Below are 115,343 nucleotides of genomic sequence, written 5' to 3' on the forward strand. Positions count from 1 at the left end.
ATGGATATTATGTTGGTGGTTACCGCCTTGACTATGACGGTTACACCCATTATTGGTATGGTGAACGAGCGAGTGCTTTTACCTCACTTTGGCACCAAAGAATCTATAAAAAGACCTATGGATCACATTGCAAAATCGCAAAAAATCATCTTGGTAGGTTTCGGTCATTTTGGAAGTACTATTGGGCGTTTTCTTAGGACACATGGTGTGGAGGCCACTATTTTGGACCATGATTCCAACCGGGTAGATTTTTTACGTAAAATGGGTTTTGATGTGCATTATGGCGATGCCACCCGTATGGATTTGCTCGAATCGGCAGGTATAGCCGAGGCTAATTTTCTTATTTGTGCTATGGATAACCCAGATGTGATAAAGACCTTGGCAAAAACGGTAAAAAGTAACTACCCAAAGGTTAAGGTTATGGTACGGGCCAAAAATAGGTACGCCGCCTATGAATTCCTGAACATGGAAATAGACCATATTTATAGGGAGTCTTTGGAAACTTCCTTAAAATTGGCCAGTGAAGTTCTTAGTCAAATGGGCTTTAGAAAATACACCTTACAGCGTCAGGCACAGAATTTCATTAAGTATGATGAAGATAGTTTAAGAAGATTGGCCAAAGAAACAAAGATAGGTGATGAGGACTATATCTTTAAGGCAAGGAAAGAGCTGGAACAACAAGAAAAATTACTGGAACAAGATTTAAAAAGAGGCGTAGTAGAGTTTGATAATCATTGGGATAGTGAACAAATTAGAGCTATGCTCAGCGGTACGAATACTCTAAAATAGACTTGTTTTAGAATTGATACATCATATTTTTCAAGGCCATAGAAACTGATTTCGGCTACTCCAGGCAGACTCAATAAAAACAGTATTTATATTGATTGTCAGGGTTTTATAATTTTTTGATTAGAAATTGTAGGGTTGCTTTATGAGCTTGTCAAGTTTTTATTGAGTGCTATTTCATGGCGTGTAGGGTCTATACAATTACATTCGGTTTTGTATTAATGACTCAACATTCTCTTCTATGACCTTTCTCAAAAGCACAGTGATTTTATTCATCATTTTATGTATTTCTTGTAAAAGCGAGACGGCCCCAGAAGTAGATGAATTAAAAACAGAGGAGAAACTACCTAACGAGGAAGAATTAACACCTACAGAAGAAGAAGAGGAGACCGAAGAACCCGTTTCCGAAGATATAGTATATGATTTTAGCGGACAAACACCACCGCCAGCCCCGGAAGGAATGGAATGGAAGTTAGTATCTGAACTTTCGGATGAGTTTAACGATACCTTTGATGATACAAAATGGACGAAGTCTTTGTGGAATTATGGCGTACCGGTAAATATGGTTTCTGAAAACTCTGGTGTAAATGATGGAAATTTATGGATTAAGGCAACCTTGGCCGAAAATGAGGAACGTTGGTTTCAGTCTTCTCGTGTAATGTCCAAAACACGAATTAACTATCCCATGTACACGGTCAGCCGTATAAAAGGAGCACACATATCCGCATACAATACATTTTGGTTGAATAACGGTAACATCTCAAACCGAAACGAGATTGATGTGATTGAGAACAATTCCAACCCGTCATGCGATTGTCAACCTGATTTTCCGTGGCAAATGAACTCTCAATATTTTCACGTAATCGATGATGACACCAAGCGCAACAAAGGTAATTTTGATAATAGGGAACTCTCCAACGACAATCCGCTTAAAGGAATACAGTGGAATGAGGCCTACCACACTTTTGGTGTTTGGTGGAAGGACGAAACACATATTCAATTTTATTTGGACGGTGAACCGGCAGGAAAAGTGGTTTCCGCACGCAATTTTACAAGGGAATTAAATATCATTTGGGACTTGTGGACAGTTGATGCAGATTGGCTAGGAGGATTGGCTAAAAAGGAACATCTGCAGGATAGTACTATCAATACAATGAAAGTAGATTGGATACATACCTATCAACTGGTAAAAAAGGAATAGAACAATATTGTTGAGTTGTTAGTTTAGTAGGAGTAGGGCATGAACACTTGTTTTTGCCCTATTTTTTTATCTATAACCTAGTATTGCAGTTTGATGTGAGAAAGAGTGTCTTGTATTAAAGACTATAATTTGTCGTTTTTCCTTTCTCAATTTTCGAACTAATGATGGTATTTATTAAATGCTTTATCAATCACTTATTTAGAGTGTGTTGCTAATTAGTGGCACATCACATTTTCAACCATCACATATAAGCTAAAATCAATTTTTATTGAATCATTGAGCCCTTTTCACCTTCCCTAACTTCACGAACTAGACTTTTAAAGATGAATAGTCTTACTTAGAATTTTAAAGAAGGAAATATGAAAGAACAAAGTATTTTAAAGCCTTATATTTTAGGCAATATAGAATTACCCAACCGTGTTGTAATGGCACCAATGACGCGTAGTAGGGCAAATAACAGTGAAAATGCACCTACAGAAAATTTGCATGTACCCTATTACACTCAAAGAGCTACTGCCGGACTCATAATAACAGAAGGAACCCAAGTGTCTAAAAGGGCAGTTGGTTATATTAATACACCTGGAATTTATTCAGAACCACAGGTAGAAGGGTGGAAAAAAGTGACACAATCTGTTCACGAGGCCGGTGGAATAATTTTTGCTCAACTTTGGCATGTAGGTAGAATTTCGCATCCTGATTTTCACAACGGTGAACTCCCTTGGGCACCGTCCGCAATCAATCCGGAAACAGAAGTGTTTACGCCCGAAGGCAGCAAAAAAACGGTTACTCCAAAGGCAATGACCCAGGAGGATATCAAAACCACTAAGAATGAATTTGTTCAAGCGGCCAAAAATGCAGTTGCCGCTGGTTTTGATGGTATTGAAATACATTCATCCAATGGTTATTTATTTCATCAATTTTTTAATGGAACCAGCAATATTAGAGAAGACGAGTATGGAGGTAGTATTGAAAATAGAGCCCGCTTTTTCTTTGAGGTTTTAGATGCTGTTAAAGAAGTAATTCCTGAGATAAAAATTGGGGTTCGGTTTAACCCATCGTTACATAACATTTTTGGAATGACAATGGATGAAGAAACCATTCCCACCTTTGATTATATTATTGAGAAGTTGGATAAGGAATATGACCTGGCCTATATCCATTTATCCGAACCTTTTAATGATGTGTCTGAAGTTGAGTTTGCCGAGCAACACATAGCTAAACGCTACAGGCCAAAATATGATGGAACCTTGATGATAAATAGTGGTTTTGACCAAGAGAAGGCCAATGCTGTTTTAGAAGAAGGAAATGCAGATTTGGTAGCATTTGGGAAACTATTTATTTCTAATCCCGATTTGGTAGGTCGCTTTCGGGAAAACGTAGAAATTTCAGAATGGGACAAAAATACTTTTTATACAACGGGAAAGAAGGGCTACACTGATTATGAAGCAAAAACGAGAGAACTAATCCCCAATCAATAGACCAGAGAGAATTTAACCTTAAAATCTAAATTGAAAATGGAAACTTTAGTAAACGGATTTTCTACAATAAACCCAACAACGGGAGAGGAAATCAAGGAATATGAATATATGAGCAATGAAGAAGCTCAAAATGCAGTTGAAAAATGTCATAATGCATTTAAAGAATGGCGCTTAAAATCACTTGCTGAGCGTGCAAATATAATAAAGGCCATTGGCAAAGAGCTGAAAAAAAATAAAGACAAGTTCGTCAAACTGATGACCCAGGAAATGGGTAAAGTCTTAAAACAAAGTGCTCAAGAAATAGATTTGTGCAGTGCTATTTGCGAATATACGGCAACCGAAGGTCAAGAGCATCTAAAAGATGAAGAGCGAGAATTGCCGAACGGGGGCAAGGGGATAATCTCCTATTCTCCAACCGGGGTAATTTACGGTATACAGCCATGGAATTTCCCGGCTTACCAAGCGGTACGTTATTCAATTGCCAATTTAATGGCGGGTAACGGGGTTCTTTTAAAACACTCCAGTGGTGTAACGGGATCAGCACTGCTACTGCAAGAGATATATGAGCGTGCGGGCTTGCCTAAGAATCTATTTACCGTTCTGCTTATAGAACATGACCAGTCCGATGCAATTATTGAAAATGAACTTGTTCGTGGTGTAACCCTAACCGGTAGCCCGGATGCAGGTAAAATCATTGCCAAAAAAGCAGGGGCCGCACTAAAAAAGACGGTACTTGAATTGGGTAGTAATGATGCGTATTTGGTGCTTGATGATGCAGATATTGAATTGGCTGCCAAAACCAGCGTAATGGGCAGGATTTATAATAACGGGGAAACTTGTGTAGCTGCTAAACGATTTGTTGTAGTTGAGAAGGTCTACGATGAGTTTCGTGATGCTTTTGTAAAAGCGATGAAAGAAGTTAAATTGGGAGACCCTACAAAAGAGGATTCGGATTTAGGGCCAATGGCGAGAGAAGATTTACGTGAAACTCTTCATGGGCAAGTTCAGGAGAGCGTAAAAAAAGGAGCAAAAGTTCTTATTGGCGGTGAGATGCCGGATACTGATGGATTCTTTTACCCTGCAACGATTCTAGAAAACTTGGAACCCGGACAGCCAGCTTATGATGACGAGCTTTTTGGACCGGTCGCTTCACTGATTAAAGCAAAGGATAATGAAGATGCCATGCGTATAGCTAATGATAGTAGGTTTGGATTAGGAGGAGGAATTTTCTCCAAAAATGAAGACAAAGCGTTTGAATTAGCCAAGAAACATTTTGATACGGGAATGGTATTTATCAATTCATTTGGATTGGCCACGCCCAATATGCCTTTTGGTGGAGTAAAAAACTCTGGTTATGGTAGAGAGCACGGTGGGTTCGGAATTCGTGAATTTGTGAATGTCAAAGCTGTAATGAAAGTTAATATGTAAGTTGCTTAATAACAGCGTTTTTTAAAACAAAAACAGGGTCAAGGGTATGTGGATTTTCCCATCTCTTGGCCCTGTTTTATGTACAATCATAGAGGGTTGCCCCTCAAACCCAAAGCAAACAAAAATAAAGCGAACGATGAATTCTCTTAAAACATTTAGTATATTGTTTTGGTTCTAAAGTCTTGGAATATAGTATTGTTCTGGATAATAGGAATAAAGAACAACCAAGACAGTACCCCCGTATGAGAAAAAATTGTATCCTCCTATTAGTATTTTTCACCTTAGGAAACCTATGTGCCCAAACAGATAGCATCGTGCTACCACGCAAGAACAAATTACTGAAAAGGACAATTTTACCCCTCTCCTTACTTACAACAGGAATACTTTTATCCGATAGTGGTTTTGAAATATCATTGCATGAAACAGCTCAAGGTTGGGTGGGCAATGACTTTCGCACCCACTTGGATGATTATACACGGTATGCCCCAGTGGCCACGCTTGTCGTAGCCAATGTAGCTGGAGTAAAAGCACAACATCATTGGTTTGATCAAACAAAAAACTTAGCGGTCTCCATGATTCTAACGGATGTATTTACCAGGGCAATTAAAAATTCCGTTGTTAAGTATAGGCCCGATCGCTCTAATGATAACGCATTTCCCTCTGGTCATACATCCATTGCTTTTGCTTCAGGTGCTGCAGTTTATGAAGAATATAAAGACACCAATGCCTATCTAGCTTACAGTGGCTTTGGTTTTGCGGCTGTAACGGGTGGCTTAAGGCTTTTCAACAACAAACACTATATTTCAGATATCCTTGCAGGCGCTGGTATAGGAATATTGGTGACAAGACTGGTCTATCATTTTGACTATTTGTTTAAGTGGAATCCGTTTATAAAATCTAAGAATATCTCTCTAATTCCCCGTTATTCGGATGGCTCCGTGGGTCTCTACTTTTCTAAGTCATTCTGATTTACTTTTTACATTAAAACCAATATCTCAGCTGCCTAAAGCTAAAGATTGGTTTTACAATTCTACTTGCAAAAACACCCCACCGTATAGTTTTAAGCATTCACTGAAAAGTATCCGTCATTCACAGATTCTTCAAAAAGGGTGCAATTCAAATAAGCACCTTTGTTTCATAGATTATAACTCAAAATACATTTACAATGAAAAAAATAAGCCTGTTGGTCCTGCTGGCAATGCATGTTTCGTTTACAATTTCTTGCTCGGATGATGATGCCATAACTACTACGGAAGATGGTGTAGAGGTAACCGACGAATCTAACGAAGAAACAGAGGATGACGAAGTTTATGTGGAATCATATGCCGATAGTGATTTTGAAGCTACGGATTGGACGGATGCCACACATAGCAAATCTGCCGATCCTAATTTTGATGTGGTTTTTGAAGATAACACCGTAAAGCGCTTAGACCTAATTATTACAGAAGATCGCTGGCAGAGTATGTTAGATGATATGACCACTCTATATGGAGAATTTGGTGGTACAGGTGGCAGACCGGGCCCTGGTGGACCAGGTGGTGGTGGACTTGTAGAAACTGACGAAGACCCAATTTTTGTGCCTGGAGAAGTTCTTTTTGAAGATAAGGAATGGTACCGCGTAGGTCTACGTTTTAAAGGAAACTCTAGTTTGCAATCCAGTTGGTCCGCAGGAATATTAAAACTGTCCTTTAAGCTAGATTTTGATGAGTTTGAAGACGAGTACCCACAAATTGATAACCAGCGTTTTTACGGGTTTAAAAAATTGAGCCTGAAAAATAATTACAATGACAAATCTATGCTGCGCGAAAAAGTAGCTACGGATTTGTTTAGAGAAGCCGGTTTGGCCAGCTCACATGCCGCTATTTATGAAGTGTACGTAGACCATGGTAACGGCCCTGAATATTTTGGCGTGTATACATTGGTAGAAGAGGTAGACGATACGGTTATAGACACCCAATTTTCGGATAATGATGGTAATTTGTACAAACCTGATGGCGATGGTGCAAGCTTTGCGGATGGCTCTTTTTCTGAAGATGTATTCGTTAAGAAAACCAATGAGGACGAAGCTGACTTTTCTGATATAGAAAGCCTTTTTGCCGCTTTGCATGCAGATATCCGTACCACTGATCCTGATGCGTGGCGTACCCAACTAGAAACCGTTTTTGATACGGATACATTCTTGAATTACTTGGCGGTAAATACGGTCATCCAAAACTGGGACACCTATGGAAGAATGACACATAATTACTTTTTGTACAACAATCCCGATACAGAAAAACTGGCGTGGATTCCATGGGATAATAACGAAGCATTACAACGGGGCAATCAACAAGGTGCTTTGGCATTAGATTTCTCGGATTTAAATGATACAGAGTGGCCGTTGATTGGATACATGTATGAAGATTCCACGTACAAGGCAAAATATGATAGCTATGTACGGGAGTTTGCCAATAACGTTTTTACAGTTAGCGCAATGCAAACCAAATACGCTGCCTATACTTCATTAGTTGAACCGTATGCCACCGCGGAAGTTGAGGGATATACGTTCTTGAATTCCAGTGCGGACTTCCAAGCGGCCATAAGTGAATTGAATAGCCATGTGTCCGAAAGGGCGGCGGCAGTAAATAATTATTTGAATTAGTGAGTTTTTATGACGTGAGATGATGTAGGGGTTAGTTTTGAGAGAAAATCCGGTTGCCATTGGTAGCCGGATTTTTTGTATTGACGGCCATCAGAATCTAAACCGTATGGACAATAAAAACTGATTTGTTGGGGGAAGACTAGGTATATTGGTCTTACCGGCTATTATGCCTACTTCCAACACTTGTTTTTCCTTTATTCTGTAACCAATACCTAAATTCACATTTATTAAGGCACTTTCAGTATTTCCGGTGCGTTGGTCAATATCAAAGGTCTTCCCGGTACGTGCATAGAGATAGGTCTTCTCATTTAAATCATAGTTAAGAACTATAGCACCCGCAATTTGCTCGTGGGTGCCAAACTTGGCATAATTGCGTTCTAGGCCGGCACTAAATTTTTCGGATATCTGATAATCAAAATAACCGGTTTTAAAAACTTCTTCATTTAAATTCAAGGGGGCTTTAAAACGGTATTGAGATAAATTTTTTATGAGTAAAGAATCTAGCGAAATCTTTTCTTTGGGGACTATTTGACTATATAATGTGAGCTGAAAATAGAAACAGAAAACCGAGAAAAGAAGATTCTTCATAAACAAAGGTTTTGGCTCATCTTATTTTAAATATAGGAATTGGACTAAGTTCAACTTTAGTAAGAACTGTTTTTCGGTAGAAGTTTAACAGTAGTGTAGATTCTAGGGTTATCCCAAAAATCGCGTCGATAAAAACAGGAGTTTCGTATAGTCAAATGGGTCAAACTTCTATTCCCTTTTCATGTGTGCGCCTATAGTTTCACCTTTGAAGTGTAAATTAAAACACGCATAAATGAAACTATATATAATCCTTGCCATAGCTTCTTTTCACCTGCCAAAACACCTTAAAAACGGTTTAATTTCAACCCTTTAAAAAAAGGCAAAATTAACGGTAAGTGGTTCAAAATAAAGACGTAGCTTCGCCGCTTCAAAAATTGGGTTTATGAAACGCATTAGTCAGTATAAGAAGTTGTTCGGAATTGAAAAGGAGATTGATCTTAAGACACTTAAGACCACCTACCGTAATTTGGTAAAAGAATGGCATCCGGATAAATTTCAGGAAGGGGACGCTAAGCGCGAAGAGGCAGAAGTTAAAAGTCGTGCTATTATTGACGGCTATCACTTTTTGGTGAGCATTGCTCCTGAAACCATAGCGGCCAACCTTGATGCCTATACGGAAACCATTACTAATTCCGGTATTGCGGACTATGTACACAAAGGTATGTTGTTGGAGATTACTTTTATGGATGGTACCACTTATGAGTATTTTGGAGTAACCAAATCCGTTTATATTAAAATGGTAAATTCCAATAAATTGAACCGTTTTGCCAAGCGTAGCATTTACCCAAAATATATTTACAGAAAATCCAAGCGTACGCTACAGGAAGCGTAAACCTTATTTTTATACAATTTCAAAAGGGGGCTTAATTCTAAAGCCCCTTTTTTCAATTAAATAGTACATCTTTTAATACCTTTCTGGGGCTAGCTGTACTTATCTTTGTTTAAATCCATTTTATGTCTACATCATTTTTCGATTTAGGAATCAACGAGCAAGTACTTCAAAGCTTAACCGATTTAAAGATTTCCGTTCCTACGGATATTCAGAAAAAGACCATTCCCATTCTTCTGAAACAGAAAGAAGATGTAGTGGCATTGGCCAAAACGGGAACCGGTAAAACAGTTGCTTTTGGTTTGCCTTTGCTTCAGTTGATTAATACCGAAAAAACCGAGGTGCAGGCCGTAATACTATCACCCACCAGGGAATTGGGGCATCAAATTTATGAGAATTTGGTTTCCTTTGCAGCTCACAGTCCGGCTATTTCCATAGCTTCGGTTTGTGGTGGTATACCCATTAAACCTCAAATTGAACGTCTTAAGGAGCCTACCCATATAATCGTGGCCACCCCAGGCCGGTTAATCGATTTGATTCAACGCAAGGCGGTCAGTATAAATAAGATAAAGTTTTTAGTATTGGACGAGGCCGATGAAATGGTAACAGCATTAAAGACTGATTTGGATAAGCTTGGCGAGGAAATGCCAAAATCCAGAAGAACATTATTGTTTACCGCAACCATGCCCGGCACTGTAAAGCAATTGGTACAGAACTATATGTCCAAACATGTAGTGCACATAGAAGCGGATATGGCACAGATGGGCAACCAAGGTATTGACCACAAATATATCGTGGTAGAGCCTATAGAAAAGTTAGAGGTGCTGCTTCATTTTTTAAACACCAAGGAAGGGGAACGTGGGGTTATTTTCTGTAAAACTAAAGCGGCCGTTAATAAACTGGCCAAAAAGCTGGCCATCAACAAATTTTCTTCGGGGTCCATACATGGTAGTCTAACCCAGGGGATTAGAGACCGCATCATGGGACAATTTAGGGAAGGTCATATAGACATCCTTGTTGCTACGGATTTAGCGGCGCGCGGTATTGATGTAAAAGAGATTTCATATGTGGTAAATTATCACCTACCGGATACTTATGAGGCCTATGTGCATAGAAGTGGGCGTACGGCTAGGGCAGGAGCTAAAGGACTTTCGCTAAGCATTATACAGGAGGAAGAACGTAAGGACATACCGGAATTTGAGGAAGAATTGGGACTGGTTTTCAATGAAATGAAGAAACAGGATGCTCAAGATAGAGAAGAAACCAATCTGACGCTTTGGGCCAAACGCGTTTTTAAAACAAAGCCCAATCGCAATGTATCCCTAGAAACAAAAGATAAGATAAAGACCATTTTCCATCATTTAACAAAGGAAGAACTGATAGAGAAGGTATTGGCAGATCATATTGTACAAAATACTCCGGCCACTCCAAAAATGGAATCCCTAAAAAAATAAGCAGCCATGTCCAATACGATTCGTACGCAAGCGGATATTTTAAAGAAACTTGGGATTCCAAGTCTTAATCCCATGCAGGAGGAAGCTTTATCGGTCATCGGTAAAAACATGAACAACGTGCTTTTGTCACCCACGGGAACGGGTAAGACCTTGGCTTTTTTATTGCCCTTGTTGGAAACCTTAGATGCGGAATGTTCAGAAATTCAGGCATTGGTACTAGTGCCGTCGCGTGAACTGGCGATACAGATAGAACAGGTGGTGCGTGATATGGGCTCCGGTTTTAAAGTAAATGCAGTATATGGCGGAAGACCCATTTCCAAAGATAAAATTGAATTGAAACATACCCCAGCTATATTGATAGGCACGCCCGGAAGGATAGCGGATCATTTTGGGGGAGACCGATTTTCAAAACAGGATATCAAAACCTTGGTGTTGGACGAATTTGATAAATCTTTGGAAACAGGTTTTGAAGGTGAAATGAGCGCCATCATCAATCAACTTCCTAATTTGGAAAAGCGGATTCTTACTTCCGCCACGCAGGGAGTTGAGATTCCTAAGTTCGTTAAGCTGGATAACCCGGTGGTTATTGATTATCTGGATTCAAAAAAGGAATCTAAACTGGCCATCAAAATGGTTGTTTCCCCAGATAAGGACAAGCTGCAGACCTTATTGGATTTGCTATTGTATATTGGCAATCAGCCAGGAATTATCTTTTGCAATTACAAGGACAGTATTGAGCGGGTAAGCACATTTTTGAATAAAAATAAAATCAACCATACTTGTTTTTCAGGAGGTATGGAGCAAAGAGATCGCGAGCGTTCCTTAATTAAGTTCAGAAACGGAACCTGCCAAGTACTCATTGCAACAGATTTAGCGGCTAGAGGTATAGATATTCCCGAAATGAAGTATATCATTCATTATGAACTTCCCAGGGCTATAGAAGAATTCACGCACCGTAACGGCAGAACTGCTCGTGTAAATGCTAAGGGTACCGCTTATGTTTTAAGGTCTAAAACGGAATTTATACCGGAATTCATTAAAGATGTGGCTACGGTAGATATTTCTAAAAAAGCAGCCTTTCAACCTCAATATTGGGAAACCCTCTTTATTTCAGGTGGGCGAAAGGATAAAATTTCAAAAGGGGATATTGCCGGGCTGTTCTTTAAACAAGGTGGACTCAACAAAGACCAATTAGGGATTATTGAGCTGAAACAGGATTGTGCATTTGTTTCCATACCCGTGTCCCTTGCCGATAAACTGACTAAAAAATTGAACAATTCCCGTTTAAAGAACAAGAAAGTTAGGGTAACGGTGCTGTAATTCCTTCTTTTTTGTAATGCCAAAACTGCTCTAAGTTCAACACAAACCCAACGTTTCTAGGGGGTTGGGGGCGAAGTAGGGAAAGGACAAGAAGGTACTGTGATAATAAGTTGAAAATAAGTGAATTAAATTGCCATTACTAAAAAAATTGGCGTCATCTTTGTCCTTTAATAAGCAGTATAAATTTTTAATTACATTACAATGAGTAAAGGAACAGTAAAATTTTTCAACGATACCAAAGGTTTTGGTTTTATCACTGAAGAAGGCGTTGAAAAAGATCACTTTGTACACGTTTCAGGTTTAGTAGACGAAATTCGTGAAGGCGATGAAGTTGAATTTGATCTACAAGAAGGTAAAAAAGGCCTAAACGCAGTAAACGTAACAGTATTATAATTCTATATATACTTTAAGTTTTACAAAAAGCCCATCTTAACGGATGGGCTTTTTTTATGGCCTAAAATGCCATCAATATACACTCCTAGATCAAGAGAACTGTTTTAAATTTTTTCATCTATAAATACGACATTTATGTAGTGTAAAATGTAGCGTACGTATATATCTTTTCCCTTTTCCCATAGGTGAAAGTACTTTTGTGCTTACATAAATTTATAAAACACAAAACCATGAAAAAAGTAGTAGCATTATTTGTACTTATAGCCGTATTGGCCAGCTGTAACAGTGTTAAGAACGTAAATACGTCCACTGCATCTCAGGCAGCTTCCCTATTGAGTTCTTTAAGTTCTAATTCAACGGTACAGCAAGTCGTCAGCTTGTTTAGTTTGTTGGATACCGATAATAATAGCGCTATAAGTTCTACAGAGGCTATGGGTTCGGTTTCAGAGAATTTTGACACTTTGGATACTGATAATGATTCAAGCCTAAATCTTACCGAATTGGAAGGCATCTTGGCTTTGCTGAAATAATATTTGAGTTGAGTTTAGTATAAAAGCGTGGTCCTCGGATTGCGCTTTTTTCTGTCTATAAAATTCTAATGTTCGTAGATAAAAATAGCCAACTCGTCTATTATGTCCCAAATATGGGCTTTTCAAGTTAAACCAGGCTCAATAATTGTTGTCTTAGTATCGAATGATTAAGTGAAAGTTTAACTTTTAAATGTATGACCCATGAAAACAAATACTAAAAAATATTATGCATTAGCGCTTTTAATAATCGGATTCTCTTTTGTGGCAAATGCCCAGACCCGCAAACGAACCACTACAAAAACTACGGTTACAAAAACGGTAGTAAACAACACATCACGTAGGGTGTCCAGTAAAAAAGTGGTTTACAAAACCCCAAAAAAGAAAGTGGTAGCGGTAAGAACGGTACCTAATAAAAGGGTGGTGAAATACCAAGGTCAGAATTACTATTATGCCAATAATAGGTTTTACACTTCTTCCAGAGGTCGTTATATTCCAATTGCACCTAAAATTGGTTTTAGAATAAGCTCTTTGCCAGTAGGGTATAATAGAGTCAGGTATAACAATCGAGTGTATTTTAATATTGGAGGTACTTTTTATACTGAAGTGGGTAATGAATATGAAGTGGTAGAACCGGAAATTGGTACGGTAGTTTATGAATTACCGGACGATTATGAAAAGGTAACTATAGACGGTCTTAACTATTACGAGTATGCTAATGTACTGTATGAAAAAATACAGGTTAATGGTACCAGAGCTTATGAAGTTGTAGGTATTATCGATATGGAATAAATAGGGGAATAGTACCTTAAGAAACAAAACGCTTGTCCTTTAGACAGGCGTTTTTTGTTCGCGTGTGATTCTGTTTTTCTTAGCGGACAGCGAATCTTTGTTTTTGTAGAATTTAAGTACAACGGTACAAATAAAGGTGTAATTTCGCGCGGCGTAAAATAGTGTTCGGTTAGTGGGATGCTAAAGAAAAATAGGCGGAATGAAGAGTGAAGAATTGCAGGATAATCAGGAGGTTTCTTTAGACGAGGTAAAACAAGCCATAGCCGTTCTAGAGCGACTGGTAGCGAATACCGATCAGATATTTGAAATTCCCAAAGCGCAACGTACCGCCTTGATCAAAGCTTCTGGGCAGTTGTCCCGCCCCAGTAGGGAAGAGTTTTCGCGCAGAAAGAAAGATGCTAAAAAAGCGGCAAAGCGTAAACAGGCAGCAAAGGATAGAAGTGCACGTAACGAAACTGGAATTCGGTATGCGCGTGAGGCTTCGGTATTTGTGGCGCCAAAATTATTGGCTGCGGCCGACTTGGCCCAAAAGGACACGCCCGAATTGGAATCGCCCCGTGATTGTTATGTCTGCAAGGCCAAATTCACCAAACTCCACCATTTTTATGATACCATGTGTACGGACTGTGGAGACCTTAATTATGCCAAACGATTCCAAACGGCCAATGTTAAGGGGCAAGTAGCGGTCATTACCGGTTCCCGACTTAAAATTGGGTATCATATTTCGTTAATGTTGCTCCGCGGAGGTGCAACCGTTATTGCCACGACACGTTTCCCTGTAGATTCTGCATTACGTTTTTCAAAGGAAGAGGATTTCATGGAATGGGGACATCGCCTGAAAATACACGGCTTGGATCTTAGACACATTCCCAGTGTGGAAATATTCTGTAATTACATTGAGCAGAATTATGAAAAACTGGATATTCTTATTAATAATGCGGCCCAGACGGTACGCCGTCCTGCAGGGTTTTATGCCCACCTTATGCAGAATGAGGAACGCCGGTTTGAATCCCTGCCAAAGTTTGCGCAAGGAGTTCTAAAGGACCATATAAATTGTCTGGAAGAACTGAATACGTTAACTACTGCAGCTTCCTCTAACAAAAATATGCCGGTTTCTTGGCACGGTCCCGAGCCTGGCATCGGGTTACGGTCCTCCGCAAAACTATCTCAGATTCCGTATAGTTTTGATGCGAGCTTGGTGGCACAGGAAGTATTTCCGGAGAGTCAGTTAGATGCCGACCTACAACAAGTAGATTTACGGAAGACCAACAGCTGGCGTCTAAAATTGGGTGAAATTGAAACTACCGAAATGGTAGAGGTGCAACTGGTGAATTCTGTAGCACCTTTTGTTCTCTGTAACCGACTTTCGGAAGTCATGAAAAAGGAAAATACGGGGCAAAAGCACATTATAAATGTAACCGCTATGGAAGGAAAGTTCCATCGGTTTTTTAAGGAATCGCGTCACCCGCACACCAATATGGCCAAAGCGGCCTTGAATATGCTTACCCATACCGCTTCTGGGGAATTGGCAAAATATGGCATTTATATGAACGCTGTAGATACTGGTTGGGTTACGGACGAGGACCCTGCGGAACTGGCCAAAAGAAAGCAAGAAGTACATGATTTTCAGCCGCCGTTGGATATTGTTGATGGTGCCGCTAGGGTAGTAGACCCGCTTTTTGATGGCATCAATACCGGAAAACACTGGTGTGGAAAGTTCTTAAAGGATTACTTTCCTATTTCTTGGTAATAGTTTCTCGTTTAAGTCTTTACGGTTCTGTAGTGCTCCATAAAGTGGTTCTCTAAACGCTGTAATTGTGGATGTGGTTTTTCGGCGTAAATGACAAACTGACTTTTCTTGATACTTGCCGCCATGGCGATCAAGCCTGTGGATTCTTTTTTGTTGGATAGGAATTCGGCATCGTCCACACTAACTATTTTCAGTTCGGAAATACTTACTCCATTGGTCAAAAACAGGTTGTGCAATGTTTTAGGGGTGGTAATCAGAATATCTATACCCAAGTATATTTCAGATTTTTGAACGTCAATATGCAATTGTTCGTAACTGGCATATACCCGCAAGGAGGTGTATTTGGTAAATTCAATAAAGGTTTGGTACAACTCCAATACTTTTTCTTTGCTTTCAACCATAACCACTGCTCGGGGTGCGTCTCCTACGGCTTCACATTTTAGTTTTTGCAAGGTGGTCAACACCAAAGTGGTGGTTTTTCCGCTGCCTTTTTTAGCAAAGGCAAAGACATTGATGCCACTTTTTATTACGGGAATGCTACTTTTTTGAAAAGGGGTTGGTGCTTCAATCTCCAATCGCTCTAAGTTCTCCAATAAGTGCGGGTGTAATTTTTTAAATGGCATACGCTATAGCTACTAAAATTATGGTTTTCAAAGAAACCAGTTACAAATGCAAAGATAGGCACAACACCTCAGGTTTGAATCTTATTTTTGGTCGCATTTATAATTTTAATTAATATATTTATCACCTGTTTTACTAGTACTACATATAAATTCGGGTCTTAAGCTAAAGACTATGCTCCACTTGAGGGCTGCGTTGAAGTGTCTAAACTTTAATGTGCGGATATGTTCTTTCGAGATATAATCACAAAACTTTAAATTGTAAATCAACTGGATAAAAAACCAATTGACATAGCCTGTGCCTTAACTACTTCGTTTGGGTAGGGCGTAAATACTAGTGTGTTAAAATGTATGACAAATCATTAATAAGCAGGGATATAGAGCTTTTCTATACCAATGCATCCGAAGAGACCAGACTGGATAAAGGAATGGGAGTCTTTGAATTTGAACGTATAAAATCGTTAATTGAAAAGTATATTGAAAACCCAAAATCTACGATAGTGGATGTGGGCGGCGGTACCGGAAAATATTCGGAATGGTTGGCCAAAAAAGGGCATCAGGTGCACATGATAGACCCGGTTTCCAAACATATATCCTTGGCGGAAAATAGGTCCCACAAACTAAAGAACAAGTTTTCGGTCCGTTTGGGCGAGGCCAGAAAACTGGATTTCCCCGATAATTATGCAGATGTAATTATTTTGCACGGTCCGCTTTATCACCTGCAGGAAAAGAAAGATAGGGAAGCGGCCATTTGTGAGGCTAAAAGAGTGTTAAAAATGGGCGGAGTACTATTGGGCTTCGCTATAAATTATTCGGCAACAACGCTGGTAGGACTTTTAAACGGACTCATTCACAAGCCAAGCTTTTTTGATATGTGCAAGGAAGAACTACAAACGGGTATCCATAACCCACCTGTGGATTTCCCTTGGTTATTGGCGGAAGCCTACTATCACAGACCGGAAGAACTAAAGGCCGAATTCACACAACAAGGATTGAACTACATAAACATACATGCCGTGGAAGGCATGGTTTGGCTGGATAAGGATTTTTTTGGCAGTATGGCCAATGAAAAAAAGAAAAATAATTTGTTGCAACTGATGGACCTTACGGAGAACGATAGCAATCTGTTAACGTTCAGTCCGCATATGATGATAGCGGCTAAAAAGTAACACAATATAAAACAGGGGTGTTCTATTTTTATTCCCTAGGAATACAAAATTTAAAACCCTCACAACGAACTATTGAAAAAATCCAATGCCAATTGCAATGTTTTGTCATGAATGTTTTTTCTGTTGACGCTGGGGTGGTCAGCGGCTATTTCGGGTACTATTTCCTTCCCTAGAGCTGTAGATTCATTTAAAAACACATAATGCCCTACGTTTTCATCAAAAAGATGCATTTTACTGGTGTTAATCAATTCATGATACTTTTTGGCATTGGTACCTACAGGTGCTACTGAATCTCCCTTTCCGGCAACTATAAATATTGGAGCTGTAATTTTATGGGTCTGCTCTTTGGAATGAAAGCCGAATCCTATTGCCGGAGCCATTACAAAAAAGGCCTTTATCCTATCATCTTTTACTAGATTACGGTATTGGTTGTAGGACGAAACGATAAGGCTATCATTTTCATAATCTATAACTTCATCCGTATCCGGGAATTCCGCTGGCAATTCCCGCTCTTCGGGTTTTTCATCTTCGGTTACGGTTCTGTCAACATAGCCACCCGCCAAAGCGATATTGGTGTAACCACCCAAGGAAAAACCTACGCCACCAATTCTAGTTGTATCTATTTTTGTCCCCATTTCGGTATCCTTGAGAACTTCGGTCAGCACATATTGAACATCAATGGCCCTTTCCCACCATTTTATGAATTCCCTTGGTATTTTGTTGAAAGTAGAATTCCCATAATGGTCCAGTGAAACCACTACATAGCCTTCTTTTACCATTTCTGCTATGAACCAAGTAAGAGAAAACCTATTCCCTCCAGTTCCGTGGGAGACAACAAGTAACGGGAATTTTTCATCAGGAATAGTGGCATTTGCTACTGTTTCTATATTTTTAAAAAGCTCCTTTGGATTCTCTTTTGGCTCTTTATGAATTAAAGTATCTAGAGTGGGGTACCATATTTCAGCCGGTAACGGTCTATCTCTGGATTGATCGACAAATGTTACGGATTTTTGACCGATGCTATATTTTGTTTCTTTTTGTTGACTACAAGAAGTTAGTAGCAGTACGATGAAGATAAGCTGTGGTGTATTTCTCATGGGTTGGTCATTCGTTTCGCCTTAAAGACGAGACTAACCAATGTTTGTTACAGTATTTTAAAAATTGACCTTTCACTACTTTAAGAATTTGGGTCCTTTTGAAAATACCGTTCCATCTAATCCGCAAATGGGGAAATACTGTAGGCTAACAACCTCAGGTAGCATACAAAATTAAGAACACCCCGATCATAATACCCGCTAAAGGCACCAGTTTCTTGCGTTTGTTCTGTTCCTTAAAGATGAGTCCGCCTACCACTACGGCAATGATAATCTGGCTCCTTTTAATGGCGGAAAGCAACATAATCAATGCATCTGGGTCTTGTAGCGCCTTAAAATAGAAGTAATCCGCTATTTGCAACAGCATACCCACTAATGGGATGGACCATCGCCATTTAAACGCTTTGCGCTTTTCCGCATTCGGGAACCAGGTAATGCTTAAAATCACCAACAAAATGAGAATGGTATAGAAGCAGAACCAGAATTGCAGGGTCTGCGGATTCAAGGTAAGGCTCTGTATCAGGAATTTATCGTACAGTCCGCTGGAAGCCCCTAAAAAGGTAGCGCCTACAATAGCGAAAATCCATTTATTCCTTTTAAAGTGAATGCCCTCTTTTTTTCCTATTCTGGAATACAGCAACACCGAAAATATAATCAGAAAGAAACCAATCCATTGCCAGCCGTTGGGCTTTTCCTGGTAAATGGTAATAGCACCTATAAAGGTAAAAAACGGACCGGCAGACCGTATGGGCGTAACAATGGTAATGGGCAAGTGCTTTAGCGCTTGGTAGGCCAATAACCATGAGGCTGCCATGATAGCGGACTTTATAAAGATAAACCCATGGGTTTTTAGGGGAATATCCGTGACATACAATTGCAAATCCAGCATTTTGACAGGAAACCAAATAGAACCCAAATAGCACGGAAGCAATAATAAGAAACCCGAAGAAATCGTACCCAAAAGCACCGGAAAAACTTCGTTGCCCTGAACGGCATGTTTTTTAAGTAGGTTGTGAAACCCTAAGAATAAAGCGGCCAAAAGCCCAAGATACATCCACATAGCGGGCGCGAAGATATTGGTTTTTTAGGGTTTGTTCCGCATGGAATACGCCGTATTTCAAAAAAGTGAACCCAAAATGTAACCCGTATTAAATTTGGCTGTGGTTGGGTACGTGTTCCTGTAAATTGGTATTGTCTATTACGTCTTTCTGTAATCGTTTACGTATTAAATTTATATATTTATTCACTTCAAATCAGCAGTTCATAGAACCAACCAATTCATGTATAAAATCTTATCGTTAGACGGTGGTGGCAGTTGGGCCATAATACAATTGCTCACCCTCAGGGACCGCTACGGAAATATGAACGGCCATGAGGTGCTCCGTAAGTTTGACCTGGTCATTGCCAATTCCGGGGGAAGTATTGTTTTGGCCGCCTTGGCGGAGAATTACAGTATAGACAAGGCCATAAGTCTGTTTAAAGAGAAAGAAAACCGAGAGCGTATTTTTTATAAGAACGCCTTTTGGGACCGCTTTTTTCCGGTAGATTACCTGCGTTTTGTGGGTATTGGTTTTGGCCCCAAGTACAGCGCTACCAAAAAGAAAGAAGCTTTTGAATACCTATTTCCCGAGATAGATAAAGTACAGATGAACGAGTTGCCAAAAATTATAGGCAAGGAGTCTCTAAAAATTGTGGTCTGCACCTATGATGCGCTAAATAATAGGGCCAAGTTTTTCAAGTCCTATGCGCTAACGCCTTCCCGTTATGATTCCGTGCGGCTTACACAAGCCATTAACGGTTCTTCCAACGCTCCGGTACAGTATTTTGATTTTCCTGCGCGCTTCAAGGCCAAGGAAAGCGGAGTTTTTTTTGAGCTTTGGGATGGCGCTTTGGGCGGTTTCAACAACCCTATTCTGGCCGGGATTATAGAAGCTTATAAATTGGGTATAGACCTAAAGGACATACAGATAGTCTCCTTGGGCACTAGTAACCCTTTAATGTCTTCGGATACCAAGGAAAACTTTTATAATTGGAGGTTGGACTCGCAAAAATATAGAAGAAAGAAGCTGTTCCTACACAAGTTTAAATCACAAGTGAGTTTCTTTATGGAAACCGTTTTTAACCAAGCCAAGACCATTTTATACCAACCGCCGGACACTGCCAATTATATGGCTATGATGTTCTTTAGAGCCGCAACGGGCAAGAATTTGAACGATAGCATCATACGGTTATCACCATTGATTCATTATGACGATAAACTTTCTACGGAAGCCGTACCGCTCATAAAACAACTGTATGCGCTGGATATGGACCTGACCAAAGACGCGCAAGTAGACTTGCTCCTACAATGTTTTGACGCATGGAAAGCCGGAAAAATCTACAACCAGCCCATAGAATTTGAGGTAGAACGAAACAATGACCTGCTTTTTCTTTCCGGTGACCGATGGTATCAGGATGGGATGGATCGGTGGAGGGAGTGGGAGGCAAATGGTTATGGCTAAGTGTGATAAGTGAATCTGATGTAGTAATGGAAGAAATATTGGTTTTTTTATGCTATTAAAATTAGTCATGTTCAGTCCTAGTATAAATTTAAATAGTATTTTTTTTATTTTAAATAGTGTGGATTACAGAAATCCGTAAAATTATACATGTTAAATTATAGTATATTTAACTGATGTTTTTAATGAATGGGTAACACTCAATTTGAACTTCCATCATAAATCATAAAACAGATCTTTATTTTATAATTTTTTAGCAATTCTGAATGTGGAACGATAACGAAACTCATCAAGACTTAATAGATTTCAAATATTTAACCGATTCTATCAATCTCATTATCAATAATGATGAATTAGTCCCATCTACTATTGGTGTTTATGGTGATTGGGGAAGTGGGAAATCAAGTTTGATGAAGATGATTGAACGGGAAAACACAAAAAAGAATAATTTAATTATCAAATTTAATGGTTGGTTATTTGAAGGTTATGAAGATGCAAAAATTGCATTACTAAATACTCTTGTCGATGAATTAATTAAAAGTCGCACTTGGGACAAGAAAACCTTAAAATATATTGGACGTTTAGTTAAAAAAGTAAAATGGCTAAAAGTATTGACAAAAACAGGTCAAATAGGCTTTAATACTTATATGGCTAGCAATACAGATTTTGATTATACAAATGCTTTGAATGAGATTTCTGACTTAAATGTCGAAGATTATGTGAAAGAAATTCAAGACGAAAATCAAGATATAATTGAAAAAGGCATAAGAGAATTTCATAATGATTTTGAATCATTAATTGAAGAAACAAATATAAATAGAGTAATAGTTTTAATTGATGATTTGGATAGATGTAATCCTGACACAATCATATCCACATTAGAAGCTATTAAATTATTTCTTTTTGTGAACAAGAGTGTTTTTATTATATCTGCAGATGAGAGACTTATTAATTATGCTGTTAAAAAGAAGTTTCCTGAATTACCTTCAACTGATTATGATGTAAGTAAGGATTATATTGAAAAATTGATTCATTTCCCAATTCGCATTCCCTCAATGAGTGAGCCAGAATTTGAAACATATACAAATTTTCTATTTTCGAAATTACATCTTGAGTCTACAGAATTTGAAAAATTGATAGATACGGCATTTAATAATTCATCAACTGATATTATAACTTCAAAATTAAATGCAGAAAATATTTCTGATTATTTGAGTATAGTGCCCGAAGCATTAAAACAAGATTTAATTCTTTCCAGACAAATAAATTCCATTTTAGTTTCAATTCTAAGTGGTAACCCAAGACAATGTAAACGATTTTTAAATATGTTGATAATTAGAATCAATATGGCTAAATCGAAAGGGATTGATTTGAAAAAGAGTGTTCTGGCTAAATTGATGTTACTGGAATATTTTAAAACAGAATCTTTTAATCAACTTGTCAAAGCATCGTATGAAGATGATAATAATGTCCTTAAAAGTGTTGAGACTATCGATGAAACAAAAGAAGATGTTGATAGCTCATTTGATGTTTGGTTGGGTGACGCTTGGTTGATGAAATGGATTAAGACAGAACCAAAGCTTGGTGATATTGACCTTAAAACCTATTTTTATTTCACTAGGGGAAATTCAAATTTTGAATTATTATCTAATAAAAGAATTTCGCTAGAAGCTAGGGAAGTTCTTCAAGACTTACTTAAAGGGGGTGTACTACAAACTAAAGCCTTAATAGGCAGCTTAAATTTATCATCAACCGATATAACTTCCATTTTTTCAGAAATATCTAATAGATTTAGTATTGAAGAAGTACTTAAAGAAAGAGCTAAACTTAATATACTGCTTTTAAAGTACTGTCAAAAACATCCCATATTAATATCAGAATATTGCGCCTTTATGGATAATGCTTCAGAAAGTATAATCATGCCGGCCAACATTCCCAATCTGTTACTGTTAACAAAGGGAACTTCATTTGAGTCAACTGCAAAAAAGATTATTCTAAAATGGTCAAAATCTAACATTCCTATGCTATCAAAAGCTGCCAAATCAAAATTATAATCCATGGGAACATCAAAACCAAATAGAGGCCCAAAAGGGTTTCCAAATCCAATACCAGATTGGATAAGTGATTCTAATTCTGGTGAATCATCTATATTATCCGATTCTGAGAATAATCAGCAGGATGAAAATGGTAACGGAAATGAAAAGGATGAAGAACAGTCTAATAGTTTAAACTGGAGTGATGTGAGACGAAGTTTTACAGCTTTTACAAAGAATAGAAGTAAAAGTAATTTTAAAGAATTTACATCAAAGTATAGGAAGGCTTCAGGTGGTAAAAAGAAGTTGGCTCAATCTTCCCAAAGTGGAAAAAAGGGAGCTATCGTTTTAGTTGATTTTCTTGAATCTATTTCAAAAAGAGGATTTGAGGAGACTTTAGAGGAATACAATATTGGAGATATCTCTTCACTTAGTGCAGAAGGGTCAATTAATAAAATCGCTGAGATTTTCATTGATTTAGATGGAACAGATGAGGGTAGTGCTGCATCTAGTGCTGCTGTTGAAACAATAAATAAACTTTACAATGATTATACAGAAAATCCAGAAGAGATAAATGTTTTGGACAATAATAAAATTTCTGAATATCTAGAATATTATATTTCTAAATATATTTTTGAAAGGATTTCTATAGAAATCACAAGAGCTTTGGAGGAAAAAGATTTGACATCGAATGAAGTGAAAGGTATTGAGACGCAGATTGAATATTTTATAGATGCTGAAGTTAATCTTAAGTTTTTTGAATCTAACTTTTCAAAAATGAACATGAAAGAAAAAAATAAGATTATTAATAAAATATTTGAAGATGCTTATTCTCTTATCTAAAATATGAAAGTAACAGTTATTTTAAAAGAAAATAAAACGGATAGTTTTACTATAGATAGCGAAAATATTTTTTATCTAGATTCCATAATTACTAATCCAAAGGATTCAAAATTAAACGAGCCTATTGTCAGGCATAATATTTTTGATTTTCTTTCAAGTAAGGAGAACTTTAAATTATGCCCTAATAGTTTAGCAGTGGATTTTGCTAATATCTCAATGGCTGTTTATTCAATTGATCAGACTGCAAATAGAGAGAAATTTGGTCATTATGGGTGGAGCAGATATATTGAATTGAATATTCCTGTCTATAATATTGAAAAATGGATTGGTACTAGAGAGCAATTTGAAAGAACACTTTCTTTTTTAAGCGGAGATAAATGGATATTAAATTTCAGGAAATGTACAAAGCCCTTTCCGAGTTTTACAATATCGGAATTTAGAACTGATAAGGTTTGTTTATTTTCAGGAGGAATGGACTCATTCATTGGTATTTCAGATATAATGTCAAAAAATGATAGTCTAGCCACAATATCACATCATAAAGGGGGTAATTCGGGTGAATTAACTACACAAAAAGAGTTAATTGACTTATTACAAAAAGAGGTTAAAAGTAAAGAGATTGTACCTTACTATTTTTTTGTTCAAGCAAATAAAAATAAGATTCTCTTAGGTGAAAGGACTCAAAGAGCTCGCTCAATATTATTTCTTTCCTTGGCCCTTTTAGTTGCAAATTCTTCAAGTGAAAAAACAGAAGTGGTAATCCCTGAAAATGGATTAATTTCATTGAATTTGCCTTTGACACCAGCGAGAGGAGGGAGTCATAGTACGAAAACTACCCATCCAAAATATATATCATTACTTAACGAAATATTTGATAAAGTCGGTATTAAGAATAAGGTTGTGAATCCTTACAGGTTTATGACTAAAGGAGAAATGTTTGCGAAAACAAAAATGCCTGAATTTGTTTTGAAATATATTAATAAAACACTTTCTTGTTCAAAACCGGGTTATTATCAGCAATGGAAAGGTGAAAAGGAGCGACAATGTGGTCATTGTGTGCCTTGCATAATCAGAAGGTCTTCCATGTATTTAATAAATAAGGATGAATCCCAAAACTATGTCAAAAATGTTATCGGGTCAGATGAAAAATATGAAGATTTTAATGCTTTCAAAATTGCTCTAAAAAGATATTCTACAAAAGAAAAAATAAGACTTGCTTTTCAAAAATCCGGACATATGAACATATCGGATTATGACTTCAAAAGGTATGTTAATATGTACCATAGAGGTTTAAAAGAAGTTAAAAAATTTATATTACAAAAATAGCTGAAATCTTTATGTTATGGTTTAGTTTACTAGATTATTGGGGATTTAAAAAAGAACCTCAAGGCTCAGGATTAAGTATACCTTTTTTAGTTGGAGCTGAGTTGCAATTTGGAGACAATTGTGAATTTAGCATTGAGAACTTGTTGTCAGAATTTATAGATATTGTTTCTGAATATGTAATTGCTATTCGATTTTGTGATACTATAGGGGAGTTGGTTTGTTGTCTGGAAAAACATACAGTACAAGAGAAGAATTATTATCGAACCCGTTTTGGTAATTTAGTTTTGATTTCAGATTATTTTGATGAAGTCAAAACACCTAATCAAGCGAGTCTACTCTTGCACAAAAAATATATTCAAGAAATAGAACACGGTAAATACTCTTTGGAGTCAGGGTACTGGCGTCCTTTTTCTCAAGAAGATATTTGTATGATAAAAAATGTTTTAAAGCAATGATTAAAATGACCTCATGGTGTCTTTTTTAGCAATAAATTTTAATGCTACAGGGAGTCATAGGTAATGAATGGTAAAGGAAATACTTAAAAAAAATGCTAATTAATTCAGTCGGACATAACTAGCTTATCATATCTTGGCGACCATCGAATCAAATTTTAGATTCTTTAGTTTTATGACTATATCAATCTAAATTTCCTACTCATAAAACTCCGCCACCTCATCCAAAGGTTTTCGTTCAATATCCGGCACGTATGTGGGTGATTTTGGATAGCCTACCGGTAGTAATAGAAATGCACGTTCATTACTAGGGCGGTTGAGCAACTTGGCTAGAAAATTCATAGGGCTAGGGGTGTGGGTCAAGGTGACCAAACCTGCGTTGTGTATGGCGGTAATGAGCATGCCACAGGCAATACCTACAGATTCGTTTACGTAGTAATTGTTTATTTTTTCGCCTTCATCACCAAGGTCATGTACCTTTTTAAACACCACGATCAACCAAGGGGCAATTTCCAAAAAGGGTTTGTGCATGTCCGTGCCCAGAGGTTCTAAATCCTTTTTCCAACGGTCGCTCATTCTACTTTCGTAGCTTTCTTTTTCTTCGGCCTCGGCGGCTTCCTTAATTTGGGTCTTAAGTGCAGGGTTGGAGACCGCACAGAACGTCCATGGTTGTTTATGGGCACCGGAAGGGGCTGTGGAGGCGGTTTTGATCAAGTTTTCTATCACTTCTTTAGGAACGGGAGTATCCGCATATTCCCTAACCGAACGCCGTTGGTCCAACAAGGAATAAAAAGCTTCGCTCTGTTTGGCCAGTTCTTCTGGAGAAAGTGGATTTTCTTGGTAAATAACGTGCGGGTGACCGTTAACGGTAATATGGGATGGAGATGACATGGTTCTGAATGCTATTTTAATATCGCGTTTGACCCAAAGGTATCGATTTTTCAGAAGTTTGAGCGCGCCATTTTTTGGAGCAATTGCATCTTAGCGTACGTTCGTCTTCCTCCATACATCAAAAAAAAGTCCGACGTATAGTAGTCGGACTTCTCATAATGCTATTTATGCAATTCTACAGATAAGCCTGAAGAATATCGGTCTTTCTGCGGTTTCTAAGGATTCTGATGGCTTTTTCCCTGATCTGTCTTACACGCTCTCTGGTAATATCAAAGAGTTCACCAATTTCGCTCAGGCTCTTTGGGTTTCGCTCACCAATACCGTAGTATAATTTGATAACCTCACTTTCCCTGTTGGGCAGTGAACTTAGGATAAGGTCAAGGTCCGTCTTTAGTGAATCGTTCATCATATTGGCATCCGGACTGGTGGCATCGGTAGATTGAATTACTTGATACAGATTGGAAGATTCACCCTCTTTAAAAGGCGCATCCATAGACAAATGTTTTCCGGAATTCTTTAAAGCCGTTTTTACCTGTGTGGCGCTCATGTCCAATTCACGGGCAATTTCCACGGCACTTGGCGGTCTCTGGTGCGATTGTTCCAAAGAGGAGTACACCTTGTTTATTTTACTTATTTGGCCAATTTTGTTCAAGGGTAACCGTATCATACGGGAATGTTGTGAAATGGCCGATAATATAGCCTGTCTGATCCACCATACGGCATAGGAGATAAATTTAAAACCACGTGTCTCATCAAAACGTTTGGCGGCTTTTACCAGTCCTATATTTCCTTCGTTAATAAGGTCCGAGAGCAGAAGTCCGCTTCCTTGGTATTGTTTGGCGGTAGAAACCACAAAGCGTAAATTGGCGTTTACTAATCTATTTAGGGCAACCTGATCTCCGTTACGTATTCTTCTAGTGAGCTCTACTTCCTCATCTGCAGTAATCAATTCTATTTTTGATATTTCTTGAAAGTACTTTTCTAAGGATTTAGTGTCTCTATTCGTAATTTGTTTCGTGATCTTCAGTTGCCTCATATATTTTGATTTATTTTTAATTCGTTACTATATAATACAATTTTTATTGCATTAATCCTAATGATTTTACGGATAATCTGAATATTTTTCAAATAAATTGAAGTCAAGTATATACTTTAAAGAATACTACATGAAGCTCTTGGTCCCAAACGAATTGTGCCGAGTATAAAACGTAAAAAAGGCTGCCCGAGAAGAAACTGGACAGCCTTTTTCAATATTTATAGATGGAATTTATTCTTCCTCTCCGCCAGAAAGTACATCTGCCAATTCCAACTCCTCGTCCATGTCAAGGTTTACGGGAACCGAATTTTTTAATGCGGTGAATTTCTCCAAACGCTCCATTTCATCTTCTTCACCTGAAAAATAAGGGAAGACATCCATTATAGGCGATTCCGATATGGCGGGAATGGTATATTCTCCCATGGTATCCTTCATAACGCCCACCGTATTGTCATACGCTTCCTTTACATCATTGGCCTGTACCAACAAATATTGGTTGGTTTTGCGTTCCTTGCCGCTTTCCTCGTCAAAAGCAATTAAAGATACCCTGGATTTGAACCAACGGTCCGAATTTTCAAAAGGGTGAATTTCCGCATAATTGGCCACTTTAATATTGGTGATCTTTATTTCATCCGTATCACTTAAATACACGGACATTTCTTCCGTAATTCTGCTCTCGGCCTCAGTATAGGAAATAGCATCTACCAAAAAAGGTTCTGTCTTTACCTTTTGTGTTCCCGATGTTTCGTCTAGCTTTCTATATTTTACTTTACACTCGTACCACGTTGCACTCATAACTTTTTCTTTTAGGGGAGCCAAATATAGGGGTAAGCATTAGCCGGTAAAATCAAAAAAGGGAATAGATATTCACAATTTCAAGTTCCGTTTTACACCCCTTTAAGCATGAGGGAGTTAGAGATTTAAGTCCGTACGATTTTCCCAATAGTTAGGTCTATTGAATATCCTTGTTTAGAAGAATGAGGTCTTTGTCCACAAATTCCTTGAACGAGTTTTCAGAGGAATGCCCCAGAAAGGGAACGTAAAAATGGGTCTTGACGGCATTACGCCAGACCATGGCATAGGTTATGCCGCTGCTTCTAATGGCCTTGTACAAGTTTTCCGTATACCAATCTGGTTGTGGTAAGTTCTCTAGACCGGTTTCGGTAAGTGCAAAAAGCATGTTCTTTTCCATGGCGATCCGCTCAACGATTTTTAGGTTATGAATCGCCTTCTGTAAAAAGCCACCGTTTTCAAAATCATAGACATCAATACCCAAAAGGTCTACATAGGCATCACCGGGATAGTTTTTTAAATACTCCTCCCTACGCGAAAATTGATTGGGCGCATAGATGTACAGTAAATTATGAACATTGTAATCTTCCGTAAGAATAGTAACCGTGTCCCGGAACAATTGTTTAAACTCCTCTGTAGTTCTTAGGCCTTCTCCCCAAAAGAAAAAATCGCCGTTCATCTCGTGCCACGGTCTAAATAGTACCGGAATTGGGTTTCCGCTGGAATCTTTTAAATCGTTGAAAAATAGGACCAAACGCTCCATATGCTGAAGAAACACTTTACGATGCGAGCCATTTTCCAACATTTGGGTTACTGCGGGAACCTTACTAAACGAATTTTGCCTTGTAATAGGATTGCTTGCATGCCAGGAAATGGTTATGATGCTTCCGTTTTCATGGGCCTTTACAATAAATTCCTTTCTAAAGTCCCTGAAAGAGGGATTGGGATTTAACGGGTCATTAAACTCTAAGTTTTCTAAATCAAAGCCAATAATGGCGGGGAAATCTTGGGCAATAGCACTAAAATCGCTTTCCAGGCTATTGGGGTCAAACGCTTCAATACTACCGCCAATAGCTTCTTGTTGACCAAAGGCGATACCCTGCTGTGTTATGGACCGTAACCGTGTGTGTAGGTCTTTTGCTTCTTGAACCAAGTTGGGGTCCGCAAAGGACACCTCACCAACTACTTCTGCCGGAACGCGTATGGCATTGGGGTCAAATAAATTATCATCGGTAGTACATCTGAAAAAAAAGAATAAACTGAAAACCACTACCACCAAACCCTTATTCATCAACGCTTTTTTTGGACTGTGTCGTGAAAAGAAAGCTAAACTAACGGGGAAAGGCTCTATTTTCGCTAGAAAGTACTGATTTTCTAGAGTAGGTTTTTGGTTTCCAAGGTTTCTTGGAGCCTATTGTGATTCTCCCAAAACCGATTTTCGATTTTTTGCATTACGGATTTAAATTCGGGATGCTTTTCTAAAGGCTCAATCACCGGATCCAATTTCATAAACAATAAGATCCAATATTGATAATGGTTTTTGTCGGCAAATTCCCTGAGCTGGTCAATAGCCAGATCCAGTTTTCCCTCATGGGCATATCTCACGGCCATACTGGCCGGCTTATAAATGGATTGATCTTGCTCACAGTAGTCTACATACAATTGAAAAAACCGGGAAGCTTCCTCGGTAAGTCCCATTTTTTCATACACTACGGCAAGTTTAATATCTTCTTGGGGGTAGATTGCCAATCCTTTTGTTGTTCTAATTTCATCAAACCGTTTGTAATAGTGATAAGCACTGTCGTATTCCCTTTTAAAATAATGCAACTTGGCGGTTTCCTGTAAAATATCCAAACGGGCAGGGTCTTTTTGCAATTCCCTTTTAATATGGGTAAGGGTTTGTTGCAAATCTCTGTCTCTAGCATACAAAATATAGGCCTTTACGTAAGGCGCGTAGTAATTTTGCGGGTCAAATTGTAGAGACTTTTCTATATAGCTTAAAGCCTCTTCCGTAAAGCCCGATTGAACCAAGGCGTTGCCCAAATTTAGATAGATGTAACTCTTTCCTACGGAATCATTGGCAGCAATATCCAATTGAATTCCCTTCAAGGCATACTCGAGGTATTTCCCGGTATCCGGAATTAAATTGGAATAGAGAAGCGCCAGCATCTGTACCACCGCCGACGAATTTGGATTGTATTCCAAGGCTTTTTGAAGGTGGGGTACAGCCAAACGATAATCGCCGGTATGTTGATAGTAAAGGGCTTTGGCAATAAGGCTTTCAGTGAGTTTGGAATCGTATAAAAGTGCCTTGTCAGCGTAGTTGTTAATCTTTTCAGTGTGCTTCTTTTCCTTTTTATAAAGGTCCAAATAATAGTAGGTAATGGCCAGATCGGCATAGACCAAGGCAAATTCAGGATCCTCTTCCAGAGCTTTTTCAAACAAGGGAATAGCTTCTTGTAAGCCTGCTTCCGTTCTTTGTATAAAAGGTTCTTGCGCCTTTAGGAAATAATCGTATGCCACAAGGTTATCGGTAGGTTTTTTATCGATTTGTTCCCATTCCGAAGGGGTGACATTGGCCTCAACGGCGTTGGCGATTTTTTTGGCCACTTCGTTCTGCAGGGCAAAGATGTCTACCACCTCGTGTGTATATTGTTGTCCCCAAATACGGGAATCGGTAGCGGCATCTATCAACTGTATGTTCAGCAGTACCTGATCGCCCACTTTCTGCCCGCTGCCCTCCACAATATAATTGACGCCTAAATCAGAGGCTATCTCTCCGATGTTCTTATTGGAATTACGGTATTTTTCTGCCGACGTACGGCTAACCACCCTTAGGTCTTCAATCTTCTGCAAGTTCCCCAATGCCGCCTCCATCAGACCGTTTACGAAATAGAGATTGGTAGAGTCGCTGCTCTCGTTTTTAAAGGGAAGTACCGCAATTGATTTTTCAATTTCTGGAAGCGCTCTCTTTTGGGCTTCAGAAGAACTTCTTTTTTGAATTACTAAATAAAGGAAGACCAACAATAGGGGAATTCCTATCACCCCCACCCATTTGTATTTTTGCAAAAAGGAAGGTTGGTGGATTGTTTCTTCGGGTGGAGCGAGTACCTCGATGGACTTTTTTCCCACTTCCCCAGGAGGGTAACCATAAGCCTCCCTAAAGCATTTGATAAAATAGGAAGTACTTCCAAAACCCACACGATAGGAAACCTCGGAAACCGTAAGGTCGGAATCCTTCAACAATTCCATCGCCTGTTGTAGGCGTATCTGCCTGATAAACTGACTAGCAGATAGCTGAGTCTGTTTTTTACATTTTCGCAAAAGGTTGGACCGGCTCATGTGCATGGCTGCTGCCAGTTCCGATACGCCAAAATGCTCATCGCTCAAATTCGCTAAGACCAAGGCTTCGGCCTGCTCGGTAAAAGGACTTTTTTCAAACGGGTCTGGCATGGTATTTTTTTGGTGGTTGGCCATAGGTTCAAACAAATATAAATGAATACGCGCCAAGATAAAAATAAGGGAGTTGCGTCATAGTTTATAGGGTTGCTCCATAATTTTTATCACTTCCGCAAGGCTTATATACATTGCCCCATAGGTGATTAGTACTGCATCGGCGTTCGATGGACCTTTGAAACATCAAATAAAATGTTGAATCACTAAAAAGTAAAATCATGAGAAAACAAGAAAACCGTCCCGCTAAACAAATGAGTTATCTACTGCTTATTATTGCCATGTGCTTAGCCGCCTGCGGACAACAAAAGCAGAAGAGCAATGATCAAGCGATAGCCAAGACCGAAGTAAGCGCACCGGATATTCCCCTAACACAGGCCGTTATAACTGGTAACCTAGAAGCTGTTAAACAGCATATTGAGGCCGGTACCAACCTTAACGAAAAAGATGCCCTAAGTGGGGCCACTCCTCTAATCTCGGCCATAACCTTTGATAAAACAGAGATTACTGCGGCCCTTATCGATGCCGGTGCCGATCTTGAAATAAAAAACAACGACGGTTCCACCGCCCTTCATGTAGCCGCATTTTTTGGTAGGGTAGAACTGGTACAGATACTAATGGATGCCAAGGCCGACAAAACGGCCAAGAACAACTATGGGGCCACCGCCCGGGAAACGGTCTCCGGGCCTTTTGAGGACATGAAGCCCATCTATGAAATGATGCAGCAGCAATTGGGGCCTATTGGATTGGACCTAAACTTGGCCGAACTGGAAAAGGCACGTCCTGTCATTGCAATAATGCTACAATAATGTATAACCATTAACCATTCAAAAAACGACAGTCATGAAAACCGTTAGACGTTACGATATAGACTGGGTAAGGGTCATCGCCATAGCCTTATTATTGATCTACCATATAGCCATTGTTTTTCAGCCCTGGGCCATGTTCGTTGGTTTTGTACGCAGCAATAACGCCCTTGAAGGATTATGGGTACCCATGACTATGCTCAACGTTTGGCGTATTCCAATCCTGTTTTTTGTATCGGGAATGGGACTCTTTTTCGCCATGCGAAAGCGCAACTGGAAACAACTTATAGGGGAACGTACCCAACGTATACTTATACCCTTCCTGTTTGGCATTGTGGCCATTTCACCCCTGCACATGTATCTTTTTCAAGCGTTCTACAAACAACCTTTAAGTTACTATCCCCATACGGGCCACCTGTGGTTTTTGGGCAATATTTTTGCTTATGTCCTTCTTTTTCTACCTGTTTTTCTTCTATTGAAACATCGTGGAGGAAGGCTTAAAAAGCTATTGGAGAAACTTATGGGTAACGTGGCGGGGCCACTGACCGTCTCTTTGTTCTTTATACTGGAGGCCATTTTGATAAAGCCACAGATCTACTCCCTTTATGCCGAAACCTGGCACGGCTTTTTTCTGGGAGCCCTAGCTTTCTTTTTTGGATATCTGTTTATCTATATAGGCAGTCCGTTCTGGAACACCTTGAAAAAATGGAAATGGGCCTATTTGGCACTGGCTGTAGGCTTGTATACCCTGCGACTTATATCATATCATATGGAATCCCCTGGCTATTTGATGGCCATGGAATCGACCTGTTGGATATTCGGTATTTTCGGACTCGTGTTCCAATACCTTAACAGGCCCAGCCGACTATTGGAATATTTAAGCAAGGCGGCCTACCCAGTGTATATTATCCATATGTTCGTGCTGTATTTGGGGGCTTGGCTGATACTGCCCTTAAACATACATCCTGTCTTACAGTTCATTGCCATTACCGTTTTTACCTTTACGACCTGTTTTATCCTCTATGAGTCTTTGATTCGTAGAATTGAGGTTTTACGCCCTTTGTTCGGGCTACGAATGGAAAAATGGCCAAAGGAAAAATCATTGGAGGGTAATCCTACGTCCAAAGAAGCCAGTACTTATCCATAGCTGAGAACGAGCTCCGATAGAAAGAAGCCATTCTGACGGCTTAAGGGATGGTGATATGCAATTGGAGTAAGAAAACAGTTTCTATTTCAATGAAATAAAAAAGGGCCGAAAAATTCGGCCCTATCACTTATAATTTCTTTAGGTTCATCCTTCCTAAAACCCCTATGACAAGGGTTATTAATAAGGTGGGAAGTATTAGTTTTAGCCAACTAAAACTCCGGTTGCCTTCATGAAATTTAATGTTATAGTTTTTCCAATCTACAGATTCAGCCGGTTGATTTTTAAAGATTTTGGGATAAAAATCCAAGCGTAGCTTTTCATGAAACTCGGTAAGTTGTTTTAAGAACCCCAAGTGACTGATCATATCCGTTCCGGCCAAATGATTAAAACTAAGTTGCGCATGCATGGTAGGAACAAAAAGCGCCACTGTTTCGCTTACCGTGTTCGGTCATTTCGGTACTGGTATCATGAGATTCTAAATCGCCCATATGCTGCATACCGTAATACCAAAGCCAAGAAAATTCGTCCATTGTTTTTTTTAAATGTATCCTGAAAAGAAGGCTGAACTAACGAGAAAGACCAGTACTAATTCAACGAAGCCCTGAATTCCTTTGGTGAATGTCCCACCTTTTGCTTGAATAACCGACTAAAGTGTTGCGGATGTTTAAAACCTAGTTCATAGGCGATTTCACTGACCGATTTATTTGGATCGAACACTTTCTCTTTTGCCACATCGATCAGTTTTGACTGAATATATTCTTGTGCAGATTTACCGGTTTCCTTTTTAACCAGATCACCAAAATAATTGGAAGATAAATGCAGCTCATCTGCAAAATAACCTACTGACGGCAATCCATTGGTTTTTGGCTTATCCGAAGAAAAATAGCTACTTAGAAGGTTGTCAAACTTTTCTAAGGTTCCTTTGTTTACCACTTCTCGTGTAATGAATTGACGATCATAAAAACGAAGGCAGTAATCTAAAAACAATTCAATATTGGTAACGATCAGTTTCTTGCTATGCTTATCAATAGGCTGTTCTAGTTCAAACTGGATTTTATCCAATAAACTTAAAATTACTTTTCGCTCTTTTGCCGACAGATGCAAGGCTTCATTACTGGAGTAGGCAAAGAAATTAAATTTATGTATTTTTTTAGCCAAGTCCGTACCCAATAAAAGGTCCGGGTGAAATAACAAGGCATAACCTTTTGGCACATAACCCGGTTCATACCCCCCAAATTCTATAGTTTGGTTGGGCGCCATGAAAACCAAGGTACCCTCATCATAATCGTATGAACTACCGCCGTACTTTAATTTACAGCCTACGGCATCTTTCAAAAAAATAGCATAACAGCTATAATGAAATCCGTCATAGGATTTATTGATATATCCGCTTTCATCTACCCTAACAAAGTCTACAATACCCACCAACGGGTGAAGTACCTCGTAGTTTCTTAGTTTAAAGTAATCTGCAATGGTTTTGATTTCCAATATATTTTTCACAACCGGTTGATTTTAAAATAAAGATAACCTATTGATAGACAAATCATCAAGTGTAATGATAATATCAGTAATAATGGTATAAACATCAGTTATTCGGGTAGTATAATACCTGTTTTCTTAGCCTAATTTTGGCAATGTAATCACGTTAAATGAAGAAGATAGGAACTTTTTTGCTATTGCTATTATGCATGACCTCTTATGCGCAGGAAAATGAACAAGAGAAAAACAACATGTTTTTAGATGATTTTAGAGGTACTGCCAGTATTACCCATAATGGCGTATCATTGGTTCCTTCTTTTTCTTTAGGTGATCCTGCTTTGTTGTTCGATTTAAAGTTTATTAAAAAGAAATTCAGTTTTGAACCAGATATGCGTTTTTCGCTCGAAGGCAAACCATGGACCATGCTTTTTTGGTTCAGGTACAAAGCAATGGAAAATAAAAAGTTCTCTTTAAGGTTGGGGGTGCATCCTGGATTAAATTTTAGAACGGTCAATATCATACGTAACGGACAAAGTGAAGCTCTATTAGAATCTAGAAGATACTTAGGTGCAGAAGTGGTGCCTAAATATCAAATTACTAATAAAATAGGAGTAGGCATGTATTATTTGTATGGTCGAGGTTTTGACGAAGGAGTGAAAGAAACTAATTTTTTGGTATTCAATCTTTCATTCAATCAAATAGCTCTCTCAAACTCGTTATTTTTAAACTTTACGCCACAAGTTTACTATCTTACTTCAGATGAACTTAAAGGGTACTATACTTCGGGATTTTTAACTATAGCGAAGAAGAAATGTCCGTTTTCATTGACCGGAGTTATAAACAAAGGCATTAGCACGCAAATATTACCCGATGGCGATTTTACGTGGAGTATTCTTTTGAACTATAGTTTTTCGAAAAGTTAAAGGAATACCTTTAAACAAACTAAAGTATAATACTAATTAATAACAATAATAAAATGAAAACAAAAATTAAGATTTTCGCCATTCTCATTACTATTTTAGGAAGTTTCAATGCAATAGCACAATCCGAAATCGAGGAAGAAATTAAAACACTATCAACATTAAAATGGCAATGGATGGCTGATAAGGATGTAGATAATTTGGAAAAGCTATTTCATGAAAAATCCAAATTTGTACATATGAGTGGTTCTTGGAAAAAAGAAAGGGAACTAGAAATTATCAAGACCGGAAGTATTTGGTACAAAAATGCAGAAGTACATGACGTTGCTGTAGAAACATTTGGTGACGATACCGCCGTACTTTGGAACCGTATTACGCTTACGGCACATGTAAGGGGAAATGATGTTGAAAATGAATTTACGGTTACAGAATTTTATAAAATGGAAGGAGAAGATTGGAAATTACTGGACCTGACATTTAGCAGTGTACGTGATACCCATAAAATTGAACACTAAAAAATTAACAATGCTAAATAAACAACTGATATAAAGACCGTGAAGTAATATTATTAGAGGTGGACTCATTGATTACAAAAAAGGCAGATGTTCATGAAGTCATGGTCGAGGTTTTGTCGAAGGTGTGAAAGAAACTAATTTTTTGGTATTCAACCTTGCATTCAACCAAATAGCTCTCTCAAACTCGTTATTTTTAAACTTTACGCCACAAGTTTACTATCTTACTTCAGATGAACTTACGGGATACTATACTTCGGGGTTTTAAACTATAGCGAAGAAGAACTGTCCATTTTCATTGACCAGAGTTATAAACAAAGGCTTTAGCACACAAATATTACCCGATGACGATTTTACGTGGAGTATTCTTTTAAACTATAGTTTTCCAACAAAAAGAAAGATTTAAAAAAAGGTATACCTGTTATTAAAATGACTACTTAAACAAAGTAATACATGATAAAGCTAAAATATACATTAGTACTTGCAAGCATACTTTTATTTGCTAGTTGTAATGAACAAAACAAGTAAATAGCCTATTTGATGTACAATTGGCTAGAAGAAAAGAAATTAAACTAAAAAACAAGGAAATGAAAAATCTAATAACAACGGTACTGTTTATCCTTCCCATTTGCATTTTTGCTCAAAATACGGACTACAAAGTATCTTCATATAAAGACGAAGGCTTCAAGGCACCAAATACGCATTATATTGGTGAAGCATGGTTGAACGGAGTATTACAGGCAGATGATGAAACTAACTTTAATATTACCAAAGCCACTTTTAAGGCAAATTCTACATTAGATTGGCACAAACATTCAACTTCTCAAATTCTTATTTACGTTGACGGTGAAGGTTATTATCAAGAAAGAGGAAAAGACCCTGTGATACTTAAAGTAGGCGATGTGATTAAATGCGATAAAGAAACAGAACACTGGCACGCTTCAACCAAGGATAGTGATGTCACTTATTTAGCAATTTATGGAGGAGGACAACCCACCACATGGACCGAAGTGATATCTCAAGAATATTATGATAGCGTTGCCGATCAACTGAAAGACTAATATACCCCTTATGAAATTAAAGCAATTGAGTACTAAACCTATAATACGTTTAAGCAATATCCTTACTACGGGAACAGTATTGTTTTGGGTATTATTATTTATCAGTTTTCAATCTAACGCGCAAGAATTAACTTTAAACAATGCTTTAACTGATAAAGAAACCAGCATCATCAAAATTGCAAGTTATACTGCACAAGGTGATTTAGAGAACTTAAAGGTTGCGCTTCATGATGGGCTGGATAATAAGCTCACCGTTAACCAAATTAAAGAGGCGTTGGTACATGTGTACGCCTATGCCGGGTTCCCAAGAAGTATTCGTGGTTTACAAACTTTTTTACAAGTGCTTGATGACCGTAAAGAAATGGGAGTTATTGATGAAAGGGGAGTAGAGTCTACTCCTATTCCAGATACAGGCGAAAAATATATGCGAGGAAAGAAAATTTTAGAGACTTTGATAGGTAGACCCTTAGACGGACCTAAACCGGAATACCAAAAGTTTTCACCCGAAATGGATAAGTTTCTTAAAGAACACTTATTTGCCGATATTTTTGAGCGCGATGTACTTACGTATAAACAACGTGAACTGGTGACCATTTCCGTCATAGCAAGTTTAGGTGCCTTAGAGCCCATGTTAAACAGTCACCTAAACCTTTCATTGAACGTAGGTTGGCAACCAAGTCAACTGCACCACTTTATAACCACTATAGAACGTACGGCCTCACCTGAGCACGCGAAAACTGCAAAAAATGTTCTCGCTAGGGTTCTAGAAAGTGTAACCGATTAAATAAGATATAATGATTAGTAGAAAATTAATATACATCAGTATCGTTATGGCAAATGTGGTAGGATGTAGCGGAACCAGTCACCTTAAGCAGCAAGAAACTATATTCCCAAAAGGAACGGAAATAACCAATGACCACTTTACAGGAACTGCATGGTTAAATATGTTAGCCCCTCCAGACGGATTAAATACCATGTATGCTGGTTTAGTCACTTTTGAACCCGGGGCACGTACCCATTGGCATTCACATCCTGCGGGACAAATATTGATTGTAACACAAGGAGAAGGTTACTATCAAGAAGAAGGAGAGCCAAAGCGTATATTGCGTAATGGCGAGACTATAAAATGTATGCCAAATGTTAAGCATTGGCATGGTGCCACTCCAAATTCAGCGGTTGCACATATTGCAATATCAAGTAAGGATAAAGGACCTGCGCAGTGGTTTCAGCCGGTAACGGATGAAGAGTATTCAAAATAAATAAGTTGAGATCTACTTCATATAAAAGGGCCGAAAAATTCGGCCCTATCATTTATAGTTTCTTTAGGTTCATCCTTCCTAAAACCCCTATGACAAGGGTTATTAAAAAGGGAGGAAGAATTAGTTTTAGCCAGCTAAAACTCCGGTTGGCTTCATGAAATTTAATGTTATAGTTTTTCCAATCTACAGATTCAGCCGGTTGATTTTTAAAGATTTTGGGATAAAAATCCAAGCGTAGCTTTTCATGAAACTCGGTAAGTTGTTTTAAAAACCCCAAGTGACTGATCATATCCGTTCCGGCCAAATGATTAAAACTGAGTTGCGCATGCATGGTAGGAACAAAAAGCGCCACTGTTTCGCTTACCGTGTTTCGTAACATTACTTTTTCGGTCATTTCGGTACTGGTATCATGAGATTCCAAATCGCCCATATGCTGCATACCGTAATACCAAAGCCAAGAAAATTCGTCTTCGGGAACAGGATAATTTTTAAACTGTGGGTAAGCTTCTAAAAACCCGTCCATTGTAGCGCTTTTTTCCAAATCCCATTTTTCATGGTAGCCGTCACGTTGTTCAACCATGGCATCCAATGCTTCGGGAACTTGATATTTGTTCAGCACATAATTATTGATCATTGCGGGAAATAAAATGGTCAAGACCACCCAAATAGATATCAATGCCAGGGCATTAAAACTAGAACTCTTTAAAAACGAAACCATCCAAAAACAGAGCGTACTCCAAAATAATAGGTACAAAAGGCTTTGTAAAAATATACCCCAGAAATTTTGGTCCATGGGTATTTGTAGGATAACGCTCGATAGGAGCAGAAGCACTACGAGCACCGCAAAAACAAAGAGTACCCTAACCAAGAGTTTTTTGAATAAAAAGGCCGCTTTTCCAGAAGTTTGCGCGGCCAAAATACGCCACGTACCCCATTCCTTTTCTTCAGAATATAAATTAAAGGTCATGGCTATCAACACTAAAGGAAACAAATAAATGATGACAAACCCTAAATCTAGGTTGCCCGACATGAGCAAGGACGGATTCTCAAAATCGGTATCATATTTTTGTCCTTCCAGACCACGAATGGTGACTGCTTGCAATAACGGATTTACATCACTCTGACCAATAGAAAGAGCGTTTATATTGGCTGGTTTCTTAATTAAGGTAAAACGAAGGTAATACAACAACAATCCCAGGTCATCATTATGATAGGTTACATTTTTCCGTATACTTTCTTCCTGAAACTTTTGAGCGGCAACAATAGTGTTTTCCTGTTTTACCAAATACTGCTTGCCAATTAGAATACTGATAAGACCAACACTCATGAGCAACACCAGACTTACCAAGAATATTTTCGTTCTAAAAAATGATTTAAACAATAAACTATACATTTATATGGCTTTTAGGTTAGTTGATAATCTTAAGAGTCCAAATAGCGCCAAAACACCCCACAAAAGCAGCGCTATGATGGAGATGAGCTCGTTCTCAAAAAGTTCCGAAATACTTAGAAATTCATAATGAAATGGCGGAAAATTTTTCCAGTAATCGCTGGAAATAACATCCGGTCCCGCTTTACCCTTGTTAGGAATCAAATCCATTTGTAACTGGTTCATTTCCTGCGCTAAATCATATCGATAATTTTCCGCCTGATCCTTAAAATGTAGAAAAGATTGGAAATCGGTTCCCGAGAAGGCCATGGATAGATTTTTAATAGCGGTATATGGGTTGATAAAAGCAGAATATCGTTCTAGATTGTTCTGTTTTCCGTAGACTTCATACAGCTGACTTTGGTGTTTGTGATACACCGCGGCACTTAAGGCCTCGCCTTTTGCCATTACAAACCCTCCATAGTTAAAGGGAAGGTCTGCCACATCGCTAACATTATTGGCCGCAAGTACGGAATCTTTTAAAGCCTTAAAATGTGGGTCGTCCGGATTATGACTATCCCCAAGTTGAACCAAATCGTGTTCTACCGCAGTCTCCATTTCTATTTTTGAGGGTGTAGGGTAGAGGTAATACCCCATTGCCTGCAATGATTTTGGAACGATAATGATGAACAGCAACCAAATACCCAAGAGCTTCACCAATGCCCCCTTAGCAGTTTTACTAAATGCCGATACAAAAACGGTAATAGCGCCTAGAATGCCAAAAAAGAGGAGGTAGAAAACAAAAAGTACCAAATACCTTAACAAACCACCGGCATGTACTTCATACCGTTCCAATACCATAAAAAATAGGAGCACGAGAAAGACGGAAAAAAGAAAGATCAAGGACAAACTCCATAGTCCCAACCATTTTCCAAAAACAATTTCCTTTCTGGTAATACCTTGGCCTATCAGTAATTTTAAGGTGCCGTTTTCCCGTTCCTGAGCTATGGTGTTGAACCCCAAATAGAAAATTAATAGGGGTACGATTACCTTTAATAACATGGCCAGACTAACTTCTCCGAAACGCAATAAACCGGTGGACATACTTGCTTCCGAAAAATTGACGGTATTCTGTTTGTGCGCCTCCAAAAACATGGCGTTGCCCACAAAATTTTCCATCCCGAGGTCAAAAATACTTAGTACATGCTTAATTCTAAAGGCGAACGAACCGTAATGGGCCATTCTATGTGGATGCTTGTTCGGATTGTTTTCCCAACTTTCTTGAACCTCGTGTTGAATTTCATGGCGGGTATGATTTTGGTCGTTATAATTCTGCCATCCGCTATAGGCCGAAAATAATAATAGTCCGCCCATTAGCACCGAAGCTATTAAGAGCACTTTAGATCTAAAGGCATCTTTCCAGAATTGGCGTGCCAATAGATAGATTACATTTTTTCTCATACTTAGAATTTATAGGTTGCATTCAGCAATACATTTCTTGGAGCTCCAGGCCCTAATCTAGATGGATTTAGCCCACCTAACCAATACGTTTCATCAAATAAATTGTTGAACTTTAAGGTCAATTGCATTCCTGTGTTATTTGGTTTATAATAAACCGCTGCGTCAAATACGGTATAGGAAGGGAGGAGTAGTCTATCCGTATCGTAAGTAGGGTTATACCATGTATACCGCTCATCCATATACTGGGCACCCAATCCAATTCCGATACCTTTTAAGGTTTCATTAGTGAAATCATAACGACCCCAAATATTCGCATTATGCTTAGGGGCACCACCAATAGGCTCACCAATGAATTCCTCTATGGCATCCTCAACAATTTCAGCATCGGCAAACCCATAAGATGCCGTAAGTTGAAAGTTTGAAGCTATATAACCGGACACATCCATTTCAAAACCTCTACTTCTTTGTTCACCTCTGGTGGTTAGGTTATCCAAATCATAGGTATCTCCAAGAAGGATGTTTTTTTGAGTAATATTGAAAATGGCAAGGTTGGCGAATATTTTTCCGTTTAAAAACTCTCCTTTTGCGCCAAATTCCGTCAAGCTACTTTCCAACGGATCAAATCTACTTGGGGAAGTGGCCCAAAAGAAACCTTCTGCCGTTGGTGATAAAGAAACTGTATTGGTGTGCGGTTGAAAGCCTTCTAGGTAAGTGGCATATGCACTAACGGTTTTTGTAATTTCATAGGTTAGACCAAATCTAGGTACAATCGCATCGTTTGTAAACTCTTGCTCATCTCCTTCACAATCAAAAATATCCGTGAAACGCTCATATCGTAAGTTTACCAAAGCTGAAAATTTTCCCACCTTAAACTGGTTTTGAATATAGAAACCGTTTGAAGTATTTAGGTTTGCAGGAATACTTAGTTCCGCAAGATTGTACGCATTGGTATTCCTAGCGCCGTTAAAAGGGTCTTCTAAGTTAAAATGAGGAACCGCAGGCACGGGTATGGTAACACCATCTACCACCGTTTGCTGAAAGTTATCCGGATTACTGGGGTCATAATTAGCCTGACCACCATCTACCGTTAAGTATCTTCTGGCACGAAGGAATCCGGCTCCAATTTTCCGCTCCCAACGTGTAGCATCATAACCCACCAAGGTTTTATTGGTAATCTTATCGGTTTTTATGTCGTAAGTGAAATAGGTGCTAAAGTTGTCCGTTTCCCAAAATTGCTGTCTTTCATCATATCGCATTCGCGCCAGCGTAGGAATTACATTCCCATCAATATCCACGGCTGCACCATCCACTCTGTGCTCGGCTAAATCTTCGTCCCAGGTTTGTTTCATGTACTGTGCATTGAAACCTAACCGATCGGTAAACCTTTTGCTAAAGTTCGCCATTAAAATGAGCTCTTTGTTTTTGTAGTGATCGCTTGAAGCACCCACGTTCATTGTAATTGGAGTACTATCTATATCATAGTTCCCATTTATAGCGCCAAAAATAGGTTGGCCTCTATCTAAGTTACCTTCGGCATTGCTATAAATCATCTCTACGTTAAGTGAGGTAGTCTCGTTGGGAATATAACTTAGAGAAGGTGTAAATAGAATAGCATTATTGTTCACAACATCCCTAAATGAATCCGCCTCTTGAATTGCGGCATTTAAGCGATATAACAGGGTTTTAGATTCGTTTAAGGGCCCCGTAAAATCGGCTGTAGCCCTTATGGTTCCAAAACTACCCGTAGTTAAGGAAACCTCATTACGTTTTTCTGCCAATGGTTTTTTGGTAACCATGTTTACGGTACCGCCGGGATCTGCACTCGAAAAAGTAACCGATGAGGGACCTTTTATCACTTCAACACGTTCTAAGTGTGAGGTAATAGGCTGAAGGAAGTAATATTGACGGGTACGCATTCCGTTTAATACTTGTCCGTCATCCGCTTGTGTAATACCACGAATATTATAGTGATTGTACAGACCTGTAACAGAAACATTACTTACCGTCTTAACGGCATCGGGTACCTGAAAGGCAAGACGATCTGCAATTAATTCTTTGGTTACCGAAGTAATGGCTTGTGGTAGCTCTTTGTTGGCAATGGCCACTTTTGTAGCCGAGAACGAATAATCACTATTATAATCCGTTCTTGCCCGACCAACCACTTCTACGGACTGTAGCTGTTCTACATTTTCCTGCAATACCAAGGTTCCTAAATCGTAATCTTTTAACTCATCAAAAGTCTTTTTAATGGCAATAGACTTCATCCCTATGTAACTCACCGTCAGTTGAAAGGTGCCGGTTTCCGAAATCTCAAAACTAAAATTTCCGTTCGCTTCGGTGGTGGTTCCCCTTTTGTTTGCCGTAGCCGTATTGGAAAATGAAACAGTGGCCCCATAAACGGGTAATCCGTTCGTATCGTTAACCTTACCATTCACTTTTATTTGACCGTACGTTGCGTTGCATAGTAGTAAGGCCAGTATTATTTTTATATAATGGTTCATCTTTTCTAAATTGTTTCTAGGTAAAGTTGGTTTAATTCATTTGCGTTAATTTCATTGGCCTTTAACTTTTGAGCCAAAACTCCTTCTTTCATAATACCAATGGTGGTGCCCAGTTCTACGGCATTAAAAATATCATGGGTGGCCATAAAAATGACCTTACCCATACTGGCAAGTTCCTTACAGATTTGAGTAAATTCCGCTGTGGCTTTAGGATCTAGGCCAGAAGTGGGCTCATCCATGAAAATAACTTCGGCATTTTTGGCCAGCGCCACGGCAATGCCTACTTTTTGCCGCATTCCCTTAGAGTAGGAGGAGAGCCTTTTATGTTGTGCATCCAACTGCAGGCCTGTTTTAGCTAGAAACGCTTCCAGCTCTGCCGTGGTGTATGTGAATCCTGCTAAACGGCTAAAGAAATCCAAGTTTTCTACGCCACTAAGGTTACCGTAAAGTTGTACCGTTTCGGGAATATATGCGGTAAGTTTATTGGTATCGTCCTTTCCTACTTCTTTATCGGCAATAAAGGCTTGGCCGCCATCTTTTGATATAAAGCCTAAAAAAATATTGATCGTAGTGGTTTTTCCTGCGCCGTTCTGACCCAAAAGACAAAATATTTCGCCTTTGGAAACTTCAAACGAAACGTCTTTTAAAGCTGCCTTACCTTGATAAGACTTGCTTATGTTCGTTGCTTTCAACATAATAGTATAACTAAATTAAGAGTATCGATAAATCGTGTAATCATCCTTATACACAGCAATTTGCGGCATTAGGATATAAGTGATAAAGAAGATGTCCTTACGAAAAAGACAGGTCCATATGTATATTCAACACTTAGCTTTCAGCATACCGTATTCGAGTGTGCGACAAATCAAAAGAAGTGTGGCAAAGAAAGAATGTGACGAATGAAAAAGGCGTACCAGTCCTATAAAAATTGACGGTACTACATACAAAATGGACTGTTAAACTTGTGGAGGAGGCCGCGTAAAGCGATTACTGCCTAAAAATTGGTTCTCAAAAACGAGCTGTGGCGCATTGTTGGAGAACTTTTGTTCAAAAAAATAGAATTCCGTTTGCGGTAGAACAGGAGATTCCGTTTTTAAAAGCGGTGTAAAATTAACCGCTGTGGTAATGTGACAAACCTCGCAATGTTGCGCGTCGGAATCGTCAATATGATGAGTAAGCGCATGCAGTCCTGCCACTTTGAATACCAAAAACAAAGCGACAAAAAACATAGAAACAAAATTCTTGCTGCTTTTCATCATAAGCGACAAAAGTAAATAATACTTTAAATTATTAATGAGAATTTGAACAAAAATTACTTCGGCATGAATTTAACTGAAGTTGGAGTATAAGGATATAAAACTTCGTGAGAACACTACAAGGCCCATTTTATCTTCAAAACAAGCTTAGCGGACATGTAATGGTTTAAAGTTTATGAATACGATGGTGTAAATGAACAACAAGAGTAAATACCAGGTATTGGAAACCAAATCTATATAGTCGATTTTTCCGTTTGAAAAGCTTAAAATCATTAAAACCTGAGCTCCATAGGGCAGTAGACCTTGAAAAATACAGGCAAAAATATCTAAGATGGAAGCAGTTTTCTTGTTATTCAATCCGTATTCATCATTAATGGTTTTGGCAATGGGGCCGGCAATGATGATAGAAACCGTGTTATTGGCAATCGCCATATTAATAGTACTCACTAATGAGGCAATACCTAGCTGTGCCGTTTTTTTGTTCTTGATAAGCTTCTTTATGTTGACCAGTATAAACTCTATGCCTCCGTTTCGTTCTACTAAAGCGGCCAATCCTCCTGTTAATAGAGACAACAAGAAAATCTCTGTCATGTTCGTAAATCCAGAATAGGCAATTTTAGTAGATTCTATAAGGGTAAAATCACCATAAACAATCCCCAAAAGTCCAGCGAATACTGAACCTAATAGTAAGGTAACAAAAACGTTCACTCCTACAATAGATAGAACAATGACCAAAAGATAGGGCATAATTTTGATGACAGAATAACTATAAACTACAGTCTCCGTTTCGGCGGACTTTAATCCCAAACCCTGAAAGATTAAAATAGCTATAGTGAATAGGGCAGCGGGTACGGCAATTTTAATGTTCTGCTTGAATTTATCACTCATTTTACAACCTAAGGATTGTGTAGCTGCAATGGTAGTATCCGAGATTACCGATAAATTATCGCCAAACATGCTACCTCCTAACAATGCGCCACATAAAATGGCCAAATCCGCGCCGCTCTTATCGGCAAATCCCACTACAATAGGAGCCAAAGCAACAATGGCACCCACCGAAGTTCCGGTAGAAACCGATAAGAACCCTGCAATAATAAAAATGCCAACGTAGATGTATTGAATGGCTATAAAATCCAATCCCATATTAACAATGGCATCAACACTACCAGTTTCGTTGGTAATTGCAGCGAATGCACCTGCTAACAAGTAGATCAAACACATGGTTAGTATTTTATCATCTCCGCAGCCTTTTAAGACCGTTTTTATTTTAGAATCTATAGATTGCCCAAACATTAGGAAGGCAGCAATTATCCCTACAATTACTGCAATGGGAGCAGGTAACGCGTAGAAATCGTTTTGATATATACCCACACCCAAAAAAGTAAATACAAAAATGAATAGGGGTACGAGAGCGGAAAATTTTGGAGTTCTATCTTTGATGTTTGCCATTTCTTTCTTTATGCTAAAAAAGGAAGTAGAAGCAAATAGATAGACATATGGGTTAACATTTGTTCCAACTAATTGGCTTATCTCTTTAGCACCTTGCTCGTTATTGCAGGTTGCTATCTCCTCTTTTTGAGATTCTTGATAATTATTTTAAGGCGGCAAAAATAAGGTATAAGAACTACCTGTAACTCATAAAAAGAGTTAATTTATATCACACTTTTTTTGGTTCAATTAGAAGAAATCCTAAACTTTTGAGTTAATAAGTAGTATAAATCCTATGTAAACAGTACGTCAAGTAACATAATACATATTTTTTAACTTAGTTTGTAACTGCTAACCAAGGGATAAAAAAGTCTATTTATCTTATTATATTGAAGAGTGGAATGAAAAAACAAGACTTACATGCTGAAAATCAACTTTCAACAACCAATGAAGGTGATAACCATACAACTATTAGTCAGCTAGAAAAAGACAAAATCATTGAAAGACAACTGCGTTTTCAGGATTTGTTAATCAGTATCTCTACAAAACATATTAATTCCGATTTATCGGATATTGATAAACTTATCAGAGCATCCCTAAAGCAAATTGGCGAATTCGTAGAATCGGACAGAAGCTATATCTTTTCTTATGATTTTGTGAATAACACCACTTCAAACACTTATGAATGGTGTTCTGAAGGTATAGAACCGGAAATAGAGAACTTGCAGAATGTACCTGTAGACTTTATTCCGCAATGGATAGAAGCACATAAAAAGGGAGAGCCGTTCTTTGTGGAAGATGTGAGCAAATTACCAGAAGACGGAGAACATGGTTTACGAGCCGTTTTAGAACCACAGGGCATTAAGAGTCTAATTACTATTCCAAAAATCAAGAATAATGAGTTGATCGGTTTTATCGGTTTTGATTCTGTCAAAAAAATCAATAAGTATGATGATAATGAAAAGGACATCCTTTTTGTTTATGCCAATATGCTGGTTAATGTCATACAGCGTAAAGAGAGTGAAGAACGGATAAAGGAGCAAGAGAAGAAGAAGGAAGAACTATTAAAGAATCTATCGCTTCAAAATGAAGAATTAAGTGAATATGCCCATGTGGTATCTCATGATTTAAAAGCCCCTCTCATTAATATTCACACTTTGGTGAGTTGGTTTATAGATGACAATAAGGAAGCTTTGGGAGAGGATACCATACAACCTTTACATCAGGCCTTGTTCAATGTAGAAAAGATGAATTTCTTAATAAAGGGAATTCTGGATTATTCCACTATAGATAAAATAGAATCAGAAGACAAACAGGTTGATTTTAATATCCTCATTAAAGAAGTCTTGGAAACTATTTTAGTGCCCGGCCATATAAAGGTTACGGTTCAAGAGAACATGCCAAGTTTGTACGGGAATACCTGGAGATTTAAGCAGGTTTTTCAAAACCTGATTCAGAATGCAATAAACTATGGCGATAAGGAACAGGGCACCGTAGATGTGGGCTATATTGATAAAAGTGACCATTATGAGTTTTTTGTAAAAGATAATGGTATTGGGATCAAATCCGATTATTTTGAAAGAATATTTAAAATCTTCACCAAATTAGAAAGCACTGGTTCCTCATCTGGAATAGGTCTGTCCATCGTTAAAAGAATCATTAAATATTATAACGGTTCCATTTGGTTAGAAAGTGAAGAGGGCGTAGGCACCACCTTTTACTTTACACTTTTGAAGACCACGTAGGTGTTGGTTCCTATGAATAATATATTTAAATCTCTATTGCCGTTTTATTGGCTACAGCTACCGTATGAAATATCGTTTACTGTAGGATTATAAGCATTCTGTTCAATGAATACATCCGTATAACTGCCATTGATCATAAAATTGGTCAATGCGCAAAAATCGGTTAAGTTATAATTGCCTCCATAGACCATATTAAAATCTTCATCAAACGATGCCCCAATAGTAATCATGCCACCAACAGAGCTAAGATTTTCAAAGCCGTTCAATGAGGTAATCTTATTCTCATGTAGCGATAAATCAGAACCTACTGTAGTAAGGTTTTCTAAATCCATTATAGTGGCAAGTTTATAATTTTGATACACCTCTAATTTATATTGTACAGATGCAATGTTGTTTAGTCCTTTTAGAGAAATAAGTTCGCTGTTTCTTGAAATTTGTAAATGACCGTTAACCGCAGTAACGTTTTCCAAGCCTTCAAGTGTAACTAGTTTTGCATTGTGTCTAATAACCAAATCACCTTTTAACGCTGTAACATTATTTAACCCTGCAAATGAAGTAAGTTCGGAATTGGTCGTAATTTGTAATCCTACGGTATTATATTCGCTTCCATAAAGCGCAATACCTTGTCCAATTGAATTTAAACTATTCAGTCCTTGCAGAGAAGTTAGTCCCATGTTCTGGGTAATAATAAGCGCAAGATTAATAGATGTAATATTCCCCAAGCCAACTAATGAGTTAAGGCTTTGGTTATTAGCAATTCTTAATTCCCCATTTATCCTAGTTAAATTATCCAGACCCGACAAAGAAGTAAGCTCAGAATTATTACTGATGTTTATATATCTACCCTCTATAGCCGTAAGATTATTTAAGCCCGTAATATTGGTTAAATTGCTATTATTGCTAATAGTCAAACGATTGCCAATAGATGTAAGATTTTGTAAACCTTGCAAATTGGTTACCGCTGTTTTAGAAATGGTCAATGAGCCCCCAATTGTAGTTAAGTAATCCAGGTTTGCAAGTGAGGTAATAGTTGGTGTAGCAGTATCCATTATAATCACATCTCCAGTAACTTCGGTATAGCCTATTGTTCCAAAGTTCTCTATGTCTTCCTGAGAGGTTAAAGTAATGGAACCTTCGTATAGACCACCGCTTTGGGGCAATTCTTCACATTCACCGTTATATATATCATTAAAAGATGGATTGTATTTATTATTTGAGATACTTACTGTACTAAAAGTACCGGTTGTGAATAGATTGGTCAGTGCACAAAAATTTTCAAGTTTAGGGTTGGGACGGAAACTATCACCTATTACGGTTTGGTTGCCAACTGAATTAAGATTTTCCAAACCTATAAGAGATACCAGATTTTCATTACCCCTAATATGTAAATTTCCTCCAACAGAAATTATATTATCCAATCCAGTTAGTGTGTTAAGCTTATTATTATTTCCGATGGTTAAGCCGTTTCCAACTGAGGTTACATTGTTCAAGCCTTGTAACGTAGTAAGATTATTGTTGTCCAATACAAACAAATATTCCTGAACTGAAGTTATGTTTTCTAATCCTGTTAGTGTAGTAAGGCTACCGTTACCATTTATTTCAATTCCATTAAGAGAAGTTAAGCTTTCTAAGCCTGTTAGCGACGTAAGTTTAGTATTTATTGTAAACCGTAGATTACCTCCTATAGAACTTAAATTTTCAAGTGCAGATAACGTAGTTAGATGTATATTAAAAATGAAAGCCAAATTACTGCCAACAGTTTCAAGTTTTTCTAAACCATTTAAGTTTTTAGCTCCTGTTTCTATATAAAATTCCCCTCCAACAACCATTAGGCTAGATAAACTTTCTAAGGAGGTAATGCTCTGTTGCCCATCTAGCTTTATATCTCCAGTAATCTCCCTATATCCAAAAGCACCAAAAGCATCTACTTCTTCTTGGGTAGTTAAAGTTATTGACCCTTCATATATAGTACTTCCTTGATTAGGGCAGGTTTGTATTTGTCCTAAATTGGTAATACCATTCACAATACTGGATAAGGTAATTTCATCTGAAGTTTCATCGGTATCAGCATCTACTACAACAATGAGGTAGTCCGCTTCGTTACAATACACTAATTGTTGCTCAATTTCACCATTAGTTATGGGGAGTATTTTAAAGTCATTGATATCATTTGTGGAATGTATAAAAGCATAACCATTGGTCAAAGGCGCATTGTTGCAATTGGTTACGGTAGCGGATAAGGTTGTGATGGAAACATCTGCCAAGTCGTCTATATTAATGGTGATGTTCAAACCATCTTCTGTAAAAGGACCAAATTCTTTAGACCCTGCCGGGCTTTCCGGATCACAATCACTAAACAAGGTAATTTCAAGGGTTTCTTCTTTAGGGAAAAGACCACAATTTTGACCCAGTTCATTTGTATAACCGGAATATACAAGCTGATCATTGGAAGCCCTGGTAATTTCAAAATAAGAGTTAGGTAAGGCTGCGTTTTGTTTCAACTCAAAGCACGCCCTAATAGTGTTTAACGGTAAATCGCAATTCCACCAGGTAAAGTGAGATACCTCACCTACATATTCTCCGTCTATAATTGTTGCAGCACCTTGTTCTTTCCAATACCCAACAGCTTCATCAAAATACCAAAGTGGTATGGATGACGGAGCATTTGGTGTGCTAGAAGAGACAGGAAAATATAGTTTTGCAGGCGTATCTTCTGAAATATTTAGAATCTCTCCATTAGGGGAGTATAAGTTAATAGACAGCATACCGTAGGTTTCCATAGCAGTAGCCTCATTATTTTCCCTTTTTCCAAAGAGGGAACCTGGCATTTGGGAAAACGTTTCTGTTTGGTTGGGTTCCAAATAATGCATAGAAACCTCTACTTTTCCGTTATATGGAGCACCCGATGCATCTATAAAACTTCCTCCAAAATTTACCTTTGCACCATTATCTAAGCTGACCTCCGAGGTTTCACCAGAATTCACGGTCTCAATAGTATTCTTTTTAAGTAGCGTAATATTTACAACATTACTACCGCTGGCCGCTGGTACTATACTTCTGGAACCTAAAATATAGCCTTCCGTTTCTGCTTTGATATAAGCAAATTTTTCATTTACAGTAACCTCATTTAAGACAAAGACACCTTTATCATCTGTTACTACAGATTGACTCCCGATGGTTACCTTCACTTGCCCTAAAGGCTTAGCGTCAATATCCGTGATTTCTCCAATAAAATTACTTGTTAGGGCAGCTCCAAAATTTTTAGCCTCAAATTCTATATCGCTAATGGCATCAATAGCTACTGTTGTGGTATCTACCGCAATGGTATCATTTATAACCTCATTTACTAAAGTTTTTTCTAAAGAATCATCATCATTTGTGCAAGAAGTGATTAATACACATACTAGTATAAGAGCCTGTAAGTACTTCATGGGGGTGGGGTATAGGTTGGTTTTGGTCTAGTCTTTATATCAGCCGTTAAGCGCATGCAAAGAATTATATAAACTAAAAACACTAGAAAAGATTGTATTTACTCAAGTTTCACACTAGTATTTTCGATAATCGGTAATAAGTTGAAACCTAACAACAAATGAGATGTTTATCTTGAATGTCGTTGTTATACTGGTTAGAAACATGGGTGAGGATATGATATTATTTTTTGGAATAAATCCAATTTTCAGTATAAATTCCATATTTTAGGAATTTTTACTAATATTGATGAAACCCTCAATACGCAATGGAAAATTTAGAGTTGGAAAAACGAACATGGTGTTTAACGGAAGGCCTTAGAGAGTATCTGATTATTATTAGTCCGCCAGCTCATATCAAAAGTGACCTGTTCGGTTTTAAAAAAGATTTTATGTATCGTTTTGGTACAGCCAGATATATTCATTCCATTGCCCACATTAGTCTAAGCAATTTCATGATTGAAAGTATTCCAGAGCTAACCATTTTAAATGAATTGCGTTATGCTTTGGGAGGTAAAAAGCGATTTGAAGTTCATGCCAATGGATTTCAAAAATTTATTGGCTCAAACACTTTATGTATAGGTGTTATGGAAGCCGAAATTATCAAGCTTCAAAACCTTATGGTGGCAGTGTTGAGAAAGAGAGCGAAAATTGGTAACAGGGGCACTCAGAAAATAGGAGTCCCTCATATGACCATTGCAAGTAAAATTCCAGATTTAGAATTTGACCGAAGCTGGGCGTACTTTCGAGAAAAATCATACTCCAAAGTCTTTACTGTAAACAAGATAACCGTACTGAGGAAAAATCATTCATTGGGAGAGAAGGTATATAAGATGGCATTTGAAATTGAGTTGGAATAGTACTTTCAGTAAGTTAGATTAACGATAAGTAGTGGCCATTTTTAACTGTATATTATTCACTTATATGGGCATCTTTTGCCTACTTCCGGATTCCAATTATATATAAAGATAGTAATGAATTTAATCCGAAAAACGCTAAAAAGAATGGCTGGGTTATTTTAATTTTGCGTTTCGTTCACCCAGTTTAAATTCAAGAGCTTGCTAGAGAAAAGACGTCAGTTGCCCCAAGAACAACCATTAGACGAAGACCATTTTGTGTATTGTTTAGAGGGAGTAGAAGATATAGATTCCCCAAAAGTTACCGAAACGGAGCTAACACTGGAGCAACTGGCCATGAAATACAGTATTGCTAGCATCTATAAAACCTGCGACACTATAGAAGGCCTAGAAGACAGCTTAAATGCATTGGTCTTAGATGACCATAATTTTAAGGACTATGAGATTATCTATTTGGTTATGGCCGGAGAAGCCAATAGCATTTGCCTAAATGGGTATTACTACAGTTTACAGGAAATTGCAGAACTGTTCGAAGGCCGGTTAAAAGGAAAGATTCTACATTTTTCCAATGCAAAAATCCTAAATCTGGACGAAGAAGAAGCACAATATTTCTTGGACATCACCAGTGCTAAAGCCATCTCTGGCTACGGTAACGTCTTTAACGGTATAAGCAGTGCCAATCTGGATAAAGTATTCTTTAACTTATTCAAAGAAGATGATGATATGTTTGAGGTAGTTGAAGAGCTTCACCAAAGACATTACAATGTCTGTAAATTGCTAGATTTCAGATTGTATTATTGAATTTGAGACGAATGTTTGGCATCCTAAGATTAGTTTTAATCCGATAGTGACTTTGGTAAAACGAATACTTCTAGAAAGCCATTCTAAACTTGTAAATAGACACTTATCATGCGAACCAACTAGGGGAGCGGAGTGTACTAAGTACGATTTTATGCTATTGTTAATCTATACATAAATCCTAGCAACACATACATATTTAGCTCATAAGCAATTGATTACATTTACTTTTGTTGTGGTCATATTAAAGAAAAAGTCATTCTATCTTTTAATGATCTATAATTCACGGTATTGAAAAAGCTTTCCTGATTTTTGACAGCTGTCAGTCCGTACTTTCCTCCGGCAATATCTCCCCGAACAGTACCATCCCCCAGCAGTATTCATGTTGAATTTTAAATACCAGCGGTTTAAGATAAAAGTAAATCGTACAAACAATCGTCATGCTAACCTAGCGCTGGGAGTGTATAGTATGGCATAAAAATAAATGTTATGGTTAATCAGACATTAGATGAAAAGTCGTTAAAAATTGCAGACATTCAAAGCAAGCATCAAGATGAGTTGCTTAGTTTGTCAAACGTGGTAGGGGTTGCCATTGGCAACAAAGTAAAGAACGGGGTGGAAACTAACAAGCCTGTACTTTCAGTACTTGTAACCCATAAATTGGACCCCAGTTTATTAACACAGAAGGATTTGGTCAATCAAAAAATTGGTGGAATCGAAACAGATGTGGTGGAAGTAGGCACCTTGTTTGCGGGTAACGCATATTGCGAAGCTCAAAAAGAAGCACAAAAAGTAGAGCCCGAAACCCGGGATATTGCTCAAGCCAATGGGTTTGTTCCTTCTTTAACAAGAAGAATTCGTCCGGCAATGGGTGGTTTTAGTGTGGGGCATTACAAAATTACCGCAGGAACTTTAGGAACCTGCTGTTATGATTTGTCTCCGTTCCCGAGCAAGCCGGGCAGTTACTACATTTTAAGTAACAATCACGTGTTGGCCAATAGTAATGATGCACGTATTGGAGACCCTATTCTTCAGCCAGGGCCTTATGATGGCGGAAAATATCCGCAAGATGTTATCGCAAGGTTGAGCAGGTATATTCCTATCAAATTTATTGATGGAGACAATGCACCTTGTAATTATGTAGATGCTGCTATAGCGGAAGGCAATCTGCAAGATCTGAACAGGGAAATCTATTGGGGCGGACATGTTAAACGGCTATACGCAGCGCCAAAAGTAGGAGACATTGTGCAAAAGGCAGGCAGAACTACAGGCTTTACTACAGGCAAGGTCACAAATATTAACGCAACTGTTAATGTAAATTATGGAGGCGGAAGAATAGCCAAGTTTTGCCGTCAGATAATAACCACGGATATGAGCGCCGGTGGTGACTCCGGAAGTTTGGTTTGCGACACCAATGAAGGTGCCGTAGGACTTTTGTTTGCGGGCTCCGCAACAAGAACCATAGTGAACAACATTTTATATGTGCAATCCATGTTGCGCGTAAGAGTGACGGAAATATAACAGGAATGGTCGCTTAGAAGTAACATTGAATACAAATCTCAGGGTGACATCTAGTTTACCCTGAGTTTTACAATTGCGCTCTGTTTTAATTATCTTTAGATGAGGAGCTTGGCTGTACTTGTATAGAAACAACAAATACTAATTTTATAATAGCATAACCATGAACATAGAAGACGCTTTAAAAGAAATACAATCTTGGCTACACCTTAACGGAATTGAAGGCGTGGCCCAAGGAGAATATGATGGTAAACCCTGTATAACGGTTTTTGTTTCCTTAACTGATGTAAAAAATACGCTGCCGGAAACGTACAAAGGCTTTAAGGTGGTAATAGAATCTACTACTGAATTTGGAATTCAAGGAGGACCATTGTAAGCCATAATTTTTTTGTAATTGGAATTGATAGACGGGGATTGCAATGTGTGTGGAATGGGTTAGTCTGTAAAAATTCGAATAAAATCAGCAAGTTTATTTTGACAATTTCCCACAATTCTGGTTGTAGAAGTAAACTATTTCGGCCAATTCTGCCTCTTTGCCGTATTCGTCATCTTTAAAATCGCCGTTATTAACTTTTTTTACCAACTCTTTGCAATCGCCCATAAGTTTTTTACTTTCTTTTGTAATCTAGCCAATCAACATCGCCGACAATTAAGCGGTATACTTGTTCAACATGGTTTATGCCAGACTTTTTGATATAAAATTTGATAACCATGCTTTTACTCCTAGGGCCTCTTGCCAAGATTGGGGTGCTGTTAGAGCTTTAGTTAGGACTTATACCATTACTTGAGAAGTATTTTCGCTCCATCTTCCCATAATTGGTTTTGAAATGTCTAGCAACAAATAAGGTCTCTCCATTTACGATGACTTGATATTCTGCTAACTTTTTTGATTTCGGTGAATCTCGAAAATATTCAATATCTCCCGTTTTGATATGTTCGATTTCTTCATGGGCGATTTTTTCAGGCTTGGCATCTTCATTTTCGTAAAAAAGAATTTGGCTTTCATTGTGTTCGATTATGCCCTTTTTTTTGTCGCCGTTTTTAGCGGTAACTAGACCCTTATTTTGGGAGAATATATTTGTGAAAAAAAGTAACAGCAAAGCGGTTGATAAAGTTTTGAAGTTCATTTTGCTAAAGGTTTTATTTTTTTATGAGTTTCAAGAACGTAGAATTGCCGAATAAATAACCCAAAGATGGGTTTTAGCCAATTAAAGGACACTTTATCGAAAAAAAAACTGTAAAACATTGCCAAAAATAAACCCCTAACATTTTCGTTTTGATAAGAATAAACCAAATAACCTACTTACGCCTGTACCTAACCAAAGACCCCGAATCTTATGAAAAGACTTTTACTGCAACTCTTTTTTTTGACCATCTCTTTTAGTTTATCTGCCCAAATCGAGTTTCAAGATGGTCTCTTATTTAACGTCAACGAGAACTTTGGGTCAAATTTTCACAGTGCTTTTATGGAAGATATTGATTCTGATGGTGATTTAGACATTTTAGCTACATCAAAAAATGGCAACTTAAAACCAGTTGTGTGGTTTGAAAACATTGATGGAAATGGCACATTCGGCGCTTCAAAAGAAATACTTCAATTTACTAGTGGATATCCATTATTATTTAAAGATTTAGATTTAGATGGGGATAAAGACTTGATAGCTCCCTTTGTGAACGGATCTACTATTTTCTGGTATGAAAACATGAACGGTTCTGATAGTTTTTCTGAACAAAACACTATATTTCAAAAGGCTTCTTCTCGATACTACAAAATCGCTGTTGGCGATATAGATGGTGATTTGAATATGGACATATTAGCTGCTAGCGGTCAGAATAGCGGTAATACGTCAATAGAAATTGCTTGGTTTAAAAGCACGGATGGTTTTGTTTCTCCAGACAATATTTCAGAAATTATTATAGATGATGGCATGATTTCCAATACAAATATCATGTTGGAAGATTTTGATGGAGATGGCGACTTAGATGTGATGGCTATTGTCGAAATTTCAGATAGTCCAAGTTCCCTAAACTACGATAGGCTTTTATGGTATGAAAATTTAGATGGACAGGGGAACTTTAATGAAGGCAATGTTGTAATACCAGACATTGGATTAGAATATGGCGTAAACTTAAAATTATATGACCTGACTGCTCCTGATATTGATTCTGATGGTGATTTAGACATTCTTTTTAACACTGGCGGAAAAATAGGGTGGCTTAAAAACGATGGTATCGGAAATTTCAGTTCAATAATATATATAGAGGCTTCGGAGAGTGATACTGTATCCAAATTTGATAATACTCAAGCCATAGATATAGATGGTGATGGTGATTTAGATATTTATGGAAGTTCTAAAAAATATGATTTTCAAAATGGAGAATCAACTTATGATTACGGATATGCATGGTTTGAAAACCTTGATGGCTTGGGGGATTTTGGGGTTATGCAAAATCATTTCATTGAAGCCTTTACAGATGGAACTTGGGGAGATAATATTAGATTTGAACATCCAAAAGCAACAGCTTTTGGCGATGTAAACGGTGATGGTCTCAATGATTTACTTACTGTGCATTCAAATAATGGTTTCTATAGAGACGACACCTCAATAGTACTGCACAAGAATTTGGGTCCGCAAAAAAATGAAATAGAAGGTAGAGTACAACTTGATTTCGATGAAAACGGATGCTCGGAAACGGATAAACCCATAGCCAAATACAAAGTTGTTGCTACCGACGGTACTAATAGTTACGTTACATATACTTTAAGCAATGGCTATTATCAGCTTTTTGTTGATGAAGGCGTCTATGATGTTTCGGTCGAACCCTATTTCAATAACTGGTTCTCTCCCAATCCAGAAAGTCAAACGGTTAGTTTCACAGGTATAGGCAACTCTGAAAATATCGACTTTTGTTTTATCAAAAATCAGACAATCAATGATTTAAACGTAAGGATTGTTCCATTAAATGAACCAAGACCTGGTTTTGATGTTTCTTACGAATTGATTTATTCAAATGCAGGTACAACAATTCTGGACGGATCCGTTGAATTTGATTTCGATGATAGACTACAATTTTTAGGTGCAGATACTACCATAGAAACACAAACACAAAACACCTTGACAATTGCATTCAATCAGTTACTTCCATTTGAGTCAAGAAAAGCGATTATAGATTTTAATATACCCACTATTCCTGAAGTAAACCTATTTGATGTTCTAACGTTCGAGGCCAGTATTAATCCCAAAAATGGAGATGCAACATGGGTAGATAACGACTTCACGCTACGCGAAATAGTTATTGGTTCCTATGATCCGAATGATATCAGGATTATAGAGGGTGATTCCATTTTCATGAAAGATTCTGACGAATACTTAAACTATCTAATTCGATTTCAAAATACCGGTACAGCTTCTGCAATAAATGTTAGGGTCAATCATGAACTAGATGCCAACTTAAATTGGGAAACTTTTACCCCTATATCGTCAAGTCATGAAAATACTACCACCATAACAAATGGCAAGGATGTAGAATTTTTCTTTGAAAATATTTTTCTGCCCGATAGTTTGTCCAACGAACCTGAAAGCCATGGTTACATTTCCTTCAAAATAAAACCAAAAAATGATATATCAGTGGGCGATAAGGTTGAAAGTCTAGCAAACATTTATTTTGATTTTAACCCTCCCATAATTACAAACACCGCAATTACAGAATTTATTGAAGACCCGCAACCCTTGAGTTCCGTGATAGTAGAATTTCAACCTATTTCCTGCCCATATCAAAGTGACGGTATTATTCAAGTGCAGGTAACAGGTGGTGAAAAACCATACATCTTTCAATTGTTGGATGCTTATGGAAACCCAACAATCACTCAGACTAGCGATTTATTTGAAAACATAAAGGCTGGGTTTTACACGACCAAAGTAATTGATGATTATGGTGATGAACACATCGCATACATAAATATTGAAAATCCTGAAATTTTTGAAGTAACAACAAATATAACGGGAGTTAGTTGCAATGCTGCCGCCGATGGTATAGTTGAAATAACGGCGACTGGGGACGATGGACCCTTTAGTTATGGTCTCAGTGGTAAAGGTTTTCAATCATCTAACATAATTGATGGCCTATCAGAAGGAAATCATGTTATTGCAGTGTTGAGCAGTAATGGCTGCACTGTTTATCGGCAGATAACCGTTAGTGTAAAAGAAAACATCACGGATTTGGATGGCGATGGAATAGACGATGCCTGTGATGAGGATATTGATGGCGATGATATTTTAAATGAGAATGATAATTGTCCAACTACGTCAAATCCTTTGCAAGAAGATTCAAATGGCGACGGCGTTGGTGATGCCTGCGATAATGTGGAACCATTAGTTGCCAATTCAACATTAATCTCTCCAATTTCCTGTAACGGTTCTAATGATGCAGTTATCCAAACCGATGCAGTTGATGGAAAACCGCCATATTTATATGAATTGTCGGATGATAATTCTAACATCATCATTCCTGCACAATCTAGTAACATTTTTGAAAATCTTGGTCCAGGTAATTATATGATAAAGGTTTTTGACGATACGCCACAAGAAAGTTTCTCAAATTTAATAACCATTGTAGAACCCGAAGGATTACATACAACGTATTCTAAAGTTGACGTAAGTTGTTTTGGGGCAAACGATGGAAGTATTGAGGTAGACACCAACGGCGGTTTAGCACCTTATCAATACAGCATGAATGGTGGCAGTTTGACTACTAATAACATATTTTCAAACCTTTCTCCTGCAACTTATACAATTACGGTTGTTGATTCAAACGGTTGTCAAAAAACTACGAGTGTAACCATAAACGAACCCGAAATCTTAGTTATCGATACCAGTAAATCTGATGTTACCTGTAAAGGGTTGAATGATGGTACTATAACTGTAAATGGTTCGGGTGGAGTTGCCCCATATGAATTCAGTATAGATGGCACAAACTATGCAACGAAAAACAATTTTAGCAACTTGATGGCTACGACATATAATGTCTCTGTAAAGGATGCTGTAGGTTGCATCCAAACAGTTCAAGTGGTTATTGCGGAACCAAATAGTCCTGATTTTGATAATGATGTTCTGGGTGATTCATGTGATGATGATATTGACGGTGATGGTATTGCCAACGAAAACGACCAATGTTCAGAAACTCCTTTGGAAAGTTCGGTCGATATCGATGGTTGTCTAGTGTTCTCGTTGCCAGCCGATAATTTTACCGTCCAAACTACAGGAGCATCTTGTACCGATAGTACTAATGGCAGTCTTAATATTAGTGCAATTTTACCTTACACCTATCATGTGGTTCTAACGGGAAACTCGATAGACGAATCAAAATCGTTTGACGATACGGTAAACTTTGAAAATTTAGGTGCAGGAACTTATGATGTGTGCATCACAATTACAGAACATCCTGATTTTGAACAATGCTTTACCGTTGAGATTACCGAACCCGAATCTTTGTCCGTAAGTTCCAAAATCAATGATTCTGGTAAATCGGTTGTTCTACAATTGAGTGGTGGAATCAATTATAACGTTAATCTGAACGGTACTATTTATAATACTGATGATAGCGAAATCGAATTACCGCTCTCACAGATTGAAAATAGTTTGACCGTGAGCACCGATAAGGAATGTCAAGGAATTTATGAAGAAACAATTTTAATGGCTTTTGGATTATCCGTGTATCCTAACCCTGTGGAAAAAGGTGATGTAACGGTCACTTTAGAAGACTCTTCACTAAAGAATGTTCAATTGTCTCTATACACATCAGGGGGAAGGCAAATATTAGGAAAAACTGCAGAAGTGGCCAATGGCATCGTAAAAATCAATATGGATGGTTTTTCTTCTGGAATGTACTCCTTAAAAATCGAAACTTCTAATGCGACGTATACTCGCAAAATCATCAAAAAATAATCAAAGGTTTGTTTGTTGTCGAAAGGGTAAACAGTCTAAGAGAATTTTAGTTCATTGCTTACTTATTATTTCTTAAAGGTATTCATAAACCTCCTTCGTCGGTTTGGCAAAACACGTGATAAAATGATTGCTCCAGTGGAGGAATTATTTTAGCGGCGAGATGATGCGGCTGCCTCTCAAGCAGTACATTAAATTATGCACAAAATAGATAGAGTAGGGGGCTTAAGAGTTACAATAGATCTTAAAATTTAGAGACTGAGCGCCATCGCGCCAGCTGGATTTTTCGCTAAAAATGTACTTTGGGTACATTTTCTTTACGCTCAGCCCTGTTCCAAAATTATCTACGTGACAAAAGAAATTAGCCAGTGGCTGATTACTTTTGGCGGCGGGTTGAAGCTTCAGCATTTTTTTGTTTAGCTCACGTCATTTTTATTGATTTTTAATTGAGTTCGTGAATCTCCTTTGTCGATTTCGCAGCCGCATAATCTCGCTCAAAGTATACTTTGCCGTATCAAGAAAAAAGATAAATTCAATGATTTGGTTGCACGCTGCGCCTTTGATTGCGACAACTACATCTGATTTTAACAGTCTCTCCGTTCTTACTAAAACCTCTTTTAGATTCTCCTTGTTTAATGGTAATAGTTTCGGATACAGATGTTACTTTTCCATTCTTTGAATATTCCCACCGAAAACAGCCTGCTCGTGTTGCTCTAACAATCTTATCGGTCCGGAAAGGTGATTTTATTTCAAGAAAACCACATCTTATTGAATTAAAATTTTCGCTTAGTTCAAGATGGTTTTCGTCCATTACTTCGTTAGATTTTATGCTATGAACTGCCGTAGTACTAATCAGCGATAGTAGAAGAACTTTAAATGTGTTTTTCATAAAAATGTTTTATAAAGTTTGAATCGGTAACCTAATCCATAGCAAATGCTAAGAATATTGAATAAAATAAATACAAATAGTGTACCAGAGATTTTTGAAATAGTCCGGCATGATTGCCAAAATTCTAATGCTCATCCATTTTAGAATTCATTTCCTATTTGACATAATGTTACTAGTACCTAAAGAAAAGCTTCAATAAAGTTGGAAGGTTAGCAAGGGCTAAGAAATTATCTCGCTTTGCCAGCGCTTCATCTCGCTCATATTTTAAAAGCTCTACAAGACCTTCCAAAATACTGCCGTTAGCTGTTGCGGCAAGTTGGCGAGAATCTTGTAGAAAAAAATCTTGTACACATTTCCTAGAATACGGGAATTTTAAATAACCCTAAAAGGCTGCTTTCAATAAGACTTTAATAAACATTCCAGTAAAACGGCTTTGACATAATATCTGCCGATATGAACCTAAAGGCGTCATATCTGATATTATATCAAATGCAAGCATGCTCCGTTTTACACATTAGACAAATCTGTATCATAATGTTCCGCCTTATGTAACTTTGCTTTGGTTACGGCATAATAATTAAGATTGTGAATCTTTATTATTTGAGCGAGATGGTGCGCGGGCAAAGTTGTTACCATCTTCCTTGGTTTTTTTCTTTCTAAAAACTTTCTTCTAAAAAGGTAATGCAACACTTATTAACTGACCGACGATAGGAGGGAGGGCAATGTGTGTGGAATGAAAATGTAATTTTAATGACTGTGTAAAGTAAATTTATGCTCTTTAACTGGTTGTCTATCTAATATAAAATGCAACAATAAATAACATTTCAAATAAAGAAAAGTATTTTTACACTATGGAAGACAAGTTGCAGTTATTAAGACAACATTTTGAAGAAATCGTTTCTTTAACTGATGAGGAGTGGAATTTTATAAAATCGCACTTTGAATTTAAAAGTCTTAAAAAACACCAATTTTTAATACAAGTGGGGCAACCTGTAGACTTTGAATATTGGATTATCAAAGGTTTGGTAAAAGCATATTCCATAGATGAAAAAGGCAAAGAACACATTCTTCAATTTGCTATGGAAGACTATTGGGTGAGCGACCATTGTGCTTTTCAACATCAAGAACCCGGGACTATTTTTGTGGATTGTCTTGAAGATTCTGAGTTCTTATGTTTGTCTTTGGAAAACAGGGAAAAGATTTGTTTTGAGGTTCCTGCTGTTGCCAACTTTTTCAGAATTAAATCTAACAACGGTTATATAAATTTACAGCAAAGAATCCTATCTTTGCTTACTATGACCGCGGAAAGCAGGTATGAGTACCTATTAAACAAACTTCCAAAATTGATTCAACGCGTTCCTAAAAAATTAATCGCTTCTTATTTAGGCGTATCCAGAGAGACTTTAAGTCGTTTTAACAGCTAAAAGTGACCTAAATCACTTTTCAAGATTGATATACATCACAAAAAATCCGTGATGTATGTCCTCGCACACATCTTGGTTTTCATAGAATTTTGTATCGAACAATTAAATACAATGTACTATGAAAACTACAAGAACACTTTTTCTATTATTTACAGTAATTGCCATAGGCTTTAACACCTATGCGCAAGAAGATAAGAGACCGTTAATGGGTAACTCCTACGGTATTATCAATATTGATGAATATGTAACGCTACTACCTAAAAGTCATAATGGTATCATTAAAGATATCAGATTAATAGACCGCGAACACGCAGGCGTTAGAATCTTCAGGCTGTATGACGAAGTGCCTATGCACTACCACGCAAAATCTGATGCCTACCTCTACATTTTAAATGGCAAAGCAGAATTTTATGTTGCCGATAAAGGTCCTGTTGTTGCAGGAAAAGGCGACTTACTTTTTTGGGGCAAAGGTACAGCACACGGTAACGGAAAAATTTTAGAAGGTCCGTTAGACGTGCTCGTTTTTGATGCCTTAGCCAGAGACCCAAGCGATGTAATCTGGGTAGACCCTTCAACCCAAAAGAAATTTTTAGGCAACTAATTAAATCATATTCACTTTTTAAAAACAATAACGATGAAAACAGTAACAATTATAAAAACAGTCTTGTTCGCACTTGTAATGAATTTTACACTATTAGCACAAGCACAATTAGAAACGATAGCAACATTTCCAGAATCAAGACCAGGAAATATAACGGTGTCTAACGACGGAAGAATATTTGTAACAATGAGTGCCTTAAGTGCTTCAAAATATATGGTGAAAGAAATATTGCCTAATGGAGAAGCCATTCCGTTTGGTGATAAAGAATGGATTGTAAAACCCGAAAAAGGAAGCATAAAAGGTATCAATTCAACTATCGGAATACAAGCCGATGCTAACGGAACTCTTTGGGTGTTGGATATGGGTAATGTAAAACAAAATCAGGTTCCAAAATTAGTTGGTTTTGATTTGGTGACCGGAAACGTCACAAAAATTTTTCCTATCCCGAATACGGTATTATCAACAAAACCTTTTTTACAGGATTTTGTAATCGATGTTAAAAACAACACTGCTGTAATTGCAGATATGACCGATGCTTTAAATCCGCCAATTGCGCCAGCTTTTGTAGTGATAAACTTAGAAACGGGTTATATAAGACGAGTTCTGGAAGGAAATGCATCATTTTTGCCTGCTGATGAACCAGTGAAAATTCACGGTAGATTAGTCTCTCATAAAAGAAAAGACGGTACTACCATTCAACCAAGATACCCATTAAATCCAATTTCTATAGATGACGAAAATAATTACATCTACTATGGTGCAATGGGAAACACCAAAATTTACCGTATTTCGTCTGCTGTTTTAGCAGATGAAAGTAAGCAAGATAGCGACCTGAATAAGTACATCGAGTTTTATGCCAACAAACCAAAATCTGACGGATTTAAAGTGGGTGCAAACGGAAAAGTATATGTAACCGATGTTGAAAATTCAGCCATTGTAGAAAGTACGCCTGCTGGAATGAAAACCATTGTGCAATCCAAAAAAGACCTGTCTTGGCCAGATGGTGTTGCCATACACGAAAACTACTTGTATATCGTAGCAAATCAGCTTCACAATCTGCCTTTATTAAATGAAGGAAAAGATGCCAGTAAACCACCTTACTTGGTGCTCAAAATGAAGCTTCAAGATTAAATAAAATTAAAAGTAAAGTGATGTATAAGCAGTATTAAGTGTGACATACATCACTTTAAAATGGTGATGTACATCCTCGCACACCCCTTGCTTTAATCGGAAATTTGTATCAGAAATAAAAAACATATTAAAATGAAAACAATAGTAAATACTTTAAAAACAATGGCGTTAGCAGTTACACTTTTTACTGCTTTAAGTACAAACGCACAACAAGTACCAACGTCACCTTATGGAGCAGACGATGAAATTGGTGCTCTTAACCTTTTGAATGAAGAAACGGTTTTAGATGCCGTAAAATTGGTTAAGAAAGGAAAAGTATATCGCCTGGGAATGGTTGTAAATGCAAAAACTGCAGCTTTCCGTCACAGATACTTTCATATTGAAACGTTGCAACCAGAAACTGCTGCTGCAGGTTCTAACAAATTTACTTATGTAGATGACCAGTTAATTGGTTGGACAGGTGTTGGATCTCAAATAAACGGATTGGCACATTACGGTAGAGACAATGTGCATTATAACGGACATAAAGTAGAAGATTTTTTAACCGTTTCTGGTGTAAAAAAATTAGGTCTAGAAAAATTACCTCCAATTGTAACTAGAGGAGTTGTATTAGATATGCGCTCATATTACAATCAAGACATTGTAAAAGAAGGTACTGTTTTTACAGTAGAAGATATTGAAAAAGTAGCCAAAAAACAAGGCATTGAAATCCGTAAAGGAGATGTCGTACTGTTTTATACAGGATGGACAAAATTAATGGGTAAAGATGACAAACGTTACCTAGCTGGCGGACCTGGAATTGGTACTGAAGCTGCACATTACTTAGGTAAAAAAGGAATTGTAGCAGCAGGTGCAGATAACTGGTCTTTTGAAGCTGTACCACACGAAAACAGCGAACTTTCTTTTCCTGTAAATCAAATGATGGCAACCGAGTACGGTGTACAAGTATTGGAAAACATTCTTGTAGATGAGTTGGTAGAAGATAAAGCTTGGGAATTCCTTTTTGTATTAGGTCACCCTTTATATGAAGGCTCTACGCAAGTACAAATAAATCCTGTTGCCATTAAATAACAATAACATAAAACGATTATAAATTATGGAAACATCAACAATACATAGAGATACTACGGTAGCCAAAAAGAAGAGTCTACCAGCCGCATTATGGGCATTGACCATTAGTGCATTTGCCATAGGAACAACGGAATTTGTAATTGTAGGTTTATTATCTACGGTTGCAAGTGACCTGGGCACATCACTAACATCAGCAGGATTATTAGTTAGTCTGTACGCAATTGGTGTTGCCATTGGTGCCCCCATATTAACTGCCTTAACAGGTAAAATTCCTAGAAAACAATTATTAATGGGAATTATGTTGCTTTTCATCATTGGCAACGGATTGGCAGCTATCTCACCAAGTTTTGAGTTGTTGCTATTATCAAGAGTGGTAACAGGTTTTGCACACGGTGTATTTTTCTCTATCGGGTCTACAATCGCAGCTAGTTTAGTGCCAAAAGATAAAAGGGCTACTGCCATTTCTATAATGTTTGCTGGTCTTACTGTTGCTATTGTAACTGGTGTGCCTTTAGGGACATACATCGGTCAGAATTTTGGATGGAGAGCAACCTTTATCGGTGTTGCCCTATTAGGATTAGTAGGTGCAATAGCTAGTTTAGCTTTGGTGCCTAAAAACATCAAACAATCAGCTCCATTACGTCTTATAGACCAATTAAAAGTGATTAAGAATCCGTCTATTTTATTGGTGTTAGCCATTACTGCATTTGGTTATGGAGGTACGTTTGTAACCTTTACCTATTTAACTCCTTTGTTGGAAGAAGTAACCGGTTTCTCTTCAAATATGACCAGTATATTCCTTTTAATTTATGGTATTGCCATCGCGATTGGGAATATCATAGGTGGTAAAGTCTCTAACAACAAACCAGGAAAAGCCTTATTGGTAATGTTTGCTTTACAAGCTATAGTGTTGTTTGTATTATACTTCACCGCTTCTAGTCAGATTTTTGCCATCGTAACCCTATTTTTTATGGGAATTCTAGCGTTTTCAAACGTACCGGCATTACAATTATATGTCGTAAAAATGGCTGAAAAATACTTACCAGGAACCGAAGATGTAGCATCTGCCTTGAACATTGCCGCATTTAACGTTGGTATTGCCATTGGTGCTTATGTAGGCGGAATTGTTGTAGAATCCAGCTTAGGTATTGAAGCGACACCTTGGGTAGGGGGTATTTTAGTGATTGTGGGATTCTTGTTGACCCTCGTTTTATTCAAAAAAGAAAAAATATAAATACTATAAATAATGACTGCATTAAAATTTAGAAACAACGACGAAATGCCAATTTTAGGCTTAGGAACGTTCCGTTCTGAACCAAATGAAGTGTACAATGCTGTACTTTCGGCTATTAAAATAGGATACAGACATATAGATTGTGCTGCAGCTTACGGAAACGAAAAAGAAGTAGGTAACGCCATTGCTGAAGCAATTAAACAAGGTTTGGTTACGCGTAACGATTTATGGGTGACTTCCAAATTATGGAATGCTTCTCACGGTGAAGAGAATGTGATTCCTGCTTTGAAACAAACTTTAGCAGATTTACAACTAGACTATCTAGACCTGTATCTTATCCACTGGCCTGTCGCTCTTAAAAAAGGAACGGAAATGCCAGAAAAAGCATCTGATTTTGTTCCATTATCAGAAGTGCCATTAACCAATACTTGGAAAGGGATGGAAGCTGTTTTAGAGCAAGGACTTGCAAAGCATATTGGCGTGAGCAATTTCAATGAGAATCAGTTGAAAGAAATAATAGCGACTGCAGTGCATCAACCAGAGATGAATCAAGTAGAAATGCATCCGTTTTTACAACAGAAAGAATTAAAAGCATTATGCTCGCATTTTGATATGCATCTAACGGCATATGCACCATTAGGTTCGCTTGTAGATAAAAATTCCAAACTACGTTTGTTGGAAAATGAAACCATAAAAACCATTGCCGAGGAAAGACATATGTCGCCTGCACAAGTAGCATTGGCATATACAATGCAACGAGGCATTGCAGTCATTCCTAAATCTACAAATGAAGCACGATTACTTCAGAACCTAGAGACGTTAAACCATACGCTTACAGAAGAAGATATGGCTTTGCTGAAGGCTTTAGATAAAGGACACCGTTTTATAGATGGTAAATTTTGGGAAGTTGAAAACGGACCCTACACTGCAGATAGTATCTGGAATGCTTAATCACATTGTTCATCAGGTGTCTTAACGGATACCTGATGAATTTAAACACACACTATGAATCCATTTGATAGACTATACAAGCCAGGTAAAATGACACTTGGCATAGAATTTCCTTTAGATAATGATTGGTCATCAGAAGGAAATCGCAAACGCTTGGAAGACAACAGACCTTTTGGAGTACCCGATATTTCCAATCATTTAGCATTGGCACAACAAATTGACGAAGCAGGATTTGCTGCTTTATGGATGCGAGATGTTCCTGTATATGACCCTAATTTTGGCGATGGTGCACAATTGTTCGATACGCTTCCATATTTGGGCTATTTATCTGCCGCTACAAAAAACATTTTGTTAGGTACTGCTGCAATTGTATTACCACTACAGCAGCCTATAAAATTAGCAAAAGCTGCTGCCACCATAGAAAATTTAAGTGATGGTAGACTATTGTTGGGTTTAGGTTTGGGCGATAGACCTGTGGAGTTCCCAATTTACAATATAGACTATAACAGAAGACCTGAAATCTTTAGAAAAAATCTTGATATCATTAAAGAAGCTTGGAAAACAAACAGTAATTTAAAATCTAAATACGATTTTTTAACTAACGGTATAGAAGTTTATCCTAAACCGAAAAATGACATTCCGCTTGTAATAGCAGGTCATTCCGGACAAAGCATTAATTGGATAGCAAAAAACGCACAAGCTTGGTTTAATTACCCAAGACCGGTTGCCGAAACTTTAGAAAACAGAAAATACTGGTGTAATGCTTTGTACGATGAAGACCAAGCAGCAAAGCCTTATATTTCGGCTATACATTTAAACCTATCTAAAAACGACAATGTGACTTTTAAACCACAGCGCTTTGGTGGCACTGTGGGCATCAACCATCTTACCGAATATTTAAAAGCATATGAAAATGTCGGAGTCAACCATATGGCAATAAACCTTAGAAAATCTGAAACGCCAGTTAGTGAAGCTATTGCTAAAATTAAAGATGTTGTATTAAGGGAGTTTTAGTATTAAAATGAAAACGGCCTAAGAGAATTTTGGTAAAACAATAGGCGAAGAGAGCGGCCATATTCTAGAGGGCTGGTAATAAGGTTTGTTGATGTGCAGAATGATTCAATGAGTTCAAAGGCGGTCTTAAGAGTTATAATGCTTTCTAGAATATAGCGACTGAGCCGTACATTGTTTCCAAAATTATCTGTAAGCCTTGATTTTTTTGTTTCTTTTTTTATCAAGAAAAAAAGATAAATAAAAACCTTGCTGGTTAGCATGTTGAATTCTATTTGACATAATGTTAGAAGTACCTAAAGAAAAGATAAAACAAGACGGGAGGTTAGCAAGGGCTAAGAATTTTGCTCGCAGAGAAAATTTTAGCTGTTGCGGCTAACTGACGAGAATGTCGTAGAAAAAAATCTTGCAGAGATTTCCTCGAATACACGAATTTTAAACAAACCTAAAAGGCAAGCTTTTAAATGGCGTTGGCAAGTGGCGGGAAATTGTGTTTAAATTTAAAATGCGATTAAGCATTTTAGAATTTAAAAAGCAATCGAGCGCTTGGTAGCGGCTATTTTACATAACGGCAAATTATGAGTACAGACGAAAGGTTTGTCGTGAGGGTTGCGGAATTTCTAAGTTTGGAATACATTTTCTTTTGTGTGCAAAATTTTCTTGTAGCGTAAATTAAACAGGTTGACGACCCTGTTGGTAATTCGCTTAAAAGCTACAAATGTGAGGGATATTTTACATAATAGAATTATGACTTACGTTTTTCATTAAACCTTTACGGTATGTTGGCAGCCGCATCATCTTTCTTGAATATTGCTTCAGCTTTTGGGCTAAACCAATATTACAAAATGTATCATAATTTATATTATGTAAAATAGAATATTTTGAATACCACTATCCTCTCGTTCAAACCCATGTAATTAAAAAGAAATGTTATACGCTCTTTACGTAACGGTCCACGTCTTTTACGAACACGTCAAAGCCTTGTACGTAATTTAAGAAGAGACGGTAACAACGTGCTGAGGCATTGGGGTCTTGACGTAACTTTTGGCTAATGTTTTTGTTGGTATCCCGTAAGATTCGGGCTTCGGCTTTTAAATCATCCAAACGCATGAACTGGTCATACGTTTGTGGTTCACACGTATAAGAACATAATTTGGCGTACAGCTGTGCTACAACCTTTAAATTTCGTTCTAATCTTTGTAATTGTAGTTCCGTGGTTTGAATGTCTTCTTGCCTCGTAAATGTTCCTTCCATATCAAACCTAATCTATAGTGTATCCTTGATATTACCGTCGTCAAAGATACACTACAAATAGGCAGAAAATTGCTGCAAATTATTAATTAACTTAACATTTACATTTACTTAAAAATCAACCACATAAAGTACTAGTGGCTGGTGCAAATGTCCAGGTATTCGGACACACCGTCATTTAATCTTCTAAATTCCGTAAGTTGCCTTTTGGCGCGTTCCAAATGGGTGCTTACTGTTTTGCGGGTGTCCTTTAAGGAGTTAATGATCTCACGGTTAGAATGGGTTAAGGAATCCATTGTAGTCCGTAAGGTTTCTATTCGTTCATAAAGCGAATAGGTTTTTGGTTCGCAACGGTACGAGTTGAGTTTGGTGCGTAGTTGTACCAAATCTTTTTGGTTACGTTCGAGTCTTACGACAATAGCATTTTTGTCATTTTCCTCTACTCTTGATGCGGGCTGTTGAGTTGTAGTCATAGGTGCAGGATTTTGGGTTGTTGAGATAAACTGTGTTACTCTAAGTTATAAAAAAAATCCTACAAATTCACTCTTAACTATCATATAATCAGACTTTAACATTAAATTAATGTTCTTTGCTATACTATGTCATCAGTCCAATTTCAGTTTTTATCCAAAAGTTATTAACAGCTAAACTACTGGGTTCTAGTTGTTCATGACCGTCTTTCAGCAATAAAAATTCACCAATAACATGGTTTGCTCAAAATCGTATTTTTCAATGCTAAAGGGTGTTAAAATTTCATTTCAGACCAAAAGGGACTCAATTTTTACTTCTGGAACTAGCTAAAATTCAGCTTAAAAGGTCAAAAAAGTGAAGTGAACAGCAAAAAAAATACCCTCATAAAGCAGTGCGCTCCATGAAGGTATTCTAGTTTAGGTGGTCTTTACTCTTATTCTTCGTCTTCAAATTCAATTTCGGCCATGGTACGGTTCAACCGGTTAGAAAATGGCTCGGTTATCAAATCCTCAAGCAATCGTTGTCTTTTTCGTTCGGAAATATCCAAGGTATCCAATATTTCACGTCTACGTTCTGTTTTAGCTATCCGTTCTTCCCTTAATTTCGTGCGCTCCTCTACGGTTAGAATGGCTTTGGGCTCAAAACGCTCCATGACCGTATATTTTGTGATCTCAGATTTTTTTTCTTTGATCTCTTGTGCAGACAATCCGCATGTACCTACAAGAACGCAGGCAGCTATCATAAAAAGGGGGTTTTTCATAATTACTTCATATTAGTTCTTTTATAAAGATAGTGATTTACCCAAAACAGTACTATTTTGCACCTCAGATTCCGTTTACAGCGATAAATTTGTTCATATTATCGGTAAATTATACTAACTTATTTTCTAAACCTAGATTATCATGCGTGTCAAATTCATACTACTTTTTATTGTTGGTCTCTTATTTTTCAGTGGTTCGCTTCAGGCACAGGACCAGGTTTCCATCGCTTCGGCAAAAATCACCTTTCATTTTATTTCAAAGGATGTTAAAGGCAGCTTGTCCGGGTTTGAATCTTCCTCCAAAATTTATCCGGACCGTATAACGGAATCCAGTTTTAAAGGCGCCGTACAAGTCGAAACCATTAAAACGGGGAATTTCCTTAGGGATTGGTCCTTAAAGAGCGGAAAATATTTTGATGCGGACACCTATCCCACTATTACTTTTGAAAGTACCCAAATTACCAAAACTAGCAACGGGTTTACCGTGACCGGAACACTTACCTTAAAAGGAACCGCTAAAACCATTAGCTTCAACTTTACGGAACAGGCCTCCAAACTCGTGGGGACCACTACTCTATTTTCATCGGATTTTGGAATTGACATTAAAAAAGAACGCCAAGATAATAAGGTAAATGTGAGCTTAACACTTGATTTGGGCAATTAAAACATTCTAAATTCCGCTTCTTTTGAATTGAATCAAAGGCTTTTGCAAATGCGCCTGAAACGAGTGTGAAAATGAAGTATCTTCGCAGGCGTAAAAATGCATTATATGTGGGTCTGGATTCTTTTTATTGCTTTGATCATTGTTTTTCTTGCGCTGGATTTAGGCGTATTTAACAAGAACGAACATGTTATTAAAACCAAGGAAGCCGCTATTTGGACTACCGTTTGGGTGTCCGTGGCCATGGCGTTCAGTGGGGTCATTTACTGGCTCTTTAGTCAAGGTCTGGTGGAAAACCCTACCAATTTAACCCCAAATAATGCGGTTCTAAAATACGTTACGGGTTACCTTATAGAACTGTCCCTGAGCATAGACAACGTATTTGTTATTGCCGTAATATTTTCCGCGTTTAAAATTCCCGCACTCTACCAACACCGGGTGCTTTTTTGGGGTATTCTTGGGGCCATAGTTTTTAGAGGGTTGATGATTCTCTTTGGCGTGGCACTGATTACCAAATTTGAGTGGATTATTTATGTCTTTGGGGTGTTCCTTTTATGGACGGCTTTTAAGATGCTTAAGGGCGATGACGATAACTTTAAACCCAAGGATTCATGGATATTCAAGCAAATAGGAAAAATTTATCCGATAACATCTGACTTTCACGGACATGACTTTTTTGTAAGACTGAAAGGTTTACGTGCCGCTACTCCCCTTTTCGTGGCCTTAGTGGTTATTGAGCTTACGGATGTGTTGTTCGCTTTGGACAGTATTCCCGCTATTTTAGCCATCACAGCCGACCCATTTATTGTTTTTAGCTCCAATATTTTGGCTATTCTAGGCTTGCGGTCCATGTATTTTTTGATTTCCAGAATGCTGGAAAAATTCCGTTATATCAATTACAGTTTGGTGGTTATTTTAGCATTTGTGGGACTTAAAATGTTGTTCTCCCATCAAGTGGAATTGCCGGAATGGTTATCCCTTGCGGTAATATCGGTAGCGTTGCTTTCCGGGATTGCAGCCTCATTGTTGATTCCTGAAAAGAAAAAGGAAGAAATAGAACCAGAGAATTAACCAAGAAAGGTTTCAATTGAACGTTAAGACCGCTTAAAGAAGCTTTTGTACAGCTTTTCTACGGCCCAATTGCCCAAAGGAAAATACAGGGCAAAGAACAACGCCATGCCTAAACTAAAGTTCCGGATACCAAAGAACTGGTCCATAAGATTGTTTGGGTAGGCATATGAAGTTTCAAAATAATACCCACCAAATTCTAGAAAACCCATAGCCACAAGTCCGTAAGCATATTGGGAATGAAAAGGAAGCTTCCTAAGCAATAAGGATATGGGAACCATATATAAAATGTAACAAGTGATTACTTGCCACCAATAGGTGAATTTGGCAATTTCTACCGCGGCTCCAAACCAGTTCATGACCATTCCCCAACTGAAATAAACAATACAATACAGCGCAATTAATCGTTTGTCTGCTAATAATTTAGGTTTCGCCCAATTCCAGAAATAAGATATCATTTTACTTGGTTTCGAGTTTTGCATCAATAATGGAAAGTGCGTCCTTTACCGTTTGCATTTGGTCCATATCGTCATTTTCGAGCATAATATCAAACTCGTCCTCAACGTCCAGAACAATGTCCACCAAATTAGCGGAATTTATATTGAGTTCACTTATGAAATTGCTTTCTAAAGTAATGGCATCTACCGAAACATCTTCGGGCAGATACACCTTTATAATATCCTTGAGTTTATTGTATTTTGTTTCTTCGTTCATAGTTGTTAAGTCGATAAAACTGTGTGGACTTCTGGTTTCAGGAATTAAATCGTTTAAAAATAACACAAGCATTTACATCTCCAAAACCGAAACTTGCTTTTGCCAAAACAGTAGGTTGATGTGGAATGGTTTTCTGTGGAATACAATCAGGAGCTATTAGGTCTGTAATTTCCGGGTGCAAGTCCGTACAGTTCAGGTTTCCAAAGGTTTGAGAGGTGTTAAACTGAAGCAACGCAGCCACACATTCAATACTCCCCGCCGCCGATAAGCAATGCCCGAACATTCCTTTAAATGAATTGATAAAGGGAAAATCACTACCAGAGCACTCCAAAGCGGTACTCCAGTTGGAAATTTCCAGCGCATCTTTACTCGTTGCCGTCAGATGTCCATTAATCACATCTATATCAGAATTTTGAATGCCGGAATTCCGTACCGCTTGACCAATACAACGTTGTACGGCTTCGCTATTGGGAGCGGTCATAGTACCATCGCCACGTTGGCCGCCACTGTTTACGGCTCCCCCTAAGATTTCGGCATAAATATTTGCACCACGGGCTTGGGCACTTTCTAGGGATTCAAGAACCAAGGCCCCTGCCCCACTTCCAGGAACAAATCCTGCAGCACTAGCACTCAAAGGTCTGCTGGCCGCTTCCGGGTTATCGTTATAATTTCTGGGGAGAATACGCATGGCGTCAAAACCTGCCCAGACGTAAGGGCCGCTATCGCTACAGCTTCCTACCAACATACGTTCTGCCTGTCCGTTTGCAATACGCTCATACCCCATTAAAACCCCTTCCGTACCTGTTGTGCACGCGGAAGAGTTGGTAGTAACCTGGTTTCCACAGCCTAAAATACCACCCAAATAGGCGCTTACGCCACTTGCCATAGTTTGAACAACGCTGGTACTTCCCAAACGCCGAACATTTTTGGCATCAATTTGATAAATAGCTTCACGGAATTTATCCACACCCAAAGTGCCGGAACCAAAAATGATACCACTGTCCCAATCTGCTTCCTCCTTTTCGGCAATGTCCAGACCGCCATCTTTCCAAGCATCGGTGCCTGCAATAACCCCGTATATAATACCCGTAGCGCTGAGCCCGCGTAGTTGCAGGGGAGTAAAGTAATGCGATAGAAGTTCATCGCTTACCTCCGGTTTCCCCGCAATCTGACAACCGAACCCCAGCTGTTCCAACTCTGGTTGAAACCGAATGCCACTTTGGCCCGTGGTAATAGCTTCGGTAAAAGCAGCTAATCCCGTTCCGTTGGGAGCACAAACGCCCAGCCCTGTTACAACCACTCTTCTACGCATGGGCACTGGTTTTAAACATTCCGGATATTTCGCCTGTACAGACCAATTTCCCTTCCGTATTATGCATTTTTACAGAACACTTTAATTTATTGAACCTAAAGTATATTTTTTTTGAGGTCACGATTACTTTTTCATTCGGTTTAACCGGTAATAGAAATTCCATTTGTGTACTACTCATACCTATTTGCATTTCTGTTGGTGGCAATTTGGTTTCGTTTTGTAAAAAATAAATTCCCAAGCATACGACTCCTATTTGCGCACAACATTCCGTTAAGATTACACCGGGTGTTACAGGAACGTCTTTAAAATGCCCTTTATAAAAATATGAATCCTCAAGAAAGGTATAAGTCCCGACCACTCCATTTTCGGTAACCTCCGTCAGTTCATCAACGAACAAAAAAGGTTCTGTGTACGGCAAAACATTGGTTATGTGGTCATAGTTCATAATCTGTCAATTTCTATTGCAAGCTTTCACCTCCATCAACCTTAATTACAGTTCCGGTTATCCATTTGGCTTCACCCTTGCTGAGCAAATAAACGGCATTGGCTACATCTTCAGGGGTAGTTAAACGATTATGGGGATTACGCTCTAACGCACTTTTCTTTAAGATCTCACTATTGGGAATTATGGCAAAAGCCTTTGTTTCCACGGTTCCCGCTTGAATACAGTTGGCCTTTATCCCCTTTGGAGCATATTCCAACGCAATGCTTCGGGTGAGCGCCTCAAGGGTAGCTTTTGCCGCGGAAACAGCGGCATATCCTTCCCATGCCTTGGTACTTCCCTCACTGGTAAAAGCAACGATACGGGTATCATCATCGAATAAATCGGCTTCAAAAATAGCTTTTGTCCAATCATAAAGACTCAATGCCATAGCGTTTAAAGTGATTTCAAAATCTTGATGATTCAAGGTTGTGCTATCATCCGATACCATAGGTTTTAAACTTCCCTTGGCTATGCTATGAACCATCATTTTTATCTTTCCTTTAGTAGAAAGTGCAGTCTTTATGGCATCAATGGTTTCGTTTCTTTTCTCCGCATTTATAGCATCGATATTGAAACTTAGCAATTTAACTCCCCTTGAAGTGATTTCTTGAAAATTAGCGTTAATCTTCTTTAAATCAGACCTTCTATCTCTATGAACTATAATAATATGAAATCCATGACTTGCCATTTTTTTGGCAGTTGCCAAACCCAGACCACTGCTTCCGCCAAGAATAAGAACCCATTGTTTTGCCATGTTTGATTTTTAAAATTCGTTTACCATTCCAATAGAACACGCTGCGCCGAAAAACCTGGGCCAAAGCTAAGAATGAGTCCTTGGTCGCCTTCCTTGATATCTTTTTCCATAAAGCGTTCCAAGACATACAGAACAGTAGCACTGCTCATATTTCCATACTGACGCAATACTTCCCGGGTATCGTCTATATTTTTTCCCATTGCCCCAAATAGTTCTTCCACCGTTTGGACAATTTTTTTGCCTCCAGGGTGAAAAATAAGATGGTCCACCGCCTCAATGGAGGTACCGTGCTTTTCCAAAAAAGGATGTACAATGTTAGGAAAATGAGCCGAAATAGTCTCCGGTACGGTAATATCCAATATCATCTTGAGTCCGTGATTGGTCAAATCAAAGCCCATCATGTGCGTGGCATCCGTAAAATGGTACATTTCCCCTCCTTTTATTTTTGGGCCTCTGGCATTTTCCTCTGAGGATAAAAGGACACAAGAAGCGCCATCGCCAAAAATAGCGGCACTGACCATGTTCACCATGGAAAAATCATTAAGCTGAAAAGTTGCCGTGGGACTTTCAACTGCTATTACAGCAGCGCGCTTACCTGGATTGGACCTTAAAAAGTTCTGTGCATATATCAATCCTGAAACTCCGGCCGCACAACCCATCTCCGTGACCGGAAGTCGCACTACATCTTGCCTAAGCCCTACATCGTTTATTAAATACGCATCTAACGACGGAATCATAATGCCCGTGCAGCTAACGGTAATGATATAATCCAGTGAATCCGCACTCCAATCACTGGCATTTAAGGCCTTTTCCAAGACCTTTTTTCCCAGTTTTTTGACCTCGCGGATGTAAATGGCATTTTTTTCTTCAAACGAGGTTGCCGTAAAAACCTCCTCGGGTTTCATAATGCTGTAGCGTTTATCAACCGCCGCTCCTTCAAATATTTTAATGACTTTTCTACGGAAACGGTCTTCTTGACCCGAAAGCCAAAGGTTCACCAAGGGTATTATTTCTTCGGTAGGCTTGCAATAATCGGGCAATTGCTTGACCGTTTTTACTATTCGTACTTCGCTCATATATTTTAGTCGGTCGTTAATGTTGCGCTACCCATACAATTCTAAAAGCCCATTTTTTAGTAATGCTATGTTTCATTTTTGTTAATTCTGCTGCAAATGCCTGTAATTCCTTTTTAAGAAATCCACTTTTAATGGAAGTAAGTCCGTCTTTTTTGGCAATATTCGTTCGTATAAAAATAGTACTAAACAGTTTAAAAAGTTGATATGAAAGTGCACTTCGTTGCAAATCGTTAATAATAAAACCGATTCGGCTCAATTTTGAAAACTGATTTAGAAATTGTGGAATTTCATGGTTTTTAAAGTGATGCATGGTTAAGGTGCAAAGCAAAATATCGCAGTGCAATTCATCTTGCTTCAGTTCTAAAATGTCCTGTTTAACATATTGAATTTCTGGAAATTTAAGGGATTGCTCCCGTGCAATTTCTAGACTCTTTTCATTTAGGTCCACTCCAATACACTCCAAATTAAAATGATGCTTTCGTGACCAAAGAACTAACGTTCTGAGCATGCTTCCATTGCCGCAACCCATATCTAAAATCGTATATGATTTTTTGTTTTTATCCTGTATTAGGCTGTGTACGGCCTGAACAGTTAAATTATTACCATTTAAAAATGAATTGGCACGGTCAATATCCAATAAAACCTTTTTAAGCTCTGTCTGATCTAGGGACAGGTCGTCCATCAACTCGGTTTCAGTACTTCTTTTAGAAAAATCACCCATTATTGAATTGGTTTACCGTGCGTATTCTTAATCAATTGTCTCAAAAGCCAAGGTTGTTTTGCAACCAATGTTATGGCCCAATCTGCCAAAGTAGGATTTAGCAATACCGATTGAAGTCGTCTACCCCACCATAACCTTCTTTTAAAAGTACGGTTCCATGCTTTAACATAATCACGTTCCATCTTCGTAGGGTCAGTTTCTTTTCCCGTTAAAAAATCACGAATCAGTTCCGAGGCAATTTTAGCGCTATGGATAGCCATGGCCATACCATTACCGCAGAGCGGATGAATTAGGCCCGCTGTGTCTCCACACATAAGCACATGGTCCTCTACCGGGTTTTTAGACCGAAAGGAAATTTGGGCAATAGTTAGAGGTTTTTCAAAAAGTGGTTCGGCTTTGCTTAAGAAGTTCTCTAAAATTGGGTTCTCCCGAATTACCTGTTTATTAAAACGCTCAATATCCTTTTCTTGCTGAAAACTTTTGTACGACGCCATATAACAGAAATTTACTGCACCGGATTCGGTTTTGGAGAGTCCACCATAACCACCTTTAAAATTGTGTAAACCGACTTTATCTTCGGGAAAATTATTGAACTGGTAATGGCATTTAACCGCTAGCCAAGATGATTTTTCTTGTATAAAATTTCGATTCAATTGCTTATCCAAAGTACTTCTTTTGCCATATGCACCAATCGCTATTTTTGAAGTAAAGGTTTTATTTGTTGATGTAACTATTTTAAATACAGGTTTTTGAAAAACCAAAGAAGTTGCGCTCTCAAAAACAAATTCAACTCCTAGTTCCGTTGCTCTTTTATACAACATAGCATCAAATGCATAACGACTGATTCCCGTTCCTCCTAAAGGTAATTTAGCGTTTAGCACGGTTCCCGTAACCGTCGAAAATTCTAAAGTTTCAATTGAAACCGCCCCAGATTGCTTTAAATCAATTCCTAGACTTTTTAGATACGGAAGCACTTCGTTGGAAACATATTCGCCACATACTTTATGATGTGGATAGGGTTCCTTTTCAATAACCAAAACGCTATGGTCCGCTTTCGCTAAATGAATAGCGGCTGTTAAACCCGCTAAACCACCTCCAACTATAATAACATCATACTGCTCCACTAGGGGAAGATAGTTAATTAAACAAAAAAAATACCGACATGAACTGCCGGTATTTTTATAAAATTATAGGTAAGGGTATGTAATATTAGCCCTTAACTTTTTGTTTTGCTTCTTGTTTCAAAGCTTCACTGGCAACAATAGCAAGTTCTACCCTACGGTTTTTAGCTTTTCCTTCTTTGGTAGTGTTATCTCCTACAGGTTGCGTTTCGCCATACCATTTCGTTTCCAAACGGCTTTTATCTATTCCCTGGGAAATTAGGTAATTGGTAACCGATGTAGCTCTTTGCTCGGATAAAGTCATATTATAATCATCCGGTCCGGCACTATCCGTATGACCTTCTACCAATACGTTAGATTTTGGATAATCCTTCAAGATTTTGGCCAAACTGTTCAATGTAGTTTGCGAAGTACCTTTTACATCGGATTTGTTGGTGTCAAAATAAACACCTGCATCTTCGTTAAAGGTTACATTAATACCTTCACCAACACGGCTCACCTCTGCCCCTGGAATTTCCTCTTCAATACGTTCTGCTTGGCGGTCCATTCGGTCTCCAATATAACCACCGGCAACTCCACCAATGGCAGCGCCAAGAATAGCTCCCAATACCGTATTGTTACCGTTACCCACATTATTTCCGATAACGCCACCAATAGCAGCACCACTACCCGCACCTATTACAGCTCCTCTTTGTTTGTTGTTTGAATTTTGTATGGTTTTACAACCTACTACCATGGTCAACGCCATGACGATATATGCTGATCTTAGAATTACTTTCTTCATAATTATCTTATTGTTTTGTAAAATTATATATAACGGAAACCGGACTTCCATCCACGTTTACATCAGATTTTAAAGTCATTTGAGAAGGGGTCAATGAAAGAATCTCCAATCGGTATCCTGTTCTTCCGTACAGGTCTTTTTTCTTTTCATCAATGTATTTAAACTGCAATTGATCGTTCCCGTTTTCGTTTTCAAGAACGGACCATCTAATATTCCTTACACCTCCCGCGCAGGCACTATTTGAGGTAGGGATGGTATAACTTCCGGTGCTATTGTTTTCCAAAAAGTACCACGTACTTCCCTCAAAACAGAACCCATTGGCATCATTAAAAAGCATGGATTTAAAAGAGCCTTCACTAGCTTCGTAACCCACATTTTCCAATACCCAGTTACCATTAATGGTCTTGCGTTGTTCGCGCACGTTCTTAGAAAGAGAACAGGAAGTCAAAACTAGTGCGCAAACGAACAGTGCAATACTATTCTTCATCATAATTTTAATTTAAGTTTTGTCTATATACGAGTGGAAATCCTTAAATGTTTCCAACAAACCGTTAAACAAATATTAATACGGACAAAGTTACTGCATTACAGTTGTTTGGGTTAATGGGAAAAATAAAGATGTTTGCTCAATGACTAATACGCAAGAAGTTCTTTAAGGGCTGTGAGGAATCTTTCTTTGGGCAAGTAATCGTCTTCAAGCTTTTTAGCAAAAGGGATTGGGGTTTCCATACTGGCCACACGCTTTACGGGACCATCTAGATATTGGAACCTATTTTCCATAACCAATGCAGAAATATCACTGGCAATACCTCCAAATAAGCTGTCCTCTTGAAGTATAATCAGTTTTCCTGTTTTTTCTACGGAAGAATACACTGATTCCATATCCAAAGGTGCCAACGTACAAAGGTCAATTAGGTCCGCCGAAATATCAGGATTCTTTTCAAGAGTATCCAATGCCCAATGAACACCTGCGCCATATGAAATAATGGTTATATCTTTTCCTTCTTTCAATAATGCCGCTTTACCAAAGGGAAGTGTATAGTAATCTGCAGGTATGTTCTGGTATACGCTACGGTACAAAGCCTTGTGCTCAAAAAAGAGTACCGGATTGGGGTCATTAATAGCTGTAGCCAATAATCCCTTTGCATCATATGGAAAAGCCGGATAGGCCACTTTTAGTCCCGGGGTCTTGGTAAACCACGCTTCATTGGTCTGGGAATGAAAAGGACCGGCCCCTACATCGCCACCGCAAGGCATACGGATGACTACATCGGCTTTTTCATTCCAACGGTAATGGGATTTGGCCAAATAATTTACAACGGGATTAAAACCGCTACTTACAAAATCGGCAAATTGCATTTCAACAACGGCTTTCATTCCGTTTATGGAAAGCCCCATGGCCGCCGAAACAATTCCTGACTCACAAATAGGAGTGTTCCGAACACGTTCCTTACCAAAAGCCTCCATAAAACCTTCGGTAATTTTAAATACACCGCCATAATCGGCTACATCTTGCCCCATTATGACCAAATTGGAATGTTTCTCCATAGATTGCCGCAATCCTTTAGAAATAGCATCTACCAATCTAATGTGTTCCACCACTTTGCCCGGTTTGGTTTCCTCATACATAAAAGGAGCATATACATCCAATAACTCTTGGACAGGTTTGGATTCTACTTCCTCTTCGTCAAAAGCAAGTTTGAGATTTTCGTTTATCTCGGATTCGATTTCATTGCGTAAGGCTTCAATTTTTTCCGAGGTTAGAATACCTTCTTTTAAAAGAAAAGTTTCATAGTTGGCAATGGGGTCTTTCTTGCCCCATTCCGTCATTAATTCTTCGGGTACGTATTTGGTACCACTGGCTTCTTCGTGTCCACGCATGCGGAAAGTCTTAAATTCCACCAGAACCGGACGCGGATTTTCCCTAAGGTCCGTTGCGATCTCGCTCAATTTGGCGTAAACCTCTAAAATATGATTACCATCAATCGTATACGATTCTATGCCGTAACCCAGTCCCCTATCGGATAGGTTCTTGCAGTTGTATTGTTCCCTTGTGGGTGTTGAAAGTCCGTATCCATTATTTTCGATACAGAAAATAACGGGCAAATCCCATACAGATGCAATGTTCAGGGCTTCATGAAAATCGCCCTCGCTCGTTCCGCCTTCACCTGTAAAAACTGCCGTGACCGCTTTGTAATTTTTAAGCTTTTCGGCCAATGCAATTCCGTCCGCTACACCCAATTGCGGACCGAGATGACTGATCATTCCTATAATTTTATAGTCTTGGGTGCCAAAATGAAAACTACGGTCACGCCCTTTGGTAAATCCGTTCAATTTTCCCTGCCATTGGGAGAAAAGGCGATGCAATGGTATACCACGTGTTGTAAAAACGGCCAAGTTTCTATGCATAGGAAGAATGTATTCATCATTTTTCAGGGCATTGGTAACCCCCACCGAAATGGCTTCTTGGCCAATACCACTAAACCATTTGGAAATTTTTCCTTGACGTAAGAGAATCAACATTTTCTCTTCTATCATACGTGGCCGCAGAAGGTCCTTATATAGTTTAAACAAAGTCTCTTCGCTTAAATTCCTTTTATCGTATTGCATAAAATTCTTAAGGTGAAATTGCATTTTGGAAGATAAAAGTAGCAAAAATACCACATCTAGCGTCTGGATTGTTATATTTAATAGTTGGGCATATTTTACTAACTTTGATAAAATTTATAAAGCAACATCATGAGTGCAATACCTAGTGTAGATTTACAGGATTTTGTTTCGGATAGTCCCGAAAGAAAAGAGAAATTCATAAAAGAAATCGGTTCCGCTTTTGAGAATATTGGTTTCGTAGCCCTAAGTGGCCATTTTTTATCAGATGATTTGGTAAAGAACCTTTATGATGAAATTAAAAAGTTTTTCAGCCTTCCACAAGAAGTAAAGGATAGCTACGAGATTGAAGGAATAGGTGGCCAACGCGGGTATACTTCGTTTGGAAAAGAACATGCCAAAGGAAAAAAAGAAGGAGACCTAAAGGAATTCTGGCACTTTGGACAATATGTACAGGATAATCCAAAATTGGAAGCGGAATATCCGGATAATGTTATAGTTAGTGAGTTGCCAACATTTAATGCGGTTGGTAAGGAAACATACCAGATGTTGGAAAAAACGGCTAAATACGTGCTTAGGGCATTGGCCATTCATTTGGATTTGGAGGAAACTTATTTTGATGATTACATAAAGAACGGGAACTCAATTTTACGCCCCATTCATTATCCACCTATAACTTCCGAGCCTAAAAATGCAGTACGTGCCGCCGCCCATGGCGATATTAACCTTATCACCTTGCTTATGGGAGCACACGGTCGTGGACTTCAAGTTAAAAACCATAAAGGCGAATGGGTTGACGCCATTGCCAGGCCCGACCAACTGATGATTAATGTTGGTGACATGCTATCTAGACTTACCAACAACAAATTAAAGTCTACCATACACCAAGTGGTGAACCCTCCAAAGGAGCTTTGGGGCACTTCTAGATACTCCATTCCATTTTTCATGCACCCTATTAGTGAAATGCCGTTAAATTGCCTTGATAATTGTGTTGATGATGCCCATCCAAAACAATTTGAAGATATTACGGCAGGCGAGTTCCTTCATGAGCGTTTAATTGAATTAGGACTTATTAAGGCATAATCATGGATTTACAAGATCAGCTCAAAAACCTTTTTCCAGACCATGAGCCGGAAGAAACAGAAGCTACTCCCCAAGAGAAAGATACTATTTGGTTGCAGGATAACCCCATTATTTGTAAATACGAAAAACGAAAAGGAAAGCCTATTACCATTTTAGAGGGATATAACGGAGCAGACAGTGATTTTAAAAAACTGGCCAAAGAACTTAAAACTAAATTAAGTGTAGGAGGGTCATTTAAAAACGGTCAAATCATAATACAAGGCGATTATAGAGATAAAATTATGGCGCTGTTAAAAGAAAAAGGATTTGCAGTAAAACGAGTTGGAGGATAACCGGTTTAAATACAGTGTTTTACAATAGAATAAAGACAATTTCGTTATTGTGTTAATTATTTTTGGTTTTTTTTTAATTATAAGTACTTTTAATCTCTAGAACCTAATTCACATCCTACATGAGTTCCCTTTTACACATCACCAACGGAGATAGTTTTACGGAGAGAATAAAATCATTAAAGCTCAAGGGAGATATTATTACCTGGCGCGAGATGCTCTGCGAGGGTAAAACCTTGACCAATGTGGGAAGCGAATCTTTCTGGAAAGCCCGTTTTGAATTTTTAAATAAAAACTACAAGGTGTCCAAGTCATGGTTTATTGAAAAAACCTTGAAAGAATACAGATCCCTTTGTAATCATAAACAACAAGATGAAATCGTGCTCTGGTTTGAGTACGATCTCTTTTGTCAAGTAAACATGATTGCCGTACTCAGTTGGTTAAAGACCAACCGCAAATATGCCCAGATTTCTTTGGTTTGCAGCGGTAAAGAAGACGATACTGATAAAATGTACAGTCTTAATGACTTAACTGATGAGCAATTACTTAATCTATACAGCAACAAAGTTGAGCTATCACAAGACGATATTGAATATGCGGACTATGTATGGCAACTTTATTGCAGTGATAACCCTATAAGATTAGAGAATCTGTCCGATTTTGGCGAATTTCAGTTTAATTATTTGGGAGATGCGGTTCGTACGCACCTACACCGTTTTCCGAGTATTAAAAATGGACTTAATGAAATGGAAAATACCATCTTAAGGCTGGCCGTAGACAAAAAGCCTACCTCAAAAGGTGCTTTTGTTTCCGAAATTCTTCAAAATCAGGGTTTATTGGGCTTTGCCGATACGCAGTATGATAGAGCCTTAGGAAGACTTAAACCTTTATTTTCCTCTTTCAATCCAGTAAGACTCACCAAAAAAGGAAAAGAAATACTGGAGAACAAAACCAGTTACTACTCCTGTATTCAAGACAATGATGTTTATCTAGGCGGTGCCTTAAAATACAATTTCCTTTACAACACCGAAGCTAGTAGAATTTTAAAGCTGTAATAGCATGCAATTAAGCCCCTCTGAGCTTATCCTAAATGCCGACAAGAGCATTTATCACCTTAATTTATTACCAGAAGACATAGCAGAAACCATAATCACCGTTGGCGATCCTGACCGTGTAAGTGATGTTTCCCGTTTTTTTGACACTATTGAAGTCAAAAAAGGGAAACGAGAGTTTCATACCCACACCGGTACGTTAAACGGTAAGCGAATTTCTGTAATCTCCACAGGCATTGGTACGGACAATATTGATATTGTTTTTAATGAATTGGACGCTCTTGTCAATATTGATTTTGAGACGCGTACCTTAAAACCGAACAGAACCGTTTTGGATATTGTTAGAATAGGCACCTCCGGTGCTATTCGTTCGGATATTCCAATTGATTCTTTTTTAATGAGTGAATATGCTATGGGCTTTGATGGTCTTTTGCATTTCTATGACAGTGATTCGGTTCAGGAGCCAAAGGTATCCAACGCTTTTGTTGAACACACCAATTGGTCCGCTAACAAATCAGTGCCCTATGTAGTAAAATATGATAAAAACCTTGGTGATAAGCTATTTTCAAATCGTATACGATTAGGGGTTACTGTCACCAATATAGGCTTTTACGGACCTCAAAGTAGAGTATTGAGGCTAAAACTGAATGATGAAGGGCTTCAAGATAAATTAGCATCATTTGAGCACGATGGTATTAAAATCACCAACTTGGAAATGGAAACTTCAGGAATCTACGGCTTGGCAAAACTGTTAGGGCACCGTGCGGTTTCTATGAACTGTATCCTGGCCAACCGGGCTAATGGTGAATTTAGTGCCAATCCTTCCCAATCGGTAAAAGAACTGATTCAATATACCCTGAAAAAGCTAACAAAAGCTTAACTACTTAACACTAAATTTAGATTCTTGAGATAACGATTGGTTATTTTTGTTTTCTATGGAAAACGGAAATTACAAACATCGAGATGTAAATTGGCTATATTTTAATGAAAGGGTGCTGCTGGAAGCTGCAGATCCCACTACTCCCCTTTTAGAACGTTTACGATTCTTGGCTATCTTCTCTTCCAACCTTGATGAATTCTTTAAGGTGCGGGTGTCACAGTTACGGCAGTTAAAATCTGTAGATAAAGAACTACGGCAAAAACTCGTTCTAAAGTCCAATAAGCGGCTCAAGAAGATTCTTCGCATCATTGATAAGCAACAGCAACGGTTCGGAATTATCATGGAGGCTATATTTAAGGAACTCCAAAAACAGGATATTCATTTTTTAACCGATACTACCTACACATCGGAACAGGCTGCATACCTCAATGCCTATTTTAATAGTATTTCTGCGGATTGTACCCTTTACGAAGCACAGGAAAACCCTAAACTGGCAGATGGAGGCTTATATTTTTTTGTGGCTTTGGCCGATGAAACATATTATTTTGTAAAAATACCAACGGATAGTCATGAACGCTTTATTAAAGTGCCCGGAAAAGGTCATTCATATGTTTTTTTGGATGATGTGGTTCGCATGCATCTGAATCATTTATTTCCGCAAAGCGAAGTGATAGCTAGCTATTCCATAAAACTGTCCCGCGACGCAGAGCTCTATTTGGAAGATGATTTTGGTGATACCCCATTGGCCGACCAAATTTATGATGCGCTTCACCAACGGCAATCCGGACAACCCACACGATTGCTTTATGACGCACAAATGTCTGAATCGAATAAGGAAATCATTAAAGAGGCCTTAGGCATTTGTGCAATTGATTTGTTTCCCGGTGGGCAGTATCATAATCTTTCGGATTTTTTCGGTTTTGAAAACCCCGTTGGGAATCAAAATTTGATTTACAAGGCTCAACCTGCCTTACCGCATCCGGTTTTATCAACCACTAACGATTTTTTCGGTGCCATTGCAGAAAGAGATCAACTGGTTCATTTTCCATATCAGAGTTTTAGTGTTGTGGAGAATTTTATCGCTGCAGCGGCAAAAGACAATACGGTCACACATATCAAAATTTCCCTTTACCGAATCGCTAAAGCCTCAGTACTTACAGATGCGTTGCTCTTAGCGCTAAAGAATGGAAAAAAGGTGACCATTTTTGTGGAAGCCAAAGCGCGGTTTGACGAAAAAAATAACATTGAATGGGGTAAAACATTCGAAGATAATGGAGCCAAAGTTTTCTTTAGTGTCCCCAACATTAAAGTACATTCCAAAATCGCTTTAATAGAGCGTACGGAAAATGACAAGCTTAAACGATATGCATACATTGGTACAGGTAACTTTAACGCTAAGACTTCAAGAATTTATTGTGATCACGGACTTTTTACTGCTCACAATCAGATAACTGAAGATTTGAGCCAGGTTTTCCTAACACTGGAAAGACATTTGATTATCCCTAAACTAAAACGCCTGTTGGTATCGCCTTTTAACACTAGAAATGTATTTCTACAATCAATTGAAACCGAAATAAAAAACAGCAAAAAAGGGCTGCCCGCCAAAATTACGGCAAAGATGAACAGCCTTGAAGACCAGACCATGATAGATGCACTGTATCGTGCTAGCGAAGCAGGTGTTGAAGTGCGCCTTGTAGTTCGTGGGTTTTGTTGTCTTGTTGCAAGACCGGAGAATGAGCTTCCATCTGGGGCTAAACCAATAATAGTGACCAGTATTGTTGATCGCTATCTAGAGCATGGCCGCATCTATCTGTTCCACAACAATGGCGAGGAAAAAATGTATATGGGCTCTGCAGATTGGATGACCAGAAACTTGGATAGACGTATTGAAGTACTGACACCCATTTTGGATGAAACCGTTTTTAATCAACTAAAGACTATTTTGGAGCTTCAGATAAACGATACGGTAAAAGCACGTTTTCAAGATGCGAACGATACAAACAAGCGTGTAGCATCGCAACAAGAAATTCCAATTCGCTCACAATACGCTATTTATGATTATTTAAAAAACGTAAGTGGTTCTGGGGCTCTGGCGAACACTCCCCTTGTCTCAGCAAATAGGGTCTAACCATGTTTTTTTTACATAGGTCGATGACTTACTTTTTCTTAATTTTACGAATACAAGCACAATCCTTACCATATGAAAACAGTACGAATAATAGGCGTTCCGGAACATTTTAACCTACCATGGCACATGGCTATAGAAGAAGGTGCTTTTGAAGACAGAGGCATTGACCTTCAATGGACGGAAGTACCGGAAGGCACAGGTAGAATGTGCCAAATGCTTCAAAATGATGAAACGGACTTAGCCATTATCCTTACCGAAGGTCTTGTTAAGAGTATTACGGAAGGAAATCCTGCTAAAATCGTTCAAGAATATATTTCCACTCCTCTGCAATGGGGAATTCACGTGGGTGTTGAAAGCCAATACAAGTCCATAGCCGATTTAAAAGGAACAAAGGCTGCCATTAGCCGTATGGGCAGTGGTAGTCATTTAATGGCCTTTGTAAACGCCCAGAACGAAGGTTGGAGCACGGATGCGCTTCAATTTAAAATTATAAATAATCTAGACGGAGCGGTAACAGCCTTGACCGAGGGGCAAGCCGATTATTTTATGTGGGAACATTTCACCACTAAACCTTTGGTGGATCAAGGTGTTTTTAGACGTCTAGGAGATTGCCCAACACCATGGCCTTGCTTTGTGATTGCCGCAACGGAAAAATTCCTAAACGACGACGAGACCATTTTAAAGCACATTTTAGAGGTTATTAATACGTATACGGTGGAGTTCAAACAAATACCGAGTATAGACCGCAATCTGGCCAATAGGTACGGACAACAGTTGGAAGATATTAAAGAATGGTTAAAAATAACCCGCTGGGGACAAACCCAAGTAAATCCACAAACCGTTGAAAAAGTGCAAGATACCCTCATCAACTTAAAGTTGATTGATAAAAAACTTAAGACTGACGAACTTTTACAAAGTTTTAGCAGTTAATTGCTTGACAGGCAGTTGTATGTGTTTTAATTTTATAGGGAATTGGCGAAACTAAAGTTGAATTAATTCCTAATGAAAATGAAATCAAAACTACGTAGTACAACTCAATTTTTGTCTGTGGTATTATTTTTCTGGGGTGTTCATTTTGCCCAGGCACAGACCTATTACGCTTTACAAATAGACCGGAATATCCGTATGAAAGCAGAGGATATTACCGCTGAGTATCAACCTAGGTTGGTCATGGGTACGGAACAGGCTCTGGAATTTCGGAATACCGTGGCCAAATACATAGTCAAGAAAAGGTCGGTTGAGAACAATCCTGATATCACAAACGGGCAAAGACGTTATCGACTAAAGCTGTTGTCCAGTCACGAAAGTTCTGAAATGGCTAATGTACTCTTCCCCTATCAATGGCAGGAATATTTACGGGTTAAGCCCGAAATTCAGCCTTTACCCAATGAAGAGTCCCGATTTGATGATGCTATCGCGGATAATCAGTCTACCAATTAATAGGCTCAAGACCTTTATTTTTTAGAATTTCGTTGACTTGACTAAAATGCCGGTTTCCAAACCAGTAACCACGATTGGCGCTTAATGGAGAAGGATGTCCGGAGGTTAAGATATGGTGCTTGTTTTCATCTATTAACTTGGCTTTCTTTTTGGCAAAACCGCCCCACAGCAGGAAAATGAGGTCTTGTTTTTCATTGGATAGCTTTTTGATTACTGCATCCGTAAAGGTTTCCCATCCTTTTTTTTGATGACTACCGGCCTCGTGGGCACGTACAGTAAGCGTAGCATTAAGCAAAAGCACCCCTTGGTCTGCCCAACGCTCTAAATTTCCGCTTTGTGGATAAGGTTTGCCTAAATCCGTTTCAATTTCCTTAAAGATATTGATTAAAGAAGGAGGGTGCGGAATACCGTCCTTAACCGAAAAACAGAGTCCGTTTGCTTGATTAGGGCCATGATAAGGGTCTTGGCCAATGATGACCACCTTGGTTTTGTCAAAAGGGCTATGGTCAAAAGCGGCAAAAATGTCCTTTCCCTTGGGATAACACGTGTTTTGAGTATATTCAGCCTTTACAAATTCTATGAGCTGTTTAAAATAAGGGGCGTCAAATTCTTGAGAAAGCGGTGGTATCCAGCTTTTATGTATTTGTACTGTCATTTATTATGATCATTTTTGTATTGTAACGGTAAATAAACTTGTGGCAAGTAGATTTCGCCGTTTTCAAAAATACTTAAAAATTAGAGTGCAAAGACTACGGAAAGTCGGCTTTAAATATCCAGAAAAATGAAAAAGTGTGTTTTATCGCTATTGGTTGTGTCGTTACTATTGAGTTGTATTGAGGATAAAAAGGAAATCAGCTCTATTAATCCTGAAAACTGGTCTAAGCGCAAAATAGATATTAGCGCGAAGGATTCGCTGGAATACGGTAAATCATATTTGTCCGTTTACTCCCAGATTTATAGCATGACAGAGCATAAAACACATAATTTGACCGCCATGGCAAGTTTGCGGAACACAAGTGATAAAGACACGATATACTTGACCAAGGCCGAATATTTTGATACGCACGGAAAATCGCTTCGCACTTATTTTTCACATCCCATTTACTTGGCCCCAATGGAAACTACCGCCATTATTATTGATGAAATAGATGTTGAAGGTGGTACGGGTTCCAATTTTTTAATCGAATGGAAAATACCAAAAAACTGCCCAGAACCTCTTTTTGAGGGAGTTATGAACTCTACCATGTCCCAACAAGGTCTTTCGTTCACTACACAGGCCAAACGTATTGAATAACAAAGCATATATATGGCCAAGTCAATAGATTTCACATCTCGCCGCCATTGACTACCTTTGCCGTCGCAATTAAACAAGAATGGCAAATATTCACCCTAAAACGGTACAAGATCTTGAATTTCCCACAGTTTTAAAGCAGGTTTCTGCCCGATGCTCCACGGAATTGGGAAAAGAACGTGCTTTGGAAATAACTCCGATGACGGACAAGGAAACGGTAGAAAATGTCTTGGGACAGACCGCAGAATACTTATCCTCTTTCGTTAACGAAAACCGAATACCACCTCATGGTTTTGATGCAATAAACAAAGAACTACAACTCCTTCGTATTGAAAATACAACGCTTGAGGTGTCTAGTTTTAAGAAAATTGCCACTATCTGTACTACGGTGGCAACCCAGAAAAAGTTCCTCAAAAAATTTAAGGAATACTATCCACTGCTTTTTGAGGTATCCGAAAAAATTCAGCTGAATACGGATATTCCTAAGGAGATAGATGTGGTTATAGACCGATTTGGAGAAGTAAAAGACCGCGCATCGAACAAACTTTTTGATATACGCCGCCAAATGAACCAGGTAAAAGGCAAAATCGGACAGAGCTTTGCTTCTGCCCTGAATACTTACCACGGTTCCGATTATTTGGATGATATACGGGAGTCCGTTGTGGAGAACCGCCGTGTTCTAGCGGTAAAGGCCATGTACCGTAGAAAAGTAAAGGGAACGGTTATGGGTACCTCCAAAACCGGAAGTATTGTTTACATTGAGCCGGAAGCCACTTTAAAATATAGCCGAGAGCTGAACAATTTGGAGTACGATGAAAAAGAGGAGATTCAGCGCATTCTAAATGAACTCACTAACCAGATTCGCCCTTTTGCTTGGCTATTGGCCGAGTATCAAGAGTTTTTGGCCCATATGGACATTACCTCGGCCAAGGCTTCGTACGCAAGGGAAACCAATTCGTTACTCCCCAAAATAAACGATGAGAAACGATTATTTTTACGCGATGCGTATCATCCGCTGCTCTATCTGAGCAACAAATTGCAACGTAAAGAGACTTATCCGCAGACTATAGAACTGCACTTAGAAAACCGAATTATTGTCATTAGCGGCCCTAATGCCGGCGGTAAAAGTATCACCCTAAAAACGATAGGATTACTTCAAGTAATGCTTCAATCAGGACTCCTAATTCCCGTTCATGAAAGAAGTTCCGTTTGTTTGTTCGATACGATTTTAACCGATATAGGAGACAATCAATCTATAGAAAACCATTTGAGCACCTACAGTTATCGCCTTAAGAACATGAAGAACTTTCTGCGAATCTGTGATGATGAAACGCTTTTTCTAATTGATGAGTTCGGTACCGGAAGTGATCCAGAATTGGGTGGTGCTCTAGCGGAAGCGTTTTTAGAAGTCTTTTATGAGCGCGGCGCATATGGGGTCATAACCACGCATTACGCCAACTTAAAGGCTTTGGCGGACGAGTTGCCCCACACTACGAATGCCAACATGGTCTTTAACAGCAAAACTTTGGAACCCACCTTTCAATTGGTTCTAGGGGAAGCCGGTAGCTCATTTACATTTGAAGTGGCTCAAAAGAACGGCATTCCCTACAGCTTGATAAACAAGGCAAAGAAGAAGGTAGAACGAGGCAAAGTGCGATTTGATGCCACGATAGCCAAACTTCAGAAAGAACGCAGCAAAATGGCTAAAACAGGCTCTAGACTTCAAGAAGAGGAGTCCAAAGCGCGTGAAGAAGCCGCTCGTTTGGAAAAACTGAACGCCAAGGTCAAGAGTAAATTGGAGAATTACCAAGAATTGTACGATCACGACCAGCGTATGGTGCAGTTGGGCAATAAAGTAGATAAGGCCGCTGACCGATACTTCATTGACAAAAAGAAGCGCCCGTTGGTATCCGAGCTTTTACGAATTGTGGAGACCGAGAACAGCAAACGCAAGAAAAAGACCGCCAAGGAAGCCAAAGTTGAGCGTGCAAAAAAAGCACAGGTAGTTCAAGAGGTGCAAAAGGAGGTCAAGGTAATAAGGGAGAAAAAGATAGTTGAGAAGAAAAAGGCGATTATCAAAGAAAAGAACAAACCACGCCCCATTTTTAAGGTAGGCGACCGTGTACGTATGCAAGACGGGAAATCAGTGGGTACCATAGATAATCTTGAAAAGAACAAGGCTATTGTAAACTACGGCATTTTTACGACTAATGTGAGTACTGACCAATTAGAGCTTGTGGAGCGGATTAAGTAGGAATGAGACTTCCTTTTAAGATAAGATATGCAAGAACTAGATAGTGAAGACCCGCGGGAAGAACAAAATCGGGAATTAGAAGAAATCTTTGAAAATAATCGAAAATTTGAAGAGGAAGGTTCTAAAAATATTCTGAAATATTTTGATAGAATCCATGATAAGTTATTTAGTTATAACAATATTTTGATTGCAGGCTTTTTTGGTCTTTCCAAGTTGGTAGATTCGATTCCTGTAATCACTATTCTAATACCGATTTCGAATCTCATTTTTCTAATCTACCTAGAATATAGGATGATGGAAAAAAGTCGTTTTGAGTCGAATATTACAAATAAAAAGCCAGATGAAATTAAAATGTACGGCAAGAGTATTAAAAATACTAACTTTTTATCTTTATTATCAATGTTCACAACATTTGTCGTAACTATTTTTTTCCTTAGATATTTGATTTTTTATTAAAAATTCAGGTGTCATTCGATTCAAAATCGATGTTTTCCAATTTTTTTAAAAATTATTATGTTCTTTGGAACTTTAGTAAATACCTCACTAATTTTACACCGTGGAAAATTCAAAACAAATCATTCTTTTTGATGGCGTTTGCAATCTTTGCAATGGGGCCGTTCAGTTTATCATTAAACGGGACGAAAAGGATGTCTTCCGTTATGCGGCATTGCAAAGTGACCTTGGCAAGCAGTTAATGTCCGAACGAAATATTGATGCTTCGCAGATAGATTCCATTATTTTAATAGATCCGGGAGTGGCTTTTTACATTAAATCCGATGCCGCACTAGAAATAGGAAAACAACTCAGTGGCTATGGCGTCATTTCGTCTGTTTTGCTATGGATTCCTAGTAGTATACGCAATATCGTATACGATTTTATAGCGCGCAATCGCTATAAATGGTACGGCAAAAAAGAGGAGTGTATGATTCCTACGCCTGAGCTGAAGGCTAAATTTTTAGATTAGCTACCCTTCCCCATTTTTCTTGAAAAGATAGGTACAGAGAACGCGTTTTTATTTTACGGAATCATAATTATCGTCCCAGTTCTTCACTTTCGGCTTGCCTAGTTTTCCAACAGATTTGGCAACCATCATAGCAACACAAGCATCACCGGTAACATTAACTACAGTTCGCAGCATATCCAATGGTCTGTCCACCGCAAAAATAAGAGCTAAGCCTATCGCCAGTTTATCTTGAGGAAAACCAATGGCTTCCAGAACAATTACCAGCATTACCATACCTGCACCAGGAACCGCTGCCGAACCTATAGAGGCCAATAAGGCGGTAAGTACAATGGTAAGCTGTCCGGAAAAGGATAAATCAAAACCTAGCGCCTGTGCAATAAAGACTGCGGCAACACCTTGATAAAGGCTTGTACCGTCCATATTTATTGTTGCTCCTACAGGAAGTACAAAGCTGGAAACCTCCTTATCTACACCAATATGCTCTTCTACCCTTTCCATAGTAACCGGTAAAGTGGCCGCACTAGAACTTGTGGAAAAGGCCAAAAGCTGTGCTGGGCTCATTTTACTCAAGAAAGTCCATGGGTTGTAGCGTGTAAAAGTTCCAACTATCAAACTATAGAAAACAATCATTAAAATCAGACCAAGTGTTACTACCCCAGCATATTTTAAAAGAGCTAGCAAAAGATCCGAATCTCCGGAAGAGACCACAACGTTTGCCAAAAGCGCAAATACTGCTATGGGAGCCGTAAGCATGATCAAATCCACCATTTTCAATACCACATCATTTAGTGAATCAAAAAAATCCTTTAAGGGCTTGGCTTTTTCCTCACCTATCAGCAACATAGAAATACCCATAAATATGGTAAAGAAAATCACCTGAAGCATTAAGCTATTGTTACTTAACGCGTTAAATGCGTTGTCCGGTACCATATCCTCCAGAAACTGTAACGGACCACTATCTTTTTGCCTTGAAGCTTCCTCTAGTTTGGAAGTAACTCCGCTATCATTGGAATATGTTTCGGTTAATTTGGCAATGGTATCTTCGGATATGCCTTCGCCCGGTTTGAGCAAATTGACTAAAATAAGACCTATGGATATGGCAATTACCGTAGTACCAATGTAGATGGCAATAGTTCGCAAACCAATATTCCTGAACTTTGAGATATCCTTTAAATCGGAAATTCCCTTTATCAGCGAAGCTAAAATAAGCGGAATTGCAATTAGTTTTAGAAGTTTAACGAAGATGGTCCCTAACGGGTTTATCCAATCTAGGACAAAATCTTTGCCCCAATCCACATAAGTCATTCCGAAACCAAAGAGAATACCCAAAACCATTCCGATTAGGATCCTCCAGTGTAATTCCAATTTTTGCATGCATCAAAAGTTTAAGCAAGTAATATACTGCTTTTGATTTGAAAGCAGAAAAACAACCTACAAATCGCCTTTGGATTTAATGAATTGCCAATAAATTGATTATGAATTTGCCTTAATAGTACGATTTAGCAAGCTAAAATCCGCCATTACCAATGCGGCCATAGCTTCTACAATAGGAACGGCACGTGGTACCACACATGGATCATGACGTCCTTTTCCTTTGGTCTGCACAAAATTACCTTCCTTGTCTATGGTTTGATAAGGCTGAATGATAGTTGCCACAGGTTTGAACGCTACATTAAAGTAGATATCCATTCCGTTACTGATCCCACCTTGTATACCTCCGCTAAAGTTGGTTTTTGTAGTACCGTCTTGATTGAACTGATCATTATGCTCGCTACCTTTCATAGCAACACCTGCAAATCCGCTTCCGTACTCAAAACCTTTTACGGCGTTTATGGAGAGCATAGCTTTGCCCAATTCTGCATGAAGTTTGTCAAAAGCAGGTTCTCCTAGGCCAATAGGTACATTTTGTATTACACAGCTAATGACGCCACCAACGGTATCCCCTTCTTTACGAATATCCTTAATGTAATCTTCCATTTTGGCGGCCATTTCCGGGTCTGGACAGCGCACAGGATTCGCTTCAGTTTGATTAAAGTCCAAATCTTGATACGGGGTTTCCATCTTCATGTTCCCTACTTGAGAAACATAAGCGTTTATTTGCATTTCGCCCAAAAACTGCTTGGCTATAGCTCCTGCCACTACCCTGCTGGCCGTTTCCCTTGCTGAACTACGACCACCGCCACGGTAGTCCCTAAAACCATATTTCTGATCATACACATAATCTGCATGCGAAGGACGGTAGGAGTCTTTGATATGTGTGTAGTCGTGAGATTTCTGATTGGTATTATGAATGGCAAAACCAATGGGTGTTCCCGTGGTCTTTCCTTCAAAAATACCGGAATAGAACTCAACCGCATCCGGTTCTTTTCTTTGGGTAACAATAGCAGATTGCCCCGGTTTTCTTCGGTTCAGTTCATTTTGAATGGCTTCAAAGTCGATTTCTATTCCTGATGGACATCCATCTAAAACGCCTCCTATTGCTACACCATGAGATTCTCCAAACGTTGAGAGTTTAAATAGGTTTCCAAAAGAGTTTCCTGCCATTCTAAAATATTAAAATTAATTGTTGCTAAACCGTATGTAGCCAAAACTATAAAACTGAACCATATATGGGGGTGCAGTGGTTTTGGCTAGCGGTAAAGATAAATCTTAAATCAATGACCGCAAAATTAGGTATTGGGTATTCATGAATAAGATGTGTATTGTGGTTCTTAATGTTTATTTAATGGTTTCAAAATCAATTGATATTGCCAATTTCACATTGGTTTTACATAGGTGTGGTTAATTTGGATATCCTTTTAAAAGTCAGAGAAAAACAACTACTCCCCTATGTTCTTTCATTGACTCCTTGGAACCCTCAAAAAGGTGTTTAACAGAGTTTATAAAATCTTGGATGAAAAAACGAAAAGTAGATATCGCTGTAATTTCGGACGTTCATTTGGGTACGTATGAATGCCACGCCGATGAGTTATTAACCTATTTGAGCAGTATTCAGCCCAAAACACTTATACTAAATGGGGATATTTTAGATATAAGACGATTCAATAAAAGTTATTTCCCTACGGAACACAGTAAGGTTTTACGAAAAATAATTACCTTGTCCATGAAGGGTACAGAGGTGTATTACATTACGGGAAACCATGATGATATGATGCGTAGATTTTCTGGGATTTCATTGGGCAACTTGCATATTGTAAATAAATTGATTCTGAATCTACATGGTAAGAAAGCCTGGTTTTTTCATGGCGATGTGTTTGATATTTCAATACGAAATGCCAAATGGTTCGCAAAATTGGGCGGATACGGATACGCACTACTCTTTTTTGCTAACCGAACATTAAACTGGTCATTGCGAAAGCGAGGAAAGGACAAATATTCCCTTTCCAAGAGAATTAAGAAAAACGGTAACAGAAGCTTAACCTATATTGCAAACTTTGAAAAGTCGGCCACAGACATTGCCATTGAAAATGGACATGACTACGTAATTTGCGGTCACATACACCAACCTAAGAAAATCAGGCATGAAACGGATAAAGGTTCTTGCACCTATTTAAACTCGGGAGATTGGGTGGAAAACCTGACCGCATTAGAGTATTCCTTAAAACGGTGGAAAGTTTACCGTTACAATCACGATAAACTTTCCCCTTTTTTTATGGATGAGGAATTAAAGAACATGAACATGCAAGACTTGGTGAACTCTATTGCCGTAGCAAAGCAAAAACCTTCAAAAGAAGGTGAAGCCCCGCTTGATAATTAAAGTTTTAAGCTAAAAGCGCATTCTTTAAAATGGTTACAGGGTGAAGCGCCTCCCGCTTGGTACCATCGTAAATCTGATGCCTACAACTGGTTCCGTTTGCCGAAATAATGGTGTCTTCCGGTGATTTTCTAACCGATGGAAAAAGCTTTAGTTCACCCACCTTCATACTCACCTCATAATGCTCCTTTTCATACCCAAACGAACCGGCCATGCCACAACAACCAGAACTTATAATGGAAACCTTATAATTTTCAGGAAGGTTCAATACATCAAAAGTCACCTTTTGATTACTCAATGATTTTTGGTGACAGTGCGCATGTATTTTTACCGTTTTGGCTTCTGTTGTAAATAAATCCGCCGTGATTTCTTTTTTCAGTATTTCCGCAGCAAGAAACTCCTCAAGAAGGTAAGTATTCATTGCTATGGCATTGGTTGTTTCTGGATCTTGAGAAAAGCGTTTGTACTCATCACGGAACGTAAGCACTGCCGAAGGCTCCAAACCAACCACTGGAATACCCTTGTCCGCAAAACTTTTTAGTTTGGGAATATTTGCCAGCGCCAGTTTTTTAGCTTGCTTCAAGAAACCTTTAGATAAGTAGGTTCTTCCGCTTTCACCATAAAAAAGTTGTACATCATACCCCAATTTCGTTAGCACTTCAATAGCATCCTTTCCTAGCTCAATATCTAAATACTGACTAAACTCATCAATATATAAAACTATTTTTTGTTTTGTTGCAGTATGTTGATTTTTAAACGATTGAAGAAATTTATTAAAATTAAAACTATAAACCTTTGGAAGACTTCTTTCAGGAGCGACACCCGAAGATTTCTTTAATAAACCTCCTAAAAATTTAGAGTCATAAACGGCATTGGTCAACCCTGGGACTTTACTGCCCAGTTTGTTCAACTTGGTGTTGTAGGCAAATAATTTGCTGCGCATGGGGTAACCGTTCGCCTCTTGATATTGATACAGAAACTCGGCTTTTAAGGTAGCGACATCTACATTACTTGGGCATTCCGTAGCACATGCTTTACAACTCAAACAAAGGTCAAAAACCTCCTTTAATTCCTTTTGGTCAAACTTGTTCTTCTTCTGTCCTGTAGTTAAATATTCCCGAAGCGCGTTTGCCCTACCCCTTGTTGTATGCTGTTCATCTCGGGTAGCGTGAAAACTTGGGCACATGGCTCCAGCGGCTTGTTCCGTTTTTCTACAGTCACCACCACCGTTACATTTCTCGGTAGCTTTTAAAATTCCTTCACTATCCGAAAAATCAAGTAAGGTTTTAATCTCAGGCTCATGGCGGTCTACTTCATAGCGGAGCGACTCGTCCATGGGGTATGCATCAACTATTTTTCCTGGGTTAAAAATACCTTCCGGGTCAAAAAAGGATTTCACCCTTCTCAATAACTGATAGTTCTCTTCCCCGATCATGATGGGAATAAACTCCGCCCGGACAATACCGTCTCCGTGTTCACCACTAAAAGAACCTTTGTATTTTTTGGTCAAATGCGCTACATCCGTAGTAATATCCCGGAACATAACCACATCATCCTTCTTCTTTAGGTTCAATATGGGGCGTAAATGCAATTCTCCCGCACCTGCATGGGCATAATAGACCGCAGATTGTTTATAGCGGTCCATAATCTGGGTGAATTCACCTATAAAATCTTTTAAATCGGCCACAGCAACCGCTGTATCCTCTATACAGGCCACAGCTTTACGGTCGCCCACCATATTACCAAGTAAGCCCAGCCCCGCTTTTCGCAGCACTACGGCCTTATTTACATCATTACCTCTTAATACAGCTTCGGAATAACTAAGTCCTGAAGCTTTTACCGTACCTAGAAGTTCATTAATTTGTCTTTGCAGATCTTCTTCGGTATGCGCTTTCACCTCTAACATTAAAAGTGCTGCCGGATCACCTTCAACAAAAAACCGATTCTTTAATTGCTCCCTATTATTTTTTGTACAATCAAGAATAACCTTATCCATCATCTCGCAAAGATGAAGGTCGTGTTCCATTACCGGAGCAACATCGGACAAGCAGTCTTCCAAAGATTTGTAGTGCGTTACCACCATTGCAGATAGCTTGGGAGGCAACTCGTCTAGCTGAAAAGTTATTTCGGTAGTAAAGGCCAACGTACCTTCGCTTCCACTTAAGAGCTTACATACATTTATTTTTTCATCGGTACCACCAAATACATTGGTATTCAATAATTCGTCTACCGCATAACCTGTATTTCTCCTGTGGATTTCCGGTTTTGGAAACTCATTAAAAATACGCTCCTGTACTTCATTTGGGGATAATTCTTTATAAATCTCCCTATATATAGTCCCTTCAAGGGTATTTAGACTCCTTTTTTCTTCAAACTCACTTGTAGTAAGCGCTTTGAATTCTACTTCGCTTCCATCGGACAATATAGTTTTTAGCGAAACAATTTTTTCGCGCGTAATACCGTATTTAATTGATGTTGTTCCAGAAGAATTGTTCCCTACCATTCCCCCTACCATACAACGGTTGGCCGTAGACGTATTGGGTCCAAAAAACAGACCAAAGGGTAATAAATATTGGTTCAGTTCATCACGAATTACTCCAGGTTGTACCGTTACCTGTTTGTTTTTCTCATCAAGACTAACAATTTTTGTAAAGTGTTTGGATGTATCCACAACAATACCTTCACCAACTACCTGTCCGGCCAAGGAGGTTCCTGCCGTACGAGGAATAAGCCCAACTTTATGTTGGTTTGCAAAGTGTACTAGGGTCTGGAGGTCTTTGGTCGTCTCCGGAAAAGCAACAGCTGTAGGAATTTTTCTATACACCGAAGCATCCGTAGCATATAGCGTTTTGGTTAAACTATCCGATAAAACACGACCTTGCAGTGAATTAGCTAATTCTTGAAGTAAATTTTTATTCAACGGTAAACAATTTAGAACGCTAAATTAAGTTTTTATGCTTGAAAGGCGAACGTAAAACGCCTTTTTAGAACCAAAAATCACAAGAATATGAAAAAATGGAAATTTTTATTTTTTATTTGCCTTAGCTCCACCGTACTTTCCCTTCAAGCTCAAGAAATAGCAGATAACGCCCTAGGTTTAAGGCTTGGTGACAGTGATGGGTTTGGAGCCGAAATCTCTTACCAAAGGTCCCTAGGCCGCTATACCCGTGCCGAGTTGGATCTTGGTTACCGGGACAGTCGTGAATTTGATGCCGTGAAGCTAACCGGCGTATACCAGTGGATATATGAGATTGATCAAGGGTTCAACTGGTTCTACGGTGCCGGTGGAGGTCTCGGAAGTGTAGATTTCGCCCCCGTACCCAACAGAAACAACCCTACCATTGCCGAAGACCCAGATGGCGGACTCTTTGTTTTTATTGCAGGTGATGTGGGTGTAGAATACAATCCTGACCTGCCTATTGTTGTTTCTTTGGATTTTAGGCCAGAATTGGGTTTGATAGGTTTTAAAAACTTTGATAACAAGTTTAATTTTGACATTGCCCTAGGCATTCGTTACCAGTTCTAAAAACAAAATAACCATAAAACGCTTTTAAGCTCTTGACTCGTAATGTTAAGGGCTTTTTTTTGTTCCGATATATACCTACATTTACCTGATCTTAAACAAAAAGAATGAAAAAAGTAGTATTATCAGTCTGTATCTTACTAGGTGTAATAGCCTGTAACCAAAAGCCCGAAGGGTATAACTTTAAAGGAAACATAACCGGAGAAGTTGAAAATGGAACTAAAGTGTTTCTAAGAGCTATGGGTGAAAATGGCCAACCTGTAGATATTGACACTACCACTGTTGAAAACGGAAGCTTTGTTTTTACAGGTACTGCAGATTCTCCTGAGATGCACTATGTTTTTGTTGACAAGCTCATGGGATACACCGCGGTTATTTTAGAAAATGGCGATATAGAGCTTAGTGCCCAAAAAGATAGCTTAGGTTTTGCCAAAGTAAAGGGTTCAAAGCAAAATGAGGTGTTCATGGATTACATGGACCAGTCTAAGAAAATAACGGGACAGGCACAATCTATCCAACAGGATATGCAAAAAGCCCAACAATCTGCTGATGAAGCTACAGCCAATTCACTTCGTGACGAAATGATGGAGCTTCAAGAAGAATACAAAGATTTTGAGCTTACCTATATTAAAGAACACCCAGAAGCACTTATTTCGGTTCTTTTGATCGATAGGGCTATTGGAGCACGTGCGGTAACTGCCGAAGAAGCACAAACTTTGTATGACGGACTTTCACCTGAAATAAAGGAAACAAAGGCGGCCGCTTTAATTACTGAAAAATTGGATGCTCAAAAGAAAGCTGAGGAAAGCCAAAAAAGTACTGCTATAGGCGCTAAGGCCCCTGCTTTTACCGCTCCTACCCCTGACGGAAAAGAATTGGCACTTGCCGATGCTTTAGGGAAAGTTACTTTAATAGATTTCTGGGCCGCTTGGTGCAAGCCTTGCCGTGCCGAGAATCCTAATGTAGTAAATGTGTATAAAAAATACCATGACAAAGGGTTGAACATTATAGGTGTGTCTTTGGATAAAACAGAAGACGCTTGGAAAAAGGCCATTGCCGATGACGGTCTAACCTGGAACCAAGTTTCTAACTTGGCCTACTTTAATGACCCAATTGCCAAGTTATACAATGTAGATGCTATACCTGCCGCTTTTCTATTGGATGAAAATGGCGTAATTATAGCTAAGAACCTAAGAGGTCCCGCTTTGGAACAAAAGGTTGCAGAGTTACTGCAGTAAAATATATTTTTATATAACTAAAAAGCCCCGAGCGGAAATCCGTTCGGGGCTTTTTGTATATCTACAAGTATCTTAGAACTTGTTTCTTACATCTCTAAACGTACCTATTACGGTTGCGCTTCCTAATTTTTTAACGCTACCAAATACATTTGCAACGGAGTCGTCTCCAATAAACTCAAGTGTAGCTCCATCGTTAAGAATGATATCTCCATAAACTGTTAGGTTTCCTTCAATTCTTAGTTTGGCATCCTTGTTAACGGTAATGTTCTTTCGTTTGTTGTTTCTTCCAATGTACAATGTACCGTTCATTTCAAACAAACCATTACTGTTTATATAACTGCTGTTGTTTACTGCCCAAGTTCCGCATAACAACAATGAACCGTTTACGTTAACCGAGTTAAAGTACTTAGAACCTTTAAACTCTTTGGTCTCACCTTGGTTTACGGATAAGTTGGAACTTCCGTAGTAGTATGATAATTCTGCACAACGGCTTTCTAAACTCTGATCAGGTCTGTTCAACTTTACAATTTGAAGTCCAGCTTTACCCGAAGCAGCAAAAATATAATCACCTTTAGATGCTACATAGTTAATAGAGCCATCTAAATCTACCACACCAATAATATTGGTCTGTCCGTCTTTATCTTCCGATAAACATAGACCGGCACCACCATTGGCCATAAGTAGAACATCCTCATTAATGGCAACGGCATTGGTTACAATATTTTGAGTTTCTGTTCCCTCTGGATTTAAAAGAATTGGAATATGCTCTAATAAATCGCCACTGGTCATATTATAAACACCGGCTCCTTTAGATCCTTCTGAAACGTATATTTTTTCACCTGAAAAATCAAGGGTTCTTTTACTGTTGTCCCCAAAATCCGAACTAATGGCAATTGTTTTACTAACCGTAAAGCTTTTGTCCATGATGCTAACACCTTGGCTCGCATCTAGTACGGCAATAGTTCCATTGTTTTGTGCTACTGAACGTAAATCCGAAAAAGAAGCATCGTTCTGTGTAGAAAGGTCCGAGATTTTATAAGACGTTAACAAACCATCTTTCCCACTTGTTACCAATACCCCATCTGAAGTTACCTTAACATCGTTTGCAGTAAAACCTTCTTGAAAACCGTAGATTAACTCTCCGCTTACATCCAATTTACCACTAGAAGCAGGTATTTTTACCACAAATGAATTTGAAGTAGCTCTAACTGATTTTTCGGAATCCACACCACCAACGGCATACACATAGCCATTAGCATAAGCTATAGAATTAATATCAGCATTGGAATAGTACAATCTAGAAGAGACTTGAGGGTTGTTAGGGTCACTAACATTTATAATGTCTATACCACCCGCATAACCGTCTTCAACAGTATTATAGGATACGTAAGCGTAATCTCCATCCACATCCACATGAGATGCGGTAAGATTTTCTGCTCCGCTATAAGAAGGTGGGTCTACCCGGGCAATAAGGGTTAACGGGTAATCTCCCGCCATTTCTTCTCCACTTTTGGATGTTTTTCCGGTAGTACTGCCATCTTCTTTCAAAATTTCTAACACACCAGCATCATCATAAAGAATACTGTTCTCTAAAACAGACTCTTTTGCTTCAATTGAAATATTGTCTTCGGTGTCGGTAAAAACTGTAGTCTCATCGCTACAAGATGTAGCAAATGCAACAGCCGCTAATGCGACAAGTGAAAGTCTTTTCATTATAAGTAGGTTTAAAAGCTATTAGATTTGGGTTCTAACAGAACGTAAAACTACGGTGAAGTGTATACCCCACTCAATTATTTTCGATGAATTACCTATATAAGGGGCTTTTCTTGCCTTTTTAACGAAAATTTTATGCGTTAACTAGGAACTTTAATAAGGAAGATCGATGAACGGTAACTTATAATTTACCCATCTTGGCCATAATTAGAAGTATTATAATAGGTAATGCCAACAAGCCAACCATAAGGGGCTCGTTTACCAATAATTGAGGCATAAACAGTAGTGTGCTAACATAGCCCCCAATAGCGCCACCAAAATGAGCGGTGTGGCCAATATTACCCAATCGGCTTTTCATTCCATAAATAGAATACAATAGGTATCCAATACCAAAAACATAGGCTGGTACCGGTAACGGTATGAACATAATGCCCAACTGCATATTAGGCTGAAGCAGTATAGCAGCGTACAGTACTCCGGTTACAGCTCCACTTGCACCTACGGCACTATAATACGGCTCGTTCTTATGAAAAAACATGGCCAATAAACTTCCGGCCAACAAACTAATAAAATAGACACCTAAAAATTTACCTGATCCAAACCAATTGACCACCACAGGTGCAAAGAAGTATAGGGTAAACATATTAAAGAAGAGGTGTGCAATGTCTACATGCAAAAAACCGGAAGTAAGCATTCGGTCTTTTTGTCCCGCCTGAATCTGGCCAATGCCAAACTTGTAACGTTCAAAAAAAGCGGTATCGTTAAATCCTTTTAAGGAGACTAAAACATTAGCAGCAATTACCACGATAGTGGCAATATCCAGGTTGTTCATAGGGTGCAGTTAATTTCGGTTCAAATATAGTTATATTTGTCTACTTAAAATGTCTTGATGCAGTTGCTTGTTTTTATTTTAGTATATCCATTGCTGTGGATAATTTCTATACTTCCCTATCGCCTTTTTTACGGATTTTCGGATTTTGTATTCTTTTGGGTCTATCGTGTTGTGGGCTATAGAAAGAATGTGGTACAACAAAACTTGGAGTTGGTCTTTCCGGACAAAACGGAATCAGAAATAAAGGACATCCAAAAAAAGTTTTACCACCATATGTGCGATATGTTCTTGGAAATGGTAAAAACCATGAGTCTTTCCAAAGCGGCAGTTAAAAAGCGCTATGATGTTCAGAATATTGAAGTTCTACAAGAAATTGAAAAGGAAAAAAGCATATTGGTTGTTTGTTCGCATTACGCGAACTGGGAGTGGAACGTTAGCATGAACAATTATGTCAACTCCAAAGGTTATGCAGTTTACCAAAAAATAAGCAACACCTATTTTGACCGATGGGTGAAAAAAGTCCGTGCGCGTTGGAACACAACACTTATTACCAAAGAGGAAACGGCCAAAACCGTATTGGTCAACTATAAAAACAACGTAAAGGGAATTTTTGGTATGGTAAGCGACCAATCTCCACAACGTAGCCGCGCGCATTATTGGACCGAATTTATGGGTGTAAAAGTGCCAGTAATTAACGGTGCGGAAACTTTAGCCCGAAAAATGGATTTGGCCGTAGTTTTTTTAAAAGTGTCCAAAGTTAAAAGAGGTTATTACAAAGCGGAATTAATTCCTATTACGACTGCAGGAGCCTCTACCGAAAAAAATGAGATAACGGACACCTTTTTAAGACTCGCAGAGCAACAGATAAAGGAACAACCGGAATACTACTTGTGGACACATAGACGCTGGAAACACAGAAATAGTGTTCCTGTGGAGTTTGAGTAATCCTCTCCCTTCGACTGCGCACCGGAAGTTGTTACTTCAACTGAGAGAGAAACTTTTTGGCCGGCTGTGCTCAAAAAGGTGTTACTCATTAATATGAATTATATAAAACAGGATTGTGCTGAGTAATACAAGGCTTATAGAAGACTAGCTCCGGGGAAAATATTTCTTGATTAAACGTAAAAACGCTCGAAATGAAAATGAGAAAAAACTCAATCATTCCGAGCGTTTTATTATGAAGCACCATCCTTAGACTGCACTCAGGAAGGTGCTGATTTTACAAACCGGCTACAGTTTTTATCTCTCCAATTATACGATCGGCAAGTTCGTCTGCTTGAGACTGACTTTTAGCTTCGGTATAAATACGGATAATTGGTTCTGTATTTGATTTTCTAAGGTGTACCCAATTTTCGGCAAAATCTATTTTTACACCATCAATGGTAGATATATCTTCGTTTTTATACTTTTCGGCCATGGCCTTAAGAATACCATCTACATCTAGACCCGGTGTTAACTGTATTTTCTTTTTGCTCATAAAGTACGAAGGGTAGCTTGCGCGAAGTTCTGCAACTGTTCCACCTTTTTCGGCCATAAGCATTAAGAATAAAGCAGTACCCACCAAAGAATCACGGCCGTAGTGACTTTCAGGATAAATGATACCCCCGTTACCTTCACCACCAATAATGGCATTGTTCGCTTTCATTTTCGTAACCACATTAACCTCGCCCACTGCTGCAGCTTCATAAGTGCCGCCATGCTTTTGGGTAATGTCCCGTAATGCACGTGAAGAAGAAAGGTTAGAAACCGTGTTTCCTTTGGTCTTGCCCAAAACGTAATCTGCACAGGCCACTAAAGTGTATTCTTCACCAAACATTTCGCCAGTGTTATCAATAAAAGCCAAACGGTCTACATCTGGGTCTACCACGATACCAAAATCGGCTTTTTCTTTTACTACCAATTCACAAATATCCCCTAAATGTTCTTTTAAAGGCTCTGGGTTATGCGGAAAATGACCTGTTGGGTCACAATATAGTTTTACGACTTCAACACCAAGTTCTTCCAGTAGTTTTGGAATGGCAATTCCCCCAGTGGAATTTACCCCATCTACTACTACCTTAAATTTTGCTTTGCGAATAGTATCCGCATCTACCAATGATAAATCTAGAACTTCATCAATATGAATGTCTATGTACGAATCGTTTTTGGTAATACTCCCTAGGTCATCAACCTCGGAGAAATCAAAATCTTCCTTTTCGACTATATCCAAAATTTTAGTACCTTGGGCCGCATCTAAAAACTCCCCTTTTTCATTAAGAAGTTTAAGGGCGTTCCATTGTTTTGGATTGTGGCTGGCGGTTAAAATAATCCCACCATCGGCTTTTTCCAAAGGCACTGCTATTTCCACCGTAGGTGTAGTGGACAAATCTAAATCAACAACATCTATTCCAAGACCTACTAAAGTAGATACTACAAGGTTTTGGATCATTTCACCTGAAAGGCGGGCATCTCTACCAATAACTACTTTTAATTCTTCTTTTTTAGAATACGCTTTTAACCAAATACCATATGCTGCAGCAAATTTAACCGCATCTATGGGGGTTAAGTTATCTCCCGGGCTACCTCCAATAGTGCCTCGTATACCTGAAATCGATTTTATTAATGTCATATTTTTTTAAAATAGTTTCTGCAAATATACAGGTCTAAGGCCAATACTATGTTTGCAATTTGTAAATTCGAGCTTATGAACTTTTTAGCACACATTTATCTCTCTTTTGACGACCCAGAAATTACTTTGGGAAATTTTATTGCGGACAGTATACGGGGCAATAAATTTAAGCACCTGCCGGAAAGGGTCCAAAAGGGAATTCTATTGCACCGGGAAATTGATACGTTTACGGATACACATGAAATTCCTAAAATTAGTAGCAAGCGTTTACATAAAAATTACAGTCATTATAGTCGGGTGATCGTAGATATTTTTTACGACCATTACCTTGCCAAGAACTGGAGTACATATAGTAAAACACCTTTGGATGCCTATGTTGAGAATTTCTATGATCTACTGGAGGACAATTACCCTATTCTACCGGTGGGCGTACAACGCATGATGCCTTATATGATTTCGGATAATTGGATATATAACTATTCCAAAATGGAGGGAATAGCAAAGGTATTGAAAGGCATGAACCGTAGGACCAACAATAAATCCAAAATGAATTTTGCTATTTTGGATCTGGAGGAACATTATGAAAAGTTTGAAGAAGAGTTTGCTGCTTTTTTTGATGAACTCATGGTGTTTTCAAAACAAAAATTTATTTCACTTTAATATCAAGGCAGATAGAAATTAATAAAAAAAGTACAATCCTTTAAACCGACCGCGTATGAAACCAACACGTCTAATTCTATTGAAGACCCTTGTTCTCCTTCTTTTTGTCAATTGTAAAAACGAGCCTCCAAAACCGGCAAAACCCACGGGTGTAGTCGCTGAGAAGGCTATGGTGGTTTCTGCCCGAGAAGAAGCTTCTACCATAGGTGCTACAATTTTAAAACAAGGAGGAAATGCTTTTGACGCCATGGTTGCTACGGAATTGGCACTGGTAGTATCCTATCCGTTCGCCGGAAATATAGGCGGTGGTGGTTTTATGGTATATCGCAAAGCGGATGGTTCTATAGGAGCATTGGATTACCGAGAAAAAGCACCATTATCCGCTACAAAAGATATGTATTTAGATTCTCTGGGTAATGTTATTCCGGGTATGAGTACCAAGGGCGCTACCGCAGTTGGTGTTCCCGGAACGGTAGCCGGCATTGTAGAGGTACATAAGAAGTTCGGTTCTATGTCTTTAGAAGATATCCTCGCCCCTGTAATTGCTTTGGCAGATGAAGGTGTTATCATAACCGAGAAGCAAGCCGAAAGGTTCGCCAACTATAAAGAGATAATTCTTGAGGTTAACGATAGTGTTACAACCTTCCCGATAGGCTGTAAAGCTGGCGATTTGGTAAAATACCCTGCATTGGCAAATACACTCAGGCGTATTGCTAAAGATGGCAGGGACGGTTTCTACAAAGGGGAAACCGCAAAAATATTGGCGTCTTTCATTCAGGAAAAAGGTGGATTTGTAACCGAAAAAGATTTGGAGCAATATGAGGCCCGCTGGCGCGAACCTGTCGTTTTTGATTACAAAGACCTTCATATTATATCTATGAGTCCGCCTAGCAGCGGAGGTATGACCATCAACCAAATTTTGAGGATGATGGAACCGTATGACGTTGCCAAATTTGGGCACAATTCCGAAAAGACCGTTCAATTGTTTACAGAAGCTGCGCGCCGTGCCTATGCTGACCGTAACTACTGGTTGGGCGACCCTGATTTTGTGAGCATCCCAATGGACCAACTTTTAAGTCCCAAATATCTGGATGAACGCATGGCCGATTTTTCCTTTGATAAAGCAACAAAATCCGAAGACATTCGTGAAGGTAACTTTCAAATGGCCGAAAGTATGGAAACTACCCACTACTCCATTGTAGATACAGAGGGCAATGCGGTTTCCGTAACTACCACTTTAAACGGAGCTTATGGTTCAAAGCTGTATTGTGATGAACTTGGCTTTTTCTTGAACAATGAAATGGACGATTTTAGTGCCAAGGCAGGTGTACCCAATATGTTCGGTCTGGTTGGTGCCGAGGCCAATGCTATTGCACCAGGTAAGCGTATGCTGAGCAGTATGACCCCTACCATTGTAGAAAAGGACGGTAAACTTTGGATGGTAGTTGGTACGCCCGGAGGTTCTACAATAATTACTGCAGTGGCCCAAACCATTCTAAACGGATATGAGTTTAATATGAGCATGCAAGAGGCAGTAAACGCCCCTCGTTTTCACCACCAATGGTTACCGGACGTGGTTATTTTTGAGCCCGAAGGCTTTTCGGAAGAACTTAAAGAGAATTTAAAAACTAAAGGTTATCATATTAATGAAGACCGTACCCCTATAATTGGAAAAGTAGATGCCATACGTGTATTGCCCGATGGAACTTTAGAAGGTGGAGCGGATAAACGAGGTGATGATACCGCCGTAGGATTTTAGAGCATTTAGATGATAAAAAGAATATTGAAGGTTGTGGGGAAAGGAATTATAATCCTTTCCGCCATTTTGCTTATTGGTTTTGGAATTGTTTATTTAATCTATAATGAACCTCTACCAAAAGGGATTCCCGGTACAGAGGCCGATGCCTTGGCCGAAAAAATGCTAAAGGCTACTAATAACGAAGCGTATAGGAACACCAACTATTTAGAATGGAGTTTTGCCAATGGTGCACATTCCTATAAGTGGGACAAGATAAACGGAGAGGTGGATGTAGAATGGGATGCCTATCGCATACTTTTGAACCTAAAACACCCGAACAAAAGCAAGGTGTTTGAAAATGAAGCCGAGGTTATTGGCAACTCCCGAAAAGAACTTATTACCAAGGCCGAAGGTTATTTCAATAATGATTCCTTTTGGTTAGTGGCTCCATTTAAAGTTTTTGACCAAGGCACACAACGTAGTGTGGTAAACTTGGAAGACGGTACCAAAGCACTGATGATTACCTATTCTTCTGGCGGTAGTACGCCAGGAGATTCCTATCTCTGGCATTTAGGCCCCAACGGATTACCAGAAAGTTACCAAATGTGGGTAAGCATTATTCCCATAGGGGGACTCCAAGCTACTTGGGACGATTGGAAAATTATGGAAACCGGAGCTTTCTTGCCCACCTCCCACAAGCTGGGACCAATAACTTTAGACATGGGCGAAGTTCGTGGATACAATGATTAGAATCTCAACTATTTAAGAACCCGATTTTATAGGTTTTTCCACCAGTTGGGATAAGTAGTAACGGAATCGGTAACAATAATTTCTTGGCCAATTTTTGGGGCAATTACCTTAACGTTCAATTCTAACGCCTTTTTTTGTACGCGCCTTATGGGGTCTTTCCAATCATGGAGCGCCAATTTAAAACCGGCCCAATGTATGGGCATGATTTTTTTGGCATTAATATCCAAACCTGCCTGTGCCGTTTCCTCGGGCATCATATGTATATCAGGCCACAGCTCATTATATTGTCCACATTCCATTAAGGCCAGATCAAACGGTCCGTACAAGTCCCCTATTTGCTTAAAATGCGATGCATAACCGCTGTCTCCGCTAAAATAGACGTTTTCTGAACGGGATTTCACGACCCAAGAGCTCCATAAGGTGCTTTGTCCGTTACTCAACTTTCTGCCGGAAAAGTGTTGTGCCGGTGTGCAGGCCAGAGTTATATTGCCCAATTCTTTTTCTTGCCACCAGTCCATCTCCGTTATCTTGTCTGCTGAAATTCCCCATGCTTCCAAGTGAACCCCTAGCCCAAGTGGTACAAAATAGTGATCAGTTTTATCCTTTATCGCTAAAATGGTCTCATAATCCAAATGGTCATAATGGTCATGGGAGAAAATGACCGCATCAATGGTGGGCAACTTTTGTACGTCCAAAGGCATTTCTCTATTAAAGCGCTCATCTCCCAGCCATGGGTGTGGCGCAGGAACCATACCGAACATGGGATCCAGAAGAATGTTCTTGCCCTCCATTTGCAACAAAAATGAGGAATGTCCAAACCACACTAATCTGGCTTTACTCCTATAATCGGCTACTTGGACGGAATCTAGTTTCTCAACTTTTAAATCTTCCTTAGGTCTGCCATTTGGAACGTTGGCCGTAAAAAAGGTATAAGCAAGACTCAAGGTTTCCCCTAGGCTTAAATCTTTTGGAACGGCTTTGACATTAATGAACTTTCCGTCTTTAAACTGATTTGAGTTCTCGTACACCACTTGCCTTTCTTGGCCAACATCACCACCAAAACTTGGATAAAAACTATTGAACAATAGGTATGCAATTACCAATACGCCAATTCCTATAAGAACTGCAAATACTACCTTCTTCAAAATTTTTATCAGCATATTGAATCAAACATTTTTGCAAAAATAGGGTTTGCCCGAAATATAATGGATATAGACAGCCCTTTATAAAAGAAATGTTCATTGAAAAAGAACGTATCTAGGCGGCGTGAGTCCGTTTAGACGCATGGAGACTAGCATTTGTGCTCTGTGATGCGTTATATGGTCAGATAGCAGCATAAAAATTTGTCGTTTACTTCTGTTCAGACCAAAATAATCTAATTCATCATCTAATTGAGCAGTATCAAATTGACCAATTAGTTTTATGGTTTCATCAAACGTGGTATTGATTAAAGCTATCATTTCAGCTTTGGATTTTGTGCCGACTTTAAAAACGGTGTCCGTTTGCCAATCTCTAGATTCTCTGTCCCCTAATAAAGATTGACTATGCCAATCCATGGCGTAACCAATATGTAATAGATTCTCGGCAAAACTTAGAGATTCTGGTGTAGCCTTAAAACCATATTTATCCTCTTGCATGGTTTCCGCTACCAGAACTATATACTTGCGGGAGTTTTCCAAGCGCTCCAAATAGTCTTGAACATAAGCGTCTTTCTGCGCGAAAAGAGGTGAGTTTACCAAACCGAAAAACATTAGGACGGTTAATAGTGTTAGGATTTTCATGGTGTTTTACTTTAAAGGATAGGAATCGAATTAAACTTATATACCGGAACAATAATGGGTCTTAAATATACAATCTTTGAATTTTCCTATAACCTTTTTAAAGAATTTTGAAAAAGCACTTGAAATTTGAATAGGACGGACAAAAGTAAATTGGACTTACTTCTCGGCAGACATTTTCCTCAATAAATACAACCCAGCTCATTTATCTATAATCGGTCTGCATAACTAGTCGCGTTTTTTGATTCCAAATTTAAGCCTCAGGTAATGAACAAACGATGTTTTGAAAAATTATAATTATCTTTCATTGAAAATAATCATTGCTAAAAACTCAATATATGAAAACATCACTTGCTTTAACCATAATATTATTCTCTACAACTTTCACTTTCGCGCAGGACAATGACAAGGTTACATATGCTCAAAGTGAGAATCGTCCATTCTCTCCTGCTGTAACTGTTGGAAATACAATTTATCTCTCGGGTATGATCGGTGCTGAAAATGGAGAATTGGTGTCTGGTGGTATTATAGCTGAGACGAAACAAGTTCTGGAAAACATCAAAAGGATTCTGGAGCAAAATGGCTCTTCAATGGACAAAGTGGTTAAGTGTACATGCATGCTTGCCGATATTGACGAGTGGGAAAAGATGAATAGTGAGTATGTAAAATATTTCCCGAAGAACAAACCTGCTCGGAGTGCATTTGGCGCATCAGGTCTCGCAAGAGGTGCGCGTGTGGAAATTGAATGTATTGCGGTTAAGTAACTCGCAATTATTCCTAGCAGATTTTCATATTTCTTACTAATCCCACCAAGAGTTTCATGCTATACGGTATGTTATATTGCAGAATGTATTTGTCAAGATTTTTTTAAATACTCAGAAATTGCAGAATGTCCTTTAATTATTCTTGAGCTTTCTTCTTCACTCGGATCAAGTGACCAATTCCCTTTCTCCGATGTTCCACCAAGAATAATTCCATCCTTGCGGGGAAACATATACAGTAATTTGTCATGAGAAGAAACAATGTAGGAATAATCAATTTCCGGTTGCGGAAGCAAAACGGATAATTGACCTTTAACGGGAGTTAAACTTGAGTCATTAAAAAGTTTTTTTGAACCTAGACCCGTACAATTCATAATTACTGCTTCTTCAAGACTCATAAGTTCTTGAGTTGTTCGGAAATCCACAATCTTTATTTCACCACCAGCTCGGTAAAAATCATCAAGCAAAGAATTTAAGTAAATGGGAGGTTCGATCATAAGTGTATTGATTTCCTCTACTTTAGAATAATCAAACAGCCCTTTCCCATATTCTTTAAATCCCGGGTATAGATTTTTTCCGCCGGGAAACCGAAAACCTCCACCCAAGAAATAATTCTTAATCCACCAAACACCGTATCGCTCTCCTACCAAATCTTGAAACATTCTTTGGGAAATCTGTGATGCGTTGTTAAACTGTTCAATAAATTTAGAATCAACCTGACTCGGTTCAAAGACAGATACAGGAGCCCATAAGGCACCGGCTACGTTGGACACCGTGTCTGGTGGTAATTGTTTACTATAGATTGTTACCTGAAACCCTCTGCGTTGCAGAAGTATAGCAGTTGACAAACCTATAACTCCGCATCCCAACACAGCTATCTTAGATGCTTGGACGGCGCTAATCATATTAACGGCAAGAGTTGCTGTTCCCCATGAAAGAGATATCCCTCCGCCTCCGTGTCCATAATTATGTATAATTTCTTTTTCACCAATTTTTTCCTTTTTAATAAGGTAACCGGATGGTCTGTATGGGCGTAGACCTACAGCAGTTCTTATAACCCGGTCTTCTGAAACATTTACAGGAAAAGGCAAGGTGTTACTCCCTTTTAAGTTGAGCTTGGAATCAACATTTTGTGAGAAAAGCATATTTGGCTTTACTAAAGTTGAACCGATTAGGCCGGCTGCCCCCAGACCTTTAATAAAATTTCGTCTGTTCTTCATGCCAACGGAATATTAGTTAAGAGTGATGCTTAAATGCATAACAACAGTTATATAAATTGAAAGTTACGTGTTTAAGTGCGACGATTTTCCGAAGGAAAATTAGATACAAGCAAAGTAAGCAACTGACATTGGTTGAACACTAATTTAACCATTTTTCAAAATTGCTTGGCCTAAGAAGTTAAAATATAAACCACAAAAATTCATATTACAGTAATGGGGGGAGATTTTTGTTATTATGCAAAATTTTACCCCTTCTATATGTTGAATTAAAAAAGCCTCTTGAAGAAGAGGCTTATAAAAAAATCGTTTTTAATAATTCAACCCGGCACTT

106 protein-coding genes and 1 riboswitch (1 of these 107 running past the window's edge) are annotated in these 115,343 nt (G+C 38.5%); of the genes, 60 read left to right on the forward strand and 46 right to left on the reverse strand.

Annotated elements, in window-relative coordinates; all coding sequences use genetic code 11:
* From KO513_RS01785 to KO513_RS01810, 6 genes are all read left to right on the forward strand, one after another.
* A protein-coding gene (locus KO513_RS01785) for a monovalent cation:proton antiporter-2 (CPA2) family protein (RefSeq protein WP_215912027.1) crosses the window boundary here: on the forward strand, nt 1–789 show its 3' portion. Its footprint begins 1,104 nt before the window's first position; the window shows 789 of its 1,893 coding nt (coding positions 1,105–1,893); its start codon lies off the left edge, out of view; its stop codon occupies nt 787–789.
* 238 nt (nt 790–1,027) lie between these two features.
* Complete coding sequence (locus tag KO513_RS01790; protein ID WP_215912028.1) at nt 1,028–1,987, forward strand: family 16 glycosylhydrolase; 960 nt, start codon at nt 1,028–1,030, stop codon at nt 1,985–1,987.
* 359 nt (nt 1,988–2,346) lie between these two features.
* On the forward strand, nt 2,347–3,465 hold the full coding sequence (locus tag KO513_RS01795; RefSeq protein ID WP_215912029.1) for an alkene reductase: 1,119 nt from the start codon (nt 2,347–2,349) through the stop codon (nt 3,463–3,465).
* Between the two features lie 36 nt (nt 3,466–3,501).
* Complete coding sequence (locus KO513_RS01800; RefSeq protein ID WP_215912030.1) at nt 3,502–4,893, forward strand: NAD-dependent succinate-semialdehyde dehydrogenase; 1,392 nt, start codon at nt 3,502–3,504, stop codon at nt 4,891–4,893.
* A 242-nt stretch (nt 4,894–5,135) separates the two neighbouring features.
* Nucleotides 5,136–5,861, forward strand: a complete 726-nt coding sequence (locus KO513_RS01805) for a phosphatase PAP2 family protein (protein ID WP_215912031.1) — start codon at nt 5,136–5,138, stop codon at nt 5,859–5,861.
* 197 nt (nt 5,862–6,058) lie between these two features.
* Nucleotides 6,059–7,534 (forward strand): CotH kinase family protein, encoded by a 1,476-nt coding sequence (locus tag KO513_RS01810; protein ID WP_215912032.1) that lies wholly within the window; start codon nt 6,059–6,061, stop codon nt 7,532–7,534.
* Between the two features lie 90 nt (nt 7,535–7,624).
* Here KO513_RS01810 and KO513_RS01815 read toward each other — a convergent pair whose 3' ends face one another.
* Complete coding sequence (locus KO513_RS01815) at nt 7,625–8,122, reverse strand: hypothetical protein (RefSeq protein ID WP_215912033.1); 498 nt, start codon at nt 8,120–8,122, stop codon at nt 7,625–7,627.
* Between the two features lie 382 nt (nt 8,123–8,504).
* On the opposite strand from KO513_RS01815, the gene KO513_RS01820 reads away from it, so the two are divergent.
* The 7 genes from KO513_RS01820 (at nt 8,505) to KO513_RS01850 (ending at nt 15,187) form a co-directional block, all read left to right on the forward strand.
* Nucleotides 8,505–8,954, forward strand: coding sequence for a KTSC domain-containing protein (locus tag KO513_RS01820; RefSeq protein ID WP_215440368.1), 450 nt, complete (start codon nt 8,505–8,507; stop codon nt 8,952–8,954).
* Nucleotides 8,955–9,076: 122 nt separating this feature from the next.
* Nucleotides 9,077–10,405, forward strand: coding sequence for a DEAD/DEAH box helicase (locus KO513_RS01825; RefSeq protein WP_215912034.1), 1,329 nt, complete (start codon nt 9,077–9,079; stop codon nt 10,403–10,405).
* A 6-nt stretch (nt 10,406–10,411) separates the two neighbouring features.
* Entirely contained in the window at nt 10,412–11,725 is a 1,314-nt protein-coding gene (locus KO513_RS01830; RefSeq protein WP_215912035.1) for a DEAD/DEAH box helicase, read from the forward strand.
* A 201-nt stretch (nt 11,726–11,926) separates the two neighbouring features.
* Nucleotides 11,927–12,118 (forward strand): cold-shock protein, encoded by a 192-nt coding sequence (locus tag KO513_RS01835; protein ID WP_194527301.1) that lies wholly within the window; start codon nt 11,927–11,929, stop codon nt 12,116–12,118.
* 230 nt (nt 12,119–12,348) lie between these two features.
* Nucleotides 12,349–12,648 carry a lipoprotein gene (locus KO513_RS01840; protein WP_215912036.1) on the forward strand — a complete coding sequence of 100 codons (300 nt, stop codon included), beginning with the start codon at nt 12,349–12,351 and terminating at the stop codon, nt 12,646–12,648.
* Nucleotides 12,649–12,849: 201 nt separating this feature from the next.
* Entirely contained in the window at nt 12,850–13,437 is a 588-nt protein-coding gene (locus KO513_RS01845) for a DUF6515 family protein (protein WP_215912037.1), read from the forward strand.
* A 199-nt stretch (nt 13,438–13,636) separates the two neighbouring features.
* On the forward strand, nt 13,637–15,187 hold the full coding sequence (locus tag KO513_RS01850) for an SDR family oxidoreductase (protein WP_215912038.1): 1,551 nt from the start codon (nt 13,637–13,639) through the stop codon (nt 15,185–15,187).
* An 11-nt stretch (nt 15,188–15,198) separates the two neighbouring features.
* On the opposite strand, the gene KO513_RS01855 is transcribed toward KO513_RS01850, so the two are convergent.
* Nucleotides 15,199–15,810: a DEAD/DEAH box helicase gene (locus KO513_RS01855; RefSeq protein ID WP_215912039.1), complete on the reverse strand. Its 612-nt coding sequence runs from the start codon at nt 15,808–15,810 to the stop codon at nt 15,199–15,201.
* Between the two features lie 344 nt (nt 15,811–16,154).
* Between KO513_RS01855 and KO513_RS01860 the strand changes: the two genes are divergently transcribed.
* Nucleotides 16,155–16,976 (forward strand): class I SAM-dependent methyltransferase, encoded by an 822-nt coding sequence (locus KO513_RS01860; protein ID WP_215912040.1) that lies wholly within the window; start codon nt 16,155–16,157, stop codon nt 16,974–16,976.
* Between the two features lie 59 nt (nt 16,977–17,035).
* Here KO513_RS01860 and KO513_RS01865 read toward each other — a convergent pair whose 3' ends face one another.
* On the reverse strand, nt 17,036–18,073 hold the full coding sequence (locus KO513_RS01865; RefSeq protein WP_215912041.1) for an alpha/beta hydrolase family protein: 1,038 nt from the start codon (nt 18,071–18,073) through the stop codon (nt 17,036–17,038).
* Nucleotides 18,074–18,227: 154 nt separating this feature from the next.
* Nucleotides 18,228–19,130 carry a DMT family transporter gene (locus KO513_RS01870; RefSeq protein ID WP_215912042.1) on the reverse strand — a complete coding sequence of 301 codons (903 nt, stop codon included), beginning with the start codon at nt 19,128–19,130 and terminating at the stop codon, nt 18,228–18,230.
* A gap of 220 nt (nt 19,131–19,350) precedes the next feature.
* On the opposite strand from KO513_RS01870, the gene KO513_RS01875 reads away from it, so the two are divergent.
* The 5 genes from KO513_RS01875 (at nt 19,351) to KO513_RS01895 (ending at nt 25,225) form a co-directional block, all read left to right on the forward strand.
* Nucleotides 19,351–20,571: a patatin-like phospholipase family protein gene (locus KO513_RS01875; RefSeq protein ID WP_215912043.1), complete on the forward strand. Its 1,221-nt coding sequence runs from the start codon at nt 19,351–19,353 to the stop codon at nt 20,569–20,571.
* Between the two features lie 263 nt (nt 20,572–20,834).
* Nucleotides 20,835–22,622 carry a KAP family P-loop NTPase fold protein gene (locus KO513_RS01880; protein WP_215912044.1) on the forward strand — a complete coding sequence of 596 codons (1,788 nt, stop codon included), beginning with the start codon at nt 20,835–20,837 and terminating at the stop codon, nt 22,620–22,622.
* A gap of 3 nt (nt 22,623–22,625) precedes the next feature.
* Nucleotides 22,626–23,444, forward strand: a complete 819-nt coding sequence (locus KO513_RS01885; protein ID WP_215912045.1) for a hypothetical protein — start codon at nt 22,626–22,628, stop codon at nt 23,442–23,444.
* 3 nt (nt 23,445–23,447) lie between these two features.
* Nucleotides 23,448–24,770, forward strand: coding sequence for a Qat anti-phage system QueC-like protein QatC (gene qatC / locus KO513_RS01890; RefSeq protein WP_215912046.1), 1,323 nt, complete (start codon nt 23,448–23,450; stop codon nt 24,768–24,770).
* Between the two features lie 11 nt (nt 24,771–24,781).
* Entirely contained in the window at nt 24,782–25,225 is a 444-nt protein-coding gene (locus KO513_RS01895) for a hypothetical protein (protein WP_215912047.1), read from the forward strand.
* A 195-nt stretch (nt 25,226–25,420) separates the two neighbouring features.
* Here the strand turns inward: KO513_RS01895 and KO513_RS01900 are convergent, their stop codons facing one another.
* The 5 genes from KO513_RS01900 to KO513_RS01920 all read right to left on the reverse strand — a co-directional run bounded on the left by KO513_RS01900 (nt 25,421) and on the right by KO513_RS01920 (nt 31,394).
* Nucleotides 25,421–26,113, reverse strand: coding sequence for a nitroreductase family protein (locus KO513_RS01900; RefSeq protein ID WP_215912048.1), 693 nt, complete (start codon nt 26,111–26,113; stop codon nt 25,421–25,423).
* A gap of 175 nt (nt 26,114–26,288) precedes the next feature.
* Nucleotides 26,289–27,149, reverse strand: coding sequence for a sigma-70 family RNA polymerase sigma factor (locus tag KO513_RS01905; protein ID WP_215440381.1), 861 nt, complete (start codon nt 27,147–27,149; stop codon nt 26,289–26,291).
* A 231-nt stretch (nt 27,150–27,380) separates the two neighbouring features.
* Nucleotides 27,381–27,944 (reverse strand): DUF4494 domain-containing protein, encoded by a 564-nt coding sequence (locus tag KO513_RS01910; protein ID WP_215440382.1) that lies wholly within the window; start codon nt 27,942–27,944, stop codon nt 27,381–27,383.
* A gap of 157 nt (nt 27,945–28,101) precedes the next feature.
* Nucleotides 28,102–29,232 carry a glycoside hydrolase family 26 protein gene (locus KO513_RS01915; protein ID WP_215912049.1) on the reverse strand — a complete coding sequence of 377 codons (1,131 nt, stop codon included), beginning with the start codon at nt 29,230–29,232 and terminating at the stop codon, nt 28,102–28,104.
* An 83-nt stretch (nt 29,233–29,315) separates the two neighbouring features.
* On the reverse strand, nt 29,316–31,394 hold the full coding sequence (locus tag KO513_RS01920) for a helix-turn-helix domain-containing protein (RefSeq protein ID WP_215912050.1): 2,079 nt from the start codon (nt 31,392–31,394) through the stop codon (nt 29,316–29,318).
* A 221-nt stretch (nt 31,395–31,615) separates the two neighbouring features.
* On the opposite strand from KO513_RS01920, the gene KO513_RS01925 reads away from it, so the two are divergent.
* Both KO513_RS01925 and KO513_RS01930 read left to right on the forward strand, forming a co-directional pair.
* Nucleotides 31,616–32,203, forward strand: coding sequence for an ankyrin repeat domain-containing protein (locus tag KO513_RS01925; protein WP_252735640.1), 588 nt, complete (start codon nt 31,616–31,618; stop codon nt 32,201–32,203).
* Nucleotides 32,204–32,237: 34 nt separating this feature from the next.
* The gene (locus tag KO513_RS01930; RefSeq protein WP_215912051.1) at nt 32,238–33,347 is read left to right on the forward strand and encodes an acyltransferase family protein; all 1,110 of its coding nucleotides are present in this window, start codon (nt 32,238–32,240) and stop codon (nt 33,345–33,347) included.
* Between the two features lie 127 nt (nt 33,348–33,474).
* On the opposite strand, the gene KO513_RS01935 is transcribed toward KO513_RS01930, so the two are convergent.
* Genes KO513_RS01935 through KO513_RS01945 form a run of 3 tightly spaced genes read right to left on the reverse strand, consistent with a single transcriptional unit; the run spans nt 33,475 to nt 34,847 of the window.
* Entirely contained in the window at nt 33,475–33,753 is a 279-nt protein-coding gene (locus tag KO513_RS01935; protein ID WP_215912052.1) for a DUF3526 domain-containing protein, read from the reverse strand.
* Nucleotides 33,737–33,877, reverse strand: a complete 141-nt coding sequence (locus tag KO513_RS01940) for a hypothetical protein (protein ID WP_215912053.1) — start codon at nt 33,875–33,877, stop codon at nt 33,737–33,739. The genes KO513_RS01935 and KO513_RS01940 overlap by 17 nt, the downstream gene beginning before the upstream one ends.
* Nucleotides 33,878–33,932: 55 nt before the next feature.
* Nucleotides 33,933–34,847, reverse strand: a complete 915-nt coding sequence (locus KO513_RS01945) for a helix-turn-helix domain-containing protein (RefSeq protein ID WP_215912054.1) — start codon at nt 34,845–34,847, stop codon at nt 33,933–33,935.
* A gap of 149 nt (nt 34,848–34,996) precedes the next feature.
* Between KO513_RS01945 and KO513_RS01950 the strand changes: the two genes are divergently transcribed.
* The 5 genes from KO513_RS01950 (at nt 34,997) to KO513_RS01970 (ending at nt 38,578) form a co-directional block, all read left to right on the forward strand.
* Nucleotides 34,997–35,749, forward strand: a complete 753-nt coding sequence (locus tag KO513_RS01950) for a hypothetical protein (RefSeq protein WP_215912055.1) — start codon at nt 34,997–34,999, stop codon at nt 35,747–35,749.
* 53 nt (nt 35,750–35,802) lie between these two features.
* Nucleotides 35,803–36,261, forward strand: a complete 459-nt coding sequence (locus KO513_RS01955) for a nuclear transport factor 2 family protein (protein ID WP_215912056.1) — start codon at nt 35,803–35,805, stop codon at nt 36,259–36,261.
* Between the two features lie 584 nt (nt 36,262–36,845).
* Entirely contained in the window at nt 36,846–37,319 is a 474-nt protein-coding gene (locus KO513_RS01960; RefSeq protein WP_215912057.1) for a cupin domain-containing protein, read from the forward strand.
* Between the two features lie 10 nt (nt 37,320–37,329).
* Nucleotides 37,330–38,103: a carboxymuconolactone decarboxylase family protein gene (locus KO513_RS01965; RefSeq protein WP_215912058.1), complete on the forward strand. Its 774-nt coding sequence runs from the start codon at nt 37,330–37,332 to the stop codon at nt 38,101–38,103.
* 10 nt (nt 38,104–38,113) lie between these two features.
* Complete coding sequence (locus KO513_RS01970) at nt 38,114–38,578, forward strand: (R)-mandelonitrile lyase (protein WP_252735641.1); 465 nt, start codon at nt 38,114–38,116, stop codon at nt 38,576–38,578.
* A gap of 52 nt (nt 38,579–38,630) precedes the next feature.
* Here KO513_RS01970 and KO513_RS01975 read toward each other — a convergent pair whose 3' ends face one another.
* The 6 genes from KO513_RS01975 to KO513_RS02000 form a co-directional block, all read right to left on the reverse strand.
* Nucleotides 38,631–39,971, reverse strand: coding sequence for a DUF3526 domain-containing protein (locus tag KO513_RS01975; protein WP_215912059.1), 1,341 nt, complete (start codon nt 39,969–39,971; stop codon nt 38,631–38,633).
* Nucleotides 39,972–41,408, reverse strand: coding sequence for an ABC transporter permease (locus KO513_RS01980; RefSeq protein WP_215912060.1), 1,437 nt, complete (start codon nt 41,406–41,408; stop codon nt 39,972–39,974).
* Between the two features lie 2 nt (nt 41,409–41,410).
* On the reverse strand, nt 41,411–43,909 hold the full coding sequence (locus KO513_RS01985; RefSeq protein WP_215912061.1) for a TonB-dependent siderophore receptor: 2,499 nt from the start codon (nt 43,907–43,909) through the stop codon (nt 41,411–41,413).
* A 5-nt stretch (nt 43,910–43,914) separates the two neighbouring features.
* The gene (locus KO513_RS01990) at nt 43,915–44,604 is read right to left on the reverse strand and encodes an ABC transporter ATP-binding protein (protein ID WP_215912062.1); all 690 of its coding nucleotides are present in this window, start codon (nt 44,602–44,604) and stop codon (nt 43,915–43,917) included.
* Between the two features lie 261 nt (nt 44,605–44,865).
* Entirely contained in the window at nt 44,866–45,168 is a 303-nt protein-coding gene (locus KO513_RS01995; protein ID WP_215912063.1) for a hypothetical protein, read from the reverse strand.
* A gap of 144 nt (nt 45,169–45,312) precedes the next feature.
* The gene (locus tag KO513_RS02000) at nt 45,313–46,614 is read right to left on the reverse strand and encodes a Na+/H+ antiporter NhaC family protein (RefSeq protein WP_215912064.1); all 1,302 of its coding nucleotides are present in this window, start codon (nt 46,612–46,614) and stop codon (nt 45,313–45,315) included.
* A gap of 48 nt (nt 46,615–46,662) precedes the next feature.
* Nucleotides 46,663–46,761, reverse strand: a riboswitch (SAM-I-IV-variant riboswitch).
* A 233-nt stretch (nt 46,762–46,994) separates the two neighbouring features.
* Between KO513_RS02000 and KO513_RS02005 the strand changes: the two genes are divergently transcribed.
* Nucleotides 46,995–48,338 carry a GAF domain-containing sensor histidine kinase gene (locus KO513_RS02005; protein WP_215912065.1) on the forward strand — a complete coding sequence of 448 codons (1,344 nt, stop codon included), beginning with the start codon at nt 46,995–46,997 and terminating at the stop codon, nt 48,336–48,338.
* A 44-nt stretch (nt 48,339–48,382) separates the two neighbouring features.
* On the opposite strand, the gene KO513_RS02010 is transcribed toward KO513_RS02005, so the two are convergent.
* Nucleotides 48,383–51,769 carry a hypothetical protein gene (locus tag KO513_RS02010; RefSeq protein WP_215912066.1) on the reverse strand — a complete coding sequence of 1,129 codons (3,387 nt, stop codon included), beginning with the start codon at nt 51,767–51,769 and terminating at the stop codon, nt 48,383–48,385.
* 305 nt (nt 51,770–52,074) lie between these two features.
* Here KO513_RS02010 and KO513_RS02015 point away from each other — a divergent pair, with 305 nt between their 5' ends.
* The 4 genes from KO513_RS02015 (at nt 52,075) to KO513_RS02030 (ending at nt 55,354) form a co-directional block, all read left to right on the forward strand.
* A complete protein-coding gene (locus KO513_RS02015; protein WP_215912067.1) occupies nt 52,075–52,665 on the forward strand; it encodes a 2'-5' RNA ligase family protein in 591 nt (196 codons plus the stop codon).
* 198 nt (nt 52,666–52,863) lie between these two features.
* Nucleotides 52,864–53,463: a DUF6642 family protein gene (locus tag KO513_RS02020; protein ID WP_215912068.1), complete on the forward strand. Its 600-nt coding sequence runs from the start codon at nt 52,864–52,866 to the stop codon at nt 53,461–53,463.
* A 486-nt stretch (nt 53,464–53,949) separates the two neighbouring features.
* Nucleotides 53,950–54,981, forward strand: a complete 1,032-nt coding sequence (locus KO513_RS02025; protein ID WP_215912069.1) for a S1 family peptidase — start codon at nt 53,950–53,952, stop codon at nt 54,979–54,981.
* A 160-nt stretch (nt 54,982–55,141) separates the two neighbouring features.
* Entirely contained in the window at nt 55,142–55,354 is a 213-nt protein-coding gene (locus KO513_RS02030) for a hypothetical protein (protein ID WP_215912070.1), read from the forward strand.
* Nucleotides 55,355–55,447: 93 nt separating this feature from the next.
* Here the strand turns inward: KO513_RS02030 and KO513_RS19695 are convergent, their stop codons facing one another.
* Together KO513_RS19695 and KO513_RS02035 are read right to left on the reverse strand one after the other, a co-directional pair.
* The gene (locus KO513_RS19695) at nt 55,448–55,579 is read right to left on the reverse strand and encodes a hypothetical protein (RefSeq protein WP_256439053.1); all 132 of its coding nucleotides are present in this window, start codon (nt 55,577–55,579) and stop codon (nt 55,448–55,450) included.
* Nucleotides 55,580–55,739: 160 nt separating this feature from the next.
* Complete coding sequence (locus KO513_RS02035; protein WP_215912071.1) at nt 55,740–56,105, reverse strand: hypothetical protein; 366 nt, start codon at nt 56,103–56,105, stop codon at nt 55,740–55,742.
* Nucleotides 56,106–56,315: 210 nt separating this feature from the next.
* On the opposite strand from KO513_RS02035, the gene KO513_RS02040 reads away from it, so the two are divergent.
* Nucleotides 56,316–60,923 carry a DUF7619 domain-containing protein gene (locus KO513_RS02040; protein ID WP_215912072.1) on the forward strand — a complete coding sequence of 1,536 codons (4,608 nt, stop codon included), beginning with the start codon at nt 56,316–56,318 and terminating at the stop codon, nt 60,921–60,923.
* A 529-nt stretch (nt 60,924–61,452) separates the two neighbouring features.
* On the opposite strand, the gene KO513_RS02045 is transcribed toward KO513_RS02040, so the two are convergent.
* Nucleotides 61,453–61,809 (reverse strand): hypothetical protein, encoded by a 357-nt coding sequence (locus KO513_RS02045; RefSeq protein WP_215912073.1) that lies wholly within the window; start codon nt 61,807–61,809, stop codon nt 61,453–61,455.
* 851 nt (nt 61,810–62,660) lie between these two features.
* On the opposite strand from KO513_RS02045, the gene KO513_RS02050 reads away from it, so the two are divergent.
* The 7 genes from KO513_RS02050 to KO513_RS02080 all read left to right on the forward strand — a co-directional run bounded on the left by KO513_RS02050 (nt 62,661) and on the right by KO513_RS02080 (nt 69,235).
* Nucleotides 62,661–63,233, forward strand: coding sequence for a Crp/Fnr family transcriptional regulator (locus KO513_RS02050; protein ID WP_215912074.1), 573 nt, complete (start codon nt 62,661–62,663; stop codon nt 63,231–63,233).
* Nucleotides 63,234–63,351: 118 nt separating this feature from the next.
* The gene (locus KO513_RS02055; RefSeq protein WP_155596378.1) at nt 63,352–63,834 is read left to right on the forward strand and encodes a cupin domain-containing protein; all 483 of its coding nucleotides are present in this window, start codon (nt 63,352–63,354) and stop codon (nt 63,832–63,834) included.
* Nucleotides 63,835–63,867: 33 nt separating this feature from the next.
* A complete protein-coding gene (locus tag KO513_RS02060; protein ID WP_215912075.1) occupies nt 63,868–64,965 on the forward strand; it encodes an L-dopachrome tautomerase-related protein in 1,098 nt (365 codons plus the stop codon).
* 132 nt (nt 64,966–65,097) lie between these two features.
* Complete coding sequence (locus KO513_RS02065; protein ID WP_215912076.1) at nt 65,098–66,036, forward strand: cyclase family protein; 939 nt, start codon at nt 65,098–65,100, stop codon at nt 66,034–66,036.
* 25 nt (nt 66,037–66,061) lie between these two features.
* Nucleotides 66,062–67,270 (forward strand): MFS transporter, encoded by a 1,209-nt coding sequence (locus KO513_RS02070; protein WP_074674803.1) that lies wholly within the window; start codon nt 66,062–66,064, stop codon nt 67,268–67,270.
* Between the two features lie 12 nt (nt 67,271–67,282).
* On the forward strand, nt 67,283–68,221 hold the full coding sequence (locus tag KO513_RS02075; protein WP_215912077.1) for an aldo/keto reductase: 939 nt from the start codon (nt 67,283–67,285) through the stop codon (nt 68,219–68,221).
* A gap of 54 nt (nt 68,222–68,275) precedes the next feature.
* Complete coding sequence (locus KO513_RS02080) at nt 68,276–69,235, forward strand: TIGR03571 family LLM class oxidoreductase (RefSeq protein ID WP_215912078.1); 960 nt, start codon at nt 68,276–68,278, stop codon at nt 69,233–69,235.
* 927 nt (nt 69,236–70,162) lie between these two features.
* On the opposite strand, the gene KO513_RS02085 is transcribed toward KO513_RS02080, so the two are convergent.
* The 3 genes from KO513_RS02085 to KO513_RS02095 form a co-directional block, all read right to left on the reverse strand.
* Nucleotides 70,163–70,486, reverse strand: a complete 324-nt coding sequence (locus KO513_RS02085; RefSeq protein WP_215912079.1) for a hypothetical protein — start codon at nt 70,484–70,486, stop codon at nt 70,163–70,165.
* A gap of 131 nt (nt 70,487–70,617) precedes the next feature.
* Nucleotides 70,618–70,956: a hypothetical protein gene (locus tag KO513_RS02090; protein ID WP_215912080.1), complete on the reverse strand. Its 339-nt coding sequence runs from the start codon at nt 70,954–70,956 to the stop codon at nt 70,618–70,620.
* 431 nt (nt 70,957–71,387) lie between these two features.
* Nucleotides 71,388–71,714 carry a hypothetical protein gene (locus tag KO513_RS02095; RefSeq protein ID WP_215912081.1) on the reverse strand — a complete coding sequence of 109 codons (327 nt, stop codon included), beginning with the start codon at nt 71,712–71,714 and terminating at the stop codon, nt 71,388–71,390.
* Nucleotides 71,715–71,856: 142 nt separating this feature from the next.
* On the opposite strand from KO513_RS02095, the gene KO513_RS02100 reads away from it, so the two are divergent.
* Together KO513_RS02100 and KO513_RS02105 are read left to right on the forward strand one after the other, a co-directional pair.
* On the forward strand, nt 71,857–72,378 hold the full coding sequence (locus tag KO513_RS02100) for a YceI family protein (protein WP_215912082.1): 522 nt from the start codon (nt 71,857–71,859) through the stop codon (nt 72,376–72,378).
* 105 nt (nt 72,379–72,483) lie between these two features.
* Nucleotides 72,484–73,446 (forward strand): TerC family protein, encoded by a 963-nt coding sequence (locus tag KO513_RS02105; protein WP_215912083.1) that lies wholly within the window; start codon nt 72,484–72,486, stop codon nt 73,444–73,446.
* A gap of 23 nt (nt 73,447–73,469) precedes the next feature.
* Here KO513_RS02105 and KO513_RS02110 read toward each other — a convergent pair whose 3' ends face one another.
* The 11 genes from KO513_RS02110 to KO513_RS02160 form a co-directional block, all read right to left on the reverse strand.
* The gene (locus tag KO513_RS02110; RefSeq protein WP_252735642.1) at nt 73,470–73,901 is read right to left on the reverse strand and encodes a hypothetical protein; all 432 of its coding nucleotides are present in this window, start codon (nt 73,899–73,901) and stop codon (nt 73,470–73,472) included.
* Nucleotide 73,902: 1 nt separating this feature from the next.
* On the reverse strand, nt 73,903–74,157 hold the full coding sequence (locus KO513_RS02115) for a phosphopantetheine-binding protein (RefSeq protein ID WP_215440425.1): 255 nt from the start codon (nt 74,155–74,157) through the stop codon (nt 73,903–73,905).
* A gap of 37 nt (nt 74,158–74,194) precedes the next feature.
* Nucleotides 74,195–75,469, reverse strand: coding sequence for a beta-ketoacyl-[acyl-carrier-protein] synthase family protein (locus tag KO513_RS02120; protein WP_215912084.1), 1,275 nt, complete (start codon nt 75,467–75,469; stop codon nt 74,195–74,197).
* Nucleotides 75,462–75,914 carry a 3-hydroxyacyl-ACP dehydratase FabZ family protein gene (locus tag KO513_RS02125; protein WP_215912085.1) on the reverse strand — a complete coding sequence of 151 codons (453 nt, stop codon included), beginning with the start codon at nt 75,912–75,914 and terminating at the stop codon, nt 75,462–75,464. Before KO513_RS02125 ends, KO513_RS02120 begins: the two co-directional genes overlap by 8 nt.
* Before the next feature lie 13 nt (nt 75,915–75,927).
* The gene (locus KO513_RS02130; RefSeq protein WP_215912086.1) at nt 75,928–76,707 is read right to left on the reverse strand and encodes an SDR family oxidoreductase; all 780 of its coding nucleotides are present in this window, start codon (nt 76,705–76,707) and stop codon (nt 75,928–75,930) included.
* 20 nt (nt 76,708–76,727) lie between these two features.
* On the reverse strand, nt 76,728–77,783 hold the full coding sequence (locus tag KO513_RS02135) for a type III polyketide synthase (protein WP_215912087.1): 1,056 nt from the start codon (nt 77,781–77,783) through the stop codon (nt 76,728–76,730).
* Nucleotides 77,784–77,799: 16 nt separating this feature from the next.
* Nucleotides 77,800–78,504: a methyltransferase domain-containing protein gene (locus KO513_RS02140; protein ID WP_215912088.1), complete on the reverse strand. Its 705-nt coding sequence runs from the start codon at nt 78,502–78,504 to the stop codon at nt 77,800–77,802.
* Complete coding sequence (locus KO513_RS02145) at nt 78,504–79,628, reverse strand: NAD(P)/FAD-dependent oxidoreductase (RefSeq protein WP_215912089.1); 1,125 nt, start codon at nt 79,626–79,628, stop codon at nt 78,504–78,506. The genes KO513_RS02140 and KO513_RS02145 overlap by 1 nt, the downstream gene beginning before the upstream one ends.
* 85 nt (nt 79,629–79,713) lie before the next feature.
* Entirely contained in the window at nt 79,714–80,409 is a 696-nt protein-coding gene (locus tag KO513_RS02150; RefSeq protein ID WP_215912090.1) for an OmpA family protein, read from the reverse strand.
* A gap of 7 nt (nt 80,410–80,416) precedes the next feature.
* On the reverse strand, nt 80,417–80,899 hold the full coding sequence (locus KO513_RS02155; RefSeq protein WP_215912091.1) for a lipocalin family protein: 483 nt from the start codon (nt 80,897–80,899) through the stop codon (nt 80,417–80,419).
* Nucleotides 80,900–81,042: 143 nt separating this feature from the next.
* A complete protein-coding gene (locus tag KO513_RS02160; RefSeq protein WP_215912136.1) occupies nt 81,043–83,019 on the reverse strand; it encodes an alpha-ketoacid dehydrogenase subunit alpha/beta in 1,977 nt (658 codons plus the stop codon).
* A gap of 129 nt (nt 83,020–83,148) precedes the next feature.
* On the opposite strand from KO513_RS02160, the gene KO513_RS02165 reads away from it, so the two are divergent.
* The 7 genes from KO513_RS02165 (at nt 83,149) to KO513_RS02195 (ending at nt 89,928) form a co-directional block, all read left to right on the forward strand.
* On the forward strand, nt 83,149–84,099 hold the full coding sequence (locus tag KO513_RS02165) for an isopenicillin N synthase family dioxygenase (RefSeq protein ID WP_215440434.1): 951 nt from the start codon (nt 83,149–83,151) through the stop codon (nt 84,097–84,099).
* Between the two features lie 2 nt (nt 84,100–84,101).
* Nucleotides 84,102–84,431, forward strand: coding sequence for a translation initiation factor (locus tag KO513_RS02170; protein ID WP_215912092.1), 330 nt, complete (start codon nt 84,102–84,104; stop codon nt 84,429–84,431).
* A 119-nt stretch (nt 84,432–84,550) separates the two neighbouring features.
* Complete coding sequence (locus tag KO513_RS02175) at nt 84,551–85,483, forward strand: DUF1835 domain-containing protein (protein ID WP_215912093.1); 933 nt, start codon at nt 84,551–84,553, stop codon at nt 85,481–85,483.
* Nucleotides 85,484–85,487: 4 nt separating this feature from the next.
* A complete protein-coding gene (locus tag KO513_RS02180) occupies nt 85,488–86,360 on the forward strand; it encodes a nucleoside phosphorylase (protein WP_215912094.1) in 873 nt (290 codons plus the stop codon).
* 55 nt (nt 86,361–86,415) lie between these two features.
* On the forward strand, nt 86,416–88,488 hold the full coding sequence (gene ppk1 / locus KO513_RS02185) for a polyphosphate kinase 1 (protein WP_215912095.1): 2,073 nt from the start codon (nt 86,416–86,418) through the stop codon (nt 88,486–88,488).
* 72 nt (nt 88,489–88,560) lie between these two features.
* A complete protein-coding gene (locus tag KO513_RS02190; RefSeq protein ID WP_215912096.1) occupies nt 88,561–89,418 on the forward strand; it encodes a substrate-binding domain-containing protein in 858 nt (285 codons plus the stop codon).
* A 78-nt stretch (nt 89,419–89,496) separates the two neighbouring features.
* The gene (locus KO513_RS02195; protein WP_215912097.1) at nt 89,497–89,928 is read left to right on the forward strand and encodes a hypothetical protein; all 432 of its coding nucleotides are present in this window, start codon (nt 89,497–89,499) and stop codon (nt 89,926–89,928) included.
* On the opposite strand, the gene KO513_RS02200 is transcribed toward KO513_RS02195, so the two are convergent.
* Complete coding sequence (locus KO513_RS02200; protein WP_215912098.1) at nt 89,918–90,583, reverse strand: uracil-DNA glycosylase; 666 nt, start codon at nt 90,581–90,583, stop codon at nt 89,918–89,920. The two genes, KO513_RS02195 and KO513_RS02200, sit on opposite strands and share 11 nt — an antisense overlap.
* A 126-nt stretch (nt 90,584–90,709) precedes the next feature.
* Here KO513_RS02200 and KO513_RS02205 point away from each other — a divergent pair, with 126 nt between their 5' ends.
* From KO513_RS02205 to KO513_RS02220, 4 genes are all read left to right on the forward strand, one after another.
* Entirely contained in the window at nt 90,710–91,222 is a 513-nt protein-coding gene (locus tag KO513_RS02205; protein WP_215440442.1) for a DUF3124 domain-containing protein, read from the forward strand.
* 79 nt (nt 91,223–91,301) lie between these two features.
* Complete coding sequence (locus KO513_RS02210) at nt 91,302–93,473, forward strand: endonuclease MutS2 (protein WP_215912099.1); 2,172 nt, start codon at nt 91,302–91,304, stop codon at nt 93,471–93,473.
* Nucleotides 93,474–93,500: 27 nt separating this feature from the next.
* Entirely contained in the window at nt 93,501–93,929 is a 429-nt protein-coding gene (locus KO513_RS02215) for a hypothetical protein (protein ID WP_215912100.1), read from the forward strand.
* Nucleotides 93,930–94,029: 100 nt separating this feature from the next.
* Nucleotides 94,030–94,437, forward strand: a complete 408-nt coding sequence (locus KO513_RS02220; RefSeq protein ID WP_215912101.1) for a thiol-disulfide oxidoreductase DCC family protein — start codon at nt 94,030–94,032, stop codon at nt 94,435–94,437.
* Between the two features lie 48 nt (nt 94,438–94,485).
* Here the strand turns inward: KO513_RS02220 and KO513_RS02225 are convergent, their stop codons facing one another.
* Nucleotides 94,486–95,811, reverse strand: a complete 1,326-nt coding sequence (locus KO513_RS02225) for a dicarboxylate/amino acid:cation symporter (RefSeq protein WP_215912102.1) — start codon at nt 95,809–95,811, stop codon at nt 94,486–94,488.
* Nucleotides 95,812–95,910: 99 nt separating this feature from the next.
* Nucleotides 95,911–96,981 (reverse strand): chorismate synthase, encoded by a 1,071-nt coding sequence (gene aroC, locus KO513_RS02230; protein WP_215912103.1) that lies wholly within the window; start codon nt 96,979–96,981, stop codon nt 95,911–95,913.
* A 349-nt stretch (nt 96,982–97,330) separates the two neighbouring features.
* Between aroC and KO513_RS02235 the strand changes: the two genes are divergently transcribed.
* Nucleotides 97,331–98,194, forward strand: a complete 864-nt coding sequence (locus KO513_RS02235; protein WP_215912104.1) for a UDP-2,3-diacylglucosamine diphosphatase — start codon at nt 97,331–97,333, stop codon at nt 98,192–98,194.
* A 4-nt stretch (nt 98,195–98,198) separates the two neighbouring features.
* On the opposite strand, the gene KO513_RS02240 is transcribed toward KO513_RS02235, so the two are convergent.
* The gene (locus tag KO513_RS02240; protein WP_215912105.1) at nt 98,199–101,111 is read right to left on the reverse strand and encodes an FAD-binding and (Fe-S)-binding domain-containing protein; all 2,913 of its coding nucleotides are present in this window, start codon (nt 101,109–101,111) and stop codon (nt 98,199–98,201) included.
* Between the two features lie 87 nt (nt 101,112–101,198).
* On the opposite strand from KO513_RS02240, the gene KO513_RS02245 reads away from it, so the two are divergent.
* Both KO513_RS02245 and KO513_RS02250 read left to right on the forward strand, forming a co-directional pair.
* The gene (locus KO513_RS02245; protein ID WP_215912106.1) at nt 101,199–101,717 is read left to right on the forward strand and encodes a hypothetical protein; all 519 of its coding nucleotides are present in this window, start codon (nt 101,199–101,201) and stop codon (nt 101,715–101,717) included.
* A 104-nt stretch (nt 101,718–101,821) separates the two neighbouring features.
* Nucleotides 101,822–102,952, forward strand: coding sequence for a TlpA disulfide reductase family protein (locus KO513_RS02250; protein WP_215912107.1), 1,131 nt, complete (start codon nt 101,822–101,824; stop codon nt 102,950–102,952).
* A 72-nt stretch (nt 102,953–103,024) separates the two neighbouring features.
* Here KO513_RS02250 and KO513_RS02255 read toward each other — a convergent pair whose 3' ends face one another.
* Together KO513_RS02255 and KO513_RS02260 are read right to left on the reverse strand one after the other, a co-directional pair.
* The gene (locus KO513_RS02255; protein ID WP_215912108.1) at nt 103,025–104,665 is read right to left on the reverse strand and encodes a hypothetical protein; all 1,641 of its coding nucleotides are present in this window, start codon (nt 104,663–104,665) and stop codon (nt 103,025–103,027) included.
* Between the two features lie 181 nt (nt 104,666–104,846).
* Complete coding sequence (locus tag KO513_RS02260; protein WP_215912109.1) at nt 104,847–105,497, reverse strand: rhomboid family intramembrane serine protease; 651 nt, start codon at nt 105,495–105,497, stop codon at nt 104,847–104,849.
* 57 nt (nt 105,498–105,554) lie between these two features.
* Here KO513_RS02260 and KO513_RS02265 point away from each other — a divergent pair, with 57 nt between their 5' ends.
* Complete coding sequence (locus KO513_RS02265; RefSeq protein ID WP_215912110.1) at nt 105,555–106,442, forward strand: lysophospholipid acyltransferase family protein; 888 nt, start codon at nt 105,555–105,557, stop codon at nt 106,440–106,442.
* A gap of 274 nt (nt 106,443–106,716) precedes the next feature.
* Here KO513_RS02265 and glmM read toward each other — a convergent pair whose 3' ends face one another.
* Complete coding sequence (gene glmM / locus KO513_RS02270) at nt 106,717–108,105, reverse strand: phosphoglucosamine mutase (protein ID WP_215912111.1); 1,389 nt, start codon at nt 108,103–108,105, stop codon at nt 106,717–106,719.
* Nucleotides 108,106–108,180: 75 nt separating this feature from the next.
* On the opposite strand from glmM, the gene KO513_RS02275 reads away from it, so the two are divergent.
* From KO513_RS02275 to KO513_RS02285, 3 genes are read left to right on the forward strand one after another with little or no spacing between them, the layout of a single operon-like run.
* A complete protein-coding gene (locus KO513_RS02275) occupies nt 108,181–108,765 on the forward strand; it encodes an acyl carrier protein phosphodiesterase (RefSeq protein ID WP_215912112.1) in 585 nt (194 codons plus the stop codon).
* Between the two features lie 55 nt (nt 108,766–108,820).
* The gene (ggt, locus tag KO513_RS02280) at nt 108,821–110,524 is read left to right on the forward strand and encodes a gamma-glutamyltransferase (protein ID WP_215912113.1); all 1,704 of its coding nucleotides are present in this window, start codon (nt 108,821–108,823) and stop codon (nt 110,522–110,524) included.
* 9 nt (nt 110,525–110,533) lie between these two features.
* Entirely contained in the window at nt 110,534–111,253 is a 720-nt protein-coding gene (locus KO513_RS02285; protein WP_215912114.1) for a hypothetical protein, read from the forward strand.
* Nucleotides 111,254–111,279: 26 nt separating this feature from the next.
* On the opposite strand, the gene KO513_RS02290 is transcribed toward KO513_RS02285, so the two are convergent.
* Nucleotides 111,280–112,398 carry an MBL fold metallo-hydrolase gene (locus KO513_RS02290; RefSeq protein WP_371735252.1) on the reverse strand — a complete coding sequence of 373 codons (1,119 nt, stop codon included), beginning with the start codon at nt 112,396–112,398 and terminating at the stop codon, nt 111,280–111,282.
* A gap of 93 nt (nt 112,399–112,491) precedes the next feature.
* Complete coding sequence (locus tag KO513_RS02295) at nt 112,492–113,034, reverse strand: DinB family protein (RefSeq protein WP_215912116.1); 543 nt, start codon at nt 113,032–113,034, stop codon at nt 112,492–112,494.
* A 335-nt stretch (nt 113,035–113,369) separates the two neighbouring features.
* Here KO513_RS02295 and KO513_RS02300 point away from each other — a divergent pair, with 335 nt between their 5' ends.
* Complete coding sequence (locus KO513_RS02300) at nt 113,370–113,795, forward strand: RidA family protein (protein WP_215912117.1); 426 nt, start codon at nt 113,370–113,372, stop codon at nt 113,793–113,795.
* Nucleotides 113,796–113,887: 92 nt separating this feature from the next.
* Here KO513_RS02300 and KO513_RS02305 read toward each other — a convergent pair whose 3' ends face one another.
* The gene (locus KO513_RS02305) at nt 113,888–115,012 is read right to left on the reverse strand and encodes an FAD-dependent oxidoreductase (protein WP_215912118.1); all 1,125 of its coding nucleotides are present in this window, start codon (nt 115,010–115,012) and stop codon (nt 113,888–113,890) included.
* Nucleotides 115,013–115,343 lie beyond the last annotated feature (331 nt).

This window comes from Zobellia sp. B3R18, assembly GCF_018860715.1.
GTDB classification, from domain to species: Bacteria; Bacteroidota; Bacteroidia; order Flavobacteriales; family Flavobacteriaceae; genus Zobellia; species Zobellia russellii.

What these genes read in the sequence shown, in the direction of transcription:
- KO513_RS01790 (WP_215912028.1), top strand. Translation starts at nt 1,028, where the DNA reads ATGACCTTTCTCAAAAGCACAGTGATTTTATTCATCATTTTATGTATT.
- KO513_RS01795 (WP_215912029.1), top strand. Translation starts at nt 2,347, where the DNA reads ATGAAAGAACAAAGTATTTTAAAGCCTTATATTTTAGGCAATATAGAA.
- KO513_RS01800 (WP_215912030.1), top strand. Translation starts at nt 3,502, where the DNA reads ATGGAAACTTTAGTAAACGGATTTTCTACAATAAACCCAACAACGGGA.
- KO513_RS01805 (WP_215912031.1), top strand. Translation starts at nt 5,136, where the DNA reads ATGAGAAAAAATTGTATCCTCCTATTAGTATTTTTCACCTTAGGAAAC.
- KO513_RS01810 (WP_215912032.1), top strand. Translation starts at nt 6,059, where the DNA reads ATGAAAAAAATAAGCCTGTTGGTCCTGCTGGCAATGCATGTTTCGTTT.
- KO513_RS01815 (WP_215912033.1), bottom strand. Translation starts at nt 8,122, where the DNA reads ATGAAGAATCTTCTTTTCTCGGTTTTCTGTTTCTATTTTCAGCTCACA.
- KO513_RS01820 (WP_215440368.1), top strand. Translation starts at nt 8,505, where the DNA reads ATGAAACGCATTAGTCAGTATAAGAAGTTGTTCGGAATTGAAAAGGAG.
- KO513_RS01825 (WP_215912034.1), top strand. Translation starts at nt 9,077, where the DNA reads ATGTCTACATCATTTTTCGATTTAGGAATCAACGAGCAAGTACTTCAA.
- KO513_RS01830 (WP_215912035.1), top strand. Translation starts at nt 10,412, where the DNA reads ATGTCCAATACGATTCGTACGCAAGCGGATATTTTAAAGAAACTTGGG.
- KO513_RS01835 (WP_194527301.1), top strand. Translation starts at nt 11,927, where the DNA reads ATGAGTAAAGGAACAGTAAAATTTTTCAACGATACCAAAGGTTTTGGT.
- KO513_RS01840 (WP_215912036.1), top strand. Translation starts at nt 12,349, where the DNA reads ATGAAAAAAGTAGTAGCATTATTTGTACTTATAGCCGTATTGGCCAGC.
- KO513_RS01845 (WP_215912037.1), top strand. Translation starts at nt 12,850, where the DNA reads ATGAAAACAAATACTAAAAAATATTATGCATTAGCGCTTTTAATAATC.
- KO513_RS01850 (WP_215912038.1), top strand. Translation starts at nt 13,637, where the DNA reads ATGAAGAGTGAAGAATTGCAGGATAATCAGGAGGTTTCTTTAGACGAG.
- KO513_RS01855 (WP_215912039.1), bottom strand. Translation starts at nt 15,810, where the DNA reads ATGCCATTTAAAAAATTACACCCGCACTTATTGGAGAACTTAGAGCGA.
- KO513_RS01860 (WP_215912040.1), top strand. Translation starts at nt 16,155, where the DNA reads ATGTATGACAAATCATTAATAAGCAGGGATATAGAGCTTTTCTATACC.
- KO513_RS01865 (WP_215912041.1), bottom strand. Translation starts at nt 18,073, where the DNA reads ATGAGAAATACACCACAGCTTATCTTCATCGTACTGCTACTAACTTCT.
- KO513_RS01870 (WP_215912042.1), bottom strand. Translation starts at nt 19,130, where the DNA reads ATGTGGATGTATCTTGGGCTTTTGGCCGCTTTATTCTTAGGGTTTCAC.
- KO513_RS01875 (WP_215912043.1), top strand. Translation starts at nt 19,351, where the DNA reads ATGTATAAAATCTTATCGTTAGACGGTGGTGGCAGTTGGGCCATAATA.
- KO513_RS01880 (WP_215912044.1), top strand. Translation starts at nt 20,835, where the DNA reads ATGTGGAACGATAACGAAACTCATCAAGACTTAATAGATTTCAAATAT.
- KO513_RS01885 (WP_215912045.1), top strand. Translation starts at nt 22,626, where the DNA reads ATGGGAACATCAAAACCAAATAGAGGCCCAAAAGGGTTTCCAAATCCA.
- qatC (WP_215912046.1), top strand. Translation starts at nt 23,448, where the DNA reads ATGAAAGTAACAGTTATTTTAAAAGAAAATAAAACGGATAGTTTTACT.
- KO513_RS01895 (WP_215912047.1), top strand. Translation starts at nt 24,782, where the DNA reads ATGTTATGGTTTAGTTTACTAGATTATTGGGGATTTAAAAAAGAACCT.
- KO513_RS01900 (WP_215912048.1), bottom strand. Translation starts at nt 26,113, where the DNA reads ATGTCATCTCCATCCCATATTACCGTTAACGGTCACCCGCACGTTATT.
- KO513_RS01905 (WP_215440381.1), bottom strand. Translation starts at nt 27,149, where the DNA reads ATGAGGCAACTGAAGATCACGAAACAAATTACGAATAGAGACACTAAA.
- KO513_RS01910 (WP_215440382.1), bottom strand. Translation starts at nt 27,944, where the DNA reads ATGAGTGCAACGTGGTACGAGTGTAAAGTAAAATATAGAAAGCTAGAC.
- KO513_RS01915 (WP_215912049.1), bottom strand. Translation starts at nt 29,232, where the DNA reads ATGAATAAGGGTTTGGTGGTAGTGGTTTTCAGTTTATTCTTTTTTTTC.
- KO513_RS01920 (WP_215912050.1), bottom strand. Translation starts at nt 31,394, where the DNA reads ATGCCAGACCCGTTTGAAAAAAGTCCTTTTACCGAGCAGGCCGAAGCC.
- KO513_RS01925 (WP_252735640.1), top strand. Translation starts at nt 31,616, where the DNA reads ATGAGAAAACAAGAAAACCGTCCCGCTAAACAAATGAGTTATCTACTG.
- KO513_RS01930 (WP_215912051.1), top strand. Translation starts at nt 32,238, where the DNA reads ATGAAAACCGTTAGACGTTACGATATAGACTGGGTAAGGGTCATCGCC.
- KO513_RS01935 (WP_215912052.1), bottom strand. Translation starts at nt 33,753, where the DNA reads ATGCATGCGCAACTTAGTTTTAATCATTTGGCCGGAACGGATATGATC.
- KO513_RS01940 (WP_215912053.1), bottom strand. Translation starts at nt 33,877, where the DNA reads ATGGACGAATTTTCTTGGCTTTGGTATTACGGTATGCAGCATATGGGC.
- KO513_RS01950 (WP_215912055.1), top strand. Translation starts at nt 34,997, where the DNA reads ATGAAGAAGATAGGAACTTTTTTGCTATTGCTATTATGCATGACCTCT.
- KO513_RS01955 (WP_215912056.1), top strand. Translation starts at nt 35,803, where the DNA reads ATGAAAACAAAAATTAAGATTTTCGCCATTCTCATTACTATTTTAGGA.
- KO513_RS01960 (WP_215912057.1), top strand. Translation starts at nt 36,846, where the DNA reads ATGAAAAATCTAATAACAACGGTACTGTTTATCCTTCCCATTTGCATT.
- KO513_RS01965 (WP_215912058.1), top strand. Translation starts at nt 37,330, where the DNA reads ATGAAATTAAAGCAATTGAGTACTAAACCTATAATACGTTTAAGCAAT.
- KO513_RS01970 (WP_252735641.1), top strand. Translation starts at nt 38,114, where the DNA reads ATGATTAGTAGAAAATTAATATACATCAGTATCGTTATGGCAAATGTG.
- KO513_RS01975 (WP_215912059.1), bottom strand. Translation starts at nt 39,971, where the DNA reads ATGTATAGTTTATTGTTTAAATCATTTTTTAGAACGAAAATATTCTTG.
- KO513_RS01980 (WP_215912060.1), bottom strand. Translation starts at nt 41,408, where the DNA reads ATGAGAAAAAATGTAATCTATCTATTGGCACGCCAATTCTGGAAAGAT.
- KO513_RS01985 (WP_215912061.1), bottom strand. Translation starts at nt 43,909, where the DNA reads ATGAACCATTATATAAAAATAATACTGGCCTTACTACTATGCAACGCA.
- KO513_RS01990 (WP_215912062.1), bottom strand. Translation starts at nt 44,604, where the DNA reads ATGTTGAAAGCAACGAACATAAGCAAGTCTTATCAAGGTAAGGCAGCT.
- KO513_RS01995 (WP_215912063.1), bottom strand. Translation starts at nt 45,168, where the DNA reads ATGATGAAAAGCAGCAAGAATTTTGTTTCTATGTTTTTTGTCGCTTTG.
- KO513_RS02000 (WP_215912064.1), bottom strand. Translation starts at nt 46,614, where the DNA reads ATGGCAAACATCAAAGATAGAACTCCAAAATTTTCCGCTCTCGTACCC.
- KO513_RS02005 (WP_215912065.1), top strand. Translation starts at nt 46,995, where the DNA reads ATGAAAAAACAAGACTTACATGCTGAAAATCAACTTTCAACAACCAAT.
- KO513_RS02010 (WP_215912066.1), bottom strand. Translation starts at nt 51,769, where the DNA reads ATGAAGTACTTACAGGCTCTTATACTAGTATGTGTATTAATCACTTCT.
- KO513_RS02015 (WP_215912067.1), top strand. Translation starts at nt 52,075, where the DNA reads ATGGAAAATTTAGAGTTGGAAAAACGAACATGGTGTTTAACGGAAGGC.
- KO513_RS02025 (WP_215912069.1), top strand. Translation starts at nt 53,950, where the DNA reads ATGGTTAATCAGACATTAGATGAAAAGTCGTTAAAAATTGCAGACATT.
- KO513_RS02030 (WP_215912070.1), top strand. Translation starts at nt 55,142, where the DNA reads ATGAACATAGAAGACGCTTTAAAAGAAATACAATCTTGGCTACACCTT.
- KO513_RS19695 (WP_256439053.1), bottom strand. Translation starts at nt 55,579, where the DNA reads ATGGGCGATTGCAAAGAGTTGGTAAAAAAAGTTAATAACGGCGATTTT.
- KO513_RS02035 (WP_215912071.1), bottom strand. Translation starts at nt 56,105, where the DNA reads ATGAACTTCAAAACTTTATCAACCGCTTTGCTGTTACTTTTTTTCACA.
- KO513_RS02040 (WP_215912072.1), top strand. Translation starts at nt 56,316, where the DNA reads ATGAAAAGACTTTTACTGCAACTCTTTTTTTTGACCATCTCTTTTAGT.
- KO513_RS02045 (WP_215912073.1), bottom strand. Translation starts at nt 61,809, where the DNA reads ATGAAAAACACATTTAAAGTTCTTCTACTATCGCTGATTAGTACTACG.
- KO513_RS02050 (WP_215912074.1), top strand. Translation starts at nt 62,661, where the DNA reads ATGGAAGACAAGTTGCAGTTATTAAGACAACATTTTGAAGAAATCGTT.
- KO513_RS02055 (WP_155596378.1), top strand. Translation starts at nt 63,352, where the DNA reads ATGAAAACTACAAGAACACTTTTTCTATTATTTACAGTAATTGCCATA.
- KO513_RS02060 (WP_215912075.1), top strand. Translation starts at nt 63,868, where the DNA reads ATGAAAACAGTAACAATTATAAAAACAGTCTTGTTCGCACTTGTAATG.
- KO513_RS02065 (WP_215912076.1), top strand. Translation starts at nt 65,098, where the DNA reads ATGAAAACAATAGTAAATACTTTAAAAACAATGGCGTTAGCAGTTACA.
- KO513_RS02070 (WP_074674803.1), top strand. Translation starts at nt 66,062, where the DNA reads ATGGAAACATCAACAATACATAGAGATACTACGGTAGCCAAAAAGAAG.
- KO513_RS02075 (WP_215912077.1), top strand. Translation starts at nt 67,283, where the DNA reads ATGACTGCATTAAAATTTAGAAACAACGACGAAATGCCAATTTTAGGC.
- KO513_RS02080 (WP_215912078.1), top strand. Translation starts at nt 68,276, where the DNA reads ATGAATCCATTTGATAGACTATACAAGCCAGGTAAAATGACACTTGGC.
- KO513_RS02085 (WP_215912079.1), bottom strand. Translation starts at nt 70,486, where the DNA reads ATGGAAGGAACATTTACGAGGCAAGAAGACATTCAAACCACGGAACTA.
- KO513_RS02090 (WP_215912080.1), bottom strand. Translation starts at nt 70,956, where the DNA reads ATGACTACAACTCAACAGCCCGCATCAAGAGTAGAGGAAAATGACAAA.
- KO513_RS02095 (WP_215912081.1), bottom strand. Translation starts at nt 71,714, where the DNA reads ATGAAAAACCCCCTTTTTATGATAGCTGCCTGCGTTCTTGTAGGTACA.
- KO513_RS02100 (WP_215912082.1), top strand. Translation starts at nt 71,857, where the DNA reads ATGCGTGTCAAATTCATACTACTTTTTATTGTTGGTCTCTTATTTTTC.
- KO513_RS02105 (WP_215912083.1), top strand. Translation starts at nt 72,484, where the DNA reads ATGTGGGTCTGGATTCTTTTTATTGCTTTGATCATTGTTTTTCTTGCG.
- KO513_RS02110 (WP_252735642.1), bottom strand. Translation starts at nt 73,901, where the DNA reads ATGATATCTTATTTCTGGAATTGGGCGAAACCTAAATTATTAGCAGAC.
- KO513_RS02115 (WP_215440425.1), bottom strand. Translation starts at nt 74,157, where the DNA reads ATGAACGAAGAAACAAAATACAATAAACTCAAGGATATTATAAAGGTG.
- KO513_RS02120 (WP_215912084.1), bottom strand. Translation starts at nt 75,469, where the DNA reads ATGCGTAGAAGAGTGGTTGTAACAGGGCTGGGCGTTTGTGCTCCCAAC.
- KO513_RS02125 (WP_215912085.1), bottom strand. Translation starts at nt 75,914, where the DNA reads ATGAACTATGACCACATAACCAATGTTTTGCCGTACACAGAACCTTTT.
- KO513_RS02130 (WP_215912086.1), bottom strand. Translation starts at nt 76,707, where the DNA reads ATGGCAAAACAATGGGTTCTTATTCTTGGCGGAAGCAGTGGTCTGGGT.
- KO513_RS02135 (WP_215912087.1), bottom strand. Translation starts at nt 77,783, where the DNA reads ATGAGCGAAGTACGAATAGTAAAAACGGTCAAGCAATTGCCCGATTAT.
- KO513_RS02140 (WP_215912088.1), bottom strand. Translation starts at nt 78,504, where the DNA reads ATGGGTGATTTTTCTAAAAGAAGTACTGAAACCGAGTTGATGGACGAC.
- KO513_RS02150 (WP_215912090.1), bottom strand. Translation starts at nt 80,409, where the DNA reads ATGAAGAAAGTAATTCTAAGATCAGCATATATCGTCATGGCGTTGACC.
- KO513_RS02155 (WP_215912091.1), bottom strand. Translation starts at nt 80,899, where the DNA reads ATGATGAAGAATAGTATTGCACTGTTCGTTTGCGCACTAGTTTTGACT.
- KO513_RS02160 (WP_215912136.1), bottom strand. Translation starts at nt 83,019, where the DNA reads ATGCAATACGATAAAAGGAATTTAAGCGAAGAGACTTTGTTTAAACTA.
- KO513_RS02165 (WP_215440434.1), top strand. Translation starts at nt 83,149, where the DNA reads ATGAGTGCAATACCTAGTGTAGATTTACAGGATTTTGTTTCGGATAGT.
- KO513_RS02170 (WP_215912092.1), top strand. Translation starts at nt 84,102, where the DNA reads ATGGATTTACAAGATCAGCTCAAAAACCTTTTTCCAGACCATGAGCCG.
- KO513_RS02175 (WP_215912093.1), top strand. Translation starts at nt 84,551, where the DNA reads ATGAGTTCCCTTTTACACATCACCAACGGAGATAGTTTTACGGAGAGA.
- KO513_RS02180 (WP_215912094.1), top strand. Translation starts at nt 85,488, where the DNA reads ATGCAATTAAGCCCCTCTGAGCTTATCCTAAATGCCGACAAGAGCATT.
- ppk1 (WP_215912095.1), top strand. Translation starts at nt 86,416, where the DNA reads ATGGAAAACGGAAATTACAAACATCGAGATGTAAATTGGCTATATTTT.
- KO513_RS02190 (WP_215912096.1), top strand. Translation starts at nt 88,561, where the DNA reads ATGAAAACAGTACGAATAATAGGCGTTCCGGAACATTTTAACCTACCA.
- KO513_RS02195 (WP_215912097.1), top strand. Translation starts at nt 89,497, where the DNA reads ATGAAATCAAAACTACGTAGTACAACTCAATTTTTGTCTGTGGTATTA.
- KO513_RS02200 (WP_215912098.1), bottom strand. Translation starts at nt 90,583, where the DNA reads ATGACAGTACAAATACATAAAAGCTGGATACCACCGCTTTCTCAAGAA.
- KO513_RS02205 (WP_215440442.1), top strand. Translation starts at nt 90,710, where the DNA reads ATGAAAAAGTGTGTTTTATCGCTATTGGTTGTGTCGTTACTATTGAGT.
- KO513_RS02210 (WP_215912099.1), top strand. Translation starts at nt 91,302, where the DNA reads ATGGCAAATATTCACCCTAAAACGGTACAAGATCTTGAATTTCCCACA.
- KO513_RS02215 (WP_215912100.1), top strand. Translation starts at nt 93,501, where the DNA reads ATGCAAGAACTAGATAGTGAAGACCCGCGGGAAGAACAAAATCGGGAA.
- KO513_RS02225 (WP_215912102.1), bottom strand. Translation starts at nt 95,811, where the DNA reads ATGCAAAAATTGGAATTACACTGGAGGATCCTAATCGGAATGGTTTTG.
- aroC (WP_215912103.1), bottom strand. Translation starts at nt 96,981, where the DNA reads ATGGCAGGAAACTCTTTTGGAAACCTATTTAAACTCTCAACGTTTGGA.
- KO513_RS02235 (WP_215912104.1), top strand. Translation starts at nt 97,331, where the DNA reads ATGAAAAAACGAAAAGTAGATATCGCTGTAATTTCGGACGTTCATTTG.
- KO513_RS02245 (WP_215912106.1), top strand. Translation starts at nt 101,199, where the DNA reads ATGAAAAAATGGAAATTTTTATTTTTTATTTGCCTTAGCTCCACCGTA.
- KO513_RS02250 (WP_215912107.1), top strand. Translation starts at nt 101,822, where the DNA reads ATGAAAAAAGTAGTATTATCAGTCTGTATCTTACTAGGTGTAATAGCC.
- KO513_RS02255 (WP_215912108.1), bottom strand. Translation starts at nt 104,665, where the DNA reads ATGAAAAGACTTTCACTTGTCGCATTAGCGGCTGTTGCATTTGCTACA.
- KO513_RS02260 (WP_215912109.1), bottom strand. Translation starts at nt 105,497, where the DNA reads ATGAACAACCTGGATATTGCCACTATCGTGGTAATTGCTGCTAATGTT.
- KO513_RS02265 (WP_215912110.1), top strand. Translation starts at nt 105,555, where the DNA reads ATGCAGTTGCTTGTTTTTATTTTAGTATATCCATTGCTGTGGATAATT.
- glmM (WP_215912111.1), bottom strand. Translation starts at nt 108,105, where the DNA reads ATGACATTAATAAAATCGATTTCAGGTATACGAGGCACTATTGGAGGT.
- KO513_RS02275 (WP_215912112.1), top strand. Translation starts at nt 108,181, where the DNA reads ATGAACTTTTTAGCACACATTTATCTCTCTTTTGACGACCCAGAAATT.
- ggt (WP_215912113.1), top strand. Translation starts at nt 108,821, where the DNA reads ATGAAACCAACACGTCTAATTCTATTGAAGACCCTTGTTCTCCTTCTT.
- KO513_RS02285 (WP_215912114.1), top strand. Translation starts at nt 110,534, where the DNA reads ATGATAAAAAGAATATTGAAGGTTGTGGGGAAAGGAATTATAATCCTT.
- KO513_RS02295 (WP_215912116.1), bottom strand. Translation starts at nt 113,034, where the DNA reads ATGAAAATCCTAACACTATTAACCGTCCTAATGTTTTTCGGTTTGGTA.
- KO513_RS02300 (WP_215912117.1), top strand. Translation starts at nt 113,370, where the DNA reads ATGAAAACATCACTTGCTTTAACCATAATATTATTCTCTACAACTTTC.
- KO513_RS02305 (WP_215912118.1), bottom strand. Translation starts at nt 115,012, where the DNA reads ATGAAGAACAGACGAAATTTTATTAAAGGTCTGGGGGCAGCCGGCCTA.